The 111,470-nt window shown below is 72.9% G+C and carries 111 protein-coding genes and 4 tRNA genes (2 of these 115 cut by a window edge); 52 read left to right on the forward strand and 63 right to left on the reverse strand.

All coding sequences use genetic code 11. The features are described from left to right. Window positions 1–272, forward strand: the final stretch of a protein-coding gene (locus HGAM_RS02330) for an SDR family oxidoreductase (protein WP_019143861.1). Its footprint begins 499 nt before the window's first position; only the last 272 of its 771 coding nucleotides appear in the window; its start codon lies beyond the left edge, outside the window; the stop codon is at window positions 270–272. Here the strand turns inward: HGAM_RS02330 and HGAM_RS17305 are convergent. From HGAM_RS17305 to HGAM_RS02365, 7 genes are all read right to left on the reverse strand, one after another. Beyond that, window positions 269–1,885: a SpoIIE family protein phosphatase gene (locus HGAM_RS17305; RefSeq protein WP_019143862.1), complete on the reverse strand. Its 1,617-nt coding sequence runs from the start codon at window positions 1,883–1,885 to the stop codon at window positions 269–271. The genes HGAM_RS02330 and HGAM_RS17305 overlap by 4 nt on opposite strands. A gap of 13 nt (window positions 1,886–1,898) precedes the next feature. Beyond that, window positions 1,899–3,494: a SpoIIE family protein phosphatase gene (locus HGAM_RS17310; RefSeq protein WP_019143863.1), complete on the reverse strand. Its 1,596-nt coding sequence runs from the start codon at window positions 3,492–3,494 to the stop codon at window positions 1,899–1,901. Window positions 3,495–3,657: 163 nt separating this feature from the next. Beyond that, window positions 3,658–3,748: transfer RNA gene (locus HGAM_RS02345), tRNA-Ser, on the reverse strand. Window positions 3,749–3,761: 13 nt separating this feature from the next. Further along, complete coding sequence (locus tag HGAM_RS02350) at window positions 3,762–4,727, reverse strand: hypothetical protein (protein WP_019143864.1); 966 nt, start codon at window positions 4,725–4,727, stop codon at window positions 3,762–3,764. A gap of 150 nt (window positions 4,728–4,877) precedes the next feature. Then, window positions 4,878–6,329 carry an Ig-like domain repeat protein gene (locus tag HGAM_RS02355; protein ID WP_019143865.1) on the reverse strand — a complete coding sequence of 484 codons (1,452 nt, stop codon included), beginning with the start codon at window positions 6,327–6,329 and terminating at the stop codon, window positions 4,878–4,880. A 104-nt stretch (window positions 6,330–6,433) separates the two neighbouring features. Beyond that, window positions 6,434–7,138: a TetR/AcrR family transcriptional regulator gene (locus HGAM_RS02360; RefSeq protein WP_038951494.1), complete on the reverse strand. Its 705-nt coding sequence runs from the start codon at window positions 7,136–7,138 to the stop codon at window positions 6,434–6,436. Between the two features lie 49 nt (window positions 7,139–7,187). Further along, a complete protein-coding gene (locus HGAM_RS02365; RefSeq protein WP_049798119.1) occupies window positions 7,188–8,054 on the reverse strand; it encodes an LLM class flavin-dependent oxidoreductase in 867 nt (288 codons plus the stop codon). Between the two features lie 170 nt (window positions 8,055–8,224). On the opposite strand from HGAM_RS02365, the gene HGAM_RS02370 reads away from it, so the two are divergent. Further along, the gene (locus HGAM_RS02370; RefSeq protein ID WP_019143867.1) at window positions 8,225–9,442 is read left to right on the forward strand and encodes a saccharopine dehydrogenase family protein; all 1,218 of its coding nucleotides are present in this window, start codon (window positions 8,225–8,227) and stop codon (window positions 9,440–9,442) included. 209 nt (window positions 9,443–9,651) lie between these two features. Beyond that, the gene (locus HGAM_RS02375) at window positions 9,652–10,794 is read left to right on the forward strand and encodes an Ig-like domain-containing protein (RefSeq protein WP_019143868.1); all 1,143 of its coding nucleotides are present in this window, start codon (window positions 9,652–9,654) and stop codon (window positions 10,792–10,794) included. A gap of 56 nt (window positions 10,795–10,850) precedes the next feature. On the opposite strand, the gene HGAM_RS02380 is transcribed toward HGAM_RS02375, so the two are convergent. The 3 genes from HGAM_RS02380 to HGAM_RS02390 form a co-directional block, all read right to left on the reverse strand. Continuing rightward, on the reverse strand, window positions 10,851–11,453 hold the full coding sequence (locus tag HGAM_RS02380) for a CE1759 family FMN reductase (protein ID WP_019143869.1): 603 nt from the start codon (window positions 11,451–11,453) through the stop codon (window positions 10,851–10,853). Beyond that, entirely contained in the window at window positions 11,450–12,571 is a 1,122-nt protein-coding gene (locus HGAM_RS02385; RefSeq protein WP_020691432.1) for an LLM class flavin-dependent oxidoreductase, read from the reverse strand. Before HGAM_RS02385 ends, HGAM_RS02380 begins: the two co-directional genes overlap by 4 nt. Before the next feature lie 101 nt (window positions 12,572–12,672). After that, complete coding sequence (locus tag HGAM_RS02390; protein ID WP_020691431.1) at window positions 12,673–13,065, reverse strand: hypothetical protein; 393 nt, start codon at window positions 13,063–13,065, stop codon at window positions 12,673–12,675. Window positions 13,066–13,334: 269 nt separating this feature from the next. Here HGAM_RS02390 and HGAM_RS02395 point away from each other — a divergent pair, with 269 nt between their 5' ends. Beyond that, window positions 13,335–13,889 (forward strand): hypothetical protein, encoded by a 555-nt coding sequence (locus HGAM_RS02395; RefSeq protein ID WP_147543480.1) that lies wholly within the window; start codon window positions 13,335–13,337, stop codon window positions 13,887–13,889. 49 nt (window positions 13,890–13,938) lie between these two features. Here HGAM_RS02395 and tadA read toward each other — a convergent pair whose 3' ends face one another. Both tadA and HGAM_RS02405 read right to left on the reverse strand, forming a co-directional pair. Continuing rightward, the gene (tadA, locus tag HGAM_RS02400; protein ID WP_019143873.1) at window positions 13,939–14,388 is read right to left on the reverse strand and encodes a tRNA adenosine(34) deaminase TadA; all 450 of its coding nucleotides are present in this window, start codon (window positions 14,386–14,388) and stop codon (window positions 13,939–13,941) included. Next, window positions 14,385–14,849: a tRNA adenosine deaminase-associated protein gene (locus HGAM_RS02405; protein WP_019143874.1), complete on the reverse strand. Its 465-nt coding sequence runs from the start codon at window positions 14,847–14,849 to the stop codon at window positions 14,385–14,387. The genes tadA and HGAM_RS02405 overlap by 4 nt, the downstream gene beginning before the upstream one ends. Window positions 14,850–14,941: 92 nt before the next feature. Here HGAM_RS02405 and upp point away from each other — a divergent pair, with 92 nt between their 5' ends. After that, window positions 14,942–15,580, forward strand: coding sequence for a uracil phosphoribosyltransferase (upp, locus tag HGAM_RS02410; protein ID WP_019143875.1), 639 nt, complete (start codon window positions 14,942–14,944; stop codon window positions 15,578–15,580). Between the two features lie 28 nt (window positions 15,581–15,608). Here the strand turns inward: upp and HGAM_RS20975 are convergent, their stop codons facing one another. Further along, window positions 15,609–15,740, reverse strand: coding sequence for a hypothetical protein (locus HGAM_RS20975; RefSeq protein ID WP_019143876.1), 132 nt, complete (start codon window positions 15,738–15,740; stop codon window positions 15,609–15,611). A 134-nt stretch (window positions 15,741–15,874) separates the two neighbouring features. On the opposite strand from HGAM_RS20975, the gene HGAM_RS17315 reads away from it, so the two are divergent. Continuing rightward, window positions 15,875–17,323, forward strand: coding sequence for an MFS transporter (locus HGAM_RS17315; RefSeq protein ID WP_019143877.1), 1,449 nt, complete (start codon window positions 15,875–15,877; stop codon window positions 17,321–17,323). A 6-nt stretch (window positions 17,324–17,329) separates the two neighbouring features. On the opposite strand, the gene pntB is transcribed toward HGAM_RS17315, so the two are convergent. After that, complete coding sequence (gene pntB / locus HGAM_RS20215; RefSeq protein WP_019143878.1) at window positions 17,330–18,736, reverse strand: Re/Si-specific NAD(P)(+) transhydrogenase subunit beta; 1,407 nt, start codon at window positions 18,734–18,736, stop codon at window positions 17,330–17,332. A 6-nt stretch (window positions 18,737–18,742) separates the two neighbouring features. Beyond that, the gene (locus tag HGAM_RS20220; protein ID WP_019143879.1) at window positions 18,743–20,275 is read right to left on the reverse strand and encodes a Re/Si-specific NAD(P)(+) transhydrogenase subunit alpha; all 1,533 of its coding nucleotides are present in this window, start codon (window positions 20,273–20,275) and stop codon (window positions 18,743–18,745) included. 119 nt (window positions 20,276–20,394) lie between these two features. On the opposite strand from HGAM_RS20220, the gene HGAM_RS02435 reads away from it, so the two are divergent. Then, entirely contained in the window at window positions 20,395–21,297 is a 903-nt protein-coding gene (locus HGAM_RS02435) for an SDR family oxidoreductase (protein ID WP_019143880.1), read from the forward strand. 14 nt (window positions 21,298–21,311) lie between these two features. Here the strand turns inward: HGAM_RS02435 and HGAM_RS02440 are convergent, their stop codons facing one another. Genes HGAM_RS02440 through HGAM_RS17320 form a run of 4 tightly spaced genes read right to left on the reverse strand, consistent with a single transcriptional unit; the run spans window position 21,312 to window position 25,052 of the window. Continuing rightward, a complete protein-coding gene (locus HGAM_RS02440; protein WP_019143881.1) occupies window positions 21,312–21,737 on the reverse strand; it encodes an ATP-binding protein in 426 nt (141 codons plus the stop codon). 8 nt (window positions 21,738–21,745) lie between these two features. Beyond that, complete coding sequence (locus HGAM_RS02445) at window positions 21,746–22,189, reverse strand: response regulator (RefSeq protein ID WP_019143882.1); 444 nt, start codon at window positions 22,187–22,189, stop codon at window positions 21,746–21,748. Then, window positions 22,186–23,814 carry a sensor histidine kinase gene (locus tag HGAM_RS02450; protein WP_019143883.1) on the reverse strand — a complete coding sequence of 543 codons (1,629 nt, stop codon included), beginning with the start codon at window positions 23,812–23,814 and terminating at the stop codon, window positions 22,186–22,188. The genes HGAM_RS02445 and HGAM_RS02450 overlap by 4 nt, the downstream gene beginning before the upstream one ends. Next, entirely contained in the window at window positions 23,811–25,052 is a 1,242-nt protein-coding gene (locus HGAM_RS17320) for a PP2C family protein-serine/threonine phosphatase (protein ID WP_019143884.1), read from the reverse strand. The genes HGAM_RS02450 and HGAM_RS17320 overlap by 4 nt, the downstream gene beginning before the upstream one ends. A gap of 192 nt (window positions 25,053–25,244) precedes the next feature. Between HGAM_RS17320 and HGAM_RS02460 the strand changes: the two genes are divergently transcribed. Further along, complete coding sequence (locus tag HGAM_RS02460) at window positions 25,245–25,556, forward strand: hypothetical protein (RefSeq protein ID WP_019143885.1); 312 nt, start codon at window positions 25,245–25,247, stop codon at window positions 25,554–25,556. 132 nt (window positions 25,557–25,688) lie between these two features. After that, window positions 25,689–26,240: a DOMON domain-containing protein gene (locus HGAM_RS02465; RefSeq protein ID WP_019143886.1), complete on the forward strand. Its 552-nt coding sequence runs from the start codon at window positions 25,689–25,691 to the stop codon at window positions 26,238–26,240. 104 nt (window positions 26,241–26,344) lie between these two features. Here the strand turns inward: HGAM_RS02465 and HGAM_RS02470 are convergent, their stop codons facing one another. Then, window positions 26,345–26,989, reverse strand: coding sequence for an ACT domain-containing protein (locus HGAM_RS02470; RefSeq protein WP_019143887.1), 645 nt, complete (start codon window positions 26,987–26,989; stop codon window positions 26,345–26,347). A 55-nt stretch (window positions 26,990–27,044) separates the two neighbouring features. On the opposite strand from HGAM_RS02470, the gene HGAM_RS02475 reads away from it, so the two are divergent. Then, window positions 27,045–27,398 carry a DUF3817 domain-containing protein gene (locus tag HGAM_RS02475; protein WP_019143888.1) on the forward strand — a complete coding sequence of 118 codons (354 nt, stop codon included), beginning with the start codon at window positions 27,045–27,047 and terminating at the stop codon, window positions 27,396–27,398. Between the two features lie 9 nt (window positions 27,399–27,407). Here the strand turns inward: HGAM_RS02475 and HGAM_RS02480 are convergent, their stop codons facing one another. Next, window positions 27,408–28,043, reverse strand: a complete 636-nt coding sequence (locus HGAM_RS02480) for an isochorismatase family protein (protein WP_019143889.1) — start codon at window positions 28,041–28,043, stop codon at window positions 27,408–27,410. Window positions 28,044–28,148: 105 nt separating this feature from the next. Between HGAM_RS02480 and HGAM_RS02485 the strand changes: the two genes are divergently transcribed. After that, window positions 28,149–29,093 carry a GlxA family transcriptional regulator gene (locus HGAM_RS02485; protein ID WP_019143890.1) on the forward strand — a complete coding sequence of 315 codons (945 nt, stop codon included), beginning with the start codon at window positions 28,149–28,151 and terminating at the stop codon, window positions 29,091–29,093. Between the two features lie 12 nt (window positions 29,094–29,105). On the opposite strand, the gene HGAM_RS02490 is transcribed toward HGAM_RS02485, so the two are convergent. Further along, window positions 29,106–30,362, reverse strand: a complete 1,257-nt coding sequence (locus tag HGAM_RS02490; protein ID WP_038951496.1) for an NAD(P)/FAD-dependent oxidoreductase — start codon at window positions 30,360–30,362, stop codon at window positions 29,106–29,108. 130 nt (window positions 30,363–30,492) lie between these two features. On the opposite strand from HGAM_RS02490, the gene HGAM_RS17325 reads away from it, so the two are divergent. After that, window positions 30,493–31,011, forward strand: coding sequence for an Lrp/AsnC family transcriptional regulator (locus HGAM_RS17325; RefSeq protein ID WP_019143892.1), 519 nt, complete (start codon window positions 30,493–30,495; stop codon window positions 31,009–31,011). On the opposite strand, the gene HGAM_RS17330 is transcribed toward HGAM_RS17325, so the two are convergent. Continuing rightward, window positions 30,980–31,720, reverse strand: coding sequence for a sigma-70 family RNA polymerase sigma factor (locus HGAM_RS17330; RefSeq protein ID WP_019143893.1), 741 nt, complete (start codon window positions 31,718–31,720; stop codon window positions 30,980–30,982). The genes HGAM_RS17325 and HGAM_RS17330 overlap by 32 nt on opposite strands. Before the next feature lie 134 nt (window positions 31,721–31,854). On the opposite strand from HGAM_RS17330, the gene HGAM_RS02505 reads away from it, so the two are divergent. Continuing rightward, complete coding sequence (locus HGAM_RS02505; protein ID WP_019143894.1) at window positions 31,855–32,052, forward strand: hypothetical protein; 198 nt, start codon at window positions 31,855–31,857, stop codon at window positions 32,050–32,052. On the opposite strand, the gene ku is transcribed toward HGAM_RS02505, so the two are convergent. Beyond that, window positions 32,053–33,060, reverse strand: coding sequence for a non-homologous end joining protein Ku (gene ku, locus HGAM_RS02510; protein WP_019143895.1), 1,008 nt, complete (start codon window positions 33,058–33,060; stop codon window positions 32,053–32,055). It abuts the gene before it with no gap. An 85-nt stretch (window positions 33,061–33,145) separates the two neighbouring features. On the opposite strand from ku, the gene HGAM_RS02515 reads away from it, so the two are divergent. From HGAM_RS02515 to HGAM_RS02535, 5 genes are all read left to right on the forward strand, one after another. Beyond that, window positions 33,146–35,551 carry an ATP-dependent DNA ligase gene (locus HGAM_RS02515; RefSeq protein ID WP_019143896.1) on the forward strand — a complete coding sequence of 802 codons (2,406 nt, stop codon included), beginning with the start codon at window positions 33,146–33,148 and terminating at the stop codon, window positions 35,549–35,551. Window positions 35,552–35,588: 37 nt separating this feature from the next. Then, the gene (locus tag HGAM_RS02520; RefSeq protein WP_019143897.1) at window positions 35,589–36,449 is read left to right on the forward strand and encodes an SDR family oxidoreductase; all 861 of its coding nucleotides are present in this window, start codon (window positions 35,589–35,591) and stop codon (window positions 36,447–36,449) included. A gap of 56 nt (window positions 36,450–36,505) precedes the next feature. Further along, window positions 36,506–36,772, forward strand: coding sequence for a DUF7218 family protein (locus tag HGAM_RS02525; RefSeq protein ID WP_019143898.1), 267 nt, complete (start codon window positions 36,506–36,508; stop codon window positions 36,770–36,772). Window positions 36,773–36,782: 10 nt separating this feature from the next. Beyond that, window positions 36,783–37,325: a hypothetical protein gene (locus HGAM_RS02530; protein ID WP_019143899.1), complete on the forward strand. Its 543-nt coding sequence runs from the start codon at window positions 36,783–36,785 to the stop codon at window positions 37,323–37,325. Window positions 37,326–37,391: 66 nt separating this feature from the next. Then, window positions 37,392–38,153 carry a coenzyme F420-0:L-glutamate ligase gene (locus HGAM_RS02535; RefSeq protein WP_019143900.1) on the forward strand — a complete coding sequence of 254 codons (762 nt, stop codon included), beginning with the start codon at window positions 37,392–37,394 and terminating at the stop codon, window positions 38,151–38,153. Here the strand turns inward: HGAM_RS02535 and HGAM_RS02540 are convergent. Then, window positions 38,150–38,554, reverse strand: a complete 405-nt coding sequence (locus HGAM_RS02540; RefSeq protein ID WP_019143901.1) for a YjbQ family protein — start codon at window positions 38,552–38,554, stop codon at window positions 38,150–38,152. The two genes, HGAM_RS02535 and HGAM_RS02540, sit on opposite strands and share 4 nt — an antisense overlap. A 147-nt stretch (window positions 38,555–38,701) precedes the next feature. On the opposite strand from HGAM_RS02540, the gene HGAM_RS20515 reads away from it, so the two are divergent. Beyond that, window positions 38,702–38,863 carry a GPGG-motif small membrane protein gene (locus tag HGAM_RS20515; RefSeq protein WP_019143902.1) on the forward strand — a complete coding sequence of 54 codons (162 nt, stop codon included), beginning with the start codon at window positions 38,702–38,704 and terminating at the stop codon, window positions 38,861–38,863. Window positions 38,864–38,922: 59 nt separating this feature from the next. Here the strand turns inward: HGAM_RS20515 and HGAM_RS02550 are convergent, their stop codons facing one another. After that, window positions 38,923–39,474, reverse strand: coding sequence for a cysteine hydrolase family protein (locus tag HGAM_RS02550; protein WP_019143903.1), 552 nt, complete (start codon window positions 39,472–39,474; stop codon window positions 38,923–38,925). A 69-nt stretch (window positions 39,475–39,543) separates the two neighbouring features. Between HGAM_RS02550 and HGAM_RS02555 the strand changes: the two genes are divergently transcribed. From HGAM_RS02555 to HGAM_RS02565, 3 genes are all read left to right on the forward strand, one after another. Next, window positions 39,544–40,380, forward strand: coding sequence for a sulfurtransferase (locus tag HGAM_RS02555; RefSeq protein ID WP_019143904.1), 837 nt, complete (start codon window positions 39,544–39,546; stop codon window positions 40,378–40,380). 104 nt (window positions 40,381–40,484) lie between these two features. Beyond that, complete coding sequence (locus HGAM_RS17335) at window positions 40,485–42,176, forward strand: MDR family MFS transporter (protein WP_019143905.1); 1,692 nt, start codon at window positions 40,485–40,487, stop codon at window positions 42,174–42,176. Next, the gene (locus HGAM_RS02565; RefSeq protein ID WP_038951497.1) at window positions 42,160–42,633 is read left to right on the forward strand and encodes a MarR family winged helix-turn-helix transcriptional regulator; all 474 of its coding nucleotides are present in this window, start codon (window positions 42,160–42,162) and stop codon (window positions 42,631–42,633) included. The genes HGAM_RS17335 and HGAM_RS02565 overlap by 17 nt, the downstream gene beginning before the upstream one ends. 51 nt (window positions 42,634–42,684) lie before the next feature. Here HGAM_RS02565 and HGAM_RS17340 read toward each other — a convergent pair whose 3' ends face one another. Then, window positions 42,685–44,886 carry a SpoIIE family protein phosphatase gene (locus HGAM_RS17340; protein WP_019143907.1) on the reverse strand — a complete coding sequence of 734 codons (2,202 nt, stop codon included), beginning with the start codon at window positions 44,884–44,886 and terminating at the stop codon, window positions 42,685–42,687. A gap of 269 nt (window positions 44,887–45,155) precedes the next feature. Here HGAM_RS17340 and HGAM_RS02575 point away from each other — a divergent pair, with 269 nt between their 5' ends. The 4 genes from HGAM_RS02575 (at window position 45,156) to HGAM_RS02600 (ending at window position 49,338) form a co-directional block, all read left to right on the forward strand. After that, window positions 45,156–45,746, forward strand: a complete 591-nt coding sequence (locus HGAM_RS02575) for a TetR/AcrR family transcriptional regulator (RefSeq protein ID WP_019143908.1) — start codon at window positions 45,156–45,158, stop codon at window positions 45,744–45,746. A 65-nt stretch (window positions 45,747–45,811) separates the two neighbouring features. Next, on the forward strand, window positions 45,812–47,401 hold the full coding sequence (locus HGAM_RS02580; protein WP_019143909.1) for an MFS transporter: 1,590 nt from the start codon (window positions 45,812–45,814) through the stop codon (window positions 47,399–47,401). Window positions 47,402–47,822: 421 nt separating this feature from the next. Next, the gene (locus HGAM_RS02590; RefSeq protein ID WP_172636412.1) at window positions 47,823–48,359 is read left to right on the forward strand and encodes a helix-turn-helix transcriptional regulator; all 537 of its coding nucleotides are present in this window, start codon (window positions 47,823–47,825) and stop codon (window positions 48,357–48,359) included. 142 nt (window positions 48,360–48,501) lie between these two features. After that, window positions 48,502–49,338, forward strand: a complete 837-nt coding sequence (locus HGAM_RS02600) for an alpha/beta hydrolase (RefSeq protein WP_019143913.1) — start codon at window positions 48,502–48,504, stop codon at window positions 49,336–49,338. 62 nt (window positions 49,339–49,400) lie between these two features. Here the strand turns inward: HGAM_RS02600 and HGAM_RS02605 are convergent. Then, a tRNA-Arg gene (locus HGAM_RS02605) sits at window positions 49,401–49,473 on the reverse strand. A 57-nt stretch (window positions 49,474–49,530) separates the two neighbouring features. Further along, window positions 49,531–50,580 carry a LacI family DNA-binding transcriptional regulator gene (locus HGAM_RS02610; protein WP_019143914.1) on the reverse strand — a complete coding sequence of 350 codons (1,050 nt, stop codon included), beginning with the start codon at window positions 50,578–50,580 and terminating at the stop codon, window positions 49,531–49,533. 102 nt (window positions 50,581–50,682) lie between these two features. Between HGAM_RS02610 and HGAM_RS02615 the strand changes: the two genes are divergently transcribed. Beyond that, complete coding sequence (locus HGAM_RS02615) at window positions 50,683–51,645, forward strand: D-cysteine desulfhydrase family protein (protein WP_019143915.1); 963 nt, start codon at window positions 50,683–50,685, stop codon at window positions 51,643–51,645. Between the two features lie 90 nt (window positions 51,646–51,735). Beyond that, on the forward strand, window positions 51,736–52,731 hold the full coding sequence (locus HGAM_RS02620; RefSeq protein ID WP_019143916.1) for a MerR family transcriptional regulator: 996 nt from the start codon (window positions 51,736–51,738) through the stop codon (window positions 52,729–52,731). Window positions 52,732–52,797: 66 nt separating this feature from the next. Here HGAM_RS02620 and HGAM_RS02625 read toward each other — a convergent pair whose 3' ends face one another. Together HGAM_RS02625 and rfbA are read right to left on the reverse strand one after the other, a co-directional pair. Next, window positions 52,798–54,105 carry a UDP-glucose dehydrogenase family protein gene (locus tag HGAM_RS02625; protein WP_019143917.1) on the reverse strand — a complete coding sequence of 436 codons (1,308 nt, stop codon included), beginning with the start codon at window positions 54,103–54,105 and terminating at the stop codon, window positions 52,798–52,800. Between the two features lie 42 nt (window positions 54,106–54,147). Next, window positions 54,148–55,008 carry a glucose-1-phosphate thymidylyltransferase RfbA gene (gene rfbA, locus HGAM_RS02630; RefSeq protein ID WP_019143918.1) on the reverse strand — a complete coding sequence of 287 codons (861 nt, stop codon included), beginning with the start codon at window positions 55,006–55,008 and terminating at the stop codon, window positions 54,148–54,150. Window positions 55,009–55,059: 51 nt separating this feature from the next. Here rfbA and rfbB point away from each other — a divergent pair, with 51 nt between their 5' ends. Both rfbB and HGAM_RS17345 read left to right on the forward strand, forming a co-directional pair. After that, entirely contained in the window at window positions 55,060–56,058 is a 999-nt protein-coding gene (rfbB, locus tag HGAM_RS02635; RefSeq protein ID WP_019143919.1) for a dTDP-glucose 4,6-dehydratase, read from the forward strand. Between the two features lies 1 nt (window position 56,059). Then, window positions 56,060–57,367 (forward strand): sugar nucleotide-binding protein, encoded by a 1,308-nt coding sequence (locus HGAM_RS17345; RefSeq protein ID WP_019143920.1) that lies wholly within the window; start codon window positions 56,060–56,062, stop codon window positions 57,365–57,367. A 6-nt stretch (window positions 57,368–57,373) separates the two neighbouring features. Here the strand turns inward: HGAM_RS17345 and HGAM_RS17350 are convergent, their stop codons facing one another. Both HGAM_RS17350 and HGAM_RS20520 read right to left on the reverse strand, forming a co-directional pair. After that, window positions 57,374–57,805 carry an ATP-binding protein gene (locus HGAM_RS17350; RefSeq protein WP_019143921.1) on the reverse strand — a complete coding sequence of 144 codons (432 nt, stop codon included), beginning with the start codon at window positions 57,803–57,805 and terminating at the stop codon, window positions 57,374–57,376. Between the two features lie 10 nt (window positions 57,806–57,815). After that, entirely contained in the window at window positions 57,816–58,064 is a 249-nt protein-coding gene (locus HGAM_RS20520; RefSeq protein WP_019143922.1) for a hypothetical protein, read from the reverse strand. Between the two features lie 138 nt (window positions 58,065–58,202). Between HGAM_RS20520 and HGAM_RS19970 the strand changes: the two genes are divergently transcribed. The 3 genes from HGAM_RS19970 (at window position 58,203) to HGAM_RS20525 (ending at window position 58,948) form a co-directional block, all read left to right on the forward strand. After that, window positions 58,203–58,376: a CsbD family protein gene (locus HGAM_RS19970; protein ID WP_019143923.1), complete on the forward strand. Its 174-nt coding sequence runs from the start codon at window positions 58,203–58,205 to the stop codon at window positions 58,374–58,376. A 194-nt stretch (window positions 58,377–58,570) separates the two neighbouring features. Beyond that, window positions 58,571–58,726: a hypothetical protein gene (locus tag HGAM_RS20225; RefSeq protein ID WP_019143924.1), complete on the forward strand. Its 156-nt coding sequence runs from the start codon at window positions 58,571–58,573 to the stop codon at window positions 58,724–58,726. 78 nt (window positions 58,727–58,804) lie between these two features. Beyond that, on the forward strand, window positions 58,805–58,948 hold the full coding sequence (locus HGAM_RS20525) for a GPGG-motif small membrane protein (RefSeq protein ID WP_019143925.1): 144 nt from the start codon (window positions 58,805–58,807) through the stop codon (window positions 58,946–58,948). A 484-nt stretch (window positions 58,949–59,432) separates the two neighbouring features. On the opposite strand, the gene HGAM_RS02670 is transcribed toward HGAM_RS20525, so the two are convergent. The 8 genes from HGAM_RS02670 to HGAM_RS02705 form a co-directional block, all read right to left on the reverse strand. Then, window positions 59,433–59,519, reverse strand: a tRNA-Ser gene (locus HGAM_RS02670). A 67-nt stretch (window positions 59,520–59,586) separates the two neighbouring features. Further along, window positions 59,587–60,042 (reverse strand): hypothetical protein, encoded by a 456-nt coding sequence (locus HGAM_RS19975; protein ID WP_020691420.1) that lies wholly within the window; start codon window positions 60,040–60,042, stop codon window positions 59,587–59,589. 27 nt (window positions 60,043–60,069) lie between these two features. After that, a tRNA-Ser gene (locus tag HGAM_RS02680) sits at window positions 60,070–60,160 on the reverse strand. A 79-nt stretch (window positions 60,161–60,239) separates the two neighbouring features. Next, window positions 60,240–62,330: a fibronectin type III domain-containing protein gene (locus tag HGAM_RS17355; protein ID WP_019143926.1), complete on the reverse strand. Its 2,091-nt coding sequence runs from the start codon at window positions 62,328–62,330 to the stop codon at window positions 60,240–60,242. Between the two features lie 142 nt (window positions 62,331–62,472). After that, entirely contained in the window at window positions 62,473–63,525 is a 1,053-nt protein-coding gene (locus HGAM_RS02690; protein ID WP_019143927.1) for a hypothetical protein, read from the reverse strand. Between the two features lie 79 nt (window positions 63,526–63,604). Then, complete coding sequence (locus tag HGAM_RS17360; RefSeq protein ID WP_019143928.1) at window positions 63,605–64,399, reverse strand: carbon-nitrogen hydrolase family protein; 795 nt, start codon at window positions 64,397–64,399, stop codon at window positions 63,605–63,607. A 48-nt stretch (window positions 64,400–64,447) separates the two neighbouring features. Next, entirely contained in the window at window positions 64,448–65,407 is a 960-nt protein-coding gene (locus tag HGAM_RS17365; protein WP_019143929.1) for a phosphatase PAP2 family protein, read from the reverse strand. Next, window positions 65,404–66,894 carry a hypothetical protein gene (locus HGAM_RS02705; RefSeq protein WP_038951498.1) on the reverse strand — a complete coding sequence of 497 codons (1,491 nt, stop codon included), beginning with the start codon at window positions 66,892–66,894 and terminating at the stop codon, window positions 65,404–65,406. Before HGAM_RS02705 ends, HGAM_RS17365 begins: the two co-directional genes overlap by 4 nt. Before the next feature lie 38 nt (window positions 66,895–66,932). Between HGAM_RS02705 and HGAM_RS02710 the strand changes: the two genes are divergently transcribed. From HGAM_RS02710 to HGAM_RS02730, 5 genes are all read left to right on the forward strand, one after another. Beyond that, complete coding sequence (locus HGAM_RS02710; protein WP_019143930.1) at window positions 66,933–67,907, forward strand: NAD(P)H-quinone oxidoreductase; 975 nt, start codon at window positions 66,933–66,935, stop codon at window positions 67,905–67,907. 13 nt (window positions 67,908–67,920) lie between these two features. Further along, complete coding sequence (locus HGAM_RS17370) at window positions 67,921–68,451, forward strand: proteasome activator (protein ID WP_019143931.1); 531 nt, start codon at window positions 67,921–67,923, stop codon at window positions 68,449–68,451. Window positions 68,452–68,483: 32 nt separating this feature from the next. Beyond that, window positions 68,484–69,032 (forward strand): WhiB family transcriptional regulator, encoded by a 549-nt coding sequence (locus tag HGAM_RS17375; protein WP_019143932.1) that lies wholly within the window; start codon window positions 68,484–68,486, stop codon window positions 69,030–69,032. Window positions 69,033–69,238: 206 nt separating this feature from the next. Beyond that, complete coding sequence (locus tag HGAM_RS02725; protein ID WP_019143933.1) at window positions 69,239–69,769, forward strand: hypothetical protein; 531 nt, start codon at window positions 69,239–69,241, stop codon at window positions 69,767–69,769. Window positions 69,770–69,941: 172 nt separating this feature from the next. Then, window positions 69,942–70,607 carry an SDR family oxidoreductase gene (locus HGAM_RS02730; protein ID WP_019143934.1) on the forward strand — a complete coding sequence of 222 codons (666 nt, stop codon included), beginning with the start codon at window positions 69,942–69,944 and terminating at the stop codon, window positions 70,605–70,607. Here HGAM_RS02730 and HGAM_RS02735 read toward each other — a convergent pair. The 4 genes from HGAM_RS02735 to serS form a co-directional block, all read right to left on the reverse strand. Next, entirely contained in the window at window positions 70,601–71,215 is a 615-nt protein-coding gene (locus tag HGAM_RS02735; RefSeq protein ID WP_038951499.1) for a TetR/AcrR family transcriptional regulator, read from the reverse strand. The genes HGAM_RS02730 and HGAM_RS02735 overlap by 7 nt on opposite strands. 94 nt (window positions 71,216–71,309) lie before the next feature. Next, window positions 71,310–72,296, reverse strand: coding sequence for an NADP-dependent oxidoreductase (locus tag HGAM_RS02740; RefSeq protein WP_019143936.1), 987 nt, complete (start codon window positions 72,294–72,296; stop codon window positions 71,310–71,312). Window positions 72,297–72,463: 167 nt separating this feature from the next. After that, on the reverse strand, window positions 72,464–73,249 hold the full coding sequence (locus tag HGAM_RS02745; RefSeq protein WP_019143937.1) for an HAD family hydrolase: 786 nt from the start codon (window positions 73,247–73,249) through the stop codon (window positions 72,464–72,466). Beyond that, a complete protein-coding gene (gene serS, locus HGAM_RS02750) occupies window positions 73,246–74,514 on the reverse strand; it encodes a serine--tRNA ligase (protein ID WP_019143938.1) in 1,269 nt (422 codons plus the stop codon). The genes HGAM_RS02745 and serS overlap by 4 nt, the downstream gene beginning before the upstream one ends. 106 nt (window positions 74,515–74,620) lie before the next feature. Between serS and HGAM_RS19980 the strand changes: the two genes are divergently transcribed. Beyond that, complete coding sequence (locus HGAM_RS19980; protein WP_172636413.1) at window positions 74,621–76,225, forward strand: bifunctional phosphatase PAP2/diacylglycerol kinase family protein; 1,605 nt, start codon at window positions 74,621–74,623, stop codon at window positions 76,223–76,225. A 25-nt stretch (window positions 76,226–76,250) separates the two neighbouring features. After that, a complete protein-coding gene (locus HGAM_RS02760) occupies window positions 76,251–77,678 on the forward strand; it encodes a hypothetical protein (protein WP_019143940.1) in 1,428 nt (475 codons plus the stop codon). Between the two features lie 117 nt (window positions 77,679–77,795). Here the strand turns inward: HGAM_RS02760 and HGAM_RS02765 are convergent, their stop codons facing one another. After that, on the reverse strand, window positions 77,796–78,461 hold the full coding sequence (locus tag HGAM_RS02765) for a nitroreductase (RefSeq protein WP_020691416.1): 666 nt from the start codon (window positions 78,459–78,461) through the stop codon (window positions 77,796–77,798). Then, window positions 78,454–79,326, reverse strand: a complete 873-nt coding sequence (locus tag HGAM_RS02770; protein WP_019143942.1) for an alpha/beta fold hydrolase — start codon at window positions 79,324–79,326, stop codon at window positions 78,454–78,456. Before HGAM_RS02770 ends, HGAM_RS02765 begins: the two co-directional genes overlap by 8 nt. A 170-nt stretch (window positions 79,327–79,496) precedes the next feature. On the opposite strand from HGAM_RS02770, the gene HGAM_RS17385 reads away from it, so the two are divergent. From HGAM_RS17385 to HGAM_RS02795, 5 genes are all read left to right on the forward strand, one after another. Beyond that, window positions 79,497–79,817 carry a 4-fold beta flower protein gene (locus tag HGAM_RS17385; RefSeq protein WP_019143943.1) on the forward strand — a complete coding sequence of 107 codons (321 nt, stop codon included), beginning with the start codon at window positions 79,497–79,499 and terminating at the stop codon, window positions 79,815–79,817. Between the two features lie 42 nt (window positions 79,818–79,859). After that, window positions 79,860–81,356: an SDR family oxidoreductase gene (locus HGAM_RS17390; RefSeq protein WP_019143944.1), complete on the forward strand. Its 1,497-nt coding sequence runs from the start codon at window positions 79,860–79,862 to the stop codon at window positions 81,354–81,356. Beyond that, window positions 81,353–82,156 (forward strand): DUF1206 domain-containing protein, encoded by an 804-nt coding sequence (locus HGAM_RS02785; protein ID WP_019143945.1) that lies wholly within the window; start codon window positions 81,353–81,355, stop codon window positions 82,154–82,156. Before HGAM_RS17390 ends, HGAM_RS02785 begins: the two co-directional genes overlap by 4 nt. 132 nt (window positions 82,157–82,288) lie before the next feature. Then, window positions 82,289–85,324 carry an amidase family protein gene (locus tag HGAM_RS17395; RefSeq protein WP_019143946.1) on the forward strand — a complete coding sequence of 1,012 codons (3,036 nt, stop codon included), beginning with the start codon at window positions 82,289–82,291 and terminating at the stop codon, window positions 85,322–85,324. 158 nt (window positions 85,325–85,482) lie between these two features. Then, entirely contained in the window at window positions 85,483–86,073 is a 591-nt protein-coding gene (locus HGAM_RS02795) for a hypothetical protein (protein WP_019143947.1), read from the forward strand. 59 nt (window positions 86,074–86,132) lie between these two features. Here the strand turns inward: HGAM_RS02795 and HGAM_RS02800 are convergent, their stop codons facing one another. Then, a complete protein-coding gene (locus HGAM_RS02800; protein WP_019143948.1) occupies window positions 86,133–86,498 on the reverse strand; it encodes a hypothetical protein in 366 nt (121 codons plus the stop codon). Between the two features lie 39 nt (window positions 86,499–86,537). Beyond that, on the reverse strand, window positions 86,538–87,398 hold the full coding sequence (locus tag HGAM_RS02805; RefSeq protein ID WP_019143949.1) for an aldose 1-epimerase family protein: 861 nt from the start codon (window positions 87,396–87,398) through the stop codon (window positions 86,538–86,540). 189 nt (window positions 87,399–87,587) lie between these two features. Between HGAM_RS02805 and HGAM_RS02810 the strand changes: the two genes are divergently transcribed. From HGAM_RS02810 to HGAM_RS02820, 3 genes are all read left to right on the forward strand, one after another. Beyond that, window positions 87,588–88,028 carry a YciI family protein gene (locus tag HGAM_RS02810; RefSeq protein ID WP_019143950.1) on the forward strand — a complete coding sequence of 147 codons (441 nt, stop codon included), beginning with the start codon at window positions 87,588–87,590 and terminating at the stop codon, window positions 88,026–88,028. 4 nt (window positions 88,029–88,032) lie between these two features. Further along, window positions 88,033–89,265, forward strand: coding sequence for an RNA polymerase sigma factor (locus HGAM_RS02815; RefSeq protein WP_019143951.1), 1,233 nt, complete (start codon window positions 88,033–88,035; stop codon window positions 89,263–89,265). Window positions 89,266–89,384: 119 nt separating this feature from the next. Continuing rightward, complete coding sequence (locus HGAM_RS02820; protein ID WP_172636414.1) at window positions 89,385–90,722, forward strand: HNH endonuclease signature motif containing protein; 1,338 nt, start codon at window positions 89,385–89,387, stop codon at window positions 90,720–90,722. Here the strand turns inward: HGAM_RS02820 and HGAM_RS02825 are convergent. From HGAM_RS02825 to HGAM_RS02845, 5 genes are read right to left on the reverse strand one after another with little or no spacing between them, the layout of a single operon-like run. Then, window positions 90,719–91,237: a hypothetical protein gene (locus HGAM_RS02825; RefSeq protein WP_019143953.1), complete on the reverse strand. Its 519-nt coding sequence runs from the start codon at window positions 91,235–91,237 to the stop codon at window positions 90,719–90,721. The genes HGAM_RS02820 and HGAM_RS02825 overlap by 4 nt on opposite strands. Before the next feature lie 2 nt (window positions 91,238–91,239). Then, complete coding sequence (locus tag HGAM_RS02830) at window positions 91,240–91,806, reverse strand: MOSC domain-containing protein (protein WP_019143954.1); 567 nt, start codon at window positions 91,804–91,806, stop codon at window positions 91,240–91,242. A 10-nt stretch (window positions 91,807–91,816) separates the two neighbouring features. Then, the gene (locus tag HGAM_RS02835) at window positions 91,817–92,659 is read right to left on the reverse strand and encodes an ABC transporter ATP-binding protein (RefSeq protein WP_019143955.1); all 843 of its coding nucleotides are present in this window, start codon (window positions 92,657–92,659) and stop codon (window positions 91,817–91,819) included. After that, window positions 92,656–93,723 (reverse strand): FecCD family ABC transporter permease, encoded by a 1,068-nt coding sequence (locus HGAM_RS02840; RefSeq protein ID WP_019143956.1) that lies wholly within the window; start codon window positions 93,721–93,723, stop codon window positions 92,656–92,658. The genes HGAM_RS02835 and HGAM_RS02840 overlap by 4 nt, the downstream gene beginning before the upstream one ends. Beyond that, entirely contained in the window at window positions 93,720–94,793 is a 1,074-nt protein-coding gene (locus HGAM_RS02845) for a FecCD family ABC transporter permease (RefSeq protein ID WP_019143957.1), read from the reverse strand. The genes HGAM_RS02840 and HGAM_RS02845 overlap by 4 nt, the downstream gene beginning before the upstream one ends. 112 nt (window positions 94,794–94,905) lie before the next feature. Between HGAM_RS02845 and HGAM_RS02850 the strand changes: the two genes are divergently transcribed. Next, window positions 94,906–95,178: a DUF1905 domain-containing protein gene (locus HGAM_RS02850; RefSeq protein WP_019143958.1), complete on the forward strand. Its 273-nt coding sequence runs from the start codon at window positions 94,906–94,908 to the stop codon at window positions 95,176–95,178. Between the two features lie 63 nt (window positions 95,179–95,241). Here HGAM_RS02850 and HGAM_RS02855 read toward each other — a convergent pair whose 3' ends face one another. Further along, entirely contained in the window at window positions 95,242–97,437 is a 2,196-nt protein-coding gene (locus HGAM_RS02855) for a 3-hydroxyacyl-CoA dehydrogenase NAD-binding domain-containing protein (RefSeq protein ID WP_019143959.1), read from the reverse strand. A 37-nt stretch (window positions 97,438–97,474) separates the two neighbouring features. Continuing rightward, complete coding sequence (locus HGAM_RS02860; protein WP_019143960.1) at window positions 97,475–98,689, reverse strand: acetyl-CoA C-acetyltransferase; 1,215 nt, start codon at window positions 98,687–98,689, stop codon at window positions 97,475–97,477. Window positions 98,690–98,864: 175 nt separating this feature from the next. Here HGAM_RS02860 and HGAM_RS02865 point away from each other — a divergent pair, with 175 nt between their 5' ends. Further along, the gene (locus HGAM_RS02865) at window positions 98,865–99,599 is read left to right on the forward strand and encodes a MerR family transcriptional regulator (RefSeq protein ID WP_019143961.1); all 735 of its coding nucleotides are present in this window, start codon (window positions 98,865–98,867) and stop codon (window positions 99,597–99,599) included. A gap of 4 nt (window positions 99,600–99,603) precedes the next feature. Here HGAM_RS02865 and HGAM_RS02870 read toward each other — a convergent pair whose 3' ends face one another. The 6 genes from HGAM_RS02870 to HGAM_RS02900 form a co-directional block, all read right to left on the reverse strand. Next, on the reverse strand, window positions 99,604–100,317 hold the full coding sequence (locus HGAM_RS02870) for a response regulator transcription factor (RefSeq protein ID WP_019143962.1): 714 nt from the start codon (window positions 100,315–100,317) through the stop codon (window positions 99,604–99,606). Further along, window positions 100,314–102,821: a DUF4118 domain-containing protein gene (locus tag HGAM_RS02875; protein ID WP_019143963.1), complete on the reverse strand. Its 2,508-nt coding sequence runs from the start codon at window positions 102,819–102,821 to the stop codon at window positions 100,314–100,316. Before HGAM_RS02875 ends, HGAM_RS02870 begins: the two co-directional genes overlap by 4 nt. A gap of 16 nt (window positions 102,822–102,837) precedes the next feature. Continuing rightward, window positions 102,838–103,455: a potassium-transporting ATPase subunit KdpC gene (gene kdpC, locus HGAM_RS02880; RefSeq protein WP_019143964.1), complete on the reverse strand. Its 618-nt coding sequence runs from the start codon at window positions 103,453–103,455 to the stop codon at window positions 102,838–102,840. Window positions 103,456–103,459: 4 nt separating this feature from the next. Continuing rightward, window positions 103,460–105,538 carry a potassium-transporting ATPase subunit KdpB gene (gene kdpB / locus HGAM_RS02885; protein ID WP_038951508.1) on the reverse strand — a complete coding sequence of 693 codons (2,079 nt, stop codon included), beginning with the start codon at window positions 105,536–105,538 and terminating at the stop codon, window positions 103,460–103,462. A gap of 11 nt (window positions 105,539–105,549) precedes the next feature. Continuing rightward, on the reverse strand, window positions 105,550–107,214 hold the full coding sequence (gene kdpA / locus HGAM_RS02890; RefSeq protein WP_019143966.1) for a potassium-transporting ATPase subunit KdpA: 1,665 nt from the start codon (window positions 107,212–107,214) through the stop codon (window positions 105,550–105,552). Between the two features lie 258 nt (window positions 107,215–107,472). Then, the gene (locus tag HGAM_RS02900; protein ID WP_019143968.1) at window positions 107,473–108,615 is read right to left on the reverse strand and encodes an acyl-CoA dehydrogenase family protein; all 1,143 of its coding nucleotides are present in this window, start codon (window positions 108,613–108,615) and stop codon (window positions 107,473–107,475) included. Window positions 108,616–108,782: 167 nt separating this feature from the next. Between HGAM_RS02900 and HGAM_RS17400 the strand changes: the two genes are divergently transcribed. Together HGAM_RS17400 and HGAM_RS02910 are read left to right on the forward strand one after the other, a co-directional pair. Next, window positions 108,783–109,973 (forward strand): PP2C family protein-serine/threonine phosphatase, encoded by a 1,191-nt coding sequence (locus tag HGAM_RS17400; RefSeq protein WP_019143969.1) that lies wholly within the window; start codon window positions 108,783–108,785, stop codon window positions 109,971–109,973. Window positions 109,974–110,040: 67 nt separating this feature from the next. Further along, window positions 110,041–110,847 carry an alpha/beta fold hydrolase gene (locus tag HGAM_RS02910; RefSeq protein WP_019143970.1) on the forward strand — a complete coding sequence of 269 codons (807 nt, stop codon included), beginning with the start codon at window positions 110,041–110,043 and terminating at the stop codon, window positions 110,845–110,847. A 16-nt stretch (window positions 110,848–110,863) separates the two neighbouring features. Here HGAM_RS02910 and HGAM_RS02915 read toward each other — a convergent pair whose 3' ends face one another. Continuing rightward, on the reverse strand, window positions 110,864–111,470 hold the 3' portion of the coding sequence (locus HGAM_RS02915) for an aldo/keto reductase (RefSeq protein ID WP_019143971.1). It continues 227 nt past the right edge of the window; only the last 607 of its 834 coding nucleotides appear in the window; its start codon lies off the right edge, out of view; it ends in the stop codon at window positions 110,864–110,866.

Raw genomic sequence — 111,470 nt, forward strand, 5'->3', positions numbered from 1 at the left:
CGGCCGAGGTCGGACGCCGGCTCGCCGAGCTGGCCCTCGGCGACCCCGCCGGTCGCGCCCGAGAACTGGCGGGCCCGCACGAGGAGTCGATGCTCGCGATGGTGCGGGCCTACGACCGGGCGACGGGCGGACGCGGTCGCGTCGTCGGTGTGCCGCTGCCCGGCCCGCTGGGGCGCGCCATGCGCCGCGGCGACCTGCTGCCGGGGCCCGAGGCCGAGCTCGGCACCGAGACGTTCGACCAGTGGCTGCGCCGGACGTCGGGGCGGGACTAGTCCAGGCGGCCGACGCGCAGCACGAGCACCACGACGTCGTCGTCGGCGCCCTCGGCCAGCTCGAGCAGCAGCCGGTCGGCGAGCCGCTCGGCCCCGACGCCGACGCTGTGCCCGACGACGCGGGCGAGCCGCTCGATGCTGCGGGTCAGCGACGTCCCCCGGCGCTCGATGAGTCCGTCGGTGCACAGCACGAGCACCGAGCCCTCCTCGATCTCCCGCTCGTGGTCGGTGCGGGGAGCCTCGACGTCGACGCCGAGCATGAGGTCGGCGCCCTCGTCGAGCACCTCGACGTCGCCGCTCGGACGCAGCAGCACCGGCGGGATGCTGCCGGCGTTGCTCCACCGCAGGGTCCAGCGGCTGGCCGCGCTCTGCTCCGGGGCCTGCTCCAGGCGGCAGAGCACGGCCGTGGCCAGCACGCCGTCGTCGAGCCCGGCGAGCGCCCCGTCCAGGTGGTGCACGACCTGCGACGGCGGGACGTCGAGGGAGTAGGCGATCGCGCGCTGCATGTTGCGCGCGTGGGCCATGCCCGCGGCGGCGAGGCGGTCATGGCCCGAGACGTCGCCGACGCCGACGGTCAGGCGTCCGCGGGCGTCGACGAAGGAGTCGTACCAGTCACCGCCGACCTCGGCCTGGTCCTCGCTGGCGCGGTAGCGCACGGCGACCTGGACGTGGTCCGGCTGGCGAGGTGCGCTCAGCAGGCTGTTCTGCAGCGCCTCGGAGAGCCGGCGCTCGCTCTGGGCGATGCTGCGCTCGACCTCACGGGCCTCGAGCCGCCCCCGCACCTGGCCGGCCGCCGTCGCGACGAGACGCAGGAAGTCCAGGTAGTCGTCATCCGGGGCCAGGCCGTCCGCGAGCCGCGCGACGAGCACCGGCGGGTCGACGTCGGCCGCACCCAGGCGCATGGGGAGCCAGACGACCCGGCCCCCGTCGTGCTCGTGGACCAGCAGGTCGGTGCCGCTCAGCGGCCGGGGCGGGACGTCCGGCAGGACGCTCGCGCGACCGGGGTCGGCCGCGGCCGAGGACCGCAGCTCCACGACCGGCAGGTCGGCCTTCGCCCGCAGGAGCACCTCGACCGTGGCCGGCAGCACCTCGTCGGCGGCCTCGACCTCGGTCAGCCGCGAGCGCAGCCGGGTCAGCACGTCCAGGCGGCGCAGGGCGACCACCTCGCGCGTCGTCTCGGCGGCGATGTCGAGGACGCCCTCGACGGCGCCGTCCTCGCCGTGCACCGGTGAGTAGGAGTAGGTGAAGTAGCAGTCCTCCAGGAAGCCGTGCCGCTCGAGCGGGACGAGCTGGTTCTCCACGTACGACGGGCCCTCACCGGCCAGCACGGCCTCCATGACGCCGCCGATGATGTGCCACGCCTCGGGGAACACGTCGCGCGCGGACGCGCCCAGGGCGGCGGGGTGCTTGTCGCCGATCATCCCCGTGTAGGCCTCGTTGTAGACCATGACGAGCTGCGGGCCCCAGAACAGGGTCGCGGGGTACTCGGTGTTGACGACGAAGTCGACGGCGTGACGCAGGGCGGGGCTCCACCGGTGCGGGTCACCCAGCGGCGTGGCGGCCCAGTCGACGTCCGAGAACCCCGGCCCGTCCGTCCAGCTCCGGTCCGGCACTCGTCCCTCCTCGTCAGCCGTCCACGCGCAGCACCAACAGCGCGATGTCGTCGTCGGTGCTCGTCGAGACGTGCGTGAGCAGGTGCTCGGCCAGCTGGTCGGCGTCGAGGCCGGTGCGCCCGTCGAGGGTACGCGTCAGCCGCTCGATGCTCTCGGTCAGGGACCGGTCGCGTCGCTCGATCAGGCCGTCGCTGTAGAGCACGACGCTGCTGCCGGGCTCCAGCGGGACGCTGTGGTCGTGGCGCACCAGCTCCGGGTCGACGCCGAGCATGAGGTCCGCCGGGGGGTCGAGCAGCTCGGCCCGGCCGTCGGCGTGCACGAGCACCGGCGGCAGGCTGCCCGCATTGGTCCAGCTCAGCTGCCAGCCGCCGTCGTCGGCCTGCTCGACGCGAGCGAGCAGGGCGGTCGCCATCACGCCGAGGTCCAGCCCCTCGAGCGCCTCGTCGAGCGCCGCCATGACCCGCGAGGGCGGCTCCTTCATGGTGAACGCGAGCGCCCGCAGCATGTTGCGCGCCTGGGCCATGCCGGCTGCGGCGGTGCGGTCGTGGCCGGACACGTCGCCGACCGTCACCGTGAGGGCGCCGTCACCGGCCAGGAACGAGTCGTACCAGTCGCCGCCGACCTCGGCCTGCTCGGCGCTGGCCCGGTAGCGCACCGCGACCCGGAACCCCTCGACCTGGGTCGGAGGCGTCAGCAGGCTGTGCTGCAGCGCCTCGGAGAGCTTGCGCTCGCTGAGCGCGATGCGACGCTCGACCTCGCGTGCCTCCAGCCGGTTGCGGGTCTGGGTGACCGCAGTGCTCACCAGGTTCAGGAAGCTGAGGAAGTCGTGGTCGGGACGCAGGCCGGGGCTCAGGGCGGCGACGAGCACCGGCGGGTCGCCCGGGTCGACACCGGCCGAGCGGACGGGCATCCAGGCGACGTGGCCCGCCCCGGTGTCCTCCAGGAGCAGGTCGGTGCCCCGCAGGGACCGCGGCGGGGTGGCGGGCAGCCGGGTGCCGGTGGACCGGGTCGCCGACGGACGGTACTCGACGTCGGGCAGGTCGGCGTCGGCCTGGGCGAGGACGCCCAGCACGACGTCCGCCAGGTCGTCGACCGCCTCGACGTCGGCGAGCTGGGTGCGCAGCTGGGCCAGGACGGCCAGGCGGCGCAGCGCGACGACCTCGCGGGTCTTCTCCGAGACGATGTCAATGACGCCCTCGACCGTGCCGTCCTCGCCGTGCACGGGCGAGTAGGAGTAGGTGAAGTAGCCGTCCTGCAGGAAGCCGCCGCGCACGAGCGGGACGAGCTGGTCCTGGTAGTACAGCGCCCCCTTGCCGTCGAGCACGTCCTGCATGGCCTCGCCGATGAGGTGCCACGCCTCGGGGAAGACCTCCGCGCACGGGCGGCCGAGGGCCCACGGGTGCTTCTCGCCGAGGATCGGGACGTACGCCTCGTTGTAGACCAGGACGAACTCCGGACCCCACAGCAGCGTGGCGGCGTACTCGGTGTTGACGACCAGGTCGACGGCCTGCCGCAGCGCGGTCGACCACTGCTCGGGCGGACCGAGCGGAGTGGCGGACCAGTCGACGTCCGCGAACCCGGGACCGCGCTTCCACAGCTGTTCGAGCACGGCACCTCCTGACCCGCGGGGCCGGTCGTGCCGGCGTCGGGGCTCAGCATCCCACCTCCTGGGATGCTCGGCTATTCCAGCCGTCGTGAGCCTGCGCACGAGGCGGTGGCGACGTCCCCTAGACGCACGAGAGCCCCGGTCCCTGACGGGACCGGGGCTCTGCTGGCGGTGGCGGTGGGATTTGAACCCACGGTGGGCTGTTAACCCACACACGCTTTCGAGGCGTGCTCCTTAGGCCGCTCGGACACGCCACCGCGGAAGACCTTACTAGAGGGACGACGCGTCCTCGAAATCGGGCCCGGGCCAGGCGTCGGGGTCGACCGCGTAGACCCACCGGCGGTGCGGCCACTCGGTCAGCGTCCACAGCTGGTGCCGCTCGGGCCAGTAGGTGATGTCCTCGGCGCCGGTGGCCAGGACGCCCGCGTGCTTGCGCCAGCGGCCGGGCTCGCCGACCCACAGCGCACCGGGCTTGCCCTCCCCCGCGCTGGCGGTGACGAACCATGTCGACCCGGCCTGGCAGGTGCCCTGCATGCGATGCGGCTGCTCGTCGAACCACTCCGGGTCGGCGGACGCCGGCAGGCCCAGGTCGTCGACCACGTGGCGCACCATGCGGTGGCGCGCCGCGGCCTTGGTGCCGTACTCGCCGGCGACCAGCCGAGGGGTGTCGCCGCTGCGGTCGAAGGTGAGGAACGACCACGTCATCTCCGAGCGGTCGCGCCTCGGGCGGGTGCGGTGGGCCGAGTGCAGCGGCAGGACGTAGCGGTACCCGCGCCCCCGCCAGCGCGAGACCCGCTCGACGTCGTCCAGGTCGAACACCCGGAAGCCGAACGGCCCGGCTGCGACGTACAGCCGGGTGCCCTCCCAGGCCAGGCCCCCGGCGTGCACCCGCACGGTGAGCATCGGGCGCAGCGGGCCGAGCCACCGCGGCCCGGGCCGGTGCACGAGCCGGACGTGCCGGTAGCGCGGCCGCTCCCCGGCGGGGTCGATGACCGTGACGCGGGACCCCAGTCCGAGCAGGCCGAGGAGGCCCTTGGCGTACCAGCTGGCGATCATCACCGGCCGACCGCTCCAGCGGCCGTGGGCGGACGTCGTCAGGCCCTGCGGCCACCAGCGGCGGGTCGCCCGGTCGCGGGCGTCCCAGGTGAACCCCTCGACCGCCGCCTTCGCGGGGACGTCGACGCGGACGCCCTCGCGGTCGAGGTCGTCCAGGACGGCAGTGAGTCCGACACGCATCCCGCCACGGTAGGACGGCTGGGCCGCTCGCTCACCTCGAGCGGGTCGGCGCAGACACGGTCGGTCGCCACACCTCGGACGAGTCGGCTCGGGACAGACGGCGACGCGCACCCGGCCTCACGGCCGGGTGCGCGTCCTGGAGCCTGCAAGTCAGCGCACGCGCACCCTCACCTTGGTGGCCGCGCTCCGGACGTCGGCGTTGCCACCGAACACGACGGTCAGCGTGCGCTTGCCGCGCTTGAGCGCCTTGAGCCTCACCGTGGCCCGTCCGCTCGCGGAGACCTTCGCGCGTCCGACGACCTTCGAGCCGTCCTTGACCACGACGGTGCCGCCGAGGGCCACGCCGGAGGCCCGGACCGTCACGGCGAGCTTGCCGCCCCGCTTGGTGAGCCGGCTGGCCTTCGCCGCGACGGCCGCCGGCGCCTTGGCCACGACCACGCGCACCGCGGTCGAGGAGCCCTTCAGCCGGTTCGAACCGCCGTACGTCACCGACAGGCTGCGACGGCCGGCCCGCAACGCCCTGACGGGCACCCGGACGGCGGCACGCACCGCGCTCCCGACCCGCGCGCTGCCGACGACGCGCGCGCCATCCCGGACGACGACGGTGCCGGCGGCAGAGCCGCCCCGTCCGTCCACCGTCACCGCGACCGCCCCGGACCGACCGGCGACGAAGCCGGTCGCCGCCCGGGCCGACAGTCCCGCCATGGGCTTCGTGGGCTGGCCGATCGGGCCACCCGGGTTGCCCGGCTGGTTCGGCGTGCCGGGCACGCCGGGAGTCTCGGTCGCGAACACGCCGACGTACGGCGCGTACCAGCCACCGCTGACGTTGAACATGTGCGTGGCGCGCACGCCGAACTGGACGTGGTCGCCTGCCCCGGCCGCGGGGCAGACGCCGCCACCCTGGCGGCGCCAGGTGCACGAGGGCGGAGGAGTACCGGATCCGATGAGCCGACGCGTCGCCGTCACCGGGACGAACAGCATGAGGCCTTCGTGGCGCGACAGAGTCCACGGCATCGGCGCCGTCCCGGCCGCGTTGGTCGACTGGATCAGCACGCCTCCGTGCGGGCCGGTCGATCCGGCGAAGTTGGTCGTGTACTTGACCTCCTGCTTCGGGCGGACGATGCCCTGGATGACGTGGTTGCCCGCCGCCGGGTCGTAGGCGGCCTCCATCCCCGTCGGCAGCATGAGCTCGGTCTGGATCGTCGTGCTCGTGCTGCCGGCGCAGGCCGAGCCGATGTAGCTGTACTCGAGCTGCACGTAGAACGTCTCACCCGGCTGCGGGACCAGGCCGCCCTTGAACCACTGAGCGACGCGGGCCCGGCCGGCCACCGGCACGTCACCGTACTGGCACGTGAGGGAGTCGTACTCGGCCTCGCCCCAGCTCGGGACGTCCGGGGGCGGATCCGCCAGCTGGTAGCCCTTGAGCTGGGGCGGCAGCGGCACGTCGTCACCCGCGGCCGGGTGCGCCCCGGCCAACGTGCTGACGTCGGACGACGGCGAGGAGCTCTCCTCGGCGTGGGCCGGCGCGCCGAGCGCGCCGACGAGGAGCGCGAGCGTCGCGGCGGCTGTCGCGAGCGAGCGTGACGGGCGTTGGAACCTCATGACTGTGCGTTTCCCTCCGGACCAGGTCGACTGGCGCGGTACCAGTCCGTGCCGACCCTAGGGACGCCTCGCCGGTCACGGATCCCAGACGTGAGGGGGAGCCGCTACCTCGAGCGGGCCAGCTGCCCGGCCGCGGAGTCCAGCAGCACGCCCAGCACCATCGGGTAGGCGCTGTGCGGCATCCGCGCGGCCAGCAGGTGCGCGGTCGCGGCGATGTGCGGGTACTCGTCGGCGGGCAGCCGCGCGTAGGTGGACGTCCACATGGCCTCGTCGGCCGCGCGCTCGTCGTCCCCGAGTGTGAGGGCACCGGCATCGAGCGCCGCGAAGGCCAGCGTCAGGTCGATGAACGCGTGGTAGAGGCGAACGGCTCCGGCGTCGGGGAACCCGGCGTCGCGCAGCAGGCCGAGGATCGCCTCGTCGACGGCGATCTCGCGCGGACGCCCGGTGACCCGGCTCGCGGTGAGCACCGCCGCGTGCGGGTGCTCCAGGTACGAGGCGTGGATGGCGAGGCCGAGGTCGCGCAGGTCGGCGTGCCAGTCGCCGGCCGGTCGCCAGGCCTCGCGCGCGCGGCCCACGAGCTCGTCGCCGACCGCGCGCACGAGGTCGTCCATGCCCGCGAAGTAGCGGTACAGCGTGCTGGGGTCGGCGCCCAGCGCGGCGCCGAGCCGGCGGGCGGTCAGCCCGCTCGCCCCGTGCCCACGCAGGACCCGCAGCGCCGTGTCGACGATGACCGACTCGGACAGCACCACGCCCGAGCGGGTCGGGCGGCGCCGGCGGCGCTCGCCGTCCGGCACGACGTTCTTGGCCACGGCTCCTCCTCGTCCGGCGTCCAGCGTCATGACGCGACGGCGACGCCGGTCATCGTCCCAGCACCGCGGCCAGCACGTCGAGGTGACGCGTCGCGCCCTCACCGCGCGGCCACAGCACGGCGACCGTCGCGGCACCGAGCTCGCCGTAGCGGCCCAGCGCGTCCCGGAAGGCCTCCTCCGACTCGAGCGGACGCTCCGAGCCGTAGCCCAGGACGACGAGGCGCGGCAGGGACGACGGGTCGCGGCCGGCCGCCGCGCACGTCTCGTCCAGCAGCTCAGCTGCCGCGCGATCTCCGCCTCGGCCGTGCCCGCGTACACGCGCGGGTCCTGCGCGACGTCCTGAGTGATCCACAGGTCGGCGTGCTCGGCGGCCACGCGCATGCCTCCCGCACCCGTGGCCGCGACGGCCAGCGGCGGACGTCCGGTCGCGCTGCGCCGTGACGACGGTGAACCGAACGGTCGTGAAGCGTCCGTCGGCGTCCACCGTCCCTCCGTCGAGCAGACGCCGCAGCATCTCGGTCCACTCCGCCAACCGGCTCATGCGGTCGCGACGCTCCAGGACCGGACCGCCGAGGGCGTCCGAGTCAGCCCCCGGTCCGCCCGCGCCGACGCCGAGCACGAACCGTCCGGCCGAGACGTCGTGCAGGGTGAGCGCCGCCTTGGCGCTCGGGGCCGGGTGGCGGAAGTTCGGGGTCGTCACCATCGTGCCGACCCCGATGCGGGTCGTCGTGGCCGCCGCGGCGGCCAGGTGCGTGGTCGCCTCGTGCCACCGCTCGTGCTGCGGCTGCAGATTCAGATGGTCGTAGATCCAGCCGCGGCCGACCCCCATCTCCTCGGCCAGCCGCCACTCGGTGGCGCTCCGCGTCCAGACCTGGTCCGGCGACATCACTGCGTCCACGACCGGCGTGCGTGTCATCGGACTCTCCTCTCCTCGCACCGCGCGATCGGAGCCTGGCGACCGTAGGACGACGGCGCGGACGGCGCCTCCCAGTTCACTGGGTCTTATGCCAACGTCGTTGACGTTGTTCGTTCCCACGGGCTTCCATCGGGGTACCGAGGCGTCCGCCTCCTGACGAAAGGTCTGACATGCGAGTCCTGCTCGTGGGCGCCGGCGGCGTCGGAAGCGCCGTGGCGCGCATCGCCGCCCGGCGCGAGTTCTTCGCCCACATGGTCGTGGCCGACTACGACCTCGCCCGCGCCGAGGCGGCCGTCGCCGCGGTCGACGACGACCGGTTCACCGCCGCGCGGCTCGACGCCACCGACGAGGACGCGGTGCGCACCACGCTCGAGCGCGAGCGGTGCGACGCGCTGCTGAACGCGACCGACCCCCGCTTCGTCATGCCGCTGTTCCGTGCCGCCCTCGCCGCAGGCACGCACTACCTCGACATGGCGATGTCGCTGTCCGTCCCGCATCCCGAACGTCCGCACGAGGAGGTCGGGATCAAGCTGGGCGACGAGCAGTTCGAGCTCGCCGGGCAGTGGGAGGCGTCCGGACGCCTGGCGCTCGTCGGCATGGGCATCGAGCCCGGCCTGGCCGACGTCTTCGCCCGCTACGCGGCCGACGTCCTGTTCGACGAGATCGACGAGATCGGGATCCGCGACGGCGCGAACCTGACCGTCGAGGGCTACGACTTCGCCCCCTCGTTCAGCATCTGGACGACGATCGAGGAGTGCCTCAACCCGCCGGTGGTCTACGAGCGCGACCGCGGCTGGTTCACGACGCCGCCGTTCAGCGAGCCGGAGGTGTTCGACTTCCCCGAGGGCATCGGTCCGGTCGAGTGCGTCAACGTCGAGCACGAGGAGGTGCTGCTCGTGCCGCGCTGGGTCGACGCCCGCCGGGTGACCTTCAAGTACGGGCTCGGCGACGACTTCATCGGCAAGCTCAAGACCCTGCACGAGCTGGGACTGGACTCGACCACGCCGGTGACCGTGCCGAGCGCGAACGGTCCCGTGCAGGTCTCGCCGCGGGACGTCGTCGCGGCCTGCCTCCCGGACCCCGCGAGGCTCGGCGACCGGATGTCCGGCAAGACCTGCGCCGGCACCTGGGTGACCGGCACGAAGGACGGCCGGCCGCGCGAGGTGTACCTGTACCACGTCGTCGACAACGAGTGGTCGATGCGCGAGTACGGCAGCCAGGCCGTCGTCTGGCAGACCGCGATCAACCCCGTGGTGGCGCTGGAGCTGCTCGCGGCGGGCGAGTGGACCGGCGCCGGCGTCCTGGGACCCGAGGCGCTCGAGCCGAAGCCCTTCCTGGACCTGCTGACCGCGTACGGCTCCCCGTGGGGGATGCGCGAGCAGGGCTGACCCCACCTTCCTGGGATGGCCCTGCCGACGAACGGCGGGCATCCTCGTCGCAGCGGCCCCCTCGCCCCACCAAGACCTCGAGGGGGCCGCTGTCGTGCGTCCGGGCCGGGATGAAGATCGTCCGTTCTACCCCGGAGGACGGCAGATCGTCGCTAGGTTGCCCTCGACGGCACGCGCCGCGGGCCGCCCTCTCCCGTGAAGGAGCCCCCGTGACCCCTCGTCGACGCCTCGCCGCCGCCGCCCTCGGCGCCGCCCTGCTGGGCGGGACGCTCGCCGCCGCGCCCGCCTCGGCGCAGCAGCGCGAGTACACCAACCCGCTGTCCACCCCCACCGTGACGACCGACCTCGACGTGCCGAGCCTGTCGGTGGACGCCACCCCCTCGACCCTGGACGTGCGTCTGCGCACCGAGAACCTCGGCGGCGACTACACCGTCGAGCTCCTCCTGGCGCAGCGCAGGACGCTCGACGGAGGCCACGGCATCAACCTGCGGGCCGAGGTGAGCGACGACGTGGTCACCAGCCTGTCCGGGTTCGCGGTCCCGGACGTCACGAAGGAGGGCGACGTGACGCCGCTGCCCGCGAGCACCCTCGGCTTCCAGCGCACCGGCGGCCTGCTGCGGATCACCCTGGCCACGACGTCCGTCGTCTGGGACGGCGGCATCCACGTCGGTGGCCGGCTCCGCGAGACGTCGGGGAACGACCGGTTCTTCGCGGCGGCGTTCAACCTGGAGTCCGGCCTGCCCCCGACGCTCTTCGGCCCGATCACCACGGCTGCCGACCCGACGAGCACCACGCTGGGCCTGTCGGCGAGCCGACAGGTCTACGGCCAGACCCGGCCGACCGTCCTCACCGCCAAGGTCCCGGCAGGGGTGACCGGCTCGGTCACGTTCCGCGACGGCGCCCGCACGCTGGGCGTCGTCAAGCAGGCCGGCGGCACCGCCCGCCTCACCCTGCCCCGCACGCTGCTCGCCGGCACCCACACCCTGACCGCGACGTTCGTCCCCACCGACCGGACGCGCCACAGCACCAGCACGGCTGCCACCTGGCTGACCGTGTCGCCACACGCCACGACCACGGCCGTCCGGCTGTCCAAGGCCAAGCAGAGGCTCCGCGGCAGCAAGCCCGCGCGGGCGACCATCACGGTCTCCGGCCGGGCCCCCGGCACCGTCACCGTCTACGACGGCCGCCGGAAGCTGAGGACCGTCCGGCTGTCGGCCGGTCGCGCGACGTACACGCTGCCGCGCACGCTCAAGGTGGGCCGGCACAGCATCAAGGCCGTGTACCGGCCGGCGACCACCGGCACGTACGCCGCCTCGACTTCGAGCACGGTGCGGCTGACCGTCACCCGCTGACGCCGGGACGCACGAAGGGCCGGGACCCCGAGGTCCCGGCCCTTCGTCGTGTCACGTCACTGCGGCGGACGGCTCGCCGCCAGGAACGTGTCGCTGAACAGGTCGAAGTCGCCGCTCGGGCCGCGCCCGCTGCCGCCTCCGCCGAGGATGCTGGCGAGCTCGCCGACGGCCCGGTCGATGCGGGTCGTCAGCGCGCCCTTGCCCTCGCTGCCCCAGTCGTGCGGGCTGGCGAAGATGCCGGTCGGGACCACGAGCGCCTGCAGGTAGGCGAACAGCGGCCGCAGTGCGAAGTCGATCGCCAGCGAGTGCCGCGCCGTGCCGCCGGTCGCGGCCAGCAGCACCGGCTTGCCGGTCAGCGCGTCGGGCTCCAGGCCGTCCACGAACGACTTGAACAGGCCCGGGAAGGACGCCTTGAAGATCGGCGTGACGACGACGAGCGCGTCCGCGCCGGTCACGGCGTCGACGACCGGGCGCAGGTTCCCGTTCGGGAAGCCGGTGAGCATCGCGTCGGTGACGTCGTGGGCGTAGGCCCGCAGCGAGTAGATCTCGGTCTCCGCGTCCGGGACCTGGGCCCGGACGGCGGCGAGCACCTGCTCGCCGAGCATGGTCGAGCTGGACGGCTCGCTGAGCCCGCTGGTGAGGGCGACGACCTTGGTCATGCGTGCACCTCCTGGGTGCTGGTGTCCTCGGCGACCTCCGCGTCGGCGGCCAGCTTGGCCGCGACGCGCGAGGCGTGGTCGGGGGTGTCGGGCACGTCCGCCGGACGGCGGGCGGCGAACTCGGCGCGCAGCGTGGGCAGCACCTCGCCGAGCAGGTCGAGCTGGTCCAGGACGGTCTTGAGCGGCAGGCCGGCGTGGTCGACCAGGAACAGCTGACGCTGGTAGTCGCCGAAGTAGTCCGCGAAGGCGAGGGTCTTCTCGACGAACTGCTGCGGGCTGCCGACGGTCAGCGGCGTCTGCTCGGTGAAGTCCTCCAGGCTCGGGCCGTGGCCGTAGACCGGCGCGTTGTCGAAGTACGGGCGGAACTCCTTCACCGCGTCCTGGCTGTTGCGCGCCAGGTAGAACTGGCCACCCAGGCCGACGATGGCCTGCTCGGGCGTGCCGTGGCCGTAGTGCGCGTAGCGCTGGCGGTAGAAGTTGATCAGCCGGATGTAGTGCTCCTTGGGCCAGAAGATGTTGTTCGCGAAGTAGCCGTCGCCGTAGAACGCGGCCAGCTCGGCGACCTCCGGCGTCCGGATCGAGCCGTGCCACACGAACGGCGCGACGCCGTCGAGCGGGCGCGGCGCGAGCGTGAAGCCCTGCAGCGGCGAGCGGAACTCACCGCTCCAGTTCACGACCTCCTCGTCCCACAGCTTGCGCAGCAGGTGGTAGTGCTCGAGCGTCAGCTCGACCGCCTTGCGGCCGTCGTAGCCGAACCACGGGTAGACCGGTGCCGTGTTGCCGCGGCCGAGCATGAGGTCCATGCGGCCGTCGACCAGGTGCTGCAGGTACGAGTAGTCCTCGGCGATCTTGACCGGGTCGTTGGTCGTGATCAGCGTCGTGGACGTCGAGAGCTTGATCCGCTCGGTCAGCGCGCCGATGTGGGCCAGCAGCGTCGTGGGGCTGGACGGGTGGAACGGCGGGTTGTGGTGCTCGCCGGTCGCGAACACGTCCAGGCCGACCTCCTCGGCCTTGCGAGCGATCGCGACGGTCGCCTTGATGCGCTCGTGCTCGGTGGGCGTGACGCCCGTGGTGGGGTCCTCGGTGACGTCCCCGACCGTGAAGATGCCGAACTCCATGCCAGCCATGACCTGCTCCTCAGCTCGTCCCACTGTCTTGTTGAAACTTCAACCACCATAGAGGCAGAGATGTTCCCGGGACAAGGGACGGGTCGTGTGACCTAGGCGGCGTCGACGACGCGGCGCAGCGCCTCGGCCGCGCACGCGACCTGCCACGGCGCGTCCTGGGCCACGAGCGCGGCGTGCTCGGGGTGCTTCTCCCAGGCGGTCGCCTGGGCCCGGACGTCGAGCCGCTCGGCGATGAGCTTCGCGTCGGCGCGCACCACGTCCTCGTCGGCGAAGACGACAGCCAGGTCCTCGGGCTCGCGGACGTCCGCGGCGCGGTAGCCGGCGACCGTCGTCTCGTGGTGCAGGCGCCAGACCTCGAGCTGCGCGTCGTCGCACCGGTCGGCGCCGTAGGCGTCCCGGGCGGCCGCCGGGTCGACGCCGAGGACGGCGCACAGGGCGGTCACGTAGTCCTGGACGATCGTCGCGCCGAGGGAGGGGCTGCTCATGCTGGTCACGGTCCGAGCCTAGAAAACGTTTGGCAGAGGCGCGTGACGAGGGCGGGTGCGGCCTGCGTGGAGCGGTGGGCTAGTGCCGGCATGGCGCGCTCCCTGCCCGCACCATCCCCACGACGTGGGAGGGCTTCCCGGATGCTTCCCAGTACGGTCACCCGGTGATTCGAGTCCTGCTGGCCGGTTCGGTCGGTCTGTTCCTCGGCGGCGTGCTGGCGGAGCTGCGCGAGTCGACGAGTCCCGCCGGCTGGGCCACGGGTCCGGCCGTGATCGCCATCGGCGTCTGCTCGTTCCTGCTCGCCTCCCGGCATGCGCTGGACGGGATCCACCGGCCCACGACACCGGAGCTCGCGGTGGCCCGGAGCCGCTACGGGGTCGGCGTCGCCCGCGTCGACGGCATCGATCGCATCGCGGAGCTGAACGGCGATCCGGTGTGCGATCTCGCCGTCACGGCGGTGAGGCCGTCGGGCGAGGCGTTCCGGACGGTGACACGACAGGTGCTGCCGCTGGTCCGGCTTCAGCAGTTCCAGCCGGGCACCACGCATGCAGCCGTCTTCCTGACCGACGACGGGCCCGAGCTCGTCGTGCTCGACGAGACGGTCGATCGTCGACACTCGCTGCCCGACGAGGACGCATCGAGCCGCGTGCCGCTGCGCCTCCGCGAAGCACACACCCTGGTGCGGCACGGGCGCCGGATCAAGCCGTTGCTGCCCACGAGCAGATCGGGCCGCGTCTGGCGGGTGGCGTTGTACCTCGCGACGTGCTCCGGCTGTGCCGCTGCCACCATCGTCCTCGTGACCCCCGCGGCGACCCCGGGCTAGCACGGGCTCGGCGTGCTGCCGGCGAGGGCAGCGGGGAGGGCGGGGACGGTCAGCGGTGGGCGGCGAAGAACGTCCGCAGCAGCGCGGCGGACTCCTCGGCCAGGACGCCCGAGGCCACCTCGGGCCGGTGCGGCAGCCGGCGGTCGCGCACGACGTCCCACAGCGAGCCGACCGCGCCGGCCTTGTCGTCGAACGTGCCGAACACCAGCCGGGCCACGCGAGCCTGGACCAGGGCGCCGGCGCACATCGTGCACGGCTCGAGCGTCACGACCAGCGTGCAGCCGTCGAGCCGCCACGAGCCGAGCGTCCGGGCCGCCTCGCGCAGCGCGACGACCTCCGCGTGGGCCAGCGGGTCGCCGTCGACCTCGCGCAGGTTGCGGCCCTCGCCGACCACCGCGCCGGACGGGTCGAGCACGACCGCGCCCACCGGGACGTCGGCGTCGGCCGCCGCCTGCTCGGCGAGCGCGAGCGCCCGGCGCATCGCCTCGGCGTCGTTCACCCGACCAGGGCGTTGAGCTCGTCGCCGAACCCGAGCCGCTCGGCGATCTCCAGCAGCATCTCGTCGGGATAGGCGTCGGGGTCGCAGAGCAGGTCCAGCGCGCTGCTGGACAGGCCGAGGTCGCTCACGATCTCCAGGTCGCCGGCCGGGTCCGCGTCGGCGTCCGGAGCCGGGTCGGGGAGGTCGAGCTGGTCGGCGACGTCGGCGGCCAGGTCGTAGTCGGCGACCGCCGTGACGTCCGACAGCATGAACCGCGTGTAGGGACCCGAGACGCGGACGAGCACGAAGAACTCCTCGTCGACCGCGACCATGCCGAGCACGCCGACGTCGGAGGGGAAGCGCCGCAGCGCCTCCACCAGCTCCCCCACGTCCTGGGTGACGGCGGTCTTGAGCTCGGCGACCTGCCAGACGCCCTGGTCGCGGTACGCGGCTACTGCGAAGTCGACGTCGTCGTCGGCCATGTCACACCCTCTCCTGGTCCTGCGTCGAGGATGTCAGAGTGCGCACCGCGCCGCCAGGGTGACCGGGCGCCCGTCACCGCTAGGCTCGACGCATGCACGTCCACGTCGCCGACCACCCGTTGATCTCGCACAAGCTCACCGTGCTGCGCGACCGCGAGACCGACTCCCCCACCTTCCGCAGGCTCGCCGAGGAGCTCGTGACCCTGCTGGCGTACGAGGCGACCCGCGACGTGCGCGTCGAGCCGGTCGACGTGCAGACGCCCGTCGCCACGGCCACCGGCGTCCGGCTCACCTCGCCGCGTCCGCTCGTCGTCCCGATCCTGCGCGCCGGCCTGGGCATGCTCGAGGGCATGCAGCGTCTGCTGCCGACCGCCGAGGTCGGGTTCCTGGGCATGATCCGCAACGAGGAGACGCTCGAGGCCGACACCTACGCCGAGCGCCTGCCCGACGACCTCGCCGGCCGCCAGTGCTACGTGCTCGACCCGATGCTGGCCACCGGCGGCACGCTCGCCGCGGCCATCGACTTCCTCGTGAAGCGCGGCGCCGACCACATCACCGCGGTGTGCCTGCTGGCGGCGCCCGAGGGCGTGGCGCGCGTCGAGCGCGACCTGGCCGACATCGGCGTGCCGGTGACGCTCGTGACGGCGGGCCTGGACGAGCGCCTCGACGAGAACGGCTACATCGTGCCGGGCCTCGGCGACGCCGGCGACCGCCTGTACGGCGTCGTCTGACGCTCGCCGCACAGACGGCCGGCGCGGCTCAGCCGAGCACGTCGGTGTTGAAGATGACCCAGAAGATGACGACGATCGCGATCGCGCCGATCAGCAGGCCGATACCGCGGCCCCAGACCTCGTCGTCGCCCTCGGGGCGGTCGTACTGGTCCTTGTCCATCGGGACTCCCTGGTCTCGCACGGCTCCCTCCGCGCGGCCAGCCTAGGGCAGCGCGGCGCCACGCGCAGGGGCGCGACGGCCCGTGGACGCGGGGCCGCCGTGCACGGCTTGCGCCGGGACGCCAGAGTGTGGGGGTGAGCGACGAGGCCCTGGACACCGGCGTCCCCTGCACGGCCGACACCCCCGACCCCCGGCGCTGGCGCATCCTGGCCGTCACGCTCGTGGTCGGGTTCATGTCGCTGCTGGACGTCACGATCGTCAACGTCGCGATCCCCTCGATCCAGTCGGGGCTGGACTCCTCGGCGTCCACGGTGCAGTGGGTCGTGTCCGGGTACGCGCTCACGTTCGGTCTCACGCTGGTCGCCGGCGGACGCCTCGGTGACGCCTACGGGCGCCGGCGACTCATGCTCGGCGGGCTCGTCGGCTTCGTGCTGGCCAGCGCCGCCGTCGGCCTGGCGCCCACCGCCGAGCTGGTCATCGTGGCCCGCCTGCTGCAGGGCGCCGCGGCCGGCATCCTCACGCCGCAGAGCTCGGGACTCATCCAGGAGCTGTTCTCCGGCGCCGAGCGCGGCCGCGCGTTCGGCTACTTCGGGCTGACGGTGTCGATCGCGTCGGCCGCCGGGCCGCTGCTCGGCGGGCTCATCATCGCCGCCGCGGGTCCCGACCTCGGCTGGCGGCTGCTGTTCCTCATCAACGTGCCGATCGGCCTCGTGGCCATGGTGGCCGTCGCGCGGCTCGTCCCGCCCCGAGAGGACGACGGCACCCCCGACCGCATCGACGTCGCCGGCGCGGTGCTGCTCGGCCTCAGCGTCGTGTGCCTGCTGTACCCGCTGGTGAGCATCGAGGCCGGACGCCGCCTGCCGCTCGTCCTGCTCGTCGGCGTGCCGCTGTTCGCCTACGCGTTCGGCCGGTGGGAGCGCCGGCTGGTGCGTCGCGGCCACGCGCCGCTGCTCGACCTGGAGCTGCTGCGCCGTCTGCCCGGCTACGGCAGCGGGATGCTCATCGGCACGCTCTACTTCACCGGGTTCACCGGCGTCTTCCTCACCGCGTCGGTCTGGCTGCAGGACTCGCGCGAGGTCAGCGCCCTGCACGCCGGGCTGCTGCTGACCCCCTTCGCGGTCGGCTCGGCGATCTCGTCGCCGCTGGCCGGGCGCTTCGTGGACCGGGTCGGGCGTCCGCTCACCGTGGTGGCGCTCGCGACGATGATGGCCGCGGTCGCCGCGGCCGCGGCCGTCGGGCCGGGCCGCACCACCGACGAGCTGGTGTGGGCGCTCGCGCCGTTCCTCTTCCTCGCCGGCCTGGGCGGTGGCGCGGTCGTGAGCCCCAACATCACGCTGACGCTCAGCGAGGTTCCGCCCCGCATGGGCGGGGCCGCGGGCGGGGCGCTGCAGACCGGCCAGCGCATCGGCTCGTCGATCGGCGCCGCGCTGCTCATGACCGTCTACCAGGTCGTCACGGCCGAGCACGGCGGCGACGCGGGCTTCCGGACGGCGCTGGCCACGGCCCTGGCCGTCCTCGTGCTCGCGCTGGCCGCCGCGATCGTCGCCTGGCGCACCGGACGCCGGAGTCCCGTCACCGCCTGACCCGCCTCAGAGCGCGCGCAGGATGTCCTCGACCCGCTCCTTGGCGTCGCCGAACAGCATCTGGGTGTTGTCGCGGAAGAACAGCGGGTTCTGCACGCCGGCGTAGCCCGCGGCCATCGACCGCTTGAACACCACGACGTTCTCGGCCTCCCACACCCGCAGCACCGGCATGCCGGCGATCGGGCTGGACGGGTCCTCGGCCGCGGCCGGGTTGACCGTGTCGTTGGCGCCGATGACCAGCACGACGGACGTGTCGGCGAGGTCGTCGTTCACCTCGTCCATCTCCAGCACGATGTCGTAGGGCACCTTCGCCTCGGCCAGCAGCACGTTCATGTGGCCGGGCAGGCGACCGGCGACCGGGTGGATGCCGAAGCGCACGTCCACGCCGCGCTCGCGCAGCTTGCGGACCAGGTCGGCGACCGGGTACTGGGCCTGCGCGACGGCCATGCCGTAACCGGGGGTGATGACCACGGTGCCGGCGTTCTTGAGCAGCTCGGCGGTGTCGCTCGCGTCGATCTCGCGGTGCGGGCCGTACTCGGTGTCGTCGGCCGGCCCGGCCTCGATGCCGAAGCCACCGGCGATGACCGAGATGAACGAGCGGTTCATCGCCTGGCACATGATGTAGCTCAGGTACGCACCGGACGAGCCGACCAGCGCACCGGTGACGATGAGCAGGTCGTTGTTCAGCAGGAAGCCGGACGCCGCCGCGGCCCAGCCCGAGTAGCTGTTCAGCATGGAGACCACGACGGGCATGTCGCCGCCGCCGATGGACGCCACCAGGTGCCAGCCGAGCGCCAGCGCCAGCAGCGTCACGAGCACCAGCAGCCACAGGTGGGGGTCGGCCACGAACCAGATGGTCAGAAGCACGAACAGGCCGAGCGCGCCGAGGTTGAGGTAGTTCTTGCCCGGCAGCATGAGCGGGCTCGACCTCATCCGCCCCGACAGCTTGAGGAACGCGACGATCGAGCCGGTGAACGTCACCGCGCCGATGAAGACCCCGATGAACACCTCGGCGTCGTGGACGCCCGCCAGGTCGCCCAGGCGCCAGTGACGGTCGCGGTACTCCAGGTACGCGTTCCAGCCGACCAGCACCGCGGCCAGACCGACGAAGCTGTGCAGCAGCGCGATGAGCTCGGGCATCTGCGTCATCTCGACGATGCGCGCGCGCCACAGCCCGATCGCGGCCCCGGCCACCACGGCCACGAGCAGCAGCACGACCGGCAGCACCTCGTCGCGGTCGGCCGAGACGTCGACGACGACCATGAACGTGGCGACGAGCGCGAGCGCCATGCCGGCGATGCCGAACGACAGGCCGCCGCGGGCGGTCTCGTGCTTGCTCAGCCCGGCGAGGCTGAGGATGAACAGGAGTGCGGCGACGACGTAGGCCGCGGTGGCGAGACTGAAGACGTCCACGGGCGGTCAGCCTTTCGAGAACATGCTGAGCATGCGTCGGGTCACGGCGAAGCCGCCGAAGACGTTGATGCTGGCCAGGAGCACGGCCGCGAACGCGAGGGTGCGGATCACCGCGTCGTCGTCGACCAGCTGCAGCATGGCGCCGACGACGATGATCCCGCTGATCGCGTTGGTGACGCTCATGAGCGGCGTGTGCAGCGCGTGGTGCACCTTGCCGATGACGTAGTAGCCGATGACCACGGCCAGCATGAAGACGGTGAAGTGCTGCGGCAGCGGGTCAGGTGCCGCAGCGACGACCAGGAAGTACGCGACCAGGCCGGCGACGGCCAGCCCGAGCTTGGTCGAGGTGGACATCGGCTGCTTGGCCGGCGGCGGCTCCACCGCGGCCGCGGGCTTCGCGGCCGGCGCGGCCGAGACCTGCACCGGCGGGGGCGGCCAGAGGGTGTCGCCCTCGTGCACCACGGTGATCGAGCGCTGCACGACGTCCTCGAGGTCGAGCACGAGGCGGCCGTCCTTCTCGGGCGTGAGCAGCTTGAGCAGGTTCACCAGGTTGGTGCCGTAGAGCTGGGACGCCTGCGCGGGCAGGCGCCCCGCCAGGTCGGTGTAGCCGAGGATCGTCACGCCGTTGTCGGTGACGACCTTCTGCCCGGGGACGCTGCCCTCGACGTTGCCGCCCTGCGCGGCGGCCATGTCGACCACGACGCTGCCGGGCTTCATGCTCGCGACGTCGGCGGCGGTGAGCAGGCGCGGTGCCGGACGGCCGGGGATGAGCGCCGTGGTGATGACGATGTCGACCTCGCGGGCCTGCTCGGAGTAGATCTCGGCGGCCCGTCGGTCGTACGCCTCGCTGGTCGCCTTGGCGTACCCGTCGGAGCTCTCCATCTGCTCCTCGACCTCGACCGCCAGGTACTCGCCGCCGATCGAGCGCACCTGGTCGGCGACCTCCGGACGCGGGTCGGTGGCGCGGACGACGGCGCCCAGGCTGCTGGCCGCACCGATCGCGGCGAGGCCGGCCACGCCGGCCCCGGCGACCAGCACGGTGGCCGGCGGCACCTTGCCCGCGGCGGTCACCTGGCCGGTGAAGAACCGGCCGAACTCGTGCGCGGCCTCGACCACGGCGCGGTAGCCGGCGATGTTGGCCATCGAGCTGAGCACGTCCATCGACTGCGCCCGCGAGATGCGCGGCACGGCGTCCATCGCGAGGGCCGTGATCGGACGCCGCGAGAGCGCCTCGACGAGCTCGGGGTTCTGCGCCGGGGCGAGGATGCCGACGACCGTCGCCCGCTCGGCGAGCCGCTCGATCTCGGCCTCGCTGGGCGCGACCACCTTGAGCACCACGTCGGCCGCCCAGGCCTGCTGGGCGTCGACGACCCGGGCCCCCGCCTCGGCGTAGGCCTCGTCGGGGAAGTCGGCGTGGCGGCCGGCCCCGGCCTCGACGACGACCTCGTACCCGAGCGCGATGAGCTGGCGGACCGTCGCGGGGGTGCCCGCGACCCGGGTCTCGCCGGGACTCGTCTCTGCGACGACCGCGATCAACATGTGGTGACCGTAGCCGCTGCGCAGGGCACGCCCCTGTGACCTGGGCCACCCGTCCGAGGACCGGACGCTATGTGACATCGACGGTGGCACATTCGCGATGTCACGGGTACCGTGCCCCCATGACTGCAACCGAACGCTTCGACGGACAGGTCGCGCTGGTCACCGGCGCCGCCCGCGGGATCGGCGCCGGCGTGGCCCGCGGCTACGTCGAGCGGGGCGGGCGCGTGGCCCTGGTCGGGCTCGAGCCCGACCGCCTCGCCGCCCTCGCCGACGAGCTCGGCCCGGCCGCCGCCTGGTGGGAGGCCGACGTCCGCGACAGCGCCTCGCTGAAGGCCGCGATCGACGCCGCCGCCACGCACTTCGGCCGGCTCGACCACGTGCTCGCCAACGCCGGCATCGCCTCCTACGGCACCGTGCGCCAGACCGAGGACGCGACGTTCGAGCGCGTCGTCGACATCAACCTCAACGGGGTCTTCCGCACGCTCAAGCACGCCATCCCGCACCTGGAGCGCACCCGCGGCTACGCCCTGGTCGTCTCGTCGCTGGCCGCGTTCACCCCCGCGGCGGGGCTCGGTGCGTACACCGCGAGCAAGGCCGGCGCCGAGAACCTCGCCGTGGCCACGCGGCAGGAGGTCGCCCATCTCGGCATCACCGTCGGCTCGTGCCACCCCGGCTGGGTCGACACCGACATCGTCCGCGGCGCCGAGGACGACCTGCCGTCGTTCAAGCAGGCCCGCCAACGGATGCCCTGGCCGGCCAACGGCACCGCCGACGTCGACCTCGCCGTGCAGCTCGTCCTGCGCGGCATGGCCCGGCGCGAGACCCGCGTCTACGTGCCCGGCAAGGTCGCCGCGGCGGCGTGGAGCAAGGCGTTCGTGACGTCCCGGGCGGCGTGGCCCTACCTGCGCCGCGTCGTGGGCCCCCTGGTGCCGCAGATGGAGCGCGAGGTCGAGGCGCTGGGCCGCCAGCACAGCAACCACGTGCCGACCGGCAAGCCCGGCCGAGCCCCCGCCAAGGGCTGACCTAGCGCGCGCCGCTAGGCGTAGCGCAGCTCGGCGATGACGCGCAGGCCGCCGCCGCGGTGGTCGGTCGTCCAGGAGTCGCAGAGCTCCTCGACGATCGCCAGGCCGCGGCCGCCCGTGCGGTCGGTCGTGCGCGGCTCCGCGGCGAGCTTCGCGCCCCGGCCCTGGTCGACCACGGTGATCCGCACGCGGCCGCCCTTGACGCGCCAGCTCACGTCGACGTGTCCCGACGCCGTCGGCCGCCCGTGCCGCACGGCGTTGGTGACGAGCTCGCTGACCACCAGCGCGGCGTCGGAGACCACCTCGTCGGGCACGCCGGCGGCCTTCAGGCTCGCCACGAGCTGACGTCGGGCCGCGCCCACGCTCGCCGCGGCGAACGGCAGGCGCAGGCTCGTGCCCGCGTCGCCGCGGCCACGCCGCGAGGAGGGCGAGGGAGTCACGACCGGCGCTACCGCCGGTTCGGGAGCCGGACGATCGTCACGAAGAACTCGTCGATCTGGCGGACGGCGGCGATGAACTGCTCCACGTCGACCGGCTTGGTCACGTACGCATTGGCGTGGAGCTTGTAGCTGCGCAGGATGTCCTCCTCGGCGCTGGACGTGGTCAGCACGACGATCGGGATGTGCGCGAGATCGGGGTCGGACTTGATCTTCTCGAGCACCTGGCGGCCGTCGTACTTGGGCAGGTTGAGGTCGAGCAGGATCAGGTCCGGCTGCGGCGCGTCGGCGTGGGCGCCGCGCCGGTACAGGAAGTCGAGCGCCTGCTCGCCGTCGCGGACGACGTGCAGCGTGTTGCGGATCTTGTTGTCCTCGAACGCCTCGCGGGTCATCAGCTCGTCGCCCGGGTCGTCCTCGACGAGCAGCACCTCGATCGGCTGGGTGGACTCGTTCATGCGCGGGCTCCTTCTGCGGCGTCGGGCGCGGACGCCGTGACGGGGGTGGACTGGGGGCCGACGGGCAGCGTGAAGCGGAACCGGGTGCCGTCGGTGTGGTCGGTGTCGATCCAGATGCGACCGCCCTGGTGCTCGACGATCTTCTTGCACAGGGCCAGGCCGATGCCGGTGCCCGAGTACGACTCGCGGCTGTGCAGGCGCTGGAAGATCACGAACACCTTGTCGGCGAACTCGCGGTCGATCCCGATGCCGTTGTCGGTGACGGCGAGCTCCCACACGGGGGTGCCGTCGTCGTCGTGGGCCTCGGCGGTGATCTCGACCGCCGGCGTGCGGTCGGGCCGGCGGAACTTGATGGCGTTGCCGACCAGGTTCTGCCACAGCATCACGAACAGCGTCGGGTCGCCGACCACGTCGGGCAGCGCGGCCGGCCGCGTCACCTGGGCGCCGGAGTCCTCGATCGCGGCCTGCAGGTTGGCGATCGCGCCGTCCAGGGCCGTGTCGAGCGAGACCGGCTCGCTGGTGTCGGCCACGCGGCCGACACGCGAGAACGTGAGCAGGTCGTTGATCAGCACCTGCATGCGCTTGGCGCCGTCGACGGCGAAGTCGATGTACTGCTTGCCGCGCTCGTCGAGCTCGTCGCCGTACCGCTTCTCGAGCAGCTGGCAGAACGACGCGACCTTGCGCAGCGGCTCCTGCAGGTCGTGCGAAGCGACGTAGGCGAACTGCTCCAGCTCGTTGTTCGAGCGGCGCAGCTCCAGGGCCTGGGCGTCCAGCGCGGCCGTCTGCCGCTCCAGGCGCTCCTGCTGGGCCAACGAGCCGTCCAGCTCCTGCACGATGCGCCGGCGCATGGCCTCCACCGCGCCCGCCACGGCCCGCACGTCCGGCGGCCCGTCCAGGTCGATAGACCGGTCGAACGCGCCGCCGGCGACCTCCTCGGAGGTGGTGCGCAGCCGGTCCATGGGCCGGATCACGAGACGACGGACGAGCACCCCGAGGGTCGCGGTGGCGACCAGGAAGGCGACGCCCACCCCGAGCAGCACCCAGCTGCGGATGTTGCGGATGCGGACGAGGTCGGCGCGGCCGTCCTCGACAGCACGGTCGAAGGCCGCGTTCTGGTCGTCGAAGAGCGCACGGATGCGGTCGAAGACCTCCTTGCCGCGCCGCGCGGCCCGCTCGTCCGCCGCGCGCGGCTCGCCCGGCGTCACGCCGGCGACGAGCGGCTCGGCGTACTCGGCGCGCCAGCGGCCGGCGGCCTGCTCGATCTCGTCGAGGTCCTGGACCAGGTCGTCGTGGTTGCCGACGAGCTCGACCATCCGCTCCACGGCCATCTGCTCGGCCTCGAGGCCATCGGTGTAGGGCTGCAGGAACTGCCGGTCGGCGGTGGTGGAGTAGCCGCGGACACCGGTCTCCTGGTTGACCAGGGCGTTCTGCAGGCGCAGCGCCTCGGCGCGCGCGGGCTGGATGCGGACCGAGAGCTCGTCGGTGGCGACGGCGGTGCGGTGCACCAGGTAGGCGACCACGCCTCCGCCGGCCAGCACGAGCACCGTGACGACCGCGAGGACCGTGGCGAAGATCGCCGGCACGGTGAGCCGACCGACGCGGACGCGCCAGGAGCGGGGGATCATGCGTCGCTCCCGTCGGGCAGGGCCCACCGGACGTGGATGACGGCCACGTCGTCGCCGAGACCGCCGTGGTCCTCGGCGAGCTCTCCGGCCCGCGAGACGAGCAGGTCGACGAACTCCTCGGGCGCCAGGTCGGACGCCTCGCGAGCCAGCTCCAGCAGGCCCTGCTCGCCCAGCCGCTCGCGCTCACCGGTGCGCACCTCGAACAGCCCGTCGGTGAACAGCACGATGCCCGTGCCCGCGTCGAGACGGTGCTCGACCACCGGCCAGGTGGCCTCGCCGGGGAGCAGGCCCAGGGCGGGACCGCCCTCGACCTCCAGCAGGTCCGCGCCGCCGCGCCGGTGCAGGATCATCCCGGGGTGCCCGGCCCGCATCACCCGCATGTGCCGGCGGTCGGGGTCGAGCTCGATGCTGGTGAGCGTCGCGAACACCTCCGCGCTGGTCCGCTCGGCCACCAGCACCCGCTCCAGCAGCTGCAGCTGCTCGTCGCCGGTGGCACCGCTGATGACCAGCGTCCGCCACGCGATGCGCAGGCCGACGCCCAAGGCGGCCTCGTCGGGGCCGTGGCCCGACACGTCGCCGATGAGGACGTGGATCGTGCCGTCGTCGGTCTGCACGACGTCGTAGAAGTCGCCGCCCAGGACGCTCTGCGCCCGGCCCGGCCGGTACCGCGCCGCGACGCGGACCTGGCCGGCCGAGGCCAGCATCGGCTTGGGCAGCAGGCCGCGCTCGAGCCGGGCGTTCTCCTGCGCGCGGATCTGGCTGGCCTGCAGCGCGGCGGCGGCCTGCTCGGCCTGCTTGCGCTGGATCGCGTAGTGGATCGCGCGAGCGAACAGCTCGGCCTCGACGCGCCCCTTGACCAGGTAGTCCTGCGCGCCGGCCGCCACGGCCGCGAGGCCGGTGCTCTGCTCGGCCAGGCCGGTCAGCACGACGACGGCCGCGGTCGCGGTGTGCGCCTGGACCCGGGCGACGGCCTCGAGCCCCCGGACGTCGGGCAGGTGCAGGTCCAGCAGGACGCAGTCGGGGTCCAGCCCGTCGGCGAGCTGCTGCTCGGCGTCCTGCATCGACCGGGCCCAGGTCAGGGTCATGGACGAGCCCGCGTCAGCCACCAGCTCCTCGACGAGCAGGGCGTCTCCGGCGTCGTCCTCGACCAGGAGGATGACCGGGGCCGGCTCGGGAAGGGTGCGCGGCGCCCCGCCGGGGACGTCGACGGCGGGCGGCACGACCTCGCGCGTGGGCACCCGCGGCTCAACCCCTCTCCCACGTCGACCGCCCGGACGGCGACGACGACGGATGAACCCTAGCGATAGCGCTCCGCCCCGTGGCGGAGAGCCGCCGATCCGGCGCGCGACCGGCCAGCCCCTCTCGTCGTGCGGGCGGCGTCGCCGACCAGTAGCGTCCGCGTGCCGGAGTCGTCGTGCCAAGGAGGGCGCATGAAGAAGTCCAAGGTCCTGTTCGCCGCAGCAGCCGTCATGGTCGTGCTGGGGGTGGTCCTCATGGTGATGCCGACGCCCGGGGAGCCCGACCTCGTCTGCGCCCCCGAGGGTGCGCCGTCGTCCGGCTTCGCCGACGGCGACCAGGACGACTGCCCGGTGACGATCGAGAGCATGAACGAGTACAACGACTGGGCGTCGGGACCGCGGTGGGACAACATCGCCGGCCTCGTGCTCGTCGTGGCGGGCCTGGGCACCGCCGGCGTCGCCGTCGTGAAGGCGCGCCGCCGCCCCGCGACGGACGCCGTCTAGACCGTCGACAACGTCGTCGCCTAGGTGGGGATACTTCCCAGCATCGCGGGATAGCGCAAGGACTTTCGCGACCTAGCGTTCAGCCATCAACGACAACGTGGCTGCCTGGCAGTCCCGAGAGAAAGAACGATCATGCGCATCCGCTCCGTGCTGTCCACCCTCGTGGCCGGCGCATTCCTGGTCGCCGTCCCGGCGACCGCCCAGGCCGACGACTACTACTGGCTGAAGGACCGGGCCGGCGATGCTCCGGCGACGTCCGACATCACCCGTTTCAAGGTCACGAAGACCGACGACATGCTCGTCACGAAGGTCTCTTTCCGCAAGGTCGTCAAGCCCGGTGGGGAACGCTCCAACCCGGTCGAGCTGTACATCGACACCAAGGGCAACGGACGGCCGGACCACCGCGTCATGATCCAGGACGTGGACCAGAGCTTCAGCAAGACCCGCAGCTGGAACGGCAGCGAGAACGACCGCCGGTGGGGCAGCTGCCTGGACGACCTGGGCGAGCGACGCGCCGTGACCTACCAGACCCGCGCGAAGACCGTCACCGTCAGGACGCCGCTGAGCTGCCTGGGCGACCCGAGCAAGGTCCGCGTGGCGGCCAGCTCGTGGTACGGCTCGGACCGCCACGTGAAGCAGGACTGGGCGCACACGAAGCACCGCTACACGCGCTGGCTCCGCTGAGCCGCACCAGCACCGCCACGACCGAGGGCCGCGACACCCGTCGCGGTCCTCGGTCCGTCTAGACCGACTGGAGGCCGCGACACCCGTCGCGGCCCTCGGTCCGTCTAGACCGACTGGACCGAGGCGGCGAGCGAGACCATGTGGTTGAGCCGGGCCAGCTCCGAGGGCAGGATCGCCGGGCCGCCGTGCCGTCCGACCACCAGGACGAAGGGACGGCCCGAACGGTCCTTGCCCGGAGCGCCGGCGAGCACGGTGGAGTCCCACGCCGGGACGTCCGGCAGCAGCGTCGCGGCCGCCACGCCCAGCCACTCCTCGCACGCGGGGACGAGCTCGGGCGCCGACAGGGACTCCTCGCGGACCTCGAGCCGGCCCTCGCGGTGGTGGACGATCATCGCCCAGTCGACGCGGAACGTGTCGGGCAGCACCTCGACCAGGCGCGCGAGCGCGAGGTCCGGGTCCTCGGTGAACCGCTCGATCGCCTCGAGGTCGAGCGAGAGGCTCGCACCGGCGTTGTAGCGCGAGATCCAGTGGACCCGCACGCCCTCGAGCTCGTGGCAGGCGGTCACCAGGGCGTCGGGCATGATCTGCGGCGGCAGCTCGCACAGGACGTCGTCCAGCGCGGTGCCGTCGGGCCGGTGCTCGACGATCTCGAGCGCCTCGATGTCGGCGCCGGCAGCACCCAGGGCGCTCGCCAGCACGCCGAGCGAGCCCGGCACGTCCGGGAGCTCCACGCGCAGCAGGAAGGCCATGGCGCCATCATCCCCTGACCGGGTTTCGGTTGTATGACGCCGCTACGGTAGCGGCGTGAGCGCGTCAGCCCCGTCCCGTACCCGCACCGCCTTCCGCGTCGTCGCGATCGCCGAGGCCTTCTCGTGGGGCGGTCTGCTGATCGCCATGTTCTTCAAGTGGGTCGTGCAGGAGGACCCGCACAGCGGCATCGAGGGCGGCGTCCCGGTCATGGGCGCGGTCCACGGCGCGGTCTTCGTCGCCTACGCCGTCATGTGCCTGGTCGCCTGGCGCCAGTTCCGCTGGTCGTTCAAGGTCGCGGTGCTGGCCGGGCTGTCGGCGATCCCGCCGTTCGTGAGCGTGGTGTTCGAGCGCAAGGCGGACGCCCGCGGTCTGCTGCAGCGACGCACGGACGCCCCCGTCCCCGCCTGACCCGGCCCTCTAGCCGACGAGCGCCGCGCGGCCCTGCGCGGCCGAGCTCCCGAGGTCGCTCTTGGGAAGCGCGCGTCCCTGCGCGGTCGCCTCGGTCCACGCGTCGGTGGTCGCGACCGCGGCGAAGTTCGAGTGCAGCAGCACCATGAGCGTCTCGTGCAGCTGCTGCGCCGTGACGCTGCCTGCCTCGTTGGCCAGGTGCGGCGAGCCGCTCGCGTCGCTGAGCACCTCGGCGGCGAGTCCGAGACCCTCCGCGTCCACGGCGGTGGCGATGTCGCAGTTGTTCGTCATGTAGCCGACGATCGTGATGGTGTCGACGTCACGCTCGGCGAGCCACGCGGCGACGTCCGTGCCGGCGAACACGCTCCCCTTGTCCTTCGTGACGCGCTTCCAGCCCGCGTGCGCCCGCTGCTCCAGGTCGGGGTGCAGGCTCCAGCTGGGCGACCCGACGGCGAACACCGGCGCCCCCTCGGGCAGCTCGTGCTGGACGACCACGACGGGCATGCCGTGCTCCTCGGCGACGTCGACGGCACGCAGGACGTTCGCGAGCGACTCGTCGCGCGGCGGGTGCTGGATCTGCAGCACGCCGTCGAAGTACTCCTGCTGCACGTCGACGACGATCAGGGCACGGCTGGGGGTGGTCATGGCGACTCCTCGGGTTTCACGGTGCGTGGTCGTTCCCATCGTGCGCCGGGCCACCCGGGTACCGTGAGTGTCTCCCACGACCACCTTCGATGAGATCGGGCCATCATGCGCATCGCGGTCCACACCTTCGACGGCATGACGATGTTCCACCTGTCCGTCCCGCTGCTCGTGTTCGGCGAGGTGGGCCGGCAGGGACTCGCGACCGGCTGGGAGGTGGCCACCTGGAACCCGTCCGGCTCGAGCATCCGCACGGCGGAGGGCCTCACGGTCGACGGCGTGGGCGGGCCCGAGCAGGTCGCGCAGGCCGACCTGCTGGTGTTCCCCTCGTGGCCGGACGACCTGCCCGCCACCGACGGCACCCTGCGCACGCTCGTGCGTGACACCCATGCGCGAGGCGGCCGCGTGATGGCGCTCTGCCTCGGCGCCTTCCCGGTCGTGGATGCCGGGATCCTCGACGGACGCAGCGCCGTGACGCACTGGGGCGCGGCCCGCGACCTGGCGGCCCGGAGGCCGGACGTCGCCGTCAGCCCGGACGAGCTCTACGTCGACCACGGGGACGTCCTCACGTCCGCCGGCACGGCGTCGGCCATCGACGCGTGCCTGCACGTCGTCCGGTCCGAGCTGGGCGCGGCGGCGGCCGGCGCGGTGGCGCGACAGCTCGTCGTCGCCCCGCACCGTGACGGCGGCCAGGCGCAGTACGTGGCGCGGCCCGTCCCCGACAGCCACGACACCGGGCGGCTCGGACCCACGCTGGACTGGGCGCTCGCCCACCTGGACGAGGACCTGTCGCTCGACCGGCTGGCAGCGCACGCCAGCATGAGCCGGCGGAACCTCACGCGGCGCTTCCTCCAGGCGTCGGGCACCACGCCGAGCCGGTGGCTGCTGGCCCGCCGGCTCGACGAGTCCCGGCGCCTGCTGGAGACCACCACCCTCGCGATCGCCCAGGTCGCCCAGGCGTGCGGCTTCGGGAGCGCGGTGACCTTCCGGCAGAACTTCGTCGCCGCCTACGGCACCACGCCCACGTCCTACCGCCGCCGGTTCACCGGCTGAGAGGCCCCCCGCTCAGCGCAGCGGGTCGAACGACGTCAGCACGGGGTCGGTCTCGCGACCGGTGACGTCGCGGGCCAGCAGACGTCCCGACAACGGGCCGAGGGCGATGCCCCACATGCCGTGGCCGCCGTTGACCGAGACGCGGGGCGACCGGGTGCGTCCGATCAGCGGGAGCCCGTCGACCGTGCAGGGACGCGAGCCGACCCACTCGTCGGTGCGCGCGTCCCAGTCCACACCGGTGAGCATCGGGCGGGCCGCGTCGACGATGGCCTTCACGCGGCGCGGGTCGAGCGCGGCGTCGGGCTTGCGGAACTCCATCATCCCGGCGACACGGAAGCCCGCGGGCGCGTCCGGCGTCCCGAGCGGCGTGCAGGCGACGCGCTGGATCGGGAAGTAGACGGGGTTGGTCGGCATGACCTCGGGCTGGACGGTGAAGCTGTAGCCGCGGCCGGCCTGGACGATCGCCTTCACCCCGTGGGGCCGCACGAGGCCGCCGAGCCAGGCGCCGGTGGCGACGACCACGTGGTCGGCCTCGAACGTCTCGCCACCCGCCGCGACGACTCGAGCGACGCTGCCGGTGTCGTCGACCCGCTCGGCCACGACGTCCGTGCGCAGCGTGGCTCCGCGCGCCACCACCGCGTCGGCGAGCGCGTGCACGTAGCGGCCCGGGTTGATGAACCGCTGGCCGTGCAGCGCGATGCCGTGGGTGACGCCGGCCCCGAGCGTCGGCTCGAGCTTCTTGATCTCGTCCTCGGTGAGCAGCTCGTAGTCGGTCGTGCCACCCCACTCGCGGACGTGCTCGAACTCGGTCTCGAGCACCTGGCGGTCGGTCTCGGAGGCGAACCCGGCCAGGAACGGCTCGGCCGGCTTGGTCGCCTCGCTGACGTCCAGCTGGGCGAAGGCGTCGAGCGCGTGCGCGTTCACCCGGTTGAAGACCTCCATCGCCGCGCGCCAGCGGCCGGGCGTGCAGTGCCGCACGAACCCGACGAGGAAGCGGAGCAGCCGGGGGTCCGCGGTCGGCGGCACGTAGACCGGCGAGGACGACTTCAGCATCGAGCGCATGCCCGAGGCCAGGATCGCCGGGTCGTTCAGCGGCAGGGTGAGCGCGGGGGCCAGCCAGCCGGCGTTGCCCCACGAGGAGCCCGCGGCGACGCCCTGGCGGTCCAGGACGGTGACCTCGACGCCCTCCTCCTGCAGGTGCCAGGCGGTGGCCAGACCGACCATCCCGGCTCCGACGACGACCACCCTGCGCGGGCTGCTGTGCGGCATGACGCTCCTCCGTGACGCGTGACTCCAGAGGTCCCAGGATGAATACTCGGACGTGCCATGCGGGTGACGACCGCATGATCTTCGCGTTGCAACCCCGCAGGCGATGATCCTTCGAGCGAGACGAGTGGCCGTGACCCTGCCGCCGAACGATGTTCGCCCCCGCCTGGACGAGGTCGACCTGCACCTGCTGAGCCTGCTCCAGGCCGACGGACGCACCCCCAACAACCTGCTCGCCGAGCAGGCTGGCATCGCGCCGTCGACGTGCCTGAACCGGGTGCGGCGGCTGCGCGAGATCGGTGCCATCCGCGGGGTGCACGCGGAGGTGGACCCGGCCTGGCTGGGACGTCCGGTGCAGGCGATGATCGCCGTCCGGCTGCGGCCCGACGCCCGCGGCGCCCTGCAGACGTTCGCCCGCAGCGTCGCCCAGCTGCCCGAGGTGCTCAACGTCTACTTCGTCTCGGGGTCCTACGACTTCCTCATGCACGTGGCGACGGCCGACACCGAGGCGCTGCGCAAGGTGCTGGTCGAGGACGTGAGCGGACGCCCCGTGGTCGCGAGCACCGAGACCCACCTGATCTTCGAGCACGTCCGCGGCGGGGCCGCCGGGACGGAGCCGGTCAGGCCGCCTTCGGCGCGTTCGGGACGGTGACGGCGGTCCGCAGGTCGTCGAGCAGGCGGCGCAGCAGGCGCGAGACCTGCATCTGCGACACCCCGAGCTCGTCGGCGATCTGCTGCTGGCTCATCTCGCAGAAGAACCGCAGCCACAGCAGCTTGCGGTCGCGCGGCGAGAGGTCGCGGCAGGCCGGCGAGAGGGTGGCGAGCGACTCGACCATCTCGTAGGCCTCGTGGGTGGAGTCGACCGGGTCGCTGTCGCGCTCGTCCAGCGACACCGGCGCGAAGCCCGACCGCGCGGTCAGCGCCTCGCGCACCTCCGCCTCCGGGACGCCCAGGTCGGCGGCGATCTCCGCGGTCGTGGGCTCGTGGGCGTCCTGCTGCTGGAAGCGGGCGGTCGCCTCGACGATGTCGGGCAGCATCTCCTGGATGCGGCGCGGCGGACGGATCGTCCAGCCCTCGTCGCGGAAGTAGCGCTTGATCTCGCCCAGGATGGTCGGCACGGCGTACCCGACGAAGTCGCCCCGCTCGGGGTCGAAGCGGCGGACGGCCTTCACCAGGCCCAGCTGCGCGACCTGACGCAGGTCCTCGATGTCCTGACCGCGGTTCGCGTAGCGGGCGGCCAGCGAGCGGGCCAGGCCGAGGTGACGCTCGACCACCTCGTTCTCGGCGCGACGTCGCTGACCGAGGTCGGGCGCGGTGCGCGCCTGGTGCAGCAGCTCTCGGATCTCGGTGTCGTCGACCATCGTCGGATGCCCCCCAGCACAGTCCTCGGGGCCACGGACCGGGCCCTCCTCGCCACGGTTACACGGGGTCATGGGGCGGGCAACACGAAGCGGATGGGCTTGCGGGAGGGGGGCGCGAGGAGCATGATCCGCGGGTGCCCCAGTACCGGATCATCGATGACAAGCAGGCCGTGGAGGCCACCACCGAGCACGCCCGCGACGAGCAGGCCGACCAGTGGTTCACCGGGTGGGTGCTGGAGGGCGGGCCGAGCCGCGGCACCCGTCCGCACCACCTCGAGCGCCAGGACGGCTCGGCGTGGACGAACGTCGCGTCCTGGGTCGTCGCCGAGTAGCTAGGCGCCCTTCGCCGTCCGGCGCGTGCTGGACGTCTTCTTCGCCGCGGTCTTCTTGGCCGGCGTCTTCTTGGCGGCGGTCTTCTTGGCCGCCGTCTTCTTCGCCGGTGCCTTCTTCTCGGCGCTCGCGCTCTTCTTGGCCGCGGTCTTGCGGGTCGTCCGCGTCGCCGGCTTCTCGTCGTCGGCGTCGTCGTCGGAGCCGGACGAACCGCCGCGCTTGGCCGCCGAGCGCCGGTCGACGCTGCGCTTGAGCGCCTCCATGAGGTCGACGACGTCGGCGCCGCCGGACTCCTCGGGCTGCTCGCCGAAGGTGGCGTCGGTGTCGAGGCTGTCACCCTGCTCGAGCTTGGCGTCGACGAGCTGGCGCAGCTGCACCTGGTAGTCGTCCTCGAACTCGCCGGGGTCGAAGTCGGCGGCCATCGACTCCACCAGCTGGGCGGCCATGTCGCGCTCCTTGGGGCTCACCTTGGGCGAGCCCTGCAGCACGTCGAACTCGGCCTCGCGCACCTCGTCCTGCCACAGCAGCGTCTGCAGCACGAGCACGTCGCCGCGGACGCGCAGCGCGGCGAGCCGGGTCTTCTGGCGCAGCGCGAACGTGACGATGGCGGTGCGGTCGGTCTCCTCCAGCGCCTGGCGCAGCAGCGAGTACGCCTTGAGCGCCTTCTCGTCCGGCTCCAGGTAGTAGGCCTTGTCGTAGTGCAGCGGGTCGATCTGGTCGTCGGGGACGAACTCGACGACGTCGATCTCGCGGCTCTGCTCGGCCGGCAGGCTGGCGAAGTCCTCGTCGGTGAGGACGACGGTGCGGTTGCCGTCGTCGTAGGCCTTGTCGATGTCCTCGAACTTCACGACCTTGCCGCAGATCTCGCAGCGGCGCTGGTACCGGATGCGTCCTCCGTCGGTGGAGTGCACCTGGTGCAGCGAGACGTCGTGGCTCTGCGTGGCGCTGTACACGCGCACGGGGACGTTGACGAGCCCGAAGCTGATCGCGCCCTTCCAGATCGACCGCATGGCCATCCTTCCCTCGGCTTGCACCGAGTGTGGCGTGTCCGGGCATGCAGTGGCGACTCGAGTGCCGGCGCGTCACACTCGGCGCGTGGCCGAGACGAAGCAGACCGTCAGCATCGCGGGCCGCCACCTGCGCCTGACCAACCCCGACAAGGTGCTGTACCCCGAGACCGGCACCACCAAGGCGGACGTCATCGCCTACTACGTCGAGATCGCGCCGCACCTGCTGCCGCACGTCGCCGACCGCGTCGCGACGCGCAAGCGGTGGGTGAACGGCGTGGGCACCGCCGAGTCCCCCGGCGAGGTGTTCTTCGAGAAGAACCTGCCCGACTCCGCGCCGGACTGGATCCGCCGCGTGACCATCGAGCACAAGAAGCGGGTCAGCGAGTACCCCGTGCTGGCCAGCGAGGCCGACCTGGCCTGGACGGCGCAGGTCGCCGCGCTCGAGCTGCACGTCCCGCAGTGGCGGGTGGACGCCGACGGGAACGCGCTCAACCCCGACCGGCTGGTCGTCGACCTCGACCCCGGCCCGGGGGCCGGGCTGCCCGAGTGCGTCGAGGTGGCCAAGCACGCCCGGGCGATCCTGTCCGACGTCGGGCTGGACGCCTACCCGGTCACGAGCGGCAGCAAGGGCATCCACCTGTACGCCGGCCTGGACGGCGAGCACGACTCCGACTACGTGCGCGAGTTCGCTCGCCAGATGGCGCTCGCCCTGGAGACCGAGCTGCCCGACCTCGTGGTGAGCTCCATGAAGAAGTCGCTGCGCGGCGGCAAGGTGCTCGTCGACTGGAGCCAGAACAACGCGGCCAAGACCACCATCGCGCCCTACTCGTTGCGCGGACGGGCGCGGCCGACGGTCGCCGTCCCCCGTGAGTGGGACGAGCTGGACGACCCCGAGCTGCGGCACCTGACCTTCGACGAGGTGCTCGAGCGGATGCGCGGACGCGACGACCCGATGGCCGGCATCTACGGCGACGCTGCGCCGCCCGGCACCGACAAGCTGGACGTCTACCGGGCCAAGCGCGACCCGGACCGGACCCCCGAGCCGGTGCCCGGCCAGGGCGAGTCGATGCCGGGCTCGGCCACCGGCGAGCTCTCCTTCGTCATCCAGGAGCACCACGCCAGCCGGCTGCACTGGGACTTCCGGCTCGAGCACGACGGCGTGCTCGTCTCGTGGGCCCTGCCCAAGGGTGTCCCGACGGACGTCAAGCAGAACCACCTCGCGGTGCAGACCGAGGACCACCCGATGGAGTACGGGACGTTCGAGGGCTCGATCCCCTCGGCCGAGTACGGCGGCGGCGAGGTCACCATCTGGGACACCGGCACCTACGAGCTGGAGAAGTGGCGCGACGACGAGGTGATCGCCGTCCTCACCGGCACGAAGCCCGGCGGCATCGGCGGCACGCGGCGCTACGCGCTGATCCGCACCGGCCGGTCGGGCAAGAAGGACCAGTGGCTCATCCACCTGATGAAGGACCAGCCGTCCGGGGCCGGGCGCAAGGCTTCCAGCCGCGCCTCCCACGCCGACGCCCCCAAGGGCGGTGCCCGCAAGGGCCGCCGGGGCACGCCGCCGCCCACGGTCAAGCCGATGCTCGCCACCCTGGCGAAGCCGGGCGACGTCGACGACGACCACGAGTGGGCGTTCGAGATGAAGTGGGACGGCTACCGCATCGTCGCCTCGGTCGACGGTGACGCGGTCCGGCTCACCAGCCGCAACGGCAAGGACTACACGGCGAACTACCCCGCCGTCGCGGACGCCCTGGCCGCCCTCGACCTGCCCGAGACCGTGCTGGACGGCGAGGTCGTCGCCCTCGACGAGAAGGGCGTCCCCCGGTTCGGCCTGCTGCAGAACGCCGGCTCCGGCGGCGTCGACCTGCGCTACGAGGTGTTCGACGTCCTGCGCGCCGACGGGCGCGACGTGACCGACGAGCCCTACGCCGCGCGTCGCGAGCTGCTGCGCGAGCTCGTGCCCGACGGCGACGTCGTGCAGGTTCCCGAGGCGTTCGCGGGCGATCTCGAGCAGGCGGTCGAGGAGTCCAAGCGGCTGGGCCTCGAGGGCGTCGTGGCCAAGGTCGCCGACAGCCGGTACCGCCCCGGCAAGCGGTCCGACGCCTGGCTCAAGCTCAAGCACCAGCGCATGCAGGAGGTCGTCGTGGGCGGCTGGCGGCCCGGCAACGGTGCCCGCAGCGGCACCATCGGGTCGCTGCTGCTCGGCATCCCCGGCGACGAGGGGCTGCACTACGCGGGCCGGGTGGGCACCGGGTTCAGCGAGCAGGTGCTCGACGACCTGCTGCGCCGCCTGAACCGGCTCGAGCGCAAGACGCCCCCGTTCGTGGACGTCCCCCGCGACGCGGCCCGGGACGCGCACTGGGTGACGCCGCGCCTCGTCGGCGAGGTGACCTTCTCCGAGTGGACGTCCGACGGCAACCTGCGCCACCCGGCCTGGCGCGGCCTGCGCCCGGACAAGGCGCCCGAGGACGTCCGCCCCGAGTAGACGTTTCGCCGGACCGTCCGGGGGGAACCCCCGGGACATGAGCGACGAGACCACCTACCCCGCACAGCAGCAGGAGCCCCCGGGCCGCACGCAGGACATGAATCCCGTGCCCGACCACGGAGAGCGCTCCTACGTCGGCTCCGGCAAGCTCGAGGGCAAGCGCGCCCTCATCACCGGCGGCGACTCCGGCATCGGACGCGCGGTCGCGATCGCCTACGCCCGCGAGGGCGCGGACGTCGCGATCACCCACCTGCCCGAGGAGAAGGACGACGCGGAGTCCACCTGCGCCGTCGTCGAGGCGGCCGGGCGCAAGGCCGTCGCCATCGAGGTCGACCTGCGCGAGCGCGACGAGTGCGACCGCGTCGTGCGCGACACCATCGCCGCGCTCGGCGGGCTCGACATCCTGGTCAACAACGCGGGCTACCAGATGCCGCGTGAGGGCGGGCTCGACGAGATGAGCGACGAGCGCCTCGACCGCACCCTCAAGACGAACCTCTACGCCCTGTTCTGGCTGACCCGTGCGGCATCGCGGCACCTGCCCGAGGGCGGCTCGATCATCAACAACACGTCGATCCAGGCGTACGACCCGAGCGAGGCGCTGCTCGACTACGCGGCCACCAAGGCGGCGATCAACAACATCACCGTCAACCTGGCCAGCGAGCTGGGTCCGCGCGGCATCCGCGTGAACGCCGTCGCGCCGGGTCCCATCTGGACGCCGCTCCAGCCCGCGACGCAGCCGCCGGAGAAGATCGAGAAGTTCGGCCAGGACACCCCGCTGGGTCGTCCGGGCCAGCCCGCCGAGGTCGCTCCGGCGTTCGTCTTCCTGGCGTCCGACCGCGACGCGAGCTACGTGTCCGGCACCGTCCTCGGCGTCACCGGCGGCAAGCCCGTCTTCTGAGAAGTCCCTGTGCTCGGGGTGCCAGCGCGTCCCGGGAGGTGTAGGAAGGAACGACCATGCCGAGCAGTCGTGAGAACAGCGTGAAGAACCCGGAGATGTACGAGTCGCTCCGGGACGACGGCGCGAGCAAGGAGAAGGCCGCACGGATCTCGAACGCCGCGGCCAAGCAGGGCAAGAAGTCCGTCGGCAGCAAGGGCGGCCAGTCCGGCTCGTACGAGGACTGGACCGTCGACGAGCTGCGCAAGCGGGCCAAGGAGCTCGGCCTGAGCAACTACTCGAGCAAGAAGAAGTCCGAGCTGATCAAGGCACTGCGCGACCACTGAGAGGAACCCCATGGGTGTGTTCAGGAAGAAGACCACGAAGGACAAGCTCGAGGACAGCCTCGCCGGGCTGCGCACGCAGCTCGTCGACGTGAAGGACGCCGTGGTCGAGTCCGCGCCGGGATGGCGCGACGACGCGATCGAGCAGGCCAAGCACGTCCGCGACCAGGCGACCGACCTGGCCTCAGAGCACGGTCCGAGGGCGAAGGCCCAGGCCGTCGCGCTCGCGGCCGAGGCTCAGCGCCGCATCCCGGACCTGGTGGCGAAGCTGCCCGACTCCGTGGGCGAGCGGCTCCCCGACTCGCTGACCGAGCCGCCGAAGAAGAAGGGCGGCAAGCGCACCGTCGCGCTGTTCGCCCTGCTCGGCGGCGCCGCCGCCGGCGCGTTCGTCGTGCTGAAGCGCCGCTCGGCCGGGGCCCCGGTCCCGCCGCCGGCCCCGGCACCGACCGGCACGGGTGCCACCGTCCCGCCCGCCTCGGCCAGCACCAACGGCCAGACCGGCAACGGCGCCTTGGACGACGCGCTCACCAGCGAGCTGAAGATCAACGAGAAGTAGTCGCTCGACGACGCTCGTCCGAGGACCCCGTGGCACCGGCCACGGGGTCCTCGGCATGCTGGGGGCGTGGACGACGCACTGACGATCTGGCCGCTGCCCGGCATCCCCGAGGTCTCCCCCGGCGACGACCTCGCGGCGCTCGTCGCGCAGGCGGCGGGCGCGACGCTGCGCGACGGCGACGTGCTGGCCGTCTCCAGCAAGGTCGTCTCCAAGGCGGAGGGCCGTGTCGTCGCGGCGGACGACCGTGAGGACGCCATCACCGCCGAGACCGTCCGGGTGGTCGCCCGGCGCGAGCACCCCGGCGGTGTGACCCGCATCGTGCAGAACCGGCAGGGCTTCGTCATGGCCGCCGCGGGCGTCGACGCCAGCAACACCCCCGAGGGCACCGTCCTGCTGCTGCCGCTCGACCCTGACGCGTCCGCCCGGGCACTGCGCGCCGCCGTGCGGGATCGGCTCGGGGTCCGGGTCGCGGTGGTCGTCACCGACACGTTCGGGCGGCCTTGGCGGGTGGGCCAGACCGACGTCGCGATCGGCGTCGCCGGGCTCGTCCCCGTGCTCGACCTGGCCGGCACCCGCGACGCGCACGGCCGTGAGCTGCACGTCACGCAGACCGCGGTCGCCGACGAAGTCGCCGGCGCCGCCGAGCTGGTCATGGGCAAGGCCAGCCAGTGCCCCGTCGCCGTCGTCCGCGGGCTCGGCCGGCACGTCACCGAGGACGACGGTCCCGGCGCGACCGCCCTCGTGCGCGACGCCGAGCGCGACATGTTCCGGCTCGGCTCCGACGAGGCCTACGCCCAGGGCCTCGCCGACGGGCGCGCGGCGGACTAGCCGGCCAGGAAGCTCAGCCGCACCTGGCGCTCGGGGTTGTCGACGTTGGTGTCGACCACGCACACCGACTGCCAGGTGCCCAGCGCCAGGCGTCCGCCCAGCACCGGCACGGTGAGCGACGGGGCCAGGAACGCCGGCACGACGTGGTCGCGGCCGTGCCCCGGCGTGCCGTGCTGGTGGATCCACCCGTCGTCGCGCGGCAGCAGGTCGTCCAGGGCGGTCAGCGTGTCGTCGTCGCTGCCGGCCCCGGTCTCGATGATCGCCAGGCCCGCGGTGGCGTGCGGCACGAAGACGTGGAGCAGGCCGTCCTGCTCGTCGCGGACGAACGCCGCGCATCGGTCGGTGACGTCACGGACGACGGCCGAGCCGCCGGTGGTCAGGTCGAAGGTCTCGCTGCGCATGCCCCGATCGTGCCGCGTCCGGCGGCGGTCGGCACCCCTTGCTAAGAGAACCCTCACCCGTCAACCCCCGATCTCGACGTGCGGACCGGTCCGGGCGCTGCCAGAGTCGAGACGTCGCAACGGAGCGGCAGAAGAGAGGTCACCATCATGGGATTCCTGTTGTGGATCGCCGCTGTCATCCTCGTGGTCTGGGGCATCATCTCCCTGATCCAGGGCAGCATCCTGCTCGGTATCGTGCTCATCGTCGTCGGCCTCGCCGTGGGCCCCGGTGGTTGGAGCATCTTCAATCGCGGAGGCGCCAGGGCCTAGTCCCCAGCGCTCTCGAGAGCCCTCGTCCCGCCGGGACGGGGGCTCTCGTACGACCAGGCTCAGGCGAGGACGTCGGCGGTCGTCCGCACCGTGGCGAACTCGCCGTGCAGGTTGGTCGCGGTGATCCGGGCGAGCTCCGCGGCAGGCACGAGCTGTCCGTACGGGTCGCGCCGGTCGAACGTGTGGCACGCGTCGAGCACGAACGTCACGTCGTACCCGAGGTTGCCGCCCACGCGGGCGGTGGTCTCGCAGCAGTGGTTGGTGGTGATGCCGCAGACCACCAGCGAGGTGATGCCCTCGCCGCGCAACCACGTGTCCAGGTCGGGCTCGCCGTGGAACGCGGAGTTCACCGACTTGACGACGAGCAGGTCGGACGGGCCGTCGACCCCGTCCTTGAACGCGTTGCCGGGCGAGCTCGGGTGCAGCGGGGACGCCGGGTCCTGCGAGTCGTGCCGGATCAGGACGAGCGGCAGTCCCTCGCGCCGCCAGCGCTCGACCAGCCGCACCACGTTCGCCTCACAGCTGGGGTTGTCGCGGGGGCCCCAGAAGGTCGTGTCGTCGAAGCCGCGCTGGACATCGACGACGACCAGGGCCGGGCGGTCGTCGGTCATGCTGCCAAGGGTACGGACGCCCCGGCGCCGCCGTCCTCCCACGTCCCTGGGGGCGCCTACGGTGGCCCGATGAGCACGTCCAGCGGCACGCCCGCCCTCGTCGAGCCCGACTGGCTCCACGCCCACCTCGACGACTCGCGCGTGGTCGTCCTCGAGGCCGTGGTCGGCACGCTGCCGCTGGCCGACCGTCGCATCCCCGGCGCCCGCCGGGCCGACCTCGACACGAGCCTCTCCGACCCCACGTCGCCGGTTCCCCACATGCTGCCCCGGCCGGACGCGCTCGGGACCGCCCTGCGGGACCTCGGCATCCACGCGGACGACCACGTGGTCGTCTACGACTCCGACGGCGTCTACGCCAGTGCGCGGGTGCGATGGATGCTGACGACGGCGGGGCACGAGCACGTCTCCGTCCTCGACGGTGGGCTGCCCGCGTGGCTCGCCGCCGACCTGCCCACGGAGGCGACGGACGCCCCGTCCGCGGACGTCCCGCCCGGCGACTTCGAGCCGCACGACGCGGGGTCGGCCGTGGTGGACGCCGACGAGGTGCAGCGCCTGGTCGACACCGGTGCCGCGGTGCTGGTCGACGCGCGCAGCGCCGGCCGCTTCGCCGGGCGAGAGCGGGAGCCCCGGCCGGGCCTGCGCGGCGGCCACGTCCCCGGCAGCGTCAACGTGCCGTTCACCGACCTGCTCGACGGCGGCCGGCTCCGTCCGGTCGCCGAGCTGCGTGCGGCGCTCGACTCCGCCGCGGGGCCTGACACGCCGGTCGTCGTCAGCTGCGGGTCCGGCGTCACCGCGTGCGTCGTCGGGCTGGCCGCCGAGCTGGCCGGACGGCCGTACCGCGTCTACGACGGGTCGTGGGCGGACTGGGGCCGGCCCGGTGAGCGTCCGGTCGAGACCGGCAACTGACCCGACGACCAGGGTGACGAAGACGACTTTGGTTCCGTCACGCAACGGTGTATCGTTGATGTGTCGCAACTATTGACGTTCACAACGAAGCGCTGGAGAACCACATGAGCACCCCCGATCCCGAGCGGACGCAGGCCGAGGCGGACGCCGACGCCGTGCGCCACCGCGCGATCCTCAAGGTCCTGACCGGACTGCTGCTCGGCATGTTCGTGTCGATGCTGGCCACCACCGTGGTCAGCTCGTCGCTGCCGATCATCCTGGCCGACCTGCACGGCGGGCAGACCGCCTTCACCTGGGTCGTCACCGCCACCCTGCTGACCACCGCGGTCTCCACCCCGATCTGGGGCAAGCTGGCCGACCTGGTCAACCGCAAGCTGCTGCTGCAGCTGGCCATCACGATCTTCATCGTGGCCAGCGCGTCCGCCGGCTTCGCCGAGGGCGCGGGCTGGCTCATCGCCATGCGCGCCGTGCAGGGCATCGGCGCCGGCGGCCTGGGTGCGCTCACCCAGATCGTCATGGCCGACATCGTCTCCCCGCGCGAGCGGGGCCGGTACATGGGCCTGTTCGGCGGCGTGATGGCGCTGGCCACCGTGGGCGGCCCGCTGCTCGGCGGTGTCGTCACCGACGCGATCAGCTGGCGCTGGAACTTCTTCATCGCCGTGCCGCTGGCCGTGGTCGCGCTCGTGATGATCCAGCGCACCCTGCACCTGCCCCCGCTGCCCAAGCGCGTCGTCAAGATCGACTACCTGGGCATCGTGCTGCTCGCCGCCTCGGTCTCGACGCTGCTCATCTGGGTCACCCTGGTCGGCAAGGACTTCGACTGGATCAGCGCGACCAGCGCGTACATGGTGCTCGGCTCGGTCCTGGGCCTGGTGCTGTTCGTCGCCGTCGAGCTGCGCCACAGCGAGCCGCTGCTGCCGCTGCACCTGTTCCGCAACCGGACGTTCAGCTGGTCGGTCGTCGGCAGCCTCGCGGTCGGCGTCGCGATGTTCGGCACCTCGGTGTTCCTGTCGCAGTACATGCAGCTGGCCCGAGGCGCGTCCGCCACGCAGTCCGGCCTCATGACCATCCCGATGATGGTCGGCCTGCTCGGCGCCAGCGCGGTCATCGGTCGCCGCATCACCGCCAGCGGACGCTGGAAGGGCTACCTCGTCGGTGGTGCGATCGCGCTGACCGTGGGCCTGCTGGCCATGGGCTCGATCGAGTACGACACCCCGTTCGTGCTCGTGTCGGTGTACATGTTCGTGCTGGGCGCCGGCGTCGGCATCGTCATGCAGAACCTGGTGCTCGTCGTGCAGAACGACGTCGCCCCGCGCGACCTCGGCGTCGCGAGCTCCGGCGTGACGTTCTTCCGGTCGGTCGGCGGCACCGTGGGCGTCTCCGTCCTCGGTGCGGTGCTCGGCGACAAGGTCGTCTCCCACATGGGCGAGAAGAAGGCCGAGCTCGGCCAGGCCATCGCCTCGCTGGGCGAGCAGGGCCGCTCCGTGGCCGAGGCGCTGCACAACGGCACCATCCCGTCGGTGAGCAGCCTGCCCGGTCCCGTGCGCGAGATCGTCGAGTCGGTCTACGGCCAGTCGGTCGCCGACATCTTCCTGTACGCCGCCCCGCTCGGGCTGCTGAGCCTGATCGCGGTGGCCATGCTGCCCAACAAGGCGCTGGGCACGCAGACCCGCCACGAGAGGCAGACCAGCCAGGACGAGGAGTCGGCCGCGACGCGGGTGGCCCAGGCCGCCGAGGCGGTCGCCGCCCAGACCGGTCCCGAGCACCCCGGTGACGGTCGTGACCACCATCAGTGAGTCGGCCACGGGGGTCGACCCCCGCCAGGACGCCATCGAGGACGTGGAGCGTCAGCTCGTCCGGATGATGTCGGACGGCAAGCGGCGCTTCCGCGAGCTGGCGACGCAGGTGCACCCGGACCTGCACGCCCCCTCGCTGGCCGTGCTGACCCATCTGGTCCGCGAGGGCCAGCAGCCGCAGAGCGCCCTGACGTCGGTGCTCCACGCCGACAAGGGGCAGATCAGCCGGACGGTCTCGCAGCTGGTCGAGCTGGGCCTGGTCGTGCGCGAGCCCGACCCGGCCGACCGGCGGGCCATGATCGTGGCCGCCACCGACCACGCCCGGCAGCGCATCGCGGAGGTCGGCTGGCCGCAGCGCCGGATGCTGCACGACCGCCTCGGCGAGTGGCAGCTGGACGACGTCCGCGAGCTCGCCGAGCTGCTGCGCCGGCTGAACGAGAACAAGGACTCCTCCTGACCTCGCACGACCGCGGCCCCCTCCCCGACCGGGAGGGGGCCGCGGTCGTCCTCAGGACAGGTGCAGCCCGGGCGGCGTGCGCTGCGGCCCCGCCTCGGGCGGCCGCGGCTTGTCCTCGCGGTGCAGCCGCACCATGACGAGGGCGACATCGTCCTCGGGCACGTCCGGACGCAGCTCGCGCAGGATCGCGTCGCAGGCCAGGTCGGCGGCCAGGCCGCGGGCCACCACGTCGGCGAGGGCGTCGCGCAGCCGGGCGATGCCCGCGTCGATGTCCTCGCCGCGGCGCTCGACGAGCCCGTCGGTGTAGAACAGCACGGTCGCGCCGGCCGGCAGGGTCACCACCGACTCGCTGCGCGGCGAGCGGGGGTCCAGCCCCAGCAGCACGTCCGGGTCCTGCTCGAGCTCGTGGACGTCGACGACCACGTCCGAGTCCGGGCCGATCTCGGCGACGTCGACGCCCCGCTCGGGGTGCGCCGGGTCGCGGACGACGGCCACCAGCGGCGGCGGATGGCCGGCCGTGGACCAGCGCAGCCGGGTGAGGCCCTGCTCACGCTGCTCGGCGGACTGCTCGAACCGGGCCGCCACCACGGTGGCCGTCGTGTCGACCTGCAGCAGCTGCATGGCCGAGTCGACCCGCCGCAGCACCTCGGCCGGGCCCTCGCCGGTGGTGATCGCGATGCCGCGCAGCAGCCCGCGCAGCTGGCCCATGGCCGTGGCCGCCGCGGTGTCGTGGCCGACCACGTCGCCGATGACGACGTTCGTCGCGCCGTCCTCCTGGATGAACGAGTCGTACCAGTCGCCGCCGACCTCGGCGCCCTCGGCGGCCGGCTCGTAGCGCACCGAGACGTGCAGGTGGTCGGGCTCGGGCGGGTCGGTGAGCAGGCTGCGCTGCAGCGCCTCCGACAGCTTGCGCTGCTCGGCGAACACGCGGGCGTTGTCGAGCGCCAGGCCGGCTCGGGCGGCGACCTCGCGCAGCACGTCGAGGTCCTCGTCGCCGAACGGCGGACGGTCGGCCGACCGGTAGGCGGTCAGCAGGCCGACGGTGCGTCCGCGGCCGCGCAGGGGCACGGCGACGGCCGACTCCGGCGCCAGCTCGGCCAGCACCCGGCGCGCCTCCTCCGACTCCAGCGCGGCACCGACGGCCTCCTCGGCCTGGCTCTCCAGGACGACCGGGCCCTGGCTCTCCAGGCCGCGGCGGACGAACGACTCGTCGCTCAGCGCGGAGATGCGCACGGCCGCGTACCGCTCGACCAGCGCCCGCTTGGCCGGCTCCCCGTGCCACGTCGCGAGGTCGCGCAGGCGCTCGCGCCAGTGGCTGGAGGCCAGCGCCCCCTCGCCCTCGACGAGCGTGACGATGCACCAGTCAGCCAGCGTCGGCGCGACCAGCTCGGCCAGGACGGCGACGGCCTCCTCGGCCTCCATGGTCTCGTTGAGCGCACCGGTGATGTCGGCGAGCAGCGAGGCGACGCGCGACGTCCGGACGAGCTCCTCCTGGAGCCGGCGCCGCTCGGTGATGTCCAGGAAGTAGACCGACAGCCCGTTGGGCGTCGGCCAGGCACGCACCTCGTACCAGTCGTCCAGCGGCGGCGGGTAGTACGCCTCGAACATCACCGGGCGCTGGGTCTCCATCGCCTCGCGGTAGGCCTTCTCGAAGTCCGAGCCGACCGAGGCGGGGAACAGCTCCCAGATGACGTGCCCGACGACGTCCAGGCTGACCGCACCGAGCAGCCGCTGCGCCACGGGGTTGGCGTAGGTGAAGCACCAGTCGCGATCGAGGCTGAAGAACGCCATCGGCATGGCCTCGAGCACCTGCGTGACGCGGGCGTCCTGGTCCCGCTCGGCGGTGCTGTCGAACGCCGCCCCGAGCAGGTTGGCCGGGCGTCCGTCCGGACCCGGCGCGACCGTGCCGCGGGCGGTCACCCAGCGGGTCTCGGCCTCGTGGGACACGATCCGGTACTCGGCCTCGAAGGTGCCGGTGGTGTCGATCGCGGCGTCCAGCGCCGAGGACACGCGCTCGCGGTCCTCCGGGTGCACTGAGGCGAAGAATGCATCGATGGTGCCGTCGAAGGTGGTCTCGTCGAGCCCGAAGATGTCCAGCAGGCGGCCGTCCCAGCGCAGCTCGCCCGAGACCAGGTCCCACACGAACACGCCGACCCCGGCGGCGCCGACGGCGACCTCCCAGAGCCGGTGGTCCAGGGGGCTGGCGGTGCCGGTCAGGAGGGAGCGGACCGAGGGGTCCTCAGGCGGCGTCATCGCCCGCTCACGCGTCCCTCCACGGTCCCCACCTCGTCCGGTCGCGCGTCGCGCGAAGCCCTGGTCGTGCACCTGCGACCGAATCCTCCCATGCCCGCGACCCAGGCGACCCCGAGCACTCCGCTGGGACGTCCGCGCGGGCGCGTCGTGTCCGACGTCACGCCCGGTCACCAGGAATTCACCCGCCGAGGGGTGGCGCAACCGCCGCGGGAGGCCGTAGCGTGTCGATGAAACGGAACGGTTCCGTTTCATCGTTGGGAAGGTGCCCCATGATCTGCCCCGCCGACCCCGGCTCCGTCCGCCCTCGCGTCGAGGGCGACCGCGAGCTGGAGATCCTCGCCGCCACCCTCGAGGTGCTGGCCGACGTGGGGTACGACCGGCTGACCATGGACGCCGTCGCCACCCGGGCCAAGGCCTCGAAGGCGACGCTGTACCGCCGGTGGAGCAACAAGGTGGGCCTCGTCATCGAGGCCCTCGTCCACTCGAAGGGTCCGACGAGCCTCGCCGACACCGGCACGCTCAAGGGCGACCTCGAGGCCGTGTTCTGCGGCATGGGCGGCCTGACGGACGAGACCACCATCGGGGCGTTCGGGGCCGTCGTCACGGCCCTGGCCCGCGACCCCGAGTTCGCCGAGGCGTTCCGCCGCGACGTCCTCGGGCCCAAGATCGCCGCCTCGCGGCTCATCTGGGAGCGAGCCGCCGCGCGCGGTGAGCTCCGTGACGACATCGACCTCGAGCTCTTCGAGCCGGCCCTCGCCGGCATCGTCCTGCAGCACGTGATCGTGATGGGAGAGGCGGCCGACCCCGGCCTCATCTCCCGCGTGATCGACCAGATCATCGTGCCCTCCGCCACACGCTGAGCGGCGGCACCTCCCCTCCCCTCCGGCACTCCCCCGCGCCGGACTCCAGACCCGAAGGACCCTCCATGACCGACACGACCACGCCTGAGGCCAAGCCCTCGGGCCGAGAGCTCCACCTGGGGTGGGCGCTGCTGCTCATCTCGGTGGCCCAGCTGATGGTGGTGCTCGACGCCTCCATCGCCAACATCGCGCTGCCGTTCATCGGCGCCGACCTGAGCATCGAGCAGGCCAACCTGACCTGGATCGTCACCGGCTACGCGCTCGCCTTCGGCGGGCTGCTGCTGCTCGGCGGCCGCCTCGGCGACCTCTACGGACGCCGCCGGGTCTTCATGATCGGCCTGGCCGTCTTCGCGATCGCCTCGCTGCTCGGCGGCTTCGCGGCCAACGAGGGCCTGCTGCTCGCCGCCCGCGGCCTGCAGGGCCTCGGCGCCGCGCTCGCCTCCCCCGCCGCGCTGGCGCTCATCACCACCACCTTCCCGGCCGGACCGGCGCGCAACCGCGCGTTCGCCGTCTACGCGGCCATGTCGGGCGCCGGTGCGGCCGTCGGCCTCATCCTCGGCGGCTGGCTGACCGGCCTCGACCCGGTGCTCGGCCTCGAGGGCTGGCGCTGGACGTTCCTCATCAACGTCCCGATCGGCCTGCTCGCGGCCGCCGCGGCGCCGCGCTTCCTCAACGAGTCCGAGTCGCACCCCGGCCAGCTGGACGTCCCCGGCGCCATCACCGGCACCCTCGGTCTGCTCGGCCTGGTCTACGGCTTCACCCGCGCCGGCGAGGAGGCCTACGGCTGGGGCGATCCGTGGACGATCGCGTCGCTGACCGCGGGCGTCGCGCTGCTCGCCGTGTTCGCCTTCGTCGAGTCGCGGGTCGCGCACCCGCTGCTGCCCGTCCGCGTGTTCGCCAACCGCACCCGCGCTACGAGCTTCCTGGTCATGATGGTCGTCCCGGCCGCCATGTTCGCGATGTTCTACTTCCTCAGCCTGTTCATCCAGCTGGTGGTGGGCTACAGCCCGCTGCACACCGGCTTCGCGTTCCTGCCGTTCTCGGTGGGCATCGTCATCGGGGCGGGCGTCTCGTCCAACCTGGTGAACCGCATCGACGCACGCTTCATCGCCGGCGTCGGCACGCTCATGGCCGCCGCCGCGCTGTTCGGCTTCTCGCGGCTGGACGTCCCGAACGGGGCGGCCGACCTCATGGCGCTCTCCGACGGCGGCCACCTCGGCGCCGACGTGAACTACTGGGCGTCGATCTTCCCGTTCATCGTCCTGATGTCGGTCGGCATGGGCGCGGTCTTCGTGCCGCTCACCCTGACCGCGGTGCACCACCTGCGCGCCGAGGACTCGGGCATCGGCTCGGGCGTCCTGAACACGATGCAGCAGGTCGGCGGCGCGCTCGGCCTGGCCATCCTCAGCACCGTGGCGCTGCAGGCGTCCGACGGCACCAAGACCGAGCTCATGCGCGACCTCACCGCGCAGGGCCTGCCGGCCGACGCGGCCGGACCGCTGGCCTACCTCGGCTCGTTCACCGAGGGCGCGACGGCGGCCTTCCTGGTCGGCGCCGGACTCATCGCGCTGGGCTCGCTCGCCGTGTGGACGTTCCTGAACGTCAAGCACGAGGAGCTGGCCACGGACGGCCCCGAGGGCGTCCACGTCGGCTGACCCCGGCCCCGCACGACGCCCCGTCCGACCTCGTCGGGCGGGGCGTCGTCATGTCCGGACGACGTCGTCCCACCCGCGTTCGCGGACGCGGGACGCGCGAACCGTAGCCCGCCGCGCCTGACCGGCCCTACCCTGAGGGGCATGCCGGGGTCGGCGGTCGGCACGTGGGACGGCGAGCGCGGACGACAGATCGGACGCGACGCCCCGTTCCTGCGGCCCCGTGAGGTGCCGGGGCACGGCTCGGCGACGGTCACGAGGACCGGTGCGAGCCGGACGTCGGTGAGGAGCTCGGCCCCACGGGACGTGCTGGACCTCGCCCTCGACCCCGGGCGGTCGTCGTGAGTCCTCACTCCCCCACCCCGTTCACGACCCCGGATCCGTTCCCCGCCGCCCACAGCTCGCGGCCGTGGCCCTGGGTGCCTTGAAGCACCTCGCGACCCTCGTCGAGGACCCGTGGACGATCGGCACGTACGCGCGCGCCGCGGCCGTGTCACCCGGGCTCGACACCGGCGAGCGCGAGTCGCGGTTCCTCGAGGCGCTGGGCGCGTTCACGAAGGCGGGCCACGAGCACCTCGAGGTCGCGCTCACCCACCTGCAGTACGGCGAGTGGCTGCGGCGCGAGCGCCACCGCCGGCGCGCGGCCGTCCACCTCCGTGCAGCGCTCGACGTCCTCGCGGCGGCCGGGCACCCGCTCGAGACGAGGGCTCGACGCGAGCTGGCGCTCGCGGAGGACCGTCCGGACGGGTCCGGAGCGACGCTCACGACGCAGGAGCTCGCCGTCGCGCAGCTGGCGGCGACGGGCCACCGCAACGCGGACATCGCCGGTCGACTGTTCGTCAGTCGCCACACGGTCGACTACCACCTGCGCAAGGTGTTCCAGAAGCTCGACGTCAGCAGCCGGCGCGACCTCCCGGCGGCGCTCCGGAGCGCGGACCAGGAAGTCGCGCCGGATCGCTGACGGATCGACTACGCGCCGCACGTGGTCCGGCAGACGGGTCCCCCGTCGCACGCTGGGGTCGTCCCCCGACGACAGGAGAGAGCCATGCCCCTCGAGGAGTCCGCCGACGGCGCCCAGCCCATCGACGAGGCGGTGGCCTGACATGGGCGCCGCGACCGGCCAGCCGGACACCGTCGTCCTCGTCCACGGCCTCTGGATGACGCCCCGCAGCTGGGAGGGGTGGATCGCCCACTACGAGGCGCAGGGCTGCACCGTGCTCGCGCCCGCCTACCCGGGGTTCGACATCGAGGTGGAGGCGCTGCGCGAGAACCCCCAGGTGATCGCCGACCTGACGGTCCCGGAGACCGTCGACCACCTGGCGAAGGTGATCGAGTCCGTCGAGACGCCGCCGATCATCGTCGGGCACTCCTTCGGTGGCACCTTGACCCAGCTGCTCCTGGCCCGCGGTCTCGGGTCGGCCGGCGTGGTGATCGACTCCGCCCCCACCGAGGGCGTGCGCGTGAACCCGCTCTCGCAGGCGAAGTCGCTCTTCCCGGCGCTGAAGAACCCGGCCAACCGACGCCGGGCGGTCGGCTTCACCTCCGAGCAGTTCCACTACGCCTTCACGAACACGCTGACGGCGGAGGAGTCCCGTGCGGTCTGGGAGCGCTACGCGATCGCCGCACCGGGCAGCTGGGTCTGGGAGTACGGCTTGTTCGCGAACTTCAAGCCGGGCCACCAGGCCACCTGGGTCGACTACACGGCCGACCGGGCACCGCTGCTGTTCGTCGCCGGCGAGAAGGACCACATCATGCCGCCGGCGGTGAACCGGTCCAACGCCAAGCACTACCGCAGGTCACCCGCGCTCACCGAGTACCGCGAGCTCCCCGGCCGCGACCACTGGGCGTGCGCCGCGCCGGGATGGCAGGACGTGGCCGACCTCAGCCTGCGCTGGGCGCTCGAGCACGCTCGCACGGACCAGCCGTGGACCGTCGTCTGACCCGCGCCTTCCCGGCAACGACGAAGGGCCCCTCCCGCGCGGGAGGGGCCCTTCGTGTCTTGCGCGCCTGTAGGGATTCGAACCCCAAACCTTCTGATCCGTAGTCAGATGCTCTATCCGTTGAGCTACAGGCGCCCGGCCGCAAAGGCCTCGACGAGTCTAGCGCACGCCCCCGCAGGAGGACGAATCGGGTCAGCCACCCTGCACGGACTCGCGTCGCGCGAGCATCCGGTCGCCGCGGCGGCGGGCCACCGTGGACGTCCGGACGGTCAGGCGCGGGCGGATGATCCGCTCCTTCGGGGTGTCCTTGCCGGCCAGCATCTCCAGCAGCATCGTCAGGCCGAGCGCGGCCTGCTGCGCCGGACGCACGTCGAGCGCCGTGAGCGCGGGGCTGGAGACGGCGGCGGAGATGCCGTCGACGTACTGGGCGACCAGCACGTCGCCGGGCACGGAGCGGCCCGACTCGACGACCGCCTGCACGAGCGCGGCGCCGAAGGTGGGGTGCAGGCCGAGCAGCGCGTGGACGTCCGCGGCGGCGAGCAGGTGGTCGGCCGAAGCCGAGACGTCACCGGCCTCGACCGCGGCGAGCGGGACGCGCTCGACGACGATCTCCTCGCCGGGCAGCGTCCACTGGTCCTGCAGCGCCTGCAGCGACTCCTGCACCGACGCGGTGGGACGCTCCGGGGCCAGGACGCCCAACGAGCGGGCGCCCAGCGAGCGCAGGTGGTCCAGCAGCTGGCGGGCCCCGTCGACCTCGTGCGCGTGCACCGAGTGCGCGTCGGGCACACGGTCGCCGACCGCCACGAAGGGCAGGTTGAGCCGGCGCAGCCCTGCGACGCGCGGGTCGTCGGGCTGCGGCTCGAGCACCAGGACGCCGTCCACCACATGCGGTCCGAGGGTCCCGTCGGTGGGCAGCTGGGGCATGATCGTCAGCGCGTAGCCGGCCTCGACGGCCGCGTGCGCCGCCGCCGTGATGGCCGGGGCGTGCAGGTCGGTGGAGAACACCTGGTCCGACGTCGACGGGGGCATGAGCAGGCCGATCGTCAGCGACTTCCCGCTGACCAGGCGCTGCGCGGCGCGGTTGGGGACATAGCCCAGCTGGTTGGCGACCTCGATGACGCGCTCACGGGTCCGGATGTCCAGACGGCCCTTGTTGTTCATCGCGTGGGAGACGGTCGTGACCGAGACGCCTGCCTCACGAGCGACGTCCCGGATGGTCGGTCGCTTCGACGTCTCGGGCATGGTGCCGCCCAGGATACCGGCACGTTTTGGCACACGGCGAGGTTTTGACCAATCTCACGGCCCTGCGATGCCAAAACCATCCGCGCTCAGTAGCGTGCTGGCATGCAGGACGTCCTCGCCGACCGCCCGTTCGTCGACCTCGGCCGATGGCCCACACCCTTGGAGCCGGTCGACGGCACCTGGATGAAGCGCGACGACCTCTCCGGCCTCGGGCTGGGTGGCAACAAGCTGCGCAAGCTGGAGTTCCTGCTCGGCGCGGCGCTCGCCGCCGGCCAGGACACGGTCGTCACGACCGGCGCCGTGCAGTCCAACCACGCCCGGCTCACCGCGGCCGCCTGCGCCCGCCTCGGCCTGGCCTGCCACCTCGTCCTCGTCGCCACCGTGCCGCGCAGCGACCCGGCGTACCGCGAGAGCGGCAACGTCCTGCTCGACGACCTGTTCGGCGCGACCGTCCACGTGGTGCCCGACCAGGCCACGGCCGACCGTGAGCTCGCCCGGCTGCACGAGGCGCACGGCGACCGGCTGTGCAGCATCCCGCTCGGCGGCAGCGACCGGGTCGGGGCGCTCGGGTACGTCGCCGGCGCACTCGAGCTGGCCGCGCAGCTCGAGGCCGACGCCCCGCACGTGCGCCGGGTCGTCACCGCCACGTCCTCGGGCGGCACCCTGGCCGGGCTCGTCACCGGACTGGCCGCCGCGGGCTGGTCGGGCGAGGTGCACGGCGTCGCCGTGATGGAGGACGTGCCCCCGGCCACCGCCCGCGTCGAGCGGCTCGTGGCCGAGCTCACCGACGACCTGGGCGTGGCGGTCGACCGGGCGGCCTGGACGGTGCACGCCGGGATCGGACCGGGGTACGGCGTGACCGACCCGGCGAGCCTCGACGCGATCCGGCGCCTGGCCGCCGCGAGCGGCATCCTGCTCGACCCGGTCTACACCGCCAAGGCGTACGTCCAGCTCGACCAGGCCGGTCCGCGCACCGAGACCGTGTTCCTGCACACTGGCGGCGTGCCGGCGCTGTTCGCCTACCAGCCCGACCTGGTCGCCGATCCGACGACCGAGGGTGACTAGGCTCCGTCCACAAACTTGCGCACAAGTTGTGCAAAACTTGTCCAGCACGGTCCTCGCGGCCGCGCCGGCGACGAAGCGAGAGGGGAACGCGTGTCCGAGGCACCCGAGTCCGCCGCCCCCACGGACGCCCCCGAGGGCGCAGAACCGGCCCCGGCCGAGTCGTCCGGCGGCCTGGAGTACGCGTGGACGATCGCGACCGTGTCGCAGAAGTTCGGCATCTCCGCCTCCACCCTGCGCACCTGGGAGCGCCGCTACGGCCTGAGCCCGTCGGCCCGCACCGCCGGTGGTCACCGGCGCTACAACGGCGCCGACCTGGACCGCGTGCAGCTCATGCAACAGCTGCTGGACGCCGGCATCGGCGCCCAGGACGCCGCGAAGGTCGTGCTCAGCCTCGACCCGGCCGGTGTCGCGTCCGCGCTCGTCGACGTCGCCCAGCTCGACGCGCCCACCCGCGGGGCCCTCACCCCCGAGCTCGCGACCGAGACCCTGGTCATGGCCGCCGCCCAGCTGAACGTCGACAAGATCGGCCGCACCTGCGCCCAGGTCATCCAGGAGCGCAACGTCGCCGAGGCCTGGCAGGACGTCTTCGGTCCGGCCCTGGAGCAGATCGCTCGCCGCAGCAAGGAGGGCACGCTGCCCCGCGCCGCGCCCCACCTGGCCGCGCAGCAGCTGGCCGTCGAGCTCGGCAGCGCCGTCCGGGCCACCCGCTCGCGCAACGACCGCGCCGGCGCTGTGCTGCTGGCCAGTGCGGGCCGCGACGAGCACTGGCTGCCGATGCTCGCGCTCCAGGCCTCCCTGGCGCAGAGCGGCATCGCCTCCACCACGCTGGGCACGTACGTCCCGCTCGAGGAGGTGGCCGAGACCGTCCGGCTGCTGGAGGCCAAGGCCGTCTTCCTGTGGGCGTCCACCCGGCAGTCGCTGCACCTGGGCCCCTGGCGTCCGCTCTGGAACCTCGACCCGCGTCCGCACGTCGTGCTCGGCGGCCCCGGCTGGGGCGAGCCGGCGCAGCACGAGCTGCCCCGCGGCGTCGACTTCTGCCCGACGCTCGGCGGGGCCGCCTCGCTGGTCCGCGACCACCTGGACTGAGCCCGCACGACGAAGCCCGCCCCTCGCGTCGAGCGAGGGGCGGGCTTCGTCGTCGTGGCGGATGTCCTACTGGCGGCCGAGCGCGCGGTAGGTCCAGCCGGCGTCGCGCCACTCGCTGGGCACCAGGACGTTGCGACCGTCCAGGATGCGGCGGCCGTCGACCAGCTCGCCGATCGCCTTGGGGTCCATCTCGACGAACTGCTTCCACTCGGTGAGCAGCAGCACCAGCTCGGCGCCGTCGACGGCGTCCTCGATGCTGTCGGCGTAGCCGAGCTCGGGCGCCTTCGCCTTGGCGTTGGGCATGGCCTCGGGATCGAACAGCGTGACCCTCGCGCTCTCCTTGCCCAGCTGGATCGCCACGTCGAGCGCCGGCGAGTCGCGGATGTCGTCGCTGTTGGGCTTGAACGCGGCGCCCAGGACGGCGACCTTGCGGTTCGCGACGGAGCCGCCGAGCTCGGCGCGAGCGAGGTCGAGCATGCGCGCACGACGGCGCAGGTTGATCGCGTCGACCTCGCGCAGGAAGGTCAGCGCCTGGTCGACGCCGAGCTCGCCGGCGCGGGCCATGAACGCACGGATGTCCTTGGGCAGGCAGCCGCCGCCGAAGCCGAGGCCGGCGTTGAGGAAGCGACGGCCGATGCGCACGTCGTGACCGATCGCGTCGGCCAGCTGCGTCACGTCGGCGCCGGTGGCCTCGCACAGCTCGGCCATCGCGTTGATGAACGAGATCTTGGTGGCCAGGAACGAGTTGGCCGCGACCTTCACGAGCTGCGCCGTGGCGTAGTCGGTGACCAGGCGCGGGGTGCCCTCGGAGATCGGGGTGGCGTAGACCTCGTCGAGCACCTCGACCGAGCGCTGCCCGGCCTCGCTGGCCGCGACGCCGTAGACCAGGCGGTCGGGGTGCAGGGTGTCCTCGACCGCGAAGCCCTCGCGCAGGAACTCGGGGTTCCAGACCAGCACGGCGCCGGAGCCCTCGAGCTCGGCGGCCAGGCGCTCGGCGGTGCCGACCGGCACGGTCGACTTGCCGGCGACAACGTTGCCCTCGCGCAGGTACGGACGCAGCTCGGTGAACGCGCTGTCCACGTACGTCATGTCGGCGGCGTACTCGCCGGCCTTCTGCGGGGTGCCGACGCAGACGAAGTGGACGTCGGCGCCCTCGACGGCGGACATGTCGGTCGTGAAGGACAGGCGCCCGGTGGCCATCGCCTCGGTGAGCAGCTCGGGCAGGCCCGGCTCGAAGAAGGGAGCCTCTCCGCGGCTCAGCGCCGCCGCCTTGCGCTCGTCGACGTCCACGCCGACGACCTCGTGCCCCAGGCTCGCCATGCACGCGGCGTGCACCGCGCCCAGGTAGCCACAACCGATCACCGAAATCTTCATGGGGGTCAGGCTATCCGAGGCCCCCGAACGACGCGGCCGGGCTCAGCGGAGCAGGCTGAGCAGGTAGTCCCCGTACCCGCTCTTGGCCAGCGCCCGGCCTCGCTCGGCCAGCTCCTCGTCGGTCAGCCAGCCATGCGCGTAGGCGATCTCCTCCGGGCACCCGATCTTGAGGCCTTGACGGTGCTCGATGGTGCGGATGAAGTCGCCGGCGTCCTGCAGCGAGTCGAACGTCCCGGTGTCGAGCCACGCGGTGCCGCGCTCCAAGACCTGCACCTGCAACCGGCCCTGCTCGAGATAGACCCTGTTGAGGTCAGTGATCTCGAGCTCGCCGCGGGGTGACGGCTTCAGCGTGCTCGCCACCTCCACGACGTCCGGACCGTAGAAGTACAAGCCCGGCACGGCGTAGTTGCTACGCGGCTCAGCGGGCTTCTCCTGAAGCGAGATCGCCTTCCCCGACCGGTCGAACTCGACGACGCCGTAAGCCTGTGGGTCGGCGACCTGATAGGCGAAGACGACGCCGCCGTCGATCGCCTGGAACGTGGCGAGATGACTGCCCAGACCGCCGCCGTAGAAGATGTTGTCGCCCAGCACGAGCGCCGCCGACTCGCCCTGCAGGAAGTGCTCGCCCAGCAGGAACGCCTGGGCCAGGCCGTCAGGGCTCTCCTGCACCGTGTAGCTGAGCCGGACCCCCAGCTGCGACCCGTCGCCGAGCAGACGCTCGAACTGATCGCGGTCGTGCGGGGTGGTGATGACCAGGATGTCGCGGATGCCCGCGAGCATGAGCGTCGACAGGGGGTAGTAGATCATCGGCTTGTCGTAGACCGGGACGAGCTGCTTGCTCACGCCGAGGGTGATCGGATGCAGTCGCGAGCCCGTGCCACCGGCCAAGATGATTCCACGCATGCCCTTCACCCTAGGGCGTACTTTCGTGACGTCGCCACTAGTCTGGCGGCCATGCGCAAGCTTCTCGTGACCGGCGGCGCCGGGTTCATCGGCTCCAACTTCGTGCACCACGTCGTAGCCCACACCGATCTGTCTGTGACGGTGCTGGACCTGCTGACCTACGCCGGGAACCGCGCGTCGCTCGCCGGCCTTCCCGAGGACCGGGTCGAACTCGTGGTCGGCGACATCGCGGACGCCGGCCTCGTGGACGACCTGGTGGCCGCCCACGACGCCGTCGTCCACTTCGCCGCCGAGTCGCACAACGACAACTCGCTGCACGACCCCAGCCCGTTCGTGCGCACCAACCTGATCGGTACCTTCACGATCCTGGAGGCGGCCCGCCGGCACGGCACGCGGCTGCACCACGTCTCCACCGACGAGGTCTACGGCGACCTCGAGCTCGACGACCCGCAGCGCTTCACCGAGCAGACGCCGTACAACCCGTCGAGCCCCTACTCGTCCACCAAGGCCGGCTCCGACCTGCTCGTCCGGGCCTGGGTGCGCTCCTTCGGGCTCGAGGCGACGATCAGCAACTGCTCGAACAACTACGGGCCGCGCCAGCACGTGGAGAAGTTCATCCCGCGGCAGGTCACCAACGTCCTGGACGGCGTGCGGCCGCGGCTGTACGGCGCCGGCCAGAACGTCCGCGACTGGATCCACGCCGATGACCACAGCGCCGCGGTGCTCACGATCCTCGAGCGCGGACGGGCCGGCGAGACCTACCTGATCGGCGCCGACGGGGAGAAGAACAACCGCGAGGTCGTCGAGACCATCCTCACGGTGATGGGCCGTCCCGCCGACGACTACGACCTGGTCAAGGACCGGCCCGGGCACGACCTGCGCTACGCGATCGACTCGACGAAGCTGCGCACCGAGCTGGGCTGGGCCCCGCGCTTCACCGACTTCGCCACCGGCCTGGCCGACACGATCGAGTGGTACCGCGCGAACGAGGCCTGGTGGCGGCCGCAGAAGAGCGCTGCCGAGGCCAAGTACGCCGAGCTGGGGCACTGAGATGGGCGACCTCGCGCTGCGCACGACCACGATCCCCGGCCTGCTCGTCCTCGAGCTCCCGGTGCACGGCGACAACCGCGGCTGGTTCAAGGAGAACTGGCAGCGCGAGAAGATGGTCGCCCTCGGGCTGCCGGACTTCGGCCCGGTGCAGAACAACGTCTCCTACAACGAGGCGGCGGGCACGACCCGGGGCATCCACGCCGAGCCCTGGGACAAGCTCGTCTCCGTCGCCACCGGACGCATCTTCGGCGCGTGGGTCGACCTGCGCGAGGGCGACAGCTTCGGCGCCGTCTTCACGACCGAGATCGGCCCGGGCCAGGCGGTGTTCGTGCCGCAGGGCGTCGGCAACGCCTACCAGACGCTCGAGGAGCGCACGGCGTACACGTACCTGGTCAACGACCACTGGAGCCCCGACGCGTCCTACACGTTCCTCAACCTGGCCGACGAGACGGCGGCGATCGACTGGCCGGTGCCGCTCGAGCGGGCGGAGCTGAGCGACAAGGACCGCGCCCACCCCCGCCTGGCCGACGTCCGCCCCGTGCCGCCGCGCCGCACCCTGGTCCTGGGCGCGAACGGGCAGCTCGGCCGCGCCCTCCGGGCGCTGCTGCCCGACGCGGACGCGTGGGGACGCGACGAGTTCGACGTCACCGATCCCGCGGCGTACGAGCGGGTCGACTGGCGTCGGTACGGCACGATCGTCAACGCGTCGGCGTACACGAAGGTCGACGAGGCCGAGACGCCCCAGGGCCGCCGCGACGCGTGGCGGGTCAACGTCCACGCCGTCGTCGAGCTGGCCAAGGTCGCGACACGGCACGGGCTCACGCTCGTCCAGGTGTCCAGCGACTACGTGTTCGACGGCGAGCGCGAGAGCCACCCGGTCGACGAGACGTTCAGCCCGCTGGGCGTCTACGGCCAGACGAAGGCCGCCGGCGACGCGGTCGTGCAGACCGTCCCGCGGCACTACGTGGTGCGCACCAGCTGGGTGGTCGGCGACGGACCCAACTTCGTCGCGACGATGCAGCGGCTCGCCGAGAACGGCGTGGACCCGGCGGTGGTCGACGACCAGGTCGGCCTGCTGACCCACACCTCCGACCTGGCCCGCGAGATCGTCGCGCTCGTGCGCGAGCAGCGGCCCTACGGCACGTACCACGTGACGAGCGGGGGGCAGCCGCGCTCGTGGTTCGAGATCGCCCGCGACGTCTTCGCCGAGGCGGGGCACGACCCGGCGCGCGTCACGCCGACGTCGACGCAGGAGTACGGGCGCGGCAAGCAGCTGGCGCCGCGGCCGCGCTTCAGCACGCTGGAGTAGCGCGGGTCAGAAGGTCAGGTCGGCCACGATGCGCGTGCCGGCGTCCTTCTCGACCCGCCAGGAGTCGGCCACGAAGTTGACGATGTGCAGGCCGCGTCCCGAGAGAGAGACGTCGTTGAGCTGCAGCGGCTCGAGCGTGTCGACCGTGCCGCCGTCGCAGACCGCCACCTGGACGAGCCCGTCGAAGGTGCGCCAGGCGACCTCGAGCGTGCCGTCGGGGCGCGGGGCACCGTGCCGGATGCCGTTGGTCACGAGCTCGCTGACCACGAGCACCGCGTCGTCGATGACCGACTGCGGCACGCCGTGCTCGGCGAGCACCGCCGCGATCTTCGCCCGCGCCTCGCCCGGGCTCGCCGGCTCGAAGGCCAGGGGGAAGGCACCACCCGCCTTCGCGGGCCGGCCGTCCACATAGTCGCCGTGCTGGTTCACGTCCGTCACCACGCGCGCCTCAATCCGTCTCGACCCGGCGGCGGACGCTCTGGACCGCGTCGTACCGACGGGGGCAGTGGACGACGAGGACGACCGAGCCGTCTCCGAGCACCCGGCCGAAGGCCCGGAGGGAGTCGTCCCGGCGGAACTCGCGCAGGAGGCGCTGGGCCTGGGCGGGCTCGAGCCGGAAGCTGAGGCGCGCCCACTGGCTGCGCCGGCGTGGACGCCGCGAAGCGCCACCGGTGGGGACGACGTGGATCGCGCTCATGGGGCGCTCCCTCCTGCTCGGACCTCGTGCGGATTGCCGGTTCGGCACCGCGCGCTAGGCTAAACCTATTCAAAACTTATTCATCGCGCAACGGGAGCGCATCACGGTCTTCCGGGCGCACGACAGAAGGAGAGCGTCATGGGTTTCGACGACAAGCTGAAGAACACGGCCGAGGACCTGTCGGGCAAGACCAAGGAGCACACCGGCAAGGCCACCGACGACCCGGAGCTGGAGGCCGAGGGCAAGACCGACCAGACCAAGTCGGACCTCAAGCAGGCCGGCGAGAAGGTCAAGGACGCCTTCAAGCACTGATCCACCTAGTTCCAACGGGTCATTTTCGACCTGACTGCTGGCGGGGACACCACGTCCCCGCCTACAGTCGTCCTTGGCTGAGCCGCCGCGCGTACCCCCCGAACGCGCGGCGGCTCGCTGCATGTCCGGGGCCTTTCCACCGGCGTCCCCGACGCCCGTGCGCCGCCGTCGGACCCGTGCGGTGGAATGGATCCGTGACCACCCGCACCGAGCTCTTCGACCCCGACGGCCCGCGACCGCTGCACGAGCTGCTGGACGCGATGGCCGCCGCCGGCTGGCGGCTCGACGGGCCCGGCGAGGCCGTCGAGCACGACGGCCGCAGCCTCGTGCAGTACCGCTTCGTCCGCTAGCCGGCATCGCTCGACGTGCGCGACCGGTCCGGTGGTGCCATCGTCGTGCCGTCCTAGTCCGGAGGAAGGAAGTGCACCATGAGCACCCTGCTGTGGATCCTTGCCGTCATCCTGGTCGTGGCGGGCGTCTTCGCCCTGCTGCGCCGCGAAATCCTGTGGGGAATCGTGCTGATCGTCGTCGGTCTGCTCGTCGGCCCCGGCGGAGTCAGCATCTTCACGTAAGCACCGCTGGACGCACGAGAGCCCCTCACCGATGGTGAGGGGCTCTCCGCGTTCCGGGACGGACGCGATCGCTGAGGCGGACACGCTCCCTGAGCTGGACCCGCTCCCTGAGCCTGTCGAAGGGACGCGTGCCCGCGCCATCGGCGGGCGAGCCTTGCTCCAGGCCTGAGTGCAGTGCTTCCGCGACCAGCTCACCAGCCCGCCTCGGAGCGAGCTCCGCCCTCAAAGCACGCGGGCCGCCTCAAGCGGCGGGCGGCTGGGCTCCTCGCCTTGGGTGCAGTGCTTCCGGCGCCAGCCTGACCGCTCGCCTCGGAGCGAGCTCCGCCCTGGTACAGACGCGAAGGGACCAGCCGCCTTGGGCGGATGGTCCCTCCGGTCTTGCTTCTTGCGTTTGCGGCGGCGCGGGCTCCGCCCTGGTACAGACACGAAGGGACCAGCCGCCTTGGGCGGATGGTCCCTCCGGTCTTGCTTCTTGCGTTTGCGGCGGAGATGGCGGGATTTGAACCCGCGAGAGGTTTCAACCTCAACCCGCTTAGCAGGCGGGCGCACTAGGCCACTATGCGACATCTCCACGTCGCCGCGGACGGCAACCAGGTCAGGCTACTAAACCCGCCCGCCGCGCGACGAATCGGGGCCGCTCACTCGAGCGTGCGGTAGCCGTTCGCGCTGTTCATCCGGGCGTGGACCTCGCGGATCAGCTCGTCCGCACGGTCCCCGACGGCGCTCAGCGCGATGTACGGCGTGCCGCCCGCCGTGAGCGTCAGCTGCAGCCGGCGCGGGCCGCCCTCGTTGGCGTACTCGACCGTCTCCACGTCGCTCCACAGCACCCGCAGCTCGCCCTGGCCGCCGCGACCGGCCCGGATGCCGCGCTCGTCGAGCCGCGCGACCACCGGCGGACGCAGCAGGACGCGCACGCCGTCGAGCACGGCCAGGACGGTGACGCCGAGCAGCGCCCAGCCGGCGATCCGCACCCAGGAGGTGTCGACACCCAGGGCGAGGACGCCGGCGAAGGCGGTGACCGCCGCGGCGATGAGGTGGAAGCCGAACGCGCGCAGCGCGTACGGGCGGGCGAGGCGGTAGGTCGTGCTGGACACGCGGGTCCTTCGCTGGTCGGTGGTCGGTGGCAGAGGGGGCGGGATTCGAACCCGCGGCTGGCTCGTCACCAGCGACCGCTTTCAAGGCGGTTCCGATCGGCCACTCCGGCACCCCTCCTCGGCCCGAGGGCCGTGGCCAGGGTACCGGGACGCACGACGGCCCCCGCCCGGCCGGGCGGGGGCCGTCGTGATCGGGCCTAGCGGCGGACCTTCACCGTCTTGCGGGCGGACGAGTCGGCGTGGACCGTGCCGGCCGCGTCGAGCGAGACCGTGACCTTCACCTGGCCGGACGCCTTCCGCGACAGCCGCGGCAGGGTCACCCGGATCGTCCGGCCGGCCTTCACCGTCACGACCTTGGTGAGCGTCGTGCGGCCCTGCTTGACCTTGACCGTCACGGTGCCGGCCACGCTCGGGCGGACCGAGACCTTGACCGCCTTGCCGCGCTTCGCGGTGACCGAGCCGATCTTCACCGAGGACGCCCGCTGGACGACCCTGACCGCGACCGCGCGCGAGACGGTGCTCCGGGTGCCCGCGGCGACGACCACGCGGTAGCGGCGGGCGTTCTCGGCCGGCGTGACGCGCGTCAGGTCGAGCGAGGCGCTGCGCTTCCCGGCCAGGTTCGTCCACGCACCGTTGCCGGAGCGACGCTGCCACTGGTAGGTCAGCGGCTTGGCCGCGGTGGCGGACACCGTGAGGCGCACGGTGTCGCCGGCGGTCGCGCGGACGTCCTTCGGCTGCCCGGCGATGACCGGCGCGGCGTCGGGTGCCGGGGGCTCCTCGAGCACGGGCGGCTTCACGCCGTCCTCGACCACGGCCTTCTTGCCGGCGTCGGTCTTGTGGACGGTGAAGCGGTCCCACAGGTCGCCGACCTGGTAGGGCGTGTCGAGCTTCTTGCCGCCCTTGAACCACTCCGCCGACGGGGTCACCTCGGCGATGTAGGACGAGTAGGTCAGCGTGTCCTCGGTGACGTCGACGACCTGGTAGGTCGTGAAGTCCTCACCCTTCTGCACCTGCGTCGCGCCGTTGTTCGTCCAGACGTTCTTCTCGTCGGTCTCCAGGTCGTAGTGCTTGGCACCGGAGTTGCTGACGATGTAGACCGGCCCGGACGTCACGCCCGGCGTGCTCGTCGCGGTGGTGCTCTTGAAGCCGCGCGAGTAGACGTGGTCGTGACCCATCTGCACCAGGTCGATGTCGTGCTTCTCGAACACCGGCACCCAGTACTCGCGCAGGATCGGCTCGTCGCGGCCCTCCGAGCCCGAGTACACGGGCTGGTGGAAGGTGACGACGTTCCACTTCGAGGGGCTCTCGGTCAGCACGTGGTCCAGCCACGCGGCCTGGTACTGCGTCCACAGCGCCGAGACCTTCGTGCTGGGACAGTCCGCCGCCGCGCACGCGGGCAGCGCGTCGGGCGTCAGGAAGGTGGTGTCGCGCGTCGCGTTCACGGTGATGAAGCGGACGCCCTGGTAGTCGGAGAAGTAGACCGTCTCGGCGGCGAACTCGCTCCAGTGGTCGAAGTACGCGCGGTACTGCTGCGCCACCTCGGAGTCGCCCTCGGCGAGCTTCGCCATCTCGCCGATGGTCGAGTCGCCCGGGTTGTTGGCCGGGTACTCGAAGTGGGCCTTCCACGCGGTCATCAGCTTGTCGCCGGAGTACTCGTGGTTGCCGGGCGCGGCGAAGACGTTCGTGGTCGCGGCGGGCGTCTTCATGCCCTTGAACCAGTTCTGCCACTGCACGTCGTTGCCGGCGTTGTCGATCAGGTCGCCGGCGTGCACCGAGCCGATCGAGTCGGGCGCCTTGGCCTGGGCCTGGCGCACGACCTCGGGCCAGGTGGTGTCCAGGCCGATCTGGGCGTCGCCGTAGTAGACGTACGAGAACTCCTTCTCGTCCGGGTCGGCGGTGCCGAAGGTGGCCCAGTCGCTCCAGGCGCCGTCGGTCGCGACGCGGTAGGTGTAGTCGGTGCCCGGCTTCAGGCCCGAGACCACGGTCGAGAAGTGCGGGAAGTCGTTGCTGATGCTCTTGGGCTGCAGGTAGGCCTTCACGACGCGGACCGAGCCACCGGCGGCCGGCTTGATCTCGACCTTCGCGGTCGCGTCGTCGTTCTCGGCCCCCTGGAAGGTGATGGCCTGGCTCGTCTCGGGCGTCTCGGTGGGCGTCAGGATCACGCGGGTCGGCTGGAGCGGGTCGTCGGCCATGGCCCCGGACGGCAGCGTCAGGATCCCCCCGGCCAGCACGGCGGCCAGACCGGCGACGGCCGGCCTGCGGGCACCGCGCAGCATGCGGACGTTCAATGTCGTTCCTTCCTCGCAGTCGTGGCGGCGATGGCCGCCACGACGACTCAAGCGAGGCGGGGTGACCGCACGCCCGTCGGGCGAGGAGGTGGAGGTGAACAGCGTCCCAACACTCCACCGGAGGGCTCGGCGAGGACTGGGCTCAGCGCAGCGGGTCGTGCCGCGGCGGCTCGACGCGCGAGGGACGCTCGATGGCGCGGTTGCGGCGGGCCGAGCGGTCGCGCATGGCGATGCGGCGGGCGATGAGGCCGACGGCAAGGCCCAGCACGATCGAGTAGAGCGTGGAGAGGCCGACGTAGCTCGGGTAGGCGTTGGGGTCGACCAGCGAGGTGGTCATGACGCCCGTGCCGATCACGGCGAAGACGAGGATCCACCAGCCCTCGCGGTGGCGCGAGCGCACCGACGTGCCGACCACCAGGGCGGGCAGGCCGATGAGCACCTCCACCGGCCGGGGCACGCCGCCGACCGTCTCGCGCAGCCAGGTGACCGTGGACGTGAACGCGTCCACCACCGTCTCCGAGCCGTGCGTGCGCACGAAGGAGCTGTAGGCGAGCAGGACGATCAGCAGCACGGCGACACCCACGAGCACGGTGACGCCCTGACGGCTCATCCCGTGCAGGCCGGCGCCGAGGCTCCACACGACGGCGATCGCGAGCGCCAGCGAGGTGCCGAGCACGAGCAGGTTGAAGCGTTGGTACCCGACCGGGGCGTTCCAGGCGGCCACACCGACGGTGCCGGACAGGGCCACGGCGATCGCGACGGAGTACTCGCGCACCACCTGCCCGAGGGTGCGGGCCGGACGCGTCAGCAGCACCGACGCCACCGTGGCGACGACCGCCGTCACGCCGGCCGCCGCGGTGATGGTCACGTTGCGCTCCATCACCACCGCCGCCAGGGCCAGCAGTCCGGCGAGACTGACCCAGATGCGCAGGTAGCCGCCGACCCGGTGCGTGAGCATCGTCGCCAGCACCACCAGCAGGACGCCGGCCGCCGGCCGCTCGACCCACGCGGGAGCGCCGACCGCGACGACGGATGTGGCCGCCAGCGCCGTCGACGCCAGCCACAGGACGATGACGACGACGCGGGCCCAGCGGCCCAGCTCGGGCCGCAGGCGCGGCTGACGGGTGGGCAGGTCGTAGGCGGGGGTCGCGGGCGCGTCGAGCCGACGACGCCCGCCCTGGGCGGTTGCGCTCACGGGCGGACCTCCGTGATGAAGGACGTACGGTACGGACGCCCGCCCGCGAGGGCCCGGACGGTTCGCTCGCTGCGCTCGCTCACCGGCGGACCTCCGTGCGGCCCATGCGCCGGTTGGCCAGGGACGGGTTGGTGGCCCGCACCTCGCGCAGAGCCTCGGGGTCGAGGTCGGCGGTCAGCACCGCGGGCTCGTCACCGGCCTCGGCCAGCACCGCACCGGACGCGTCGAGCACCATCGAGTGCCCGGTGTAGCCGCGTCCGCACTGGGCCGCGGCGACGACGCCGACGGTGTTCTCGATCGCGCGGGCGGCGAGCAGGGTGCGCCAGTGCTCGAGCTTGCGGTCGCCGGCGAGCCACGCGGCCGGGACGGCCAGCGCCTCGGCGCCGCGGTCGACCAGGGCCCGCGCGAGCTCGGGGAAGCGCAGGTCGTAGCAGGTCATGAGCCCCAGCAGCTCGTCGCCGACCGGCACCGTGACGGGCTCCAGGTCACCGGCCGCGAGCCGCTCGGACTCGCGGTAGCCGAAGGAGTCGTAGAGGTGGATCTTGCGGTACGTCGCGACCAGGTCGCCGTCCGGCCCGGCGGCCACCAGCGTGTTGAACGGCAGGTCGTCCGTCGCCTCGAACATGCCGGCGACGACCGTCGTGCCGAGCCGGCGCGCGTGGGTCAGGAGCAGGTCGACGAAGGGGCCGTCGAGCGGCTCGGCGAGCGGCCGCAGGTCGGTGTCCTGGCGGCCGAAGTCGGCCATCGTCGCCTCCGGCAGGAGCACCACGTCGGGACGCTGCGCGGGGTCGACGGTGCCGAGCACCCGCTCGACGGCCGCACGGTTCGCGGCGGCGTCGAGGGACGCGGAGAGCTGGACGACGACAGGACGCACCCGTCGATTCTGGCAGGTACGACCCAGCCCTGCGACGTCCCGTGCGGATCAGGCCGCGTCGCGGCGTGCCTCCCAGCGGCCGACACCCACCATCACCAGGGCGGCCAGCGCCCACCCGGCGAGGATGTCGATCACGTAGTGCTCGGCGTAGTAGACGAGCGCGAGCGCCATGACGAGCGGGTAGAGCAGCACCGTCCAGCGCCACGGACTGCTCAGCCGGTGGACCGTCCACAGCGCGACGAGCATCGCGATGCCTCCGTGCAGCGACGGCATCGCCGCGACGGGGTTGCCGACCGAGGCGAGCACGACGTGGAAGCCGCCCAGGCCGACGTCCTCCCAGCCGCGGCCGGTCAGCCGCGGGAGGCTCTCGGCGATGTAGCCCTCCTTCGACGCCAGCCACGGCGGGGCCATCGGGTACAGGACGTAGACGACCAGGCCGGCCAGGTTCATCGTCAGGTAGCGGGTGAGCCAGGCGACCCAGTCCGCCCGGTTGCGCACCCACAGCACGAGCGCCAGGCCGAGCCCGACGACGAAGTGGCTGTAGTAGACGGTCGTGAGCAGCACGTCGTACCACGACGGCGCGAAGGAGCGCAGGCACGGATCGCCGCACAGGGCGTCCTGCAGGTACTGGGTCGGCAGCTCGTTCCCGCCGGTGAGCCAGCGGTCGACGTGGATCGGCATCGTCCAGTGCACGGGGACGCCGATCAGCTCGTCGCTCAGCCCCCGGCTGTAGAGGTAGGCCACGAGCACGGCGAAGGCCGGCCACCAGTCCTTCACGAACGCGAGGTGGACGCGCGCCGGCGCGCCGAAGCGCCAGGCGATCACGGCCAGCCACATCCAGGCGAACATCTGGAACGGGTCGGTCGGCACGCCGACGGTGACGATCCAGGCTCCGAGCGCGAGCGCGTAGACGGCGACCGCGAGCGGCCACCAGCGCGAGCGCGGAGCCCGTTGGACGACGCCCGCCGGGGTCTCGTCCGCCTCGCGGCCCGGCCGCTGGTCGGTCATCGGCAGGCCTTCGCGTCCGGGGCGGCCCGGTCGACGCGCCGGTCGAGCCACAGCTCGCGTCCGCACACCGAGCCGACCGGGCGGTAGCGGCGCTCGACGACGGCCTCGAGCCGGGTCGCGTCCACGCCCCAGTCGTCGAAGCCGCTCCAGTCGACGAGCCACGTGGGGGCGTCGGCGCCCTCGAGCGTGTCGGCCAGCTGGTCGAGGTCGGGGTCGAGGGCCCGCACCGGCAGGCTCCACAGATAGGGGTAGGGGCTCTCCATGCCGGCGCTGAGCAGCACGTTCGGCTGCCCGTAGGCGACGACGGCCGTGTCGCCCGCGTGCGCGACGCTCTCCAGGGCGCGGCCGACGACCTGGGCCTCCAGGCCGTCCCGGTCCGGCGCGACCACCGCGTGGACGACGGTCACGCAGGTCGCCAGCACGAGCGCGCCGGCCGCGGCGCGACGCCAGGCCTGCGGGACGGCGACGGCGGCGAGTCCCGCGCCGAGGGCCGCGGTCGGGACGAGCGCGATCAGGTAGTGCGCCCAGTAGCTGCCGCCGAACAGCGCCACCGAGGTGGCGGCGAGCAGCGCGGCGGCCACGCCGAGCACGACCGGGTCGCGGCGGCGGGCGCCCAGCACCAGCGTCGCCACGGTCAGCACCGACAAGCCGCTCACCAGCCAGGTGGCCACGAGCACGACCAGCCGCTCGCCCGTCGCGTCCGAGGCGGACGTCCGGATGGTCTCCCCCGCCTCGACCCGGAACCAGACGACAGCGTCGAACAGCGCCGTCGGACCGGCGCCGCGGGCCGCGGCCAGGGCGAGCAGCACGGCCAGCGTCAGCACCACGCCGCCGGTCACCCCAGCGGCCACGACGACCAGCTCGCGACGCGGACGGCGTCCCCGCCAGGCGAGCGTGGCCAGCGCGACGACGACGAACACGGCCGCGTCGACGGTCGACTGCTTCACCGCGACGGCCAGGGTCGCCAGGGCCCCGGCCAGCGCGGCCAGCCACCAGCGTCCGCCCCGGCGGACGACGAGCACGGTGGCCAGCACGGCACCGGCGGCGAACGGGGCCGCGAGGATCTCGCCGTTCACCCGCACGGTGCCCAGCCACGGCTGGGCGGTGAGCAGGGCGGCGGCGCCGGCCGCCCAGGCCGCCGCGCGGGGCCCGGCGGCCACGTGGGCCGCAGCCCCGACGAGCACGACGACGGCGGCCGCGGCCACGCAGCCGAGCAGGCGGAGGGTCGTGAGGTCGCCCGCCGCCTCGTAGATCCAGACGAGCAGGGGCGGGCGGTCCACCCAGTAGCGGCCGTAGAGCTGGTCGCCGTCGCTCCAGCCGGCACCGACCATCAGGTAACCGGCCTCGTCGCGGCCGGGCCGGGCGCCCAGGAACGGGAGCCGCAGCAGCACGGCGAGCAGCGCGAGCAGGCCGACGGCCAGGGCGGCGTTCGGGCCCGGTGACGTGAGGGTCCTGCCCGGACGGGGGGCGGGGGGCGTGGACGTCACCCCCAGAACCTATCGCCCGTCACCCGTACGGTGGAGGCATGCGTGCCGTCCACGTCCCTGTGCCCGGTGGTCCCGACGCCCTCGTCGTCGCCGACCTGCCCGCCCCCGTGCCCGCCCCCGGCGAGGTGCTGATCGACGTCGTGGCGTCCGCGGTCAACCGCGCCGACGTGCTGCAGCGCCAGGGCTTCTACGACCCGCCGGCCGGCGCCACCCGCGTGCTCGGCCTGGAGTGCTCGGGCCGCGTCGCGGCGCTGGGCGAGGGCGTCGAGGGCCTCGAGGTCGGCCAGGAGGTGTGCGCGCTGCTCTCCGGCGGCGGCTACGCCGAGCAGGTCGCCGTGCCCGCCGGACAGGTGGCGCCGGTGCCCGACGGCGTCGGACTCGTCACCGCCGGCGGCCTGATGGAGGTCTTCTGCACGGTGTGGTCGAACGTCTTCATGACCGCGGGCCTGCGCGAGGGCGAGACGCTGCTCGTCCACGGCGGCTCCAGCGGCATCGGCACGTGCGCGATCCAGGTCGCGAAGGCGCTCGGCGCGCGCGTGGCGGTCACCGCCGGCACGGCCGAGAAGCTGGAGGCGTGCCGCGCCCTCGGGGCGGACGTGCTGATCAACTACCGAGAGCAGGACTTCGTCGAGGTGCTGCAGGACGCAGGAGCCCGACCCGACGTCATCCTCGACAACATGGGCGCCAAGTACCTCGACCGCAACGTCCGGGCGCTGGCCACCGGCGGCCGGCTGGTCGTCATCGGCATGCAGGGCGGCACGAGGGCCGAGCTCGACCTGGGCCTGCTGCTGTCCAAGCGCGCCTCCGTCACGGCGACGTCGCTGCGCGCCCGGCCGGCCGACGAGAAGGCCACGATCGTGGCCGAGACCGTCGAGCACGTCTGGCCGCTGCTCGAGAGCGGCGCCGTGCAGCCGGTCGTGCACGCCACGCTCGACCTCGACGACGTCCAGGAGGCGCACCGCCTGCTGGAGGAGTCCTCGCACGTCGGCAAGGTGCTGCTTCGCGTGCGCTGACTACCCTGGACGCATGCCCGAAGAGTTCCAGGTCATCGGACCGGACGGTCGCCCCGTCACCGTGCAGGCCGAGGTCGCGCAGGGCGGTGAGCAGGCGCCGACGGCGCCCGGGCCCGCCGACCTCGTCGAGCAGCCTGCGAAGGTCATGCGCATCGGCGGCATGATCCGTCAGCTGCTCGAGGAGGTGAAGTCCGCGCCCCTCGACGAGGCCAGCCGCACGCGGCTGCGCGAGATCTACGAGCAGTCCATCACCGAGCTCAAGGACGGCCTCGCGCCCGAGCTGGTCGAGGAGCTCGAGCGCCTGAGCCTGCCGTTCGGCGCCGAGGCGCCCAGCGACGCGGAGCTGCGCATCGCCCAGGCCCAGCTGGTCGGCTGGCTCGAGGGCCTGTTCCACGGCATCCAGGCCGCGTTCTACGCCCAGCAGGTCGCCGCGCAGCAGCAGCTGCAGAACATCCGCCTGGCGCTGCCGGGGCCAAACGGTGGCAAAGAGGGCGAAACGAGAAATATCGACGCGGACGGTGTCACCGGAGGCATGTACCTGTAACGTACGTCACAGTTCCACCCTCGGAGGTTGCTGTGACGACGATGGAGACGGACTCCTACATCCCCGCCTGTGCGAAGTCCCCTGAGGACTTCCTGCCCTACGAGCTGAGCGACGAGGGTCCGGGCGACCAGCGTCACCAGCAGGCCCGCATGGCCGCGGCCCACCGGCAGTGCGCCGCGTGCCCGCTGTTCGTCGAGTGCCTGTACCGCTCGGTGGTCGAGGTCGACGTGAGCGGCTACGTGGCCTGCACGACCGAGGACCAGCGGCGCGACATGCGCGCGATGCTCGGGGTCGAGATCGGCCAGCCCGCCCCGGGCGTCATCGGCGCCCCGCGCGTCGGCGCCGGCCCGGTCGACCACGAGTCCGTCGTCGCGATGCGGCAGGCGTACCCCAACGACACGTGCCACCAGCTGGCCGAGCGGCTCGGCTGCTCCACGTCGACCATCAAGCGTCACCTGCGTCGCGAGCGCGAGCGTCAGGCCGCGCAGGTCGCGGCGGCGCCGCCGACCATTCGCCGCGTGCCCACCACCGACGAGGTGCTGGACGCGTTCGACAGCCTGGAGACCAGCAAGGTCGCCTGAAGCCCCGGCACCACGACGAGGCGCCCTCCCCCACGGGGAAGGGCGCCTCGTCGCGTCCGGGCCTGCGCCGGACCTCTCGTCCCAAGATCGCGCGCCACCCCGCCGAAAGATCCCCGCGATCTGGGATGTCATGTCAGCGGGCGCGCTCTATCTTCTGCGCACCGTCCCACCTGGGCTGCCTGCAGCCCCCACTCGAAGGAACGCTCATGCGCATCCGCTCCATCGTCTCCACCATCGTGGCCGCCGGCTTCCTGGTCACCGCCGCCCCGACGGCCGCCCAGGCCAGTGACTACTTCTGGATGAAGGACCGGGTGGGCGACGCGCGTGCCACCTCTGACATCACCCGGGTCAAGGTCACGAAGACGGACTCGCTGGTCATCACCAAGATCTCCCTCCGCAAGGTGAAGCGATCCAGCCCGGTCGAGCTGTACTACGACACGAAGGGCGACGGTCGGCCCGACTACCGCGTCAGGATCAAGGGCTCCGAGCAGATCGTCAGCGAGCACGGGTGGAAGGGCGGCAGCACCTACCAGTGGGGCGGTTGCCTGAACGAGCTCGGCGGGCAGCGCGCCGTGAGCTACCAGACCAAGGCGAAGACCATCACCGTGAAGACCCCGCTCGAGTGCATGGCCGAGACCGGGACGCCCACGAAGATCCGCGTGGCGGCGAGCGCGAAGTCCGGCTCGACCCGTGACTGGGCCTACGCGAAGCGCCACTACACCCGCTGGCTCCGCTGAGTCCTGGAGTCGGGCCACGAGCCGCGACGTGAATCCGCGTCACGACTCCCGCAGGCGGCGTAGCCCACCCCAGCAGGCGCCACCTGCACCTGAGCCCCGGTCACACGACGAGGCGCCCTCCCCCACGCGGGAAGGGCGCCTCGTCGCGTCCGGGCCGCACTAGCGTGGGGTCATGCCTCTCGCCCTCGTCACCGGAGCCCGCCGCCCCGAGGGACTCGCCGCCAGCATCGTCCCCCGCCTGGTCGCCGACGGCTGGGACGTCGCGACGTCCGACCTGCACGGCACCGACTTCCCCTGCGACCTGTCCACGCCCACCGGGCCGGACGAGCTGCTGCGCGCGGTCACGGCCGAGCGCGGCCCGATCACGGCGCTCGTGCTCAGCCACGCGCACGACGTCGAGTCCGGCGTGCTCGACACGACGGCCGAGAGCTTCGACCGACACGTCGCGGTCAACGCCCGCGCGAGCCTGCTGCTCGTCGCCGGGTTCGCCCGCCAGGTGCCGGACGGCGGCGGAGCGGTGGTGGCGCTGACCAGCGACCACACGACCGGCAACCTGCCCTACGGCGCCTCGAAGGGGGCGCTGGACCGCATCGTCATCTCGGCCGCCCGCGAGCTCGGCCCGCTCGGCGTCTCGGCCAACGTCGTGAACCCGGGGCCGGTCGACACCGGCTGGATGGACGACGGGGTGCGCGAGGCGCTGGGCGCCCACCAGCCGCTCGGCCGCCTGGGCACCGCCCAGGACGTCGCGGAGGTGGTGGCGTTCCTCGTCTCCCCCGCCGGTCGCTGGGTCTCGGGCCAGCTGCTGCACGCCGACGGCGGCTTCTCTGCCCGCTACTGAGCCGGCGTGCCGTTGCGCAGGACCACCGCGACCTGGCGCCGCACCTCCTCGACGACGTCGTCGACCGTGGCGGCGGCGTCCCGCGGCGCGGCCATGGCCAGGAACATCACCGCGGACACGACGTGCGCGAGCGCGACGGCGTCCTGCTCCGGCCGGACCTCGCGGCGCAGCACGTCCGCGAGGGCCGCCTCGGTCCGGCCCACGATCGCGAGCGCCTCGGCGTGGTGCGTCTCCGTGGGGTCGCCGAAGACCATCTCGCGCAGGTAGGTGCGCCCGTTGTCGACGTGCGTGCGGTTGCACTCGACGACGGGCCGGACGACGGCCATCACCGCGTCGACGACGTCCGGGACACCGTCGGCGGCCTGCACCCCGCGAGCCAGCGCGTCCTCGTAGGCGGCGTTCTGCACGAGCAGCAGCAGCTCGCCCTTGGTACGGGCGTAGAGGAACAGGGTGCCGGCGCCGATGTCGGCCCGCTCGGCGATCTGCTGGGTCGTCACGTCGTCGACCCCGCGCTCGGCGAACAGCTCGCGCGCCGCGGCGGTGATGCGGTCGAGCTTCTCCTGCTTGTTGCGCTCGCGCCGGCTCACGGCCCTGGGGGCGGCTGTCATCGAGAGTTCCTCCGGCCTACGAGTGCGGGCGCGTGCTGGTGCGCCGGGGTCGAGTGTCCCACCCGCCGCCGCAAGCCGCGGGCGACGACACGGATCAGCGGGTCACGACGGCCTTGCCCCGGACGCGTCCCTCAGCCAGGGCGGCGAGCGCCTCGGGCGTCCGGCCGAGGTCGAAGGCCTCGACCGTGGGCGGGCGCAGCGTGCCGGCCTCGACCAAGGCGGTGATCTCACGCAGCTGCTCGCCGGAGGCGTGCATGAACAGGAACTCGTAGGACACCCCAGCGCGCCGAGCCTGACGGCGGACCTTGCTGCTGAGCCCCGCGACCGCGAGGCGCAGGAGCGGGTTCAGGCCGGCCTGCCGCGCGAACGCCGGGTCGGGCGGTCCGGCGATGCCGATGGCGCGCCCACCGGGACGCAGCACGCCGAGCGACCGCGTCAAGTTGTCTCCGCCGAGACTGTCGAGCACCAGGTCGTAGCCGGAGAGCTGAGCGGCGAAGTCCTGGGTGCGGTAGTCGACCACCACGTCCGCGCCGAGCTCGCGCACGAGCGCCAGACCGTCCCCGCTCGCCGTCGTGGCCACGTGCGCCCCGAGGTGCTTGGCGAGCTGGATCGCGACCGAGCCGACCGCACCCGCACCGGCGTGGACGAGGACCTTCTGACCGGGTTGGACGCGACCGCGCTCGACCAGCACCTGCCACGCGGTCAGCGAGACGAGCGGCAGCGCGGCGGCCTCGGCCATGCCGAGCGAGGCCGGCACGGGGGCGAGGTCGGCCTCGGCCACGGCGACCCGCTCGGCGAACGTCCCGGGTCGGGCCGGTCGGCCGTAGACCCGGTCCCCCACCGCGAAGGCGCGCACGTCGGTCCCGACCTGCAGCACGGTGCCGGCCACGTCGTGCCCGAGGACCAGCGGCAGGGACGCGGGCAGGATCGCCTTGAACTCGCCGGCCCGGATCTTCTCGTCGAGGTGGTTGAGGCCCGCCGCCTCGACGTCCACCAGCACGTCGTGCGGGCCGACCACCGGCTCGGCGACCTCCATCCGGGTCAGGGGCTGCTGGTAGGCGGTGATGCCGAAGGCGTGCATGAGGAGACTCCTGGAGAGGCGGGGGCGGAGCGGGCTCCGCGCGGTCGCGCCATCGCATGATCCCGACCGCGCTCATTCCTGAGCCTACTCAGGTTTGCGGACGGGGCAAGTCCCCGGCCGCTGACCCGGTGCCCGGACGGCACCTGGCGCCCGTCCGGACGCGCGACCTACAGGTAGCGCTGGAGCTCGGTGAGCAGGCCGTCCTCGTGGATCGAGCCCGTGACGTCGTCGGCGACGTCCTTGAGGACGTCCGGGGCCTGGCCCATGGCCACGCCGCGGCCGGCCCACTGCAGCATCTCGACGTCGTTGTTGCCGTCGCCGACCGCCAGCACCTCCGAGCGCTCGACCCCGAGCTTCTCGCACAGCACCTCGAGGCCGTACGCCTTCGAGACGCCCTGCGGCGCGAGGTCGAGCCACGCGTCGTAGCCGATGTAGTAGGAGGTGTCGTCCAGGCCGAGACCGCGGACGATCTCGCCGAACTCCTCCGGCGCGTGGTCGGGGCTGCGGATGATGACGCGCACGACCGGCTCGGCGATGAGCGACTCGACGTCCTCGACCACGATCGTGCCGTTGATCTCGCCGGTCGGGAACGGGCGGCTGACCCGGTAGCCGGTGCCGAGCTCCTCGACCGCGACGATCGCGTCGGGCATCTCGGCCAGCACGCGGCGCACGGCCTCGGACGCGTCGAAGGTGACGGTGTGCAGGATGTCGACCGGCGGGTACGCCAGCACGACGGCACCGTTGGACGCGATCGCGTGACGGCCCTCGAGCCCGAGCTTGTCGACGACGTCCAGGACGCCGGGGATGGCGCGGCCGGTGCTGATGACGACCTCGATGCCGCGATCGACCAGGCCACGCACCGCCTCGCGGACGGGCGCGGTGAGCCGGTTGCGCTCGTCCACGATGGTGCCGTCGACGTCGAGGGCCACGAGCTTGGGCTGGAAGGCGGTCACGAGCGCGGCTCCAGGACCTCGGGCAGCAGGCCGTGCAGCGCCTTGGGCAGGCGCACCGAGCCGTCGGCCTGCTGGCCGTTCTCGAGCAGCGCGATGATCGTGCGGGTCATGGCGCACAGGGTGCCGTTGAGCGTCGAGACGTGGCGCGGGCCCTCGTCGGTGCGCTCGCGGATGTCGAGGCGGCGGGCCTGGAACTGCGTACAGTTGGACGCCGAGGAGACCTCGCGGTACTTGCCCTGGGTGGGGATCCAGGCCTCGCAGTCGAACTTGCGGATGGCCGACAGGCCGAGGTCGCCGGCGGCGACGTCGACGACCCGGTAGGGCAGCTCGAGCGCGTCCAGCCAGGCGCGCTCCCAGCCGAGCAGCCGCTCGTGCTCGGCCGCGGCCTCCTCGGGCGTCGTGTAGACGAACATCTCCACCTTGTCGAACCAGTGCACCCGGAAGATCCCCCGCGTGTCCTTGCCGTACGAGCCTGCCTCGCGCCGGTAGCAGGGGCTGAACGCGGCGTAGCGTCGCGGCAACGATCCGGCGTCCAGGATCTCGTCGGAGTGGTACGCCGCGAGCGGCACCTCGCTGGTGCCCACGAGGTACAGGTCGTCCTTGGGCAGGTAGTAGACGTCGTCGGCGGCCTGGCCGAGGAAGCCGGTGCCCTCCATGGCGCGCGGCTTGACCAGCGCTGGCGGGATCATCGGCGTGAAGCCCCACTCGGCGGCCTTGCTCATCGCCAGCTGGGTGAGCGCCAGCTCGAGCTGGGCGCCGACGCCGGTCAGGTAGTAGAAGCGCGCGCCGGAGACCTTCGCGCCGCGCTCGACGTCGAAGGCGCCGAGCGCCTCGCCGAGCTCGAGGTGGTCCTTGGGCTCGAAGCCCTCGGCGGCGAAGTCGCGCGGGGTGCCGACGGTGTCGAGCACGACGAAGTCGTCCTCGCCGCCCTCGGGCGCCTGCTCGGACGCCAGGTTCGGCAGGCTCTTGAGCAGCCGCTCGAACGCCTGGGCCGCCTCGCCCTGCGCCGCCTCGGCCTCCTTCACCTGCGCCGACAGCGCCTTGGTGCGGGCCAGCAGCTCGGCCTTCTCGTCGCCGGACGCCTTCGCGACCAGCTTGCCGATCGACTTCTGCTCGGCGCGGACCGCCTCGTACGCGGCGATCGAGGAGCGGCGTCGCTCGTCGGCGGCGACGAGCTCGTCGACGAGGCTCTCGGACTCCCCACGACGTCGCTGGGCGGCACGCAGGAGGTCGGGGTCTTCACGCAGGAGCTTGGCGTCGATCACGCGCCCAGCCTATCGGCGCGGGCCCGCGACAGCGCGGTCCCGTCGGCCGGGCACTACGCTGGCCCGGTTCGGCCGACGACGAGGGGAGCTGCTGGTGACGATCGACGTGCGACGCGCACGCCCGACCCACCCGGTCCTCCTGGGCACCTTCGCCGCCCTGCTCCTCGCCACCTTCGTCACGCTCGCCACCCTGGTGGCCACCGGCTCGACCTGGCTGCAGGACCTCGACACCCGGCTCTCCTCACGAGCGCTGCTGTTCACCAGCACCCACGACCTCGTGCACGACGCAGCCAAGGCGGCGAGCATCGGCCTGGACCGCTGGACCTGGACGCCGGTGCTGCTGGTCGTCGCCTTCTGGGCGTGGCGCCGCGGCGCTCCCCGGCTGGCCGCGTTCGTGGTCGCCGCCGGTGTCACCGAGGCGATGCTCAACCCGCTGCTCAAGCTGGCCTTCGACCGCGACCGTCCGGTGCACGAGGACCCGCTCGAGGTCTTCCACGGGCTGTCGTTCCCGAGCGGCCACTCGTCCTCGGCCGGCGTCGGCTGCACCGTGCTCGTGATCGTCACCCTCGTGGCCCTGCGGCGCGGGACGCGCCGCCGGCTGCTCATCGGGCTGCTCGTCGTCCTCGCCCTGCTCGTGGCCACGAGCCGGGTGTTCTACGGCGCCCACTACCCCAGCGACGTCGTCGCCGGGCTGTGCGAGGGCGTGCTGGTCGCCCTGCTGTGGTGGGCGATGCTGCTGCGCACCGACCGCACCGGCACGCCGCTCGTGGCCGCCGCCCCGGGGGCCGAGCCGCGCCGGGCCGCCGTCGTGCTCAACCCGGCCAAGGTCGGCGACGTCGACACGTTCAAGGAGCGGGTCGCCGAGGTCGCGCGGCTGCACGGCTGGCGCGAGCCGATGTGGCTGCGCACCACCATCGAGGACCCCGGCACCGGCCAGGCGCAGGCCGCGGTCGAGGCGGACGTCGACCTCATCGTGGTGGCCGGCGGTGACGGCACCGTCCGCACCGTCTGCGAGGTCGCGGCCGGCAGCGGCGTCCCGGTCGGCATCGTCCCGCACGGCACCGGCAACCTGCTCGCCCGCAACCTCGACATCCCGCTCAACATCCGCGACGCGATGGACGTGGCGTTCAGCGGCCAGGACCGTGCCGTCGACCTCGGTCACTTCATGTCCGACGCGCCCGAGGCCGAGCGCACCGCCTTCCTGGTCATGGCCGGGCTGGGCATGGACGCGGCGATCATGACCGGCGTCGACGAGGAGCTGAAGGCGAAGGTCGGCTGGGCCGCGTACTTCGTCTCCGGCGTGAAGGCCGCCCGCTACCCGGCGCAGCGGGTCAAGATCACCGTCGACGACGCCGAGCCGGTCAAGCTCAAGGCGCGCACGGTCGTCGTCGGCAACGTCGGCTTCCTGCAGGCCGGCATCCCGCTGCTGCCCGACGCCCGGATCGACGACGGGTTGCTCGACGCCGTCGTCCTGGCCCCCAAGCGCTTCATCGGCTGGCTGGCGATCGGTGCCCGGCTCTTCACGCGCGGCAAGCGCACCAACGACAAGCTCGAGCGCTTCACCGGCACCCGCATCCTCATCGAGGCCAAGGAGCCGATGCCGATGCAGCTGGACGGCGACCCGGTCGGCGAGGGCACCCGGATCGAGGCGACGATCAGCGCCGGGGTGCTGCTCGTGCGCGTGCCGGACGACGGCGGTCTTCGCGACTGACCGGTAAGGGATTACCGTGCGTCGGGTGAGCGAACCGACCGTCAGCTTCCCCTCCGAGAGCACCACCTCGACCGCCCGCACCGTCCTCGCGGACGCGCTGCGCAAGGCGGACCCCGTCGGTGCGCGCGCCGTCGAGCACGAGACCGCCTGGCGGCGCCAGTACCTGTCCCACTTCCGCCGCGCGGTCGAGGCCGGCATCGGCGAGGCGTCGTCGGCCCACCGCATCGCCGCCGACGGCCTGGCCTCGGCGTACGGCCACTTCACGTACGGCGACGCCCCGCTGGGCGAGGCCATCGGGACCCAGCCGCTCACCCAGGCCTTCCACACCGTCGAGGTGCGCGGCGAGGCCGAGCCCGAGACCGAGCTGACGCTCCCCTACCGCGGCGAGCGGCTGAGCGGCGACGCCCTCGGCGCCCAGCTCGACGACTGGGTCGCGCGCGGGGTCATCACGACGTCCGCGGCCGACCGCGTGCGCCTGGTGCAGCAGCACCCCGAGTGGCTGCGCCTGGACGGCGAGACGGTCGTCGTCCTCGGCGCCGGCGCCGAGATGGGCCCGATGCACGCGCTGCTGCGCTGGGGCGCGGACGTCGTCGCGCTCGACCTGCCGCGCGAGGACGTCCAGGAGCGCATCCGCCAGACCGCCTCGTCGCTCGCCGGGCGCGTGCGCCTGCCCGCCCGCATCGTCGGCGGCGCCGGGTCGGACGCGGGCGCGGACCTGCTCACCGAGCTGCCGGCCATCGCCGAGTGGCTCGACGGCATCGACGGCGCGCTCGTGCTGGGCAACTACTGCTACGCCGACGGCGGCACCCACGTGCGGCTGTCGATGGCGGCCGACGCCCTCGGCACGCACCTGGTCGAGCGCCGGCCCGACACCGCGCTGGCGTTCCTGGCCACCCCGACCGACGTGTTCGCCGTGCCGCGCGGCGAGGTCGTCGCGGCCGACGCCGCGTACCGCGCGGGCGGCGCGATGTCGCGACTGAGCCGGCGCACCGTCCGCACGCTGGCCGGGGGCCGGCTGCTCACCCGCAACTACCCGCCGGCGGCCGATCCCGGCATCTGCGACGCGCTCGTGCCGCAGCAAGGGCCGAACTACGCCTTCGCCAAGCGGCTGCAGCGCTGGCGCGCGACGGCGGCGCGCCATGACGGCGTGCGCGTCTCGCTCAACGTGGCGCCGTCCACCCGCACCCGCTCGGTGGTCAAGAACAAGGCGCTCGCCGCCGCGTACGCCGGCGCCCACCGCTTCGGCGTCGAGGTGTTCGACCCGGCGACGAGCAACACGCTCATGGCGGCGCTGCTCGTGCACGACCTCAAGGCCGGCGCCCCGGCCGAGGCCGAGCCGTGGATGGACGAGGCGGCCGGCGCCTGCCACGGCGGCCTGTGGACCGCGGCCTACCACCCGCGCAGCGCGCTGGGCCTGGCCGCGATCCTCGGCGTCGGCGCCCTCCGCGGGTAGCCCTCGGCGTTCCTGTCCTCAGGTTCCCGTTGAGTGTGACGTTTCGGGGCTCGTCCAGCCCGTTCCACCCCCGAGACGTCACACTCAGCGCGAACGGGCGCTCAGCCCGGGTCGAGGTCAGTCGCGGAAGGTGACGAACTCGTCCAGCGGGACGCGGTTGGTCCGGTAGGTGTTCGTCAGGTGCTCGGGGTCGGGACGCCCGAAGGCGATGCCGGCCACCACCTGACGGTCGTCGGCCAGCCCCAGGTGCTCGCGGACGACGCCGGCGCGCATGGCGATCGCCGCCTGGGCGCACGCACCGAGGCCGAGGGCCTGCGCGGCGAGCAGGAACGAGTCGATGAACAGGCCGCAGTCGACCGCGCCGTACGGGCCGAGCGACGCCGTGGTCGTGACGATCGCCGCGTGCGGGGCGCCGAAGAACTCGAAGTTGCGCAGCATCTGGGCTGCGGACGCGTCGCGGTCGCCCTTCGCGACACCGACCGCCTCGTACAGCTGCCAGCCGGACTCGCGACGCCGGTCGGCGTAGACGCCCTCGTACCCGGCCGGGAACGGGATGTCCGGCGTCCAGTGCTCGGCGTCCTCGGCCATCGCCTTCACCAGCGACGACGTGGCCTCGCCCGACAGGACGGTGACCTCCCACGGCTGGGTGTTGCACCACGACGGCGTGCGGCCGGCGACGGTCAGCAGCCGCTCGATCGTCTCGCGCGGGACCTCGTCGGACAGGTAGCCGCGGCAGCTCCAGCGCTCGGCCAGCAGCCGCTCGAGGACGGTCATGTCATCCATGGATGCTCCACATCTGGGTGAGGGTCTGCAGGACGGCCACGAGCGCGACCGGCTGGTCGAGCATCACGTGGTGCCCGGAGTCCAGGACGGTCGTGACGGGCACGCGCCCGCCCAGCCGCTCGGCGGTGTCGGCGACGATCGCCGGCGTGGCCATGCCGCGCTCGGCCCGCACGAGCGCCACCGGGCACTCGGCCTTGCCGAGCATGTCCGGGCTCATCGCGGACGAGCCGAAGATGCGCTGGTCGAACTTCCACGTCCAGCCGTCGTCGACGCGCCGGACGGAGCCCTCGGCGACGTGCCGGGTGACGTACGGCAGGTCACGGTCGTCGTCGGGCAGCGTGCGGAACCGGCTCAGGATCGACTCACGGTCCGGGTAGCGCTTCGTGCGCGGGGCGGACGCCGCCTCGCGCGCCCGCTCGCGGACGGTGTCGGGCAGCACCCGCACCGGCGAGTCGACGGCCGCGGCCCCCCGCAGCCGGCAGCCGGGCTGTGCGGCGGCGGTGAGCGCGACGAACCCGCCCATGCTGTGGCCCAGGACGACCGGCTCGGCGTCCCCCTCGGCCGCGGCCACCGCGACGACCTCGCGCGCCCAGGTCTCGAGCGAGTAGGCGTCGCGCCAGCCGCTGTCGCCGTGCCCGGACAGGTCGAGCGCGACCACACGGCGGTCGATGGCCAGGAACGGTGCGACGTGGTCCCACCACCCGGCGTGCGCGGCACCGCCGTGCACCAGGACGACCACGGGCGCCCCGGCCGGACCCCACGTCCGGTAGGCGACCTCGCAGCCGTCGACCGTCACCTGGTGGGCGTCGGGTCGCTGGGCGAGGGCCTCGGCGAACCAGGCGGGGACGGGCTCGTCGGTGTTCATGCGGCCTCCTGCGTCGTCGCCACATCCAAACAGACGGGGAGACCGGGATCACACCCGCCCACAGGACTAGCCCGAAGGAGCCATTTTCCACCGACCTCGGCGAGCCGCCCACGCGCCCGGTCAGGTCGGCCTAGCGTCGGCCGAAGGGACTGGTGCGAAAGGGGGCACCGATGAACAGCTACCTGTACGACCTCGACGGGCACGTCATCGCGTTCCGCCGCGACCCGGACGACCCGCACGTCTTCGACCTCGAGGGCCACTGGATCGGCTGGCAGGCGTGGGAGGACCGCGACGTCGCCGACCAGGACGGCCGCTACCTCGGCACGATCGTGTGCGACCGGCTGGTGCGCCGCAACGACTGGTGGGAGCGCCCGGCCCCCACCCCGGTCGTCCCGCCCGCCGCGCCGCTGCCCTCCGGCCGTCCGCTGCCGCCGGCGGCGTTCCCCTACCGGTTCGCCTACGAGGACGTCCGGCTGCCGCACCCGGCCTGATCTGCACGTGCCGTCCGGGCTCCGCGGCCCGATACTCGGCACATGACCCGAAGCCTCGTCACCGGTGCGACCGGATACATCGGCGGGCGCCTCGTCCCCGTCCTGCTCGACGCCGGGCACACCGTCCGCGTCATGGCCCGCGACGAGTCGAAGGCCCAGGCGCACGACTGGGCCGACCGGGTCGAGATCGCCCGCGCCGACGCCACCGACGCCGACGACGTGCGCCGCGCCCTCGAGGGCGTCGACGTCGCCTACTACCTGCTGCACTCGATCGGCACCGGCAAGGACTTCGCGGCCACCGAGGAGCGCATCGCCCGCACGTTCGCCGAGCAGGCCCACGCCGCCGGGGTGCAGCGCATCGTCTACCTCAGCGGCATGGACCCGGCCGGCGAGGAGCTGTCCGAGCACCTTCGCTCGCGCGACCGGGTCGCCCAGGTGCTGCTCGACTCGGGCGTGCCGACCACGGTGCTGCAGGCCGGGGTGGTGATCGGCTCGGGCTCGGCGTCCTTCGAGATGCTGCGCCACCTCACCGAGCGGCTGCCGGTCATGGTCACGCCGCGGTGGGTGCACAGCCGCATCCAGCCGATCGCCGTGCGCGACGTGCTGCACTACCTGGCCGGCAGCGCGTCCATGCCGGCGGACGTGAGCCGGCGCTTCGACATCGGTGGGCCGGACGTGCTGACCTACCTGAGCATGATGCAGCGGTACGCGGCCGTGGCCGGTCTGCCGAAGCGGCGCATCCTGCCGGTGCCGATCCTGTCGCCGACGCTCTCGAGCCTGTGGGTGGGGCTCGTGACGCCCGTGCCGAGCGGCCTGGCGCGTCCGCTCGTGGAGTCGCTGCGCAACAACGTCGTGGCCTCCGAGCACGACATCGACGAGCTCGTGCCGCCGCCCGAGGGCGGTCTCACCGGCTTCGACCGGTCGGTCGAGCTCGCGCTGACCAGGATCCAGAACCTGGACGTGCCGACGTCCTGGTCGTCGGCCAGCCCGGCCGGTGCCCCGGCCGCGCCGCTGCCCTCCGACCCGGACTGGGCCGGCGGCACGCTCTACGCCGACGAGCGGACCCGCGAGGTCGATGCCACGCCGGACGACCTGTGGGCCGTCATCCAGGGCATCGGCGGCTCGCAGGGCTGGTACTCGTGGCCGCTCGCCTGGCGCGTCCGCGGCCTGCTCGACCGGCTGGTCGGCGGGCCCGGCCTGCGCCGCGGACGCCGCGACCCCGAGCGGCTGCTGGTCGGCGACGCCGTCGACTTCTGGCGCGTGGAGCAGGTCGAGGAGAAGAAGCTGCTGCGGCTGCGGGCCGAGATGCGCCTGCCCGGGCTCGCCTGGCTCGAGCTGTGCATCGGCTCGACCGACGGCGGCACGACCACCTTCAGCCACCGGGCCCTGTACGCCCCGCGCGGTCTGGTCGGCCGGCTCTACTGGTGGAGCATCTACCCCTTCCACGGCGTCGTCTTCGGCGGGCTGCAGCGCAACCTCGCGCTCGCCGCCGAGCAGCGCAGCCACGGCTCCGCACAGACCGAGAGGAGCGCCGCATGAGCGCCACGCAGGACGTCCGCGACCACGACGCGCTCGAGCACGGCGCGCGCGTCGGGCTAATCGCCTACGGCGTCGTGCACGTGATCGTCGCCTGGATAACCCTGCAGCTGGCCTGGGGCGGCAGTGGCGAGGAGGCCAGCGAGTCCGGCGCCATGCAGGAGCTCGCCGAGAAGCCGCTCGGCACCGCGCTGCTCTGGATCGTCGTCGTCGGGCTGGTCGCGCTCACGCTGTGGCAGCTGGCCACGGCGATCTGGGGCTTCCGCTCCGAGGACGGCACCGAGCGGCTGCGCCACCGGCTCGCCGCCCTGGGCCGCGGCGTGGTCTACGCCGTCCTGGCCTTCACCGCCGGGCGCACCGCCACCGGCAGCAGCGGGGGCGGCGACTCGTCCCAGGAGGGCATGACCGCCAAGCTCATGGGCGCTCCTGCCGGCCAGTGGCTGGTCGGCGCCGTCGGCCTGGGCATCGCGGTCGTGGGCGTCTACCTGATCTGGCGCGGTGTCACCCAGGGCTTCACCGTCGACCTGCGCACGGACGCGCTGGCGGGCAGCACCGAGAAGCCGGTCATCGTCACGGGCACCGTCGGCCACGTGGCCAAGGGCGCCGCGATCACCGTCGTGGGCGGCCTGTTCCTGTGGGCGGCGGCGACGTACGACCCGGAGAAGGCCGGTGGCCTGGACGACGCGCTGACGACGCTGCGCGAGCAGCCGTTCGGCCCGTACCTGCTCACCGCGATCGCGCTGGGACTGCTGGCGTACGGCGTCTACTGCTTCGCCTGGGCGCGGTACGTCCGCCAGCGGTAGGCCGAAACACGACCGTCGCGGGAGGCGGGCAAACGTAACGGGCGCGCAACCGGCGCCGTCCCGTCGCGACACAGCGGCTGCCTAGAAACGGGGGCGACGCAGTTCTCCCCCGACGAAAGGCCCCGTCCCTCCATGCCCTCCCCCACTCGTGGACGCCGTGCCGTCCGCCTCGTCGCCGTCCCGGCGGCCGCGGCGGTCGGGCTGGGCGCCCTCACCGCACCGCCCGCCTCGGCGCTCACCAGCGTGACCACCACCGACGGCGCGGTCGTCCAGATCAACGACGCCCGCCGTCCCGGACTCGACACCGGCTCCATCCGCAACGTGTCGGACTCCCGGATGGAGGGCTTCGGCAACGTGTTCGTCCGGGTCGAGCAGACGCCCGCCCCGCGCATGAACGACCAGATGATGCGCGGCTTCGGCCTCTCCGCCACCGGTGGCGGCGCGTACCGCTCGACCAAGGCGGTGCGCCTGGGCGACGTGCTCATGACCCGCGCCGTGCGCGTGGCCGCGACCGGCACCACGAGCTTCTTCGACACCTTCACCAACACGTCGACCAAGCCGGTGACGTTGAAGGTCTCGTTCGGCGGCTCGCTCGGCTCGGGCTACGCGCCCGCCGCGACGCCGACGCCCAGCCCGAACAAGGCGACGGTCGCCACGACCAGCGACGGGGACGCGGACGTGGAGGCCTCCGACACCTGGATCACGGCGACCACGCCGGGCAACACGCGTCCGACCGGCGTCGTCGTCGGGTCGGGCGTGAGCGCCCTGGGCGACCAGCAGGCCGACCCGTTCGCGACGGCGTACTCGCCCACCGGCAGCCGCTCCAACGACCTCGGCTTCGTCCGTGAGCTGACCGTCGACCCCGGCGCCACCGAGTCGCTGGCGCAGTTCGTGGTCGTCGGCGCCCGCAGCGGCGCGGCCCAGCTGGCCACCGACACCGCCGCCCTGGCCGCGGCGCCCGACCTGTCGGGCCTGACCCTCGACGAGATCTGCACCCTGCAGAACTGGGACCTCAGCACCTACACGGCCGCGTGCGCCGGCGCCGAGCCGCTGCGCATCCCCGCCGCCGAGGCGGACGTCGCCGCGACCACCTCGGTCGCCTACGACGTCACGGGCAAGACGATCGCCCAGCTGCAGGCCGACATGACGGCCGGCAAGGTCACCTCGGTGCAGGTCACCAAGGCGTACCTGGACCGCATCGAGGCCTACGACTCCGGCGCGCTCGGCTTCCACTCCTTCATCACGGTGGCCAAGGACGCCGTCGCCCAGGCATTGAAGGCCGACCAGGCCCGCAAGGCCGGCCGCAAGGGCTCGCTGCTCGGCGTCCCGGTCGCGCTCAAGGACCTCTACGACACCAAGGACATGCCCACGTCCGGCGGCACCCTCGCGCTGAAGGACTGGCAGCCCGGCAAGGACGCGTGGCAGGTCGCCAAGCTGCGTGAGGCCGGCGCGGTCATCATCGGCAAGACGAACCTGTCCGAGTTCGCCAACTCCGGCTCGTTCAGCGAGAGCGGCTTCGAGCAGACCTGGAACGCGCTGTACCCGTCGAAGACGTCGTTCGGCTCCAGCGGCGGCTCGGCCGTCGCCGTGGGCGCGGACCTGGCGCCGGCCGCCATGGGCACCCAGACCGGCGTCTCGCTGTACGCGCCGTCGACCGGCGCCGGCCTGTCGTCGTTCCGCGGCACGGACGGCCTGACCAGCACCAACGGCGTCATGCCGCTGACCTGGGCCACCGACTACGCGGGTCCGATCGCCAAGTCGGTCACCGACCTGGCGGCGCTGCTCGACGCCACCGCGACGCAGAAGACCGGCAACGACCCGGCCGACCTGCTGACCTCGCGCGTCGACAACACCAAGCGTCCGGTCGAGTGGGGCTCGTCGCTGTCGAAGGACGCGCTGCGCGGCAAGGTCGTCGGCTACGTGCCGACGGCGTTCTCCTCCACCGTCGTCACCGACGACGACGCCGGCCAGCAGGCGCTGGCCGACGCCAAGGCCGCGGTCGAGGCGGCCGGTGGCACGCTCGTCCCGCTGCCCCAGGGGTCGCCGGCCGCGCCGACGAACCCGCCCGCGAGCGGCTTCCCGACGTCCGGCAGCGCCGGCGCGGAGGGCTGGGAGCGCTACATCGCCGAGGAGCGTCCCGCGACGTTCCCGTACACGACCAAGCAGCTGATGGAGAGCCCGCAGAACCTGCCGTACAACGTCTCGTCGAACTACACGGCGCAGCCGATGGACGACACGAGCGTGACGAACCTGCTGGCCCGGCGCGACGCCTACAAGCAGAACGCCGCGGCCTGGATGGACACCGCCTTCGGCCAGCCGGTCGACGCCGTGGTCTACCCCGGCTTCCTGACGAGCGTGGGCAACAACGACGCCGCCTCGGCGATCTTCAGCTCCGACCGTGCGTCGGGCGTCATCACCCAGGGCATCGGCCTGCCGACGGTCATCCTGCCCATCGGCCAGAACGCCGAGGGCCAGTCCAACAACGTCCAGCTCGTCGGACGCGCCTGGACCGACGCCCAGGTGCTCGGCATGGGCTACGCGCTGGAGCAGCAGGCCGACGCCCACGTGCGCACCGGCTTCGCCCCGGCGCTGAGGTGGAGCGGCCCGGCCGCCTCGGTGACGTCGGTGCGGCTCGGCCGCACGGCGACCACCTACGGCACGGCGGCCACGGCGGCCGTGACGGTCACGTCCGACCCGGCCGCCACCGGCACCGTGTCGGTGGCCGTCGCCGGACGCACCATCAAGGGCGCGCTCAAGGCCGGGCGGGCGACGGTGACGCTGCCCAAGGACGTCCCGGTCGGCACGCACGTCGTGACGGCGTCCTACGCCGGCTCGGCGACGGTCGCCAAGAGCTCGGCCACGACGACGCTCAAGGTGGCCAAGGCGGCCCCGTCGGTGTCGGCGAAGCTGGCCAAGTCGTCCATCCGCAAGAAGCAGAACGGCGTGCTGCGGGTGACCGTCCCGAGCCTGCTGCCGGCCGGGGCGACGGCCCTGGTCTACGACGGGTCGAAGGTGCTGCGCACCGTCACCCTGCGCAAGGGCACGACCGTGGTGAAGCTGCCGCGGCTCAAGCCCGGCCGGCACAAGATCCGCGTGCAGGTGCTCGCCGGCAGCGACTACCGGGCCGCGTGGAGCAGGACCCGGGTGCTGAAGGTCGCCAAGCGCTGACCTGACCGGCACGGCGGCGCCGCGGACCCCTCGGGGACCGCGGCGCCGTCGTCGTCCAGGCCAGGGCCATGGCCGACAGCCCGACGCGCCGCAGGTTTCCGCCTCGCGGCCGCGCCGGGTTACCGTCGTGCGGACGTCCACTACTTCGGGGGAAACACATGCGTCTCATCACCGGGCTGGTCACCACCGCCCTCGCCGTCGGCACCGTCCTGGGCACCTCGACGGCCGCCCAGGCCCAGCAGAGCACGATCAAGGACAAGCGCGCCGACGTGCTGCGCTTCGACTCGATCGAGTCCGACTCCTACACCCGCCTGGACTCGGCGGCCAGCAAGAAGTCCGGCGTCGACGCCAAGAGCGTCCGCTTCGACCACGGCCGCAAGAACGTCACCATCACGGTGAGGTTCTCGCGGCTGAAGTCCGGCTCGACGATCTACGCCGAGTTCGTCCGCGCCGGCAAGAAGAAGCCGTCGTTCGAGCTCTACGGCTACGACAAGCAGGGCGGCGACGTCTACAACGCCCGCGACAAGAAGGTCTGCAACGCCAAGGTCCGCACCAGCAACGGCAAGAACGGCACCATCAGGGCCACCGTCCGCCGCTCGTGCCTGGGCAACCCGGCCAAGCTGCGCATCTCGGTCGGCGTGCTGCGCCTGTCGGGCGGCAGCGCCGAGAGCCCCGGCTACTCGATGGACGTGCTGTCGTCCAAGAAGGTGCTGACGCCCGAGCGCAGCCGCCTGCTCAAGAGCAGCTGAACCCGCCCGCTCCACGACGCCGGACCCGTTCGCGGGTCCGGCGTCGTCGCGTCCGGAGGTCAGTAGCGCTGCAGGACGAGCCGGTCGTCGTCCACGACGAGCCGCCAGGGTCGCTCGGCGCCGACGGCCGAGGAGTACTCGCCCTCGTCGTTCAGCGCCTCGCGCACGTCGCGCGCCTCGTCGAGCGAGACGGTGACGCCACGCTCCTGCAGGGCGCCGCGGAGCCGGTCGACGTCGCGGGACTCCTCCACCCAGCCGACGACGACGGACAGCAGGGCGACCGCCACGCCGCCGAGGCCGAGCAGCAGCGCCGGACGCCGGGCGTCGCGGACGAGCCACAGCCCGAGCGCGACGACGACCAGCACCGCGCCGAGTCCGGCGCCCAGCAGCGTGCCCGAGCCGTCCTGCAGCAGGTCGGTGCCCATGCGTGCCCCTTCGGTCAGGTGGCCGACGCTACCTCGCGGTCAGCCCAGCAGGCTGGCGCTGACCGTGTAGGTGCGGGCCTCGCCGGGCGGCAGGTGGTCGAGGTCGTCGCGGGTGGTCAGCTCGACGTCCTCGGGCCGGGCCGGCAGGCCGCGCCAGGTCTCGAGGCAGACGAACTCGCCGCCGTCGCGCATCCACAGCGTCACGCCGGTGAAGCCGGTCCAGTCCAGGCGGACGCCGCGGCCGGACGGCGCGCGGTAGGTCAGGCCGGTGCTGGCGACGTCGGGCATGATCACCGCGCCCTCGTCGAACAGCCGCTCGCTCAGCCGCAGCTCGGTGCCCTCGACGACGGAGTCGAAGAGCTCGGGACGCAGCAGGTTGTCCTCGACCCGGCGGAACGGCGCGGGCTCGGGACGGTCGAACTCGACGACGTGGTCCTCGCGCTCGCCGTCCAGCGGCCACACGAACGCCGGGTGCCAGCCCAACGCGTACGGCAGCGGACGCTCGTCGCGGTTCTCCACGACGTACGTGGTGGTCAGCGTGCGTCCGCGCAGCTCGTGGGTGACGTGCAGGCCGAACGCGTAGGGGTAGTGCGCGCGCGTCTCGTCGCTGTCGCGCAGGCCGAGCACCACGCGGTCGGCCGACAGGTCAAGCACGTCGAAGTCGCTCTCGCGGGTGAACCCGTGCTGGCGCATCGGGTACGCCGTGCCGTCGACGACGGCCTGGTCGTCCGGGACCCGGCAGATGACCGGGAACAGGATCGGCGCGGTGCGTCGCCATGCCTCGCCCGCCTGCCACAGGTGCTCGCGCCCCTCCGCGTCCTGCCAGGAACGGGGCTCGGCACCACGCACGTTCACCTGGAGCGTCGACTCCGGCGTGCGCAGGGTCAGTCGGTCGGACACGGATTCCTCCTCGGACGGGGGCGGGGGTCCGTCCAGCCTAGGAGCGGCGCACCGGGGTCGCACCCGGCGCCGGCGTGACGGCCGACACCGTCCTGGAAAAACTTTCCACGCTGATGTCGATCCGCGCCGACCCCGTCCGACGACATAGTGAGAGGCCGAGAAGCGGCCCCGCGAACCAGGAGACACATCATGGCCAAGTACATGCTCATCATGCGCAACAGCGGCTCGGTCGAGATGCCCGAGGACATGGACTTCGAGCAGATCATCAACGACATGGGCGCCTACAACGAGTCGATGATGAAGGCCGGCGTGCTGCTCGGCGGCGAGGGACTCTCCGACGCGTCCGAGGGCGCGGTCGTCGAGTTCACCGGCGAGGCGCCGGTCGTCACCGACGGGCCCTACGGCGAAACCCACGAGCTGTTCAACGGGTTCTGGACGCTGCAGGTGTCCACCCGCGAGGAGGCGGTCGAGTGGGCCAAGCGTGCCCCGCTCGGCGCCGGCAACAAGATGGAGGTCCGCCGCATCACCGACGAGGCCGACTTCGAGGACTACGCCGACAACGAGTACGTCCAGAAGGAGAAGGAGTGGCGTCGTGAGCTGGGCACCGACGCCGACACCGCGTCGGCCTGAGCCGATGAGCCAGGACGTCCACCGCGTCGTCGACGCCGTCTGGCGGATCGAGGGTGCGCGCATCGTCGCCACCCTCGCCCGCGTCACGGGCGACGTCGGCCTCGCGGAGGACGTGGCCCACGAGGCGCTGGTCGAGGCCCTCGAGCAGTGGCCCACGGCCGGCGTCCCGCAGAGCCCGGGCGCGTGGCTGACCACGGTCGCCCGGCGGCGCGCGGTGGACGTGTTCCGCCGCCGCTCCGTGCAGGACGACCGGTACCGGCGGCTCGCGCTGGAGCTCGACGAGACGTCCGAGACGCAGTGGGAGCCGGTCGAGGACGACGTGCTGCGGCTCGTGCTGACCGCCTGTCACCCGGTGCTGTCGCGCGAGTCGCAGATCGCGCTCACGCTGCGGGTCGTCAGCGGCCTGTCGACCCAGGAGGTCGCCCGGCTGCTGCTCGTGCCGGTGCCGACGGTGCAGGCGCGCATCACCCGGGCGAAGAAGACGCTCGCTGCGGCCAAGGTGCCGTTCGAGTCCCCGGAGCCGGCGCAGTGGCCCGAGCGGCTCGCCGCGGTGCTGGGCGTCGTCTACCTCGTCTTCACCGAGGGGTACGCGGCCACGGCCGGCGACCGCTGGATCCGCACCGAGCTCGCCGGCGAGGCGCTCCGGCTCGGTCGCGTGCTGACCGGGCTCGTCCCGCAGGAGCAGGAGGCGCACGCGCTGCTGGCGCTCATGGAGCTGCAGGCGTCGCGGTTCGCGGCCCGGGTGGCGCCCGACGGCACGCCGGTGCTGCTGGCCGACCAGGACCGGTCGCGCTGGGACCGGGCCGCCATCGCCCGCGGACGCGCGTCGCTGGCGCGCGCGGACGCACTGGGACGCGGCCGCGGCTCGTACGCGCTGCAGGCGGCGATCGCCCAGTGCCACGCCGTCGCCCCCAGCGTCGCCGAGACCGACTGGGACGAGATCGTCGTCCTCTACGAGGCGCTGGGCCGGCTCGCCCCGAACCCGGTGGTCGAGCTCAACCGCGCGGTCGCGGTGTCGATGGCGTCCGGTCCCGAGGCCGGGCTGGCCGTGGTGGACTCCCTCGCCGACGCCCCCGGGCTGCGCGGCTCGCACCTGCTGCCGAGCGTCCGCGGGGAGCTGCTGGCCCGGCTCGGCCGGGTCGACGAGGCCCGCTCCGAGCTCGTGACCGCCGCCGCCCTCGCCGGCAACGAGCGCCAGCGCGCCGTGCTCGAGGCCAAGGCCGCAGAGCTGCGCTGAGGGTCAGTCGCTCCTCGGGCTGGTCGAGAGGAGCCTGTGGACCGCGCCGTTCCTGTCGGTGCCAGCACCTACGATGAGAACATCAGTTCGACTCGGGGGTCGTCATGGTCGCAGTACTCGTGGACACGTCGTCCGTCGACACGCGCCTGGCCGCGCTCGAGGCCGAGCTGGACGCGCTGAGCGCCGAGTCGCTGCTCGACCAGACTCCCGAGCAGGCCCGGCGCACCGCCGAGCGGCTGCAACGCCTGCAGGCCCGGCTGAGCGCGAAGGTCGCCGCCGCCGTCCGGGCGGTGGACGCGCTGGTGCCGGTGGGTCTTGGCGGGTCCACCGGCACGGCCGACCTGCTGGCGCGCGACTTCGGCCACGACCGCACGGCCGCCGGACGGCAGGTGCGGTTCGCGCAGGCGCTCGGCCAGAAGTCGGCCACCGAGCAGGCGCTGGCCGACGGCGCGATCACCGAGGCCGGCGCCGCCCTCATCGTGAACACGCTGCGGAAGGTGCCCGACGAGCACCAGGAGCGGTGCGAGCGGACGTTGATCCGCGACGCCCAGCGGTTGAGCGCGAAGGATCTCTCGCGCCGGGCTCGCCGGATCGCGGACGTCTACGCGTCCAAGCCCGAGGTCGACCGGATCGAGGACGCGTCGCTCGAGGCCCAGGAGCGTCGGGCGTGGGAGCGCACCGAGCTCTGGATGGCCGACAACCGCGACGGCACGTGGCGCGGTGGGTTCGTCCTGCCCGACCTGCAGGCCGAGCTGCTCCGCACGATGCTCGACGCGTTCACCGCACCGAGGCAGGGGGCCTCCCGTCTCGACAAGCTCACCGACCGGACTGCCCCGGAGCCGTCCCCGTTCCCTGAGCCTGTCGAAGGGACGCACCACCAGCGGCAGGGCCACGCGTTCGCCCACCTGGTCGAGAGGATGCCGGTCGACGGGCTGCCGCAGTCCGGCACCACGGCGGCCACGCTCGTGGTGACGATGGAGCTCGACGACCTGCGCGACGGGCTCGCGGCCTCCACGCTCGCCACCGGAACCCGGCTCTCGGCGGGAGAGACCCGGCGGCTGGCCTGCAGCGCGGACGTCATCCCCGCGGTGCTGAGCGGCGACAGCGTCCCGCTCGACCTGGGACGGTCGAGACGGTTGTTCTCCAAGCACCAGAAGACCGCACTCGGACTGAGAGACCTGGGGTGCGTGGCACCTGGTTGCGACAGGCCACCGGCCTGGTCCGAGGTCCATCACCCGATCCCCTGGTCGGCCGGCGGCGCGACCGACCTCGACAACGCCGTCATGCTCTGTCCCCGACATCACCACCAGGCCCACCAGCAGGGCTGGCAGTTCCGTCGCGACCGACGCGGCCACGTCCAGACCCGCGGACCGGACGGGCGGTGGCGCGACGACGGACGGTGGCGCCCTTCGACAGGCTCAGGAACCGACCCTTCGACAGGCTCAGGGGCCGCCTAGGACGTGTGGGTGACGACCATGGCGACCGTCGCTCCGACGACGACCACTGCCGACAGCGAGCGCACGGGGAGGCACGGCAGCCTGGTGCCGGCGAGCAGCACCAGCGCGACCACGACGAACGTCCCGAAGCCGGCCAGCCCTGCGTCCATGACCGCGTCCGCCCACCCGCGCGTGGTGGCGACCTCGATCAGACGCTCGCGGTCGGCCGACGCACCCGCGCGGCGGCCGGGAACGCCCAGGAGCAGCAGAGGAAGGAACGCCAGCGCGAGCGCGAGCGGCGCCCAGCGCCGCCATCCCGACCACAGCGCCGCAGCGAACCCGGCCAGCACGAGGGCGCTCGGCAGCAGCGTCAGCAGCCCGGCGACGACCGCCGGCCACGGCAGCACCGCGTGGTAGATCTCGGCCACCCGGTCCTTGTTCATGCCGATCAGCACGAGCGCGGCGACCACGACGGACAGCGCCAGCAGCGCCGGCCACAGGCGGACGTCCCGACGCTCCTCCGACCGGCCGGCCACCCTCAGACCACGTGCAGCGGCTCGTGCGGCAGAGCGGGCAGCTCGACGGCCACTGCGTCTCCGGGACGGACGACGCCGCCGGTCAGCACGACGCTCATGACGCCGGCCCGGTGCACGACCGCCCCCTGCTCGTCGCGGTCGACGACCGCCTTGAGCAGCCCGGTGCGGAACCGCTCGATCTGGACGCAGGGCTTGCGCAGGCCGGTGACCTGCAGGACCGCCTCGTCGCCGACCCGCAGCAGCGCGCCCGTCGGCAGGTCGAGCAGCCGGACGCCGCGGGTCGTCAGGTTCTCGCCCAGGTCGCCGGGCTTCACGTCGAAGCCCTGCACGGCCAGCTCGTCGAGCAGCTCGGCGTGGATCAGGTGCACCTGGCGCAGGTTCGGCCGAGCCGGGTCGCGGCGCGCGTCGAAGACGTGCTGGACGGTGGTGCCGGCGTGCGCGTCGCCCTCGACACCGACGCCGGCGACGAGCCGCGCCTCGAAGGCGTTGGTCTTGCTGAACGTGTGGCGCGCGGAGACCGAGACGGCGTCGACGAGGCCGGAGGCGAGCAGGTCGGGCGCGTCGTTCACGGACGCGACTCTACGGCGCGTCCACGGCTCCCGGAGCCGAACCGACCAGGCGTCCCGCGTGGTGGCGCCCACGCGGCACGATCATCGGCGTGCCGCTGACCGGGTCCGGCACGACCTCGCACGGCAGGCCGAACACCTCGCTGACCAGCGCCGCGTCGACGACGTCCACCGGCGCGCCCTCGGCCACGATGCGGCCGGCCTTCATCGCGATGATGTGGTCGGCGTAGCGGCAGGCCAGGTTGAGGTCGTGCAGCACGAGCACGACCGTGGTGCCCTCGGCCCGGTTGAGGTCGGTGAGCAGGTCGAGCAGCTCGACCTGGTGGTTGATGTCGAGGTAGGTCGTCGGCTCGTCGAGCAGCAGCAGGTCGGTCTCCTGGGCCAGGGCCATCGCGATCCAGACCCGCTGGCGCTGGCCGCCCGAGAGGTCCTGCACGCGACGGTCGACCAGGTCGGCGGTGCCCGTCGCCTCCAGCGCGGCCGCGACGGCGCGATCGTCGTCGGCCGTCCAGCGGCGGAAGAAGCCCTGGTGCGGGTAGCGGCCGCGACCGACCAGGTCGCCGACGGTGATGCCGTCGGGGGCCAGCGGCGTCTGCGGCAGCAGCCCGAGCACCTGCGCGACGTCCTTGCTGGCCATCTCGTGCACCGACTCGCCGTCGAGCAGCACGCGACCGGACTCGGGCTTGAGCAGCCGGGCCAGCCCGCGCAGCAGCGTGGACTTGCCACACGCGTTCGCGCCGACGATGACGGTGATGGCGCCGTCGGGCAGCTCGACGTCGAGCTGGTCGACGACGGTGCGGTCGTCGTAGGCCAGGCTCAGGCCCTCGGCCCGCAGCGAGTGGGGGGTGCGCGTCATCCGCCCCGTCCTTCCCGGTTGACGCTGGCCAGCAGCCAGATGAGGTACGGCGCGCCCAGCAGACCGGTCACGACGCCCGCGGGCAACGGCGTGGGCAACAGGTTCTGGGCGACGAGGTCGGCGCCGAGCAGCACGATCGCGCCGACGCAGCCCGCGGCGAGCAGGCCGCCGGACGACGCCGGACCGAGCACGCGGTGGGCGATCGGGCCGGCGACGAGGGCGACGAACAGCAGCGGCCCGGTGACCGCGACGGCCACGGCGGTCAGCGCGACCGACACCGCGAGCAGCACCAGGCGCGAGCGCTCGACCCGGACGCCGAGCGCCTTGGCAGCGTCGTCGCCGAGCTCGAGCGTGGCCAGCGAGCGCGACAGCACGAGCGCGAGCGGCAGCAGCACCACGAGCGTCACCCACAGGACGGCGAGCTCGGTGTCCCCCGCGCGGCCGACCGACCCGACCAGCCAGGTCATCGCCTCGCGCGCCTCGAACACGTCGGCGCGGGCGACGACGTAGCTGATGAGCGAGGTGCACAGCTGCTGCACGCCGATGCCGATGAGGATGAAGCGGTAGCCGCTGATGGCGCCGCGGAACGCCAGGACGTACACGATCACGGCGGTCACGACCGCGCCCACGAGGGCGGACGCCGACACCGCCAGGCCGGCCCCGCCGCCGAGCAGGATCATCGAGACCGCGAACAGGCTGGCGCCGGACGAGACGCCGACGAAGTCCGGCGAGGCGAGCGGGTTGCCGAGCAGGCGCTGGAAGATCGTGCCCGCGAACCCGAGCGCGAGCCCGGTGCCGAGCGCGGCCGCCGCGACCGGGAGCCGCAGGTCACGGACTACGAAGTCCGCGCCCGGGTCGTCGCCGAGGCCGAGCAGCGACGCGACCACCTGCACCGGCCCGATCGCGTAGTCGCCGACCATCATCGTCAGCACGAACAGGGCCCCGGCGACGGCGGCGAGGACGCCGGTGACGACGGTGCCGCGGCGCCGGCGGGCCCGGCGGACGCTGCCGACGGCGTCGACGTGGACGTCCGCGGGCGGCTGCACCAGCTCGACGGCGGTCACAGCCGCACCGCGTCCCGGTAGCGGACGAGCGCCACGAAGACCGGGGCGCCGATGACGCCGAGGACGACGCCGACCTGCAGCTCGCCGCGGTCGAGCACGAGCCGTCCGGCGATGTCGGCGGCGAGCAGCACGAGTGGAGCCAGGAAGACCGAGTAGGCCAGGATCCAGCGGTAGTCGGGGCCGCAGATCATCCGCGCGACGTGCGGGACGATGAGCCCGACGAAGGTGATGGGGCCGCAGGCGGCGACCGCCGCGCCGCACAGCACGGCGACCGCGACGAACACGACCGAACGGGTCAGCACGATGCGCTGGCCGAGGGCCCGCGCCACGTCGTCCCCGAGAGCCAGGCCGTTCAGGGCACGTCCGGCGCCCAGCGCCACGACCACGCCGACGACGATGAACGGGACGGTCTGCCAGAACACGGACGCGTAGCGGCCGGCCAGGGCGCCGACCTGCCAGAAGCGCAGCGTGTTGAGCGCCTCGACGTTGGTCAGCACGATCGCGGACGTCAGCGAGCTCAGCAGGGCGGTGACCGCGGCGCCGGCGAGCGCCAGCTTCACCGGGGTGGCGCCCTCGCGGCCGAACGAGGCGACGCCGTAGACCGCGAACGTCGCCACGGCCGCGCCGGCCATGCCCAGCCAGACCGTCTGCGCCGGCGCGCTGATGCCCAGCACCATGACGCCCAGGACGACGCAGGCGGCGGCGCCGGCGTTGATGCCCATGATCCCGGGGTCGGCGAGCGGGTTGCGGGTGACGCCCTGCAGCAGCGCGCCGCTCAGGCCGAGCGCGGCACCGACGGCCAGGCCGAGGGCGGTGCGCGGCACGCGCATCTCCAGCAGCGTCGCCTTGTCGGCCGCGGCGGCGTCACCGCCCAGGAAGACGTCGCGCACCAGGCCGAGCTCGATGTCGCGGCTGCCCAGCGCCAGGCTCATGACGCAGACGACCAGCAGGCCCAGCACGACCACGACGAGGCCGGCGACGAGCAGCGGGGCGCTGCGGTGCCGCGGCGCCGTCTCGACCGGTCCGGTCGCGGCGGTCCCGGCTCGGGACGGCACGGCGGTACGGGGCACGGGCGGGTCTCTCGGTCGGACGGATCTAGCCAGATCAGCCTAACTTAGGCTCGGCTAACCGAAGGAGCGAGTGTGACCCAGCCCGCCCTGCCCCTCCCCTAGCCTGCTCCCCATGAGCGCACCCCGGACGAGCTTCCGCACCACCATCGGCGTCGAGGTCAAGGGCGACACCTGGAGCTGCGTCGAGATCCCGGGCTCGGCCGAGCTGTTCGGCACCGGCCGAACCGTGCGGGTCGACGCCACGGTCGACGACGTCCGGCTCGAGGACGTCGGCGCGATGCCGACCGGCACCGGCGGCCACATGGTGTCGCTGAGCGCGAAGGTCCGCAAGGCCCTGGGCAAGGACGTCGGCGACACCGTCGACGTCACGATCACCGGGCGCTAGGCCCGGACGCGCCGAGGCCCGCCAGACGGTGTCCGGCGGGCCTCGCTCACGTCAGGCGACGACTCAGAACTTCTCGTTCTTCGCGGCCTTCTCCAGCAGCAGCGCCGGCGGGTTGAAGCGCTCGCCGTACGTCTTGGCCAGCTCCTGCGCGCGCTCGACGAACGCCTGCACGCCGATGCTGCCGTCGGCAGCCTCGTAGCCGTTGATGTGCTGGATGACGCCACCGTGCAGCGCCGGGAAGCCGATGCCGAAGATCGAGCCGATGTTGGCGTCGGCGGTCGTGCGGAGCACGCCCTCCTCGAAGCACTTCACCGTCTCCAGCGCCATGATGAACGTCAGGCGCTCCTTCATGTCGACCAGCGACGGCTGGGTCTCGGCCGTCGGGTACTTCTCGGTCAGGCCCGACCACAGGCCGGTGCGCTTGCCGTCGGTGTACTCGTAGAAGCCCGCGCCCTTGAGCTTGCCCGAGCGGCCCTGCTCGATCATGTAGTCGATGACCTGCTCGGCCGGGGACGCGTCCCACGTGCCACCGGCGGCCTCGACCGCGGCGATGGACTCCTTGCGGATCTTGACCATGAGCTCGAGGTTCAGCTCGTCGGACAGCTGCAGCACCGGGGCCGGGAAGCCCGCCTGCGTCGTGGCGCGCTCGATGCGGACCGGGTGCACGCCCTCGGTCAGCATGGAGATGCCCTCGTTGACGAACGTGCCGATGACGCGGCTGGTGAAGAAGCCCTGGCTGTCGTTGACGACGATCGGGATCTTCTTGATCTGCTGCGTGTAGTCGATCGCGCGGGCCAGGGCCTCGTCCGACGTCTTCTCGCCGGCGATGATCTCGACCAGCATCATCTTGTCGACCGGGCTGAAGAAGTGGATGCCGATGAAGTCCTCGGGACGCTGCACGCCCTCGGCCAGCTTGGTGATCGGCAGCGTGGACGTGTTGGAGCCCAGCAGGGCGTCCGACTTCACGATCGGCTCGAGCTCGCCGAAGACCGACTTCTTCAGGTCGACGGACTCGAAGACGGCCTCGACGACGAGGTCGCAGCCCTCCAGGTCGGCGTAGTCGGCGGTGGGCGTGATGCGGCCCAGCACCTCGTCGCGCTTCTCCTGCGTGATGCGGCCTCGCTCGAGCGCCTTGTCGAGCAGCTTCTCGCTGTAGTTCTTGCCCTTCTCGGCGGCCTCGATCTTGACGTCCTTGAGCACGACCTCGATGCCGGCCTGGGCCGAGACGTACGCAATGCCGGCGCCCATCATGCCCGCGCCGATGACCGCGACCTTCTCGACCTTGCGCTTCTCGACGCCCTCGGGGCGCGAGCCACCGGCGTTGATGGCGTTGAGGTCGAAGAAGAACGCCTGCGTCATGTTCTTGAACTGCTGACCGACGAGCAGCTCGACCAGGTAGCGCGACTCGATGCGGCTGGCGGTGTCGAAGTCGACGGCCGCGCCCTCGACGACGGCCGACAGGATCGCCTTCGGCGCCTTCATGTCCGCACCCTTGAGCTGCTTGCGCAGCATCGCGGGCAGGGCCGGCAGGTTCGCGGCGAGCGCGGGGGTCTTCGGGGTGCCACCGGGCATCTTGTAGCCCTTGCGGTCCCACGGCTGCGACGCGGCGTCGGCGTTGCCGGCGTTCGCCTCGATCCAGGCCTTGGCGGCCGGGACGAGCTGGTCGGCGGACTCGACGACCTCGTCGATCAGGCCGATCTTGAGCGCCTTGGCCGGCTTCATGCGCGGGCCCTGCAGCAGGACGTTGAGCAGCGCGTCCTGGATGCCGAACATGCGGACGGTGCGGGTGACGCCGCCGCCGCCGGGCAGCAGGCCGAGGGTGACCTCGGGCAGGCCGATCTCGTAGCGTCCCTCGACCGCGACGCGGTGGTGGGCCGCCAGCGCGATCTCCAGGCCGCCGCCGAGGGCGGCGCCGTTGATGGCCGCGACGACGGGCTTGCCGATCGTCTCGAGCTTGCGCAGCGTGGCCTTGATGCGCTCGACGTTGTCGAACAGCGCCGGGGCGTCGTCCTTCGTGGCCTGGGTCATGAGCTTGAGGTCGCCACCGGCGAAGAAGGTCTTCTTCGCCGAGGTGATGACGACGCCCTGGATCGAGTCGGCGTCGGCGGCGATGTCCGCGGCGAGGGCGTCGACGGCCTTCTCCATGGACTCGACGTACGCCTGGTTCATCGTGTTGGCGCTCTGGCTCGGGTCGTCGAGCACCAGGGTGGCGATCGCGCCGTCCTTCTCGTAGCGGACGGCCTCGGTGGTGGTGGTCATGTCGGTGGGTACTCCTGAGGTGAGAGGGGTCCGCGGATCAGATGCGCTCGACGACGGTGGCGATGCCCATGCCGCCGCCGATGCACAGCGTGGCCAGGCCGTAGCGGCCCTCACGACGCTCGAGCTCGTCGACCAGGGTGCCGAGGATCATCGCGCCGGTGGCGCCCAGCGGGTGGCCCATCGCGATGGCGCCGCCGTTGACGTTGGTGCGGTCGGCCGGGAAGTCGCCCAGGTCGCGCATGAGCTTGAGCGCGACGGCGGCGAACGCCTCGTTGATCTCGACCAGGTCGAGGTCGTCGGGGGTGAGGCCGGCCTTCTTGAGCGCCTTGTGGCTGGCCGGGCCGGGGCCCGTCAGCATGATCGTGGGCTCGGAGCCGACGACCGCGGTCGAGACGATGCGGGCGCGCGGGGTGAGGCCGTGACGGTCACCGGCGGCCTCGGAGCCGATCAGCACGATGCCCGCGCCGTCGACGATGCCCGAGCTGTTGCCCGCGTGGTGGACGTGGTTGATGCGCTCGACCTCGGTGTACTTCTCGAGGGCGACGTCGTCGAAGCCGGCGAACGAGCCGAGGTCCTTGAACGACGGCTTGAGGCCGGCGAGGCTCTCGGCGGTGGTGCCCTCGCGCACGAACTCGTCGTGGTCGAGGATCGTCAGGCCGTTGGGGTCGACGACCGGGATGACCGAGTTCTTGAAGTAGCCGTTGGCGATGGCCTTGGCGGCGCGGGCCTGCGACTCGGCGGCGAACGCGTCGACGTCGTCACGGCTGTAGCCCTCGATGGTGGCGATCAGGTCGGCGCTGATGCCCTGCGGCACGAAGTCGGCCTGCAGCGCGGTGCGCGGGTCCATGGCCCACGGTCCGCCGTCCGAGCCCATCGGCACGCGGCTCATGGACTCGACGCCACCGGCGACGATGAGGTCCTCCCAGCCCGAGCGCACGCGCGCGGCGGCCTGGTTGACCGCCTCCAGGCCCGAGGCGCAGAAGCGGTTGAGCTGGACGCCGGGGACGTCGTAGGGCAGGCCGGCCGCGAGCGCGGCGGTCTTGGCGATGTCGGCGCCCTGGTCGCCGATCGGCGACACGCAGCCCAGGATCACGTCCTCGATCTGGGCGGGGTCCAGGTTGGGGTTGCGCTTCTGGATCTCCTCGAGCAGACCGGTCACGAGGGTGACCGGCTTGACCTCGTGCAGCGATCCGGTCTTCTTGCCGCGACCGCGCGGCGTGCGGATCGCGTCGTAGATGAAGGCGTCGGTCATGGGGTGGGTCCTCCCAGCGGAAATGTCCAAGCATGTAAGCGCTTGCTTACTGCGCTCCCGTCATTGTGACACCAGAACTGTCAGAACGGTAGGGCGCCCCGGTGACATGACCCACATCATCATCGCGGTGGCCGGGGGGCGGGGTCGCGCGCGGCCGGCGACCTATCCTTCCCCCATGAGCGCCGCACCCACGGAGACTCCCGAGTCGGCCGACACCCTGAGCATCGAGCAGCTGGCCAGCCGCGTCGGCATGAGCGTGCGCACGGTGCGCTTCTACGCCGGCCGCGGGCTCATCCCGCCGCCGCGCCGCGAGGGGCGCAACGGCTACTACGGGCCCGACCACCTGGTGCGGCTCGAGCTCGTCCGCGAGCTGCAGGCGCACGGCTTCACCCTGGCCGCGATCGAGGGCTACCTCGAGAACCTGCCGGGCGACGCGAGCCCGGAGCGGGTCGCGCTGCAGCGCACGCTGCTGGCCCCGTGGACGCCGACCAAGCCCGAGACCCTGCCCAGGGCCGAGCTCGAGCAGCGGGCCGGGCGCGCGCTCAGCGACGACGACCTCGAGCTGCTCGTCGCGCTCGGCGTCGTCGACCCCACCCCCACCGAGGACGTCTTCGAGGTGGCCCCCGCCCACCTCGGCCTGGGCATGTCGCTCATCGACATCGGCCTGCCGATCGAGGCCGCGGACGCCGCCCGGCGCGTGTTCGCCGAGCACGGCCGCGCGATGGCGCACGAGATCGACGAGGTCTTCCGCGTCCACGTGTGGCCGCACCTGAAGGAGTCGCACGAGTCGCCGGCGCAGATCCGCGCCATCGTCGAGCGGTTCAAGCCACTCACCATCCAGGCGCTGGTCAACTCCTACGCGCAGGCGATCGACGAGACCAAGCGCGCCAGCGTCCACCGCCGCACCTGACTGCCTAGGGCTCGAGGGTGTAGCCGAGGCCGGGTGACGTGATCAGGTGCCGCGGGTGGGCCGGGTCGGCCTCGAGCTTGCGGCGCAGCTGCGCGGCGTAGACCCGCAGGTAGTGGCCCTCGTGCAGGTAGGCCGGGCCCCACACCTCGCGCAGGATCCGGTCGCGCGGCACGAGCGTGCCCAGGTTGCGGGCCAGCAGCTCCAGGAACGCCCACTCGGTCGGCGTGAGCCGGACGTCCTCGCCGGCGCGGGCGACGCGCTTGCGGGCGAGGTCGACGACCAAGTCGCCCACCACCACCTCGGCGACCTGCGGCGCGCCGGCGTCCTGGGCCCGGCGCACGGCGGCGCGCAGCCGGGCCATCAGCTCGTTCATCGCGAACGGCTTGGTCACGTAGTCGTCGGCCCCGAGGTCGAGCGCCTCGACCTTGTCCTCGCCGTGCTGGCGCGCCGACAGCACGACGATCGGGACGTTCGTCCAGCCGCGCAGGCCGGCAATGACCTCGGTGCCGTCGAGGTCGGGCAGGCCGAGGTCGAGCACGACGACGTCCGGGGAGCCGGTCGCCGCGGCGTCGAGCGCGGACCGCCCGTCCGGCACGGTGACGACCTCCCAGCCGTGGGCGCGCAGGTTGATCGCGAGCGCCCGGGCCAGGGCCGGCTCGTCCTCGACCACCAGCACCTTGCCGCTCGTGGTCCGCTCGGTCGCGGCGTGCTCGCTCACGGGGTCTCCTCGTCGCGGCCGGCCCGCGGCAGGGCCAGCACCATCGTCAGCCCGCCGCCGGGGGTGTCCTCGGCGGTGAGGGTCGCCTCGAGCGCGTCCGCCAGCCCGCGAGCGACGGCCAGGCCGAGGCCGAGGCCCTCGCCGCTGCTGTCGTCCAGCCGCTGGAACGGCTCGAACATCCGGTCGCGGACGTCGGCGGGCACGCCCGGGCCGCGGTCGACGACGTGCACCTCGACCGTCTCCGGCAGGACGTGCGCCGCGACCCGGACGGGGGCACCGCGGCCGTGGCGCACGGCGTTGGAGACCAGGTTGGCCACGACGCGGGTGAGCAGACCGCCGTCGGTGCGCACGAACGGCACCGACTCGTCCAGCAGCAGCTCAACCGCCCCCGGCGCGTGGCCGGACACCGCCACCGGCAGCACCTCCTCGAGGCTGCGTGGACGCAGCACCGGATGGAGCGAGCCGGCCTCGACCCGCGACAGGTCGAGCAGGTCGTCGATGAGCTGCTCGAGCCGGCTGGTCGACTCGGCCACGGCGGCGACGAGCTCGGCGCGCTCGTCGGGGGCGAGCGCGTCGGACGCGAGGCCGTCGACGGCGGTGCGGGTGATGGCCAGCGGGGTGCGCAGGTCGTGCGAGACGGCCCGCAGCAGCGCGGTGCTCGTGGCCTCGGCCCGCTCCAGGGCGGCCGCCCGGTCACCACGCTCGCGCAGCCGCCGGTACTCGAGCACCAGGCTGGTCTGCACGGCGAACGCCTCCAGGACGCGGCGGTCACCGGCCCGCAGCGGGCTGCCGTGCAGGACGATCGCGTGCCGGTCGTCCACGTCGACGGTCGTCTCGCCGTCCTCGGGGCGCTCCGGCGGACGTCCGCCGGTGCCGGCCACGACGCGCCAGCTGCCGCCGTCGCGCACCAGCAGCGACGCCGACTCCTGGCCGAACGTCTCGCGGACACGCTCGACGACGGCCTCGGCGGTGTCCTGGCCGGTCAGCACCGAGCGCGACAGGGCGGTCATGGTGGCGGCCTCGGTGCGCGCCCGGACGGCGTCCGCGGCCCGGCGCGAGGCGCGGTCGACGACGGACGCGACGCCGACGGCCACCGCGACGAACACGACGAGGGCCAGGACGTTCGTCGGCTCGGAGATCGTCAGCTCGCGCACCGGCGGGGTGAAGAACCAGTTGAGCAGCACGAACCCGCTGAGCGCGGCCACCAGCGAGGGCAGCAGACCCCCCACCAGCGCGACGAGCACCGTGGCGCCGAGGAACAGCAGCACGTCCAGCGGCAGCTGCTCGCTGCTGTGCTCGACGCCGCGCAGCGCGAGGGTCAGCACGACCGGGAGCAGCAGTCCGAGAGCGAGCCCGATCACCTGCCGGCGTCGGCCCAGGGACGACGGACGGCGCCGGCGCCCGGCCAGGCGCGGCCGCTCGTCGTGAGTAACCAGGTGGACGTCCACCGACCCGGCCAACGAGGCCACCCGTTCGCCGGTGGTGCCGGTGAACAGGCGGCGCAGCCGGCCGTGGCTGGACGTGCCGACGACGATCATCGTGGCGTTGGCGCCGACGGCGAAGTCGACCACGGCGCTGGCCGGCTCCTCCCCCACGACCGAGTGGAAGGTGGCGCCGAGCGACGCGGTGAGCTGCTGCAGCCGGGCGATGCGGGCCGAGTCCTGCCCGGCCAGCCCGTCCTCGACGATGACGTGCACGGCGAGCAGCTCACCGGCCGCCGACCGCTGGGCGAGCCGGGCACCGCGGCGCAGGAGGCTCTCGCTCTCCGGCCCGCCGGTGACCGCGACGACGATGCGTTCCTTGGCCGGCCACGGCGCGTCGATGCGGTGCGCCCGGCGGTAGTCGTCGAGCGCGTCGTCCACCCGGTCGGCCAGCCACAGCAGCGCCAGCTCGCGCAGGGCGGTGAGGTTGCCGACGCGGAAGTACGACGACAGCGACGCGTCCACCTGCTCGGGCCGGTAGACGTTGCCGTGCGCGAGCCGGCGGCGCAGCGCCTCGGGCGCCATGTCGACGAGCTGGATCTGGTCGGCCTGCCGCACCACCGGATCCGGCACCGTCTCGCGCTGCCGCACGCCGGTGATGCGCTCCACCGCGTCGTTGAGCGACTCCAGGTGCTGGACGTTGATCGTCGTGATGACGTCGATGCCCGCGGCGCGGATCTGCTCGACGTCGTCCACCCGCTTGGCGTGGGCGCTGCCCGGCACGTTGGTGTGCGCCAGCTCGTCGACGCAGACCACGGCCGGACGACGGGCGATGATCGCCTCGGTGTCCATCTCGGTGAAGGTGGCGCCGCCGTGGTGGACGACCTTGCGCGGCACGACCTCCAGGCCCTCGAGCCGGGCCTCGGTGTGGGCGCGCCCGTGGGTCTCGACGAGGCCGACGACCACGTCGGTGCCGCGGTCGAGCCGGCGGCGCGCCTCGTCCAGCATCGCGAAGGTCTTGCCGACCCCCGGTGCCGCACCCAGGTAGACGGTCAGCCGACCGCGACGCACCGTCGTCTCCACGCTCGAATCCTGCCAGTCAGTCGCCGTCGGCGGCCCGCAGCACGGCCGCGTTCAGCTCCAGGACGTTCACCCGCGACTCGCCGAGGACGCCCAGGGTGCGTCCGTCGGTGTGCTCGCGGACGAGCGCCTCGACCGCGGCGACGTCCAGGCCGTGAGCCCGGGCGACCCGCGGCGCCTGCAGCGCGGCGTACGCGACCGACACGTGCGGGTCCAGTCCCGACCCGGACGCGGTGACCGCGTCGACCGGCACCTCGGACTCGTCCACGCCCTCGCGGGCGGCGACCTCGGCCTGGCGCTGCGTCACGAGCTCGACGAGGTCCGGGCTCTCCGGGCCGAGGTTGGAGCCGGCGCTGGCCAGCGTGTCGTAGCCGTCGCCGGCGGCGGACGGCCGCGGCTGGAACAGGTCCGGGTCGTCCACGACCTGGCCGATCAGCGCCGAGCCGACCGCCTCGTCGGGGTCCGTGGTGTGCTCGCCGTCGGCGGTGATCATCGAGCCCTGCGAGGCCCATGGGGCGGCCACGGCGGCCGCGCCCTGGACGACGAGCGGGTAGGCGACGCCCAGCACGAGGGTCGCGACGAGCATGGCGCGCAGGCCGGCCAGGCTCTGGCGGTAGAGGGAGAACAGGGTCTTCACGGGGTCACGCTCCGGGGAGGGTCGAGACGAGCAGGTCGATGAGCTTGATGCCGACGAACGGCGCGACCACGCCGCCGACGCCGTAGATCAGCAGGTTGCGGCGCAGCAGGGCCGAGGCCGAGCTGGGCGTGTAGCGGACGCCGCGGAGCGCCAGCGGGATCAGGGCGACGATGACGAGCGCGTTGAAGATGACCGCCGAGAGGATCGCCGACTCCGGGCTGCTCAGCCGCATCACGTTGAGCACGTCCAGACCGGGGAAGGCGACGACGAACATCGCCGGCAGGATCGCGAAGTACTTGGCGACGTCGTTGGCGACGGAGAACGTCGTCAGCGCACCGCGGGTGATGAGCAGCTGCTTGCCGATCTCCACCACGTCGATGAGCTTGGTCGGGTCCGAGTCCAGGTCGACCATGTTGCCGGCCTCCTTGGCCGCGGTCGTGCCCGTGTTCATCGCGACGCCGACGTCGGCCTGCGCCAGCGCAGGCGCGTCGTTGGTGCCGTCGCCGCACATGGCGACCATGCGACCGCCCTCCTGCTCGCGGCGGATGAGCGCCAGCTTGTCCTCGGGCGTCGCCTCGGCCAGCACGTCGTCCACACCGGCCTCCTCGGCGATGGCTGCCGCGGTGGTGGCGTTGTCGCCGGTGACCATCACCGTGCGGATGCCCATGGCCCGCAGCTCGGCGAAGCGCTCGCGCATGCCGTCCTTGACGACGTCCTTGAGGTGGACGACCCCCAGAACGCGCGGCACCTCGCCCGCGCGCTGCTCGGCGACGACCAGCGGCGTGCCGCCCGCGCGGCTGATGCCCTCGACGACGTCGCCGACCTGGTGCGGCACGACGCCCTGCTGCTCCTCGACCCAGCGGGCGACCGCCGACGCGGCCCCTTTGCGGACCGAGCGGCCCGGCAGGTCGACGCCGCTCATGCGGGTGGACGCCGAGAACGGCACGAGCGTGGCTGCCGCCGGCACCGGCGGGCGCGTGCCGTCGCCACGCACCAGGGCCACGATGCTGCGACCCTCCGGGGTCTCGTCGGCCAGCGACGAGAGCAGGGCCGCGTCGGCGAGCTCGGCGTCCGGCACGTCCGCGACCGGCAGCACCGCGCAGGCCTGGCGGTTGCCGTAGGTGATCGTGCCGGTCTTGTCGAGCAGCAGCACGTCCACGTCGCCGGCGGCCTCGACCGCGCGGCCGGACATGGCCAGCACGTTGCGCTGCAGCAGCCGGTCCATGCCGGCGATGCCGATCGCCGACAGCAGCGCGCTGATCGTCGTGGGGATCAGGCACACCAGCAGCGCGGTCAGCACGAGCACGCCCTGGCCGGCGTCGCTGTAGCCGGCGACGAAGTGGAGCGTCACGACCACGACCAGGAAGATCGCGGTCAGCGACGACAGCAGCACGTTCAGCGCGATCTCGTTGGGGGTGCGCTGACGCTCGGAGCCCTCGACGAGCGCGATCATCCGGTCGACGAACGAGTGCCCGGGCTCGGACGAGATGCGCACGACGACGCGGTCGGACAGCACGATCGTGCCGCCGGTGACGGCCGAGCGGTCGCCGCCGGACTCGCGGATGACCGGGGCCGACTCGCCGGTGACCGCCGACTCGTCGACCGACGCGACCCCCTCGACCACGTCGCCGTCGCCGGGGATGCGCTCCCCGGCGGTGACGACCACCAGGTCGCCCGGGCGCAGGGACGTGCTGGGCACGACCTCGGCCGGCTGGTCGAGCAGCGAGCCGCGGGCGGGGTCGGGACGTCCGCTCAGGCGGTGCGCCGTCGTCTCCTCCTGCAGCGCGCGCAGGCTGTCGGCCTGGGCCTTGCCGCGACCCTCGGCCACGGCCTCGGCCAGGTTGCCGAACAGCACGGTCAGCCACAGCCAGATGGTCACGCCGACGCCCACGGTGCCGGGGTCGACGAGCGTCATGACGGTGGTCAGCACCGCGCCGAGCTCGACGACGAGCATGACCGGGCTGGCCAGCAGCGCGCGCGGGTCGAGCTTGCGCAGGGCGCTGGGCAGCGCCTCGCGCAGCTGGACGGGCAGGGGACGCCGCGCGGTGGCGGAGGCGGGTTCGGCCGGGGCCGGGCGGTTCAGGGTCTGGGTGTTCACGAGAGGGACTCCACGATCGGGCCGAGCACGAGCACCGGCACATAGGTCAGGCCGACCACCACGACGGCCACGCCCGAGAGCAGGACCACGAAGAGCGGACGGTGGGTGGGCAGCGTGCCGGCACCGGCCGGCAGCCGCGGGGCGGCGGCGAAGCGTCCGGCCAGGGCCAGGACGAGCACGATCGGCACGAAGCGGCCGAGCAGCATGCACGTGCCCAGCAGGGTGTTCCAGAACGGCGTGCCGGACGTCAGGCCGCCGAAGGCGCTGCCGTTGTTGTTGGCCGCGGACGTCACGGCGTACAGCGCCTCGGACAGGCCGTGCGGCCCGGTCTCCTGCAGGCCGGCGACGCCCGGGGAGACGCTCAGCGCGAGCGCGGTGCCGACCAGCACGAGCACGGGCGTCGTCAGCACGTACAGGGCGACGAGCACGATCTCGCGCTGGCCGATCTTCTTGCCCAGGTACTCGGGGGTGCGTCCGACCATGAGCCCGGCCAGGAACACCGCCACGACGGCGAGCACGAGCATCCCGTACAGGCCCGAGCCGACGCCGCCGGGCGCGATCTCGCCCAGCATCATGTTGAACATGGTCAGGCCGCCGCCGGGTGCGGTGAACGAGTCGTGCATGGCGTTGACCGCGCCGGTGGACGTGCCGGTGGTCGCGGCGCCGAACAGGGCCGAGCCCGCCTCGCCGAACCGCACCTCCTTGCCCTCCATCGCGCCGCCGGCCAGGGCCGGCACGGTGCCGGGAGCGGCCATCTCGGCCCAGGTCAGCAGCGCCGTGGAGGCACCGAGCAGCAGGGCCATGACGGCCAGGACGGCGCCGCCCTGGCGCCGGTCCTTCACGATGAGGCCGAACGCCCACGCCATGGCGAAGGGGATCAGCAGGATCAGGAAGATCTCGAGCAGGTTGGTGACCGGCGTCGGGTTCTCGAACGGGTGCGCGGAGTTCGCGTTGAAGAAGCCGCCCCCGTTCGTGCCGAGCTCCTTGATCGCCTCCTGGCTGGCCACCGGTCCGCCGAGCACGGGCTGCGTGCCGCCGGTCAGCGTGGTCACGTCCCGCGGGCCGTGCCAGCTCTGCACCACGCCACCGACCGCGAGCGCGGTGGCGCCGAGCACGGCGATCGGCACGAGCACGCGGACGAGGCTGCGGACCAGGTCGGTCCAGAAGGAGCCGACCCGTCCGCCGGCCCGGCTGCGGGCCAGGCCGCGCGCGAACGCGGCGGCGACGCTCATGCCGACGGCGGCCGAGACGAAGTTCTGCACGGTGAGGCCGGCGGCCTGCAGCAGGTGGCCCGCGGCCGCCTCGCCGGAGTACCACTGCCAGTTGGTGTTGGCCACGAACGAGACCGCGGTGTTCCAGGCCCCGTCCGCGGGCAGCGGGTCGAGGCCCAGCGACAGCGGCAGGTGCGGCTGCAGGCGTCCGAGGCCGTGGAGGAGCAGCAGGCCGACGAGCGAGAAGCCGAGCACGCTCAGGGCGTAGGTGCGCCAGGACTGGTCGGCGTCGGGGTCGACGCGCAGCAGCCGGTAGGTGGCGCGCTCGGGCAGCAGGTGCCGCTCGGAGGTGTAGGTGCGGGCCAGGTGGCGGCCGAGCAGCGGGGTGGACAGGGCGAGGGCCGTGACGAGGATCGCGACCTGGCCGAGGGCGGGCAGCACGTCGCTCATCGCTGCGCCCTCCTGTCCAGGAGGTCGACCAGCAGGGCGAGCAGGGTGAAGGCTCCCACGGTGAGGAGCACGTAGAGGACGTCGAGCACGCCCCGTTCCTACGCCCGGACGACGCCAGACCTCAGGGTCCTTGATGCTTCCTTGACGCCGTCCGTCCGGTTCCTGACGGCATCCCTACGCCCGGGAACGACGGAGGGACCACGCTCGGTCGAGCGTGGTCCCTCCGCGTCCGCGCCGGGACGGGTCCCGGCCGGGGTCCTACAGGCCCATCGAGCGGCCGACGATCTCCTTCATGATTTCGGTCGTGCCGCCGTAGATCGTCTGGATGCGGCTGTCGGTGTAGGCCTTCGAGATCGGGTACTCGGTCATGAACCCGTAGCCGCCGTGCAGCTGCAGGCACTGCGCCGCGGCCTTGTTCTGCAGCTCGGTGGTCCACCACTTGCCCATGGCCGCCTCCTCGGCGGTCAGCTCGCCGCGGTTGTGCGCCGCGATGCTGGCGTCGACGAACGACTGGCCGATGCGGTACTCGGTCTCCAGCGAGGCAAGCACGAAGCGGCTGTTCTGGAACGAGCCGATCGGCTTTCCGAACGCCTTGCGCTCCTTCACGTAGTCCAGCGTCATGTCCAGGATCGCGCGGGTCGCGGCCATCGCGCCGACCGAGATGGCCAGGCGCTCCTGCGGCAGGTTCTGCATCAGGTAGATGAAGCCGTGGCCCTCCTGGCCGAGCAGGTTCTCGACCGGCACGCGGACGTCGTCGAAGAACAGCTCGGCGGTGTCCTGCGCCTTGAGCCCCATCTTGTCCAGGTTGCGGCCGCGCTCGAAGCCCTCCATGCCGCGCTCGACCACGATGAGCGAGACGCCCATGGCACCGGCGGACGGGTCGGTCTTGGCCGCGACGATCACCAGGTCGGACAGGATGCCGTTGGAGATGAACGTCTTCGCGCCGTTGAGCACGTAGTGGTCGCCGTCGCGCACCGCGGTGGTGGCGATGCTCTGCAGGTCCGACCCGGTGCCCGGCTCGGTCATGGCGATCGCGCTGATGATCTCGCCGGTGCAGAACGGTGGGAACCAGCGTGCCCGCTGCTCGTCGTTGGCGAGCGCGAGCAGGTAGCTGGAGACCAGGTCGGTGTGCAGCACGAAGCCGACGCCGCTGGCGCCGATGCGGGCCAGCTCCTCGGACAGGATCGCGTTGAACCGGAAGTCGTGGATGCCGCCGCCGCCGTGCTCCTCGGGCATCATGAAGCCGAGCAGGCCGAGCTCGCCGGCCTTGCGCCACAGCTCGCGCGAGACGACGCCGTCCTTCTCCCACTGCTCGTGGTTCGGCGCGACCTCCTTCTCGAAGAACGCGCGGACGGTGTCGCGGAAGGCGTCGTGGTCGGGCTCGAAGATGTCGCGCTGCATGGTGATGCTCCTCACTGTGGAGGGCCCATCCTGACAGTGGCGCTGTCATGGTCGCAAGGGACCATCGGCCAGCGGAGGGGGACGAGCGGCCAGCGTCCGGCCCGCGCGGGCTCCCTCGCCCTTGACTAGGGTGCGAGAGCACGGACGACGACAGGAGTGACGGGGACGTGGAGCAGCACGACGTGGTCGAGGCCGAGCAGCGCCGGCTGCGCGCGGTGGAGAACGTGGGCGTCCTGGACGACGCCCACCAGCAGCGGCTGGACCGCCTGACCCGCACGGCGCAGGTCGCCTTCGACGTGCCAGCGTCCTCGATCACGCTGATCGAGGCCGACCAGGCTTGGTACCCGACCATCCGCGGCCTGCCGAGCGCCCCGGTGCCGCGCAAGGACACCTACTGCAGCCGCGCCATCGAGCTGGAGACCGTCGTGGTGTCGAACGACACCGCCGCCGACCCCCGCTTCATGGACCTGCCCTTCGCCACCGGCGAGGGGGCGCTGCGCTTCTACGCCGCGCGCGTTCTGCGCGACCCGGCCGGCAACGCGCTGGGCACGTTCTGCCTGTTCGACGTCCGGCCGCGCGAGTTCAGCGAGCGCGAGATGCGGCTGCTGGACGAGCTGGGCGGCTGGGCCGAGTCCGAGCTGCTCGCGTCGGCGGAGATGACCCGCGCGCACATGGTGCAGGCGGCGATGCTGCCGGAGGCCCCGCTCGAGCTCGACGAGTGGCAGGTCGAGGGCGTCTGCACGCCGGCCCAGGCCGTCGGCGGCGACTACTTCGACTACTCGGTCGACGACGGGCTGCTGAGCTTCGGCCTGGCCGACGTGATGGGCAAGGGCACGTCGGCCGCGCTCATCGGCGCGGGCGTCCGGGTCGGCCTGCGCGCGGCCCGCAGCGCCGTCGCGGACGGCGCCGACCTGGGCCGCGTCATCACGCTGCTCGAGGAGGGCAGCATCGCCGACCTGGACCGCGCCGGCTCGTTCGTGACCCTGTTCGAGGGCATCGCCGACCTGGCGTCCGGCGAGCTGCGCTGGGTCGACGCGGGGCTCGGGCTCACCGTGCTCGTGCGGGCCGACGGCACCGCCGAGCAGATGCGCGGTGAGGACCTGCCGCTGGGCGTCGTCCCCGGCCGCGGGTTCACCGAGCACGTCACCCGGATGGAGCCGGGCGACCGGCTCGTGGTGTTCAGCGACGGCGTGCTCGACCTGCTGGACGACGAGAATCGCTGGCTGGAGCCGGTCGCCGACCTCGTCCGCCAGCACGCCGCTCCCCGCGACCTGTTCGCCGCGGTCAACACGCTGGCGCGCACCCGGATGCCGATGGACGACATCACGCTGCTGTCGGTCTACCGCCGCCCGGCCTGACGCGCGGGGTTCCCCGCGCTCCCGGCATGTGACATCCTGCGTGTCACGTACCGACCCGAGGAGCCCGATGACGACCACCGCGACCCCGATCCAGCGCCTGGCCACCACCCGCAAGGGGACCGGGGAGCCGCTGCTCCTGCTGCACGGCATCGGTCACCGCCGCCAGGCCTGGGACCCGGTGCTCGCGCGCCTCGCCGAGTCCTACGACGTCATCGCCGCCGACCTGCCGGGCTTCGGCGAGTCCGACCCGTTCCCGCCGGGATCGACGATCGACATGGACGCCGCCTGCCGCGCCGTCGTGGCCGAGCTGGAGCGGCTGGGCATCTCCAAGCCGCACGTCATGGGCAACTCGCTCGGTGGGGCGATGGCCCTGGAGCTGGCCCAGCGCGGCCACGCCGCGTCGGTGGTGGCACTCAGCCCGGCCGGGTTCTTCCGCCACCTGGGCGACCGCCTGCAGGCGCTCGGCGTGCTGGCCGTGCTCAAGGGCACGGCCTCGGCGCCCGCGGCCGTGCTGCGCCGCGTCACCGCGACGCGCCTGGGGCGCCGGCTCGCCGGCATGGCGCTGTTCACCCACACCGAGCGGCTGGACGCCGACGGCATGTACGGCGACTCGCTCGCGCTCCGGGACGGGTCGGCGTTCTGGCCGATCGCGCGCTCCGGGGCGACCTACAACTTCCACGGCACCGTCGACGTGCCGGTGACGGTGGCCTGGGGCACGCGCGACCGCATCCTGCGCCACGGACAGAGCAGCCGTGCCCGACGCCAGCTGGCCGACGCGCGTCACGTCGACCTGCTCGGCGCCGGGCACGTGCCGATGATCGACGAGCCGGACACGATCGTCCGGCTCGTCCAGGAGACCACCGCCCGGGCCTAGCGCCCGGGCGCCGGGCTCACGGGATCCAGTTGAAGGTGTCCGGGTCCGGGCCGGTGCGGTGTCCCTTGTCCAGGGCCGCGATCGCGTCGACGTCGGCCTGGTCGAGCTCGAAGTCGAACAGCGCGAAGTTCTCCTCCACGCGCGAGCGGGTGACCGACTTGGGGAAGACGATGTCGCCCCGCTGGATGGCCCAGCGCAGCGTCACCTGGGCCGGCGTGCGGCCGACCTTGCGGGCGATCTCGGTGATCGTCGGGTCGTCCAGCACCTGGCCCTGGGCGATCGGCGACCACGCCTCGATCGCGATGCCCTTGTCGGCCGAGTAGGAGCGCACGGCCTCGTTGGTCAGGTACGGGTGCACCTCGACCTGGTTCACGGCCGGGACGACCTCGGCCGTCTCGAGCAGCCGGTCCAGGTGGGCCGGCTGGAAGTTCGAGACGCCGATGGCGCGGACCTTGCCCGACGCGGCGATCTCCTCCATGGCCTTCCAGGTGTCGACGTAGTCGATGTCGATGCCCGGCAGCGGCCAGTGCACGAGGAACAGGTCGACGTACTCGCCGCCGAGCTTCTCGAGCGTCTCGTCGAACGAGCGCAGCGCGTCCTCACGGGCGTGGTGGCCGTTGTTG

The organism is Aeromicrobium massiliense JC14, assembly GCF_000312105.1.
Classification (GTDB): Bacteria; Actinomycetota; Actinomycetes; order Propionibacteriales; family Nocardioidaceae; genus Aeromicrobium; species Aeromicrobium massiliense.

Bases quoted from the DNA above. Each gene is read 5' to 3' on its own strand.
- HGAM_RS02850 (WP_019143958.1), top strand. From the start codon at position 94,906: ATGAGCGCACCCCGGACGAGCTTCCGCACCACCATCGGCGTCGAGGTC.
- HGAM_RS20220 (WP_019143879.1), bottom strand. From the start codon at position 20,275: ATGTTGATCGCGGTCGTCGCAGAGACGAGTCCCGGCGAGACCCGGGTC.
- HGAM_RS02370 (WP_019143867.1), top strand. From the start codon at position 8,225: ATGCGAGTCCTGCTCGTGGGCGCCGGCGGCGTCGGAAGCGCCGTGGCG.
- rfbB (WP_019143919.1), top strand. From the start codon at position 55,060: ATGCGCAAGCTTCTCGTGACCGGCGGCGCCGGGTTCATCGGCTCCAAC.
- HGAM_RS02730 (WP_019143934.1), top strand. From the start codon at position 69,942: ATGCCTCTCGCCCTCGTCACCGGAGCCCGCCGCCCCGAGGGACTCGCC.
- HGAM_RS02910 (WP_019143970.1), top strand. From the start codon at position 110,041: ATGACGACCACCGCGACCCCGATCCAGCGCCTGGCCACCACCCGCAAG.
- HGAM_RS02460 (WP_019143885.1), top strand. From the start codon at position 25,245: ATGAAGAAGTCCAAGGTCCTGTTCGCCGCAGCAGCCGTCATGGTCGTG.
- HGAM_RS17335 (WP_019143905.1), top strand. From the start codon at position 40,485: ATGAGCACCCCCGATCCCGAGCGGACGCAGGCCGAGGCGGACGCCGAC.
- HGAM_RS02710 (WP_019143930.1), top strand. From the start codon at position 66,933: ATGCGTGCCGTCCACGTCCCTGTGCCCGGTGGTCCCGACGCCCTCGTC.
- HGAM_RS19970 (WP_019143923.1), top strand. From the start codon at position 58,203: ATGGGTTTCGACGACAAGCTGAAGAACACGGCCGAGGACCTGTCGGGC.
- HGAM_RS02615 (WP_019143915.1), top strand. From the start codon at position 50,683: ATGCAGGACGTCCTCGCCGACCGCCCGTTCGTCGACCTCGGCCGATGG.
- HGAM_RS02600 (WP_019143913.1), top strand. From the start codon at position 48,502: ATGGGCGCCGCGACCGGCCAGCCGGACACCGTCGTCCTCGTCCACGGC.
- HGAM_RS02580 (WP_019143909.1), top strand. From the start codon at position 45,812: ATGACCGACACGACCACGCCTGAGGCCAAGCCCTCGGGCCGAGAGCTC.
- upp (WP_019143875.1), top strand. From the start codon at position 14,942: ATGCACGTCCACGTCGCCGACCACCCGTTGATCTCGCACAAGCTCACC.
- HGAM_RS02625 (WP_019143917.1), bottom strand. From the start codon at position 54,105: ATGAAGATTTCGGTGATCGGTTGTGGCTACCTGGGCGCGGTGCACGCC.
- HGAM_RS02470 (WP_019143887.1), bottom strand. From the start codon at position 26,989: ATGGCCTTCCTGCTGCGCGTGGAGCTCCCGGACGTGCCGGGCTCGCTC.
- HGAM_RS02725 (WP_019143933.1), top strand. From the start codon at position 69,239: ATGCGCATCCGCTCCATCGTCTCCACCATCGTGGCCGCCGGCTTCCTG.
- HGAM_RS02900 (WP_019143968.1), bottom strand. From the start codon at position 108,615: ATGCAGCGCGACATCTTCGAGCCCGACCACGACGCCTTCCGCGACACC.
- HGAM_RS02810 (WP_019143950.1), top strand. From the start codon at position 87,588: ATGGCCAAGTACATGCTCATCATGCGCAACAGCGGCTCGGTCGAGATG.
- HGAM_RS02610 (WP_019143914.1), bottom strand. From the start codon at position 50,580: ATGCCCGAGACGTCGAAGCGACCGACCATCCGGGACGTCGCTCGTGAG.
- HGAM_RS02575 (WP_019143908.1), top strand. From the start codon at position 45,156: ATGATCTGCCCCGCCGACCCCGGCTCCGTCCGCCCTCGCGTCGAGGGC.
- HGAM_RS02485 (WP_019143890.1), top strand. From the start codon at position 28,149: ATGCGCATCGCGGTCCACACCTTCGACGGCATGACGATGTTCCACCTG.
- HGAM_RS02550 (WP_019143903.1), bottom strand. From the start codon at position 39,474: ATGACCGACGACCGCCCGGCCCTGGTCGTCGTCGATGTCCAGCGCGGC.
- HGAM_RS20525 (WP_019143925.1), top strand. From the start codon at position 58,805: ATGAGCACCCTGCTGTGGATCCTTGCCGTCATCCTGGTCGTGGCGGGC.
- HGAM_RS02380 (WP_019143869.1), bottom strand. From the start codon at position 11,453: ATGACCAAGGTCGTCGCCCTCACCAGCGGGCTCAGCGAGCCGTCCAGC.
- HGAM_RS17370 (WP_019143931.1), top strand. From the start codon at position 67,921: ATGCCCGAAGAGTTCCAGGTCATCGGACCGGACGGTCGCCCCGTCACC.
- rfbA (WP_019143918.1), bottom strand. From the start codon at position 55,008: ATGCGTGGAATCATCTTGGCCGGTGGCACGGGCTCGCGACTGCATCCG.
- HGAM_RS02445 (WP_019143882.1), bottom strand. From the start codon at position 22,189: ATGAACGAGTCCACCCAGCCGATCGAGGTGCTGCTCGTCGAGGACGAC.
- HGAM_RS02480 (WP_019143889.1), bottom strand. From the start codon at position 28,043: ATGACCACCCCCAGCCGTGCCCTGATCGTCGTCGACGTGCAGCAGGAG.
- HGAM_RS02450 (WP_019143883.1), bottom strand. From the start codon at position 23,814: ATGATCCCCCGCTCCTGGCGCGTCCGCGTCGGTCGGCTCACCGTGCCG.
- HGAM_RS02785 (WP_019143945.1), top strand. From the start codon at position 81,353: ATGAGCGCCACGCAGGACGTCCGCGACCACGACGCGCTCGAGCACGGC.
- HGAM_RS20520 (WP_019143922.1), bottom strand. From the start codon at position 58,064: ATGAGCGCGATCCACGTCGTCCCCACCGGTGGCGCTTCGCGGCGTCCA.
- HGAM_RS17330 (WP_019143893.1), bottom strand. From the start codon at position 31,720: ATGGTCGACGACACCGAGATCCGAGAGCTGCTGCACCAGGCGCGCACC.
- HGAM_RS17345 (WP_019143920.1), top strand. From the start codon at position 56,060: ATGGGCGACCTCGCGCTGCGCACGACCACGATCCCCGGCCTGCTCGTC.
- HGAM_RS02350 (WP_019143864.1), bottom strand. From the start codon at position 4,727: ATGCGTGTCGGACTCACTGCCGTCCTGGACGACCTCGACCGCGAGGGC.
- ku (WP_019143895.1), bottom strand. From the start codon at position 33,060: ATGCGGTCGATCTGGAAGGGCGCGATCAGCTTCGGGCTCGTCAACGTC.
- HGAM_RS02465 (WP_019143886.1), top strand. From the start codon at position 25,689: ATGCGCATCCGCTCCGTGCTGTCCACCCTCGTGGCCGGCGCATTCCTG.
- HGAM_RS17395 (WP_019143946.1), top strand. From the start codon at position 82,289: ATGCCCTCCCCCACTCGTGGACGCCGTGCCGTCCGCCTCGTCGCCGTC.
- HGAM_RS02405 (WP_019143874.1), bottom strand. From the start codon at position 14,849: ATGGCCGACGACGACGTCGACTTCGCAGTAGCCGCGTACCGCGACCAG.
- HGAM_RS02735 (WP_038951499.1), bottom strand. From the start codon at position 71,215: ATGACAGCCGCCCCCAGGGCCGTGAGCCGGCGCGAGCGCAACAAGCAG.
- HGAM_RS02855 (WP_019143959.1), bottom strand. From the start codon at position 97,437: ATGACCACCACCACCGAGGCCGTCCGCTACGAGAAGGACGGCGCGATC.
- HGAM_RS02490 (WP_038951496.1), bottom strand. From the start codon at position 30,362: ATGCCGCACAGCAGCCCGCGCAGGGTGGTCGTCGTCGGAGCCGGGATG.
- HGAM_RS17385 (WP_019143943.1), top strand. From the start codon at position 79,497: ATGAACAGCTACCTGTACGACCTCGACGGGCACGTCATCGCGTTCCGC.
- HGAM_RS20975 (WP_019143876.1), bottom strand. From the start codon at position 15,740: ATGGACAAGGACCAGTACGACCGCCCCGAGGGCGACGACGAGGTCTGG.
- HGAM_RS02740 (WP_019143936.1), bottom strand. From the start codon at position 72,296: ATGCACGCCTTCGGCATCACCGCCTACCAGCAGCCCCTGACCCGGATG.
- HGAM_RS17390 (WP_019143944.1), top strand. From the start codon at position 79,860: ATGACCCGAAGCCTCGTCACCGGTGCGACCGGATACATCGGCGGGCGC.
- HGAM_RS02765 (WP_020691416.1), bottom strand. From the start codon at position 78,461: ATGGATGACATGACCGTCCTCGAGCGGCTGCTGGCCGAGCGCTGGAGC.
- HGAM_RS02385 (WP_020691432.1), bottom strand. From the start codon at position 12,571: ATGGAGTTCGGCATCTTCACGGTCGGGGACGTCACCGAGGACCCCACC.
- HGAM_RS02860 (WP_019143960.1), bottom strand. From the start codon at position 98,689: ATGACCGACGCCTTCATCTACGACGCGATCCGCACGCCGCGCGGTCGC.
- HGAM_RS02525 (WP_019143898.1), top strand. From the start codon at position 36,506: ATGCCGAGCAGTCGTGAGAACAGCGTGAAGAACCCGGAGATGTACGAG.
- HGAM_RS02530 (WP_019143899.1), top strand. From the start codon at position 36,783: ATGGGTGTGTTCAGGAAGAAGACCACGAAGGACAAGCTCGAGGACAGC.
- HGAM_RS02555 (WP_019143904.1), top strand. From the start codon at position 39,544: ATGAGCACGTCCAGCGGCACGCCCGCCCTCGTCGAGCCCGACTGGCTC.
- HGAM_RS02770 (WP_019143942.1), bottom strand. From the start codon at position 79,326: ATGAACACCGACGAGCCCGTCCCCGCCTGGTTCGCCGAGGCCCTCGCC.
- kdpA (WP_019143966.1), bottom strand. From the start codon at position 107,214: ATGAGCGACGTGCTGCCCGCCCTCGGCCAGGTCGCGATCCTCGTCACG.
- HGAM_RS02435 (WP_019143880.1), top strand. From the start codon at position 20,395: ATGACTGCAACCGAACGCTTCGACGGACAGGTCGCGCTGGTCACCGGC.
- HGAM_RS02355 (WP_019143865.1), bottom strand. From the start codon at position 6,329: ATGAGGTTCCAACGCCCGTCACGCTCGCTCGCGACAGCCGCCGCGACG.
- HGAM_RS02800 (WP_019143948.1), bottom strand. From the start codon at position 86,498: ATGGGCACCGACCTGCTGCAGGACGGCTCGGGCACGCTGCTGGGCGCC.
- HGAM_RS02365 (WP_049798119.1), bottom strand. From the start codon at position 8,054: ATGACACGCACGCCGGTCGTGGACGCAGTGATGTCGCCGGACCAGGTC.
- HGAM_RS17365 (WP_019143929.1), bottom strand. From the start codon at position 65,407: ATGACCGACCAGCGGCCGGGCCGCGAGGCGGACGAGACCCCGGCGGGC.
- HGAM_RS02520 (WP_019143897.1), top strand. From the start codon at position 35,589: ATGAGCGACGAGACCACCTACCCCGCACAGCAGCAGGAGCCCCCGGGC.
- HGAM_RS02835 (WP_019143955.1), bottom strand. From the start codon at position 92,659: ATGACGCGCACCCCCCACTCGCTGCGGGCCGAGGGCCTGAGCCTGGCC.
- HGAM_RS20515 (WP_019143902.1), top strand. From the start codon at position 38,702: ATGGGATTCCTGTTGTGGATCGCCGCTGTCATCCTCGTGGTCTGGGGC.
- HGAM_RS02865 (WP_019143961.1), top strand. From the start codon at position 98,865: ATGAGCGCCGCACCCACGGAGACTCCCGAGTCGGCCGACACCCTGAGC.
- HGAM_RS17340 (WP_019143907.1), bottom strand. From the start codon at position 44,886: ATGACGCCGCCTGAGGACCCCTCGGTCCGCTCCCTCCTGACCGGCACC.
- HGAM_RS02540 (WP_019143901.1), bottom strand. From the start codon at position 38,554: ATGCGCAGCGAGACCTTCGACCTGACCACCGGCGGCTCGGCCGTCGTC.
- HGAM_RS02795 (WP_019143947.1), top strand. From the start codon at position 85,483: ATGCGTCTCATCACCGGGCTGGTCACCACCGCCCTCGCCGTCGGCACC.
- HGAM_RS02815 (WP_019143951.1), top strand. From the start codon at position 88,033: ATGAGCCAGGACGTCCACCGCGTCGTCGACGCCGTCTGGCGGATCGAG.
- HGAM_RS02390 (WP_020691431.1), bottom strand. From the start codon at position 13,065: ATGAGCAGCCCCTCCCTCGGCGCGACGATCGTCCAGGACTACGTGACC.